Source organism: Longispora sp. NPDC051575 (genome assembly GCF_040681875.1).
Classification (GTDB): Bacteria; Actinomycetota; Actinomycetes; order Mycobacteriales; family Micromonosporaceae; genus Longispora.
The window spans coordinates 226356-337306 of the sequence record NZ_JBFAZP010000003.1 but is presented as its reverse complement, the minus strand read 5'-3'; the positions used below and the strand labels follow the sequence as shown (position 1 = coordinate 337306).

Here is a 110951-nt window from a genome sequence, read left to right as displayed (position 1 = left end):
ACGTCGCCGGTGACCGTGCCGATCCCGCCGGCCGCGAACAGGTTCGCCGCGAACGACGCCCGCGCGGTGTGCGCCGACACGGGGCCGAGGGTGGCGAGGAAGACGGTGGGCCGGGCCGGGTGCGCGTCCGCCCGGTCCCGCAGCGCCTCGAAGTCCTGTGCATATCGCACCCGGGGCAGGCCGCCGGAGCGGGGCGCGGGCGCGGGGTCGCGGACCGGCAGCTTCTCGTCCAGGTTCGGGAACTCGCTGACCCCGGTGATCGGGTCCTTCCGCCGGGCGATGTTGGCCCGCCGCTCCGCCCAGGTCGCGGCCAGCCGGTCGGCCACCGGCCCGTCGAGGGCCGCGGCCATCCCGCCGGCCCGCTCGATCTCGGTGAACCAGTTCCACGCGGCCTTCGCCAGGTCCTCGGTCAGGTTCTCCACGTACCACGACCCGCCGGCCGGGTCGGCGACCCGCGCGACGTTGGACTCCTCGACCAGCAGCGACTGGGTGTTGCGGGCGATCCGCCGGGTGAACCCGTCCGGCAGCCCGAGCCGCGCGTCGAACGGCCGCACGGTGACCGCGTCGGCCCCGCCCACCCCGGCCGCGAACGCCGCGAGGGTGGTCCGCAGCATGTTCACCCACGGGTCCCGCGCCGTCATCATGGCGTCGGAGGTGACCGCGTGCTGGCGCTGGCCGCGCGCCTCGGGGGCGGCCCCGCACACCTCGGCGACCCGGGACCACAGCCGCCGGGCGGCGCGCAGCTTGGCGATGGTGAGGAACTGGTCGGCGGTGGCCGCGTACCGGAACTCCAGCTGCCCGAGGGCGTCCTCGACGGACAGACCGCCCCCGGTGAGCGCGCGGAGGTAGGCCACGCCGGTGGCCAGGGCGCAGCCCAGCTCCTCGGCGTCGGAGCCGCCCGCGTCGTGGTAGACGGTCGCGTCGACGGTGACCGCCCGGGTGCCCGCCGGGCAGCGCCGGGCGAGGTCGGCGAGATCCAGGTCCAGGTGCTGCCCGGTGCGGGCGCGCAACCCCAGCGGGTCCGCCCCGAGGTTCCCGCCGGGCGCGACCTCCCGGCCGGCGGTCAGCGCGAACCACGCCTCGGCGGCGGCGAGGGTGTCGGCCCCGGCGTCGAGGACCACGGGTGCGAGGTCGAGCAGGACGCCGTCGAGGACCCGACCCAACCCCGGGACGGGTACGCCGGACGGGCCGAGCACCAGCCAGACCGAGGTGACGCCGTTCTCCAGGTCGGCCAGTACCGCCTCGCGGGTCACCGCCGGGTCCGGGTGCTCGTGGCGCTGCCGCAGGTCCCAGCCGCCCGCCGTGGCCCGGGCGCCCCGGGTGTACGGCGCGGCCCCCGGCAGCCCGGTCGGCGGCGCGCCGTCCTCCGCCGTGTACAGGGGAGCGATCCGCACCCCGTCGTACGTGGTCGTGGCCAGTATCCCCTCGACCTGGTCGAGGGGGGTCTCCTCGTCGGCCTTGCCCAGTTTGCGCAGCACACCGGCGGCGAGGTTCCGCCACTCGTCACGCGTCGCCGTGGGAAAGCCGGTGGCCAGGAGAAGCTCGTCGGGACGCACCGTCATGAACGGATGTTAAGGCCGGGCCACCGGTCACCTACGCGCGAGTAGCCGATTGTGAGAATGTCCACCCGCGTGTCGCCCCGTCCCGGGCGCGCCGGTCCGCCCGGAGCGTCCGCCGGTCGACCGCCCGCGTCCGGCCGACGGACGGGGATCCGGGGCGCGGGATGCGCGGGAGCGTGGTGACCATCCGCCGAGTGCCTCCGGGCCGGGGTCACACACCCGGCGTAACCGTCGATGTTCCCGGGTCCGGGGTGTCCGGGCCCCTGTCCGGGGGCCGGTCCCGGGCATAATTCCGGCATGACCGTGATCTTCGAGCGCACCGTGCCCATCCTCCGGATCTTCGACGTCGCCAAGGCGCACGAGTTCTACGTCGACTACCTGGGCTTCACGGTCGACTGGGAGCACCGGTTCTCCCCGACGGCCCCGCTGTACACCCAGGTGTCGCGCGGGGCCCTGGTGCTGCACCTGTCCGAGCACCACGGCGACGGCACCCCGGGCACGGCCGTGTACGTCGAGCTGACCGGTGTCCGGGAGCTGCACGCGGAACTGCGGGCCAAGGCGTACCCGTCGCTGAATCCGGGTCTGGAGGACGACGAGCTGGGCCTGTCCCTGACGCTCCTCGACCCGTTCGGCAACCGGCTGCGGCTGAACCAGCGGCACATGCCAGAAAGGTGAATCTTTTTCCTCTACTCTGGACCCGGGGCGCACGGGAGCGATACCTTTCGATCTCCTGACGGGATCGGAGTACACCGTGCACCCTCGGCGCAGAGACCTCCTGCTCGGCGCGGCCGCACTGACCGCCGCGACCCTGCTGCCCGCCGCCCCGGCCGCGGCCACGCCCGACCCCCCGACCGCACCGGGGTTCGGGGCCCCAGCCGACTGGATGTCCCCGCTCCCCGCGGCCACCCCGCTGTGGAAGCTCACGATCCCCGGCACCCACGACACCTGCGCCCTGTACGGCGGCCCGGCCGCCCAGTGCCAGACCCAGTCGGTGCCCGCCCAACTGGAGGCCGGCGTCCGGTTCCTGGACATCCGGTGCCGGGCGACCGGCGGCTCGTTCGCGATCCACCACGGGCCGGTGTACCAGAACCTGATGTTCGGCGACGTGCTCGTGAGCTGCTGGAACTTCCTCGCCGCGCACCCCGGCGAGACGATCCTGATGCGCGTCAAGCAGGAGTACTCCTCGGTGTCGGACGCCGAGTTCGGCGCGATCTTCACCGACTACCTGGACCGCCGGGGCTGGCGGAGCCTGTTCCGCCTCGACGACGGCCTGCCCGCGCTCGGCGACGTCCGGGGCCGGGTCGTGCTGATCGGGGACAACGGCGGGATCGGCGGCATCCGCTGGGCCGGCCCGCTGATGGACCTCCAGGACGCCTGGGACGTGCCGACGGTCTTCCACCGGAGCCAGAAGTGGGGGCGGGTCGCGACCCAGCTCGACCGGGCGGCGGCGAACACGGCCCCGAAGCTGTTCGTCAACTTCGCCAGCGGCAGCAGCGCCGGCTGCTACCCGGACGCGGTCGCCTCCTACGTCAACCCCCGGCTGCGGGACAAGGTCGCCGGGATGCCCGCCCACGCCCCGCTGGGCATCGTGGTCACCGACTTCGCCGACCGCTTCGCCCCGACCCTGCCGTCCCTCCTGATCACCCACAACTGAAGACCCTTTTCCGGGTACTGACACCACCCGGCCCGGCCGCCTCCCGGGCCACCGCGCCCCGCCCCGCCGTAGGGTGGGCCGGGTGACCGAGACTGCGGGCCTGCGGGCCGAGGTGGCCGACGACGGCCTCGCCACCCTGACCATCGCCCGCCCCGAGAAGCGCAACGCCCTCACCCTGGCCATGTGGACGGCGATCCCGGGCCTGCTCGCCGACCTGGCCGCCGACCCCCGGGTCCGGGTCCTGCTGGTCACCGGCGAGGGCGGCACGTTCTCGGCGGGCGCGGACATCGCCGAGCTCCTGGAGGTCTACGCGGACCCGGAGCGCGCCGACGCCTACCACCGGATCAACGTGGCCGCCGAGGAGGCGCTCGCCGCGTTCCCGCGCCCGACGATCGCGGTGGTGCGCGGCTCCTGCGTCGGCGGCGGCGCGCAGCTCGCCGTGGCGTGCGACCTGCGGTTCGCCGAGCCGGAGGCCCGGTTCGGGATCACCCCGGCGAAGCTCGGCGTCGTGTACCCGGCGGTGCCGACCGCGCGGCTGACCCGCCTGGTCGGCCCGGCCCGCGCGAAGTATCTGCTCTACTCGGCCGAGCTGGTGCCCGCCGGGCGCGCCCAGGACTGGGGGCTCGTGGACGAGGTGGCCCCGGACATGGACGCCCGGGCGCGGGAGTTCGCGCTGCTCCTGGCGTCGCGGTCCCCGCAGACCCTGGGCGCGGTGAAGGCCGTGGTCGACGCGGTGGTCTCCGGCGGCGACCCGCAGGCGGCCGTGGAGCCGTGGGAGAAGCGGTCCCGGACCGGCCCGGACGTGCCGGAGGGGCTGGCCGCGTTCGTCGAACGCCGCCAGCCCCGCTTCGAAGGTTGATCAGCTGCCGCCGGACAGTCCCCGCACGCCGATCACCCCTTGACCCCCGTCAGCGTGACCCCTTCCACGAACGCCTTCTGCGCCAGGAAGAACACCAGGATCACCGGTGCCATGACCAGCACCGTCGCGGCCATCACCAGGTTCCACTCGACGTGGTGCATGCTGCGGAACGACGCCAGGCCCAGCGACAGGGTCCAGTTCGCCTCGTTCTCGCTGGTGTAGAGCAGCGGGCCGTAGTAGTCGTTCCAGGCGTAGAAGAACTGGAACATGGCGGTGGCGGCGATGCCGGGCTTGGCCATCGGCAGTACCACCTTGAGCAGCGTCTTCCACTCGCCGCACCCGTCGACCCGCGCCGCGTCGAGGTACTCGTCGGGGATGGTCAGCAGGAACTGGCGCAGCAGGAAGATCGAGAACGCGTCGCCGAGCAGCATCGGGATGATCAGGGGCCACAGGGTGCCGGTGAGGCCGGCCTTGGCCCACATCAGGTACAGCGGCACGGTCACCACCTGCGGCGGCAGCATCATCATGCAGATCACGGCCATGAACATCGTCGTGCGGCCCTTGAACTTGATCTTCGCCAGGGCGTACGCCGTCGGCACGCTGGCCAGCAGCATCGCGAGGGTGGCGCCCCCGGCGTACATCACGGTGTTGAGCAGGTAGCGGGGCATCGGGGTCTTCTGGAACACCTCGATGTAGTTCTCCGGGTGCCAGGACGTGGGCCAGTAGTTGGCCGTCATGGCCTGGTCGCCGCTCATCAGGGACGTGAGCACGATGAACACGACCGGTCCGAGGAACATGATGGTCAGGGCGATGCCGATGCTGTGCTGGGCGATCCACACGAGTCGGGTCTTCACGAGGCACCTCCGAGGAACGCCTTGTTGCGGCGGAGCAGGATCACGGTGACGGAGAACGCGACGAGGAACAGCACGACGGCCAGGGCGTTGGCGTAGCCCATCGCGCCGTAGCGGAACCCGACGACGTACAGCCACAGCGGGTAGGTGAACGTCGACTCCTGGGGGTAGCCGAAGGTGGAGCTGATCCCGCCGCCCGTCGTGGCCTGGTCGGAGGCGACACTCGCCGCGACGGCCGCCTGGGTGAAGTACTGCAACGTCGCGATCGTCGTGGTGATCACCGCGAACAGGATCACCGGCGAGATCGTCGGCAGGGTGATGTGCCGCATCTTGTGCCAGGCGTTCGCGCCGTCGAGCTCGGCCGCCTCGTACTGCGCCTTGGGCACGTCGAGCATCGCCGCCAGGAAGATCACCACCAGGTCACCCATGCCCCACAGCAGCAGCAGGGTCAGGGACGGCTTGGACAGGTCGGGGTCGTTGAACCACAGCGGCCCCTCGAACCCGAACCACTCGATGACCGCGTTGACCGGCCCGGTCCCCGGCTTGAACAGCGCGACGAACGCGATGGTCGCCGCGACCGGCGGGGCGAGATAGGGCAGGTAGAAGACGGTGCGGTAGAAACCCGAGGCCTGCCGGTACTTGGTCAGCAGGAACCCGGTCAGCAACGCGCCGAGCACCTTCGCCGGCACCATCACCGCGACCAGCCACGCCGTGTTGTACGCCGCCTTCCGCAGACTCGCGTCCTCCAACATGAACTTGTAGTTGTCGAGCCCGACCCACTCCGGGGTACTGAGCAGGTCGAACCTCGTGAACGACAGGAACACGCTGGCGAGCAGGGGGTACACGAAGAACACGGTGATCCCGAGGAGCGCGGGGGCGACGAACGAGATCACGGCGAGTCTGCGGCGGGCGGCGTACGTCACGTCAGCCGCCCAGCTTCATGACGGCGTTGACCTGCTTGTCGACCTCGGCGAGTCCGGCCTCGGTGGCCTTGCCGGCCTGCCACTCCTCGAGCCACTTGGCGAACGTCTCCTGGTACGCCGGCCCCGAGGCGGTCGGGGGCGTGGTCGACGAGTTCGGGTTGTTGAACATGTCCACGAACACCTTGAACTCCGCGTCGAGCTGCAGGTCCGGGGCGGCGAGGGCGGCCTTGGTGCTGGGGATGTTGCGCAGCGAGTTGGACAGCCCGACGATCGCCTTGGTGTCGTTGGTCAGGTAGCGGATCAGTTCCCAGGCCGCCTCGGGGTTCTTCGCGGTCTTGGACACGCCGATCACGTTGCCGGTGACGTAGCCCGCGCCGTGCCGCTCGGCGGTCAGCGTCGGCAGGGGAGCGACCCCGAACTTCACGTCCGGCGCCTGGTCCTTGAGGAACGCGGCCCGGAACTCGCCGTCCACGTTCATGGACACCTGGCCCTTGTGGAACGCGTTGTCGGCCGAGAACTCGTCACCGAGGCTGGCCTTGAACTTCTCCAGGTTGGCGTACCCGTACCAGTCGACGAGCTCCTTCTGCCACTTGAGCAGCTCCTTCCACGCCGGGTCGGTACCGATCGCGGAGGTCTCGTCGCTCTTGAGCCACTTGCCGCCGACCATCGGGCCCCAGTGCGAGGCGGAGTTCTCGTAGAAGCCGAACAGCGGCAGGAAGCCGGCCCGCTCGATGGTGCCGTCGGCGGAGCGCTTGGTCAGCTTCTTCGCCGCGTCGGACAGCTCCGCGAGGGTCTTGGGCACCGAGGTGATCCCGGCCTCGGCGAACTGGGTCTTGTTCACGTACAGGCCGTAGGAGTCGGCGAGGAACGGCATCGCGCACCGCTTGCCCCGGTACTCGGTGTACTGCTTGACCAGGTCCGGGTACCCGCCCATGTCGACCTTGTCCCGCGCGATGTACGGCGACAGGTCCCGCCACGCGCCCGAGGCGCACAGCTTGCCGACCATGTCGGTCGAGTACGACAGCCCGATGTCGGGCCCCTTGCCGCCGGCGATGGCCTGGACCATCTTGCTGTCGTCCTGGCTGTCCTTGACCTCCACCTTGATCTTCGGGTGGGTGGTCTGGAAGTCCTTCACGGCGGCGGCGATCGCCTCGGACTCCCGCCCGGTGAAGAAGTGCCAGAACTCGACGGTGCCGGACGCCTCCTGCCCGGCGGCGGCGATCTTGTCGGTGTCGCCGCCGGACGAACAGCCGGCCAGGGCCAGGGCCACGGCGAGTACCAGTGCGGTGCGTTTCATGGGGTGCTCTCCTGAAAGGGGGAATCAGAACTGCAGGCCGGACAACAGGTGTTCCCGGACGGCGGACAGTGCCGCGTCCAGCGCGCCGAGCAGGGCGGCGTCGTCGGTGACCCCGGTCGAACTGATCGGGGTGCGCAGCGGGCCGGCGGTGTTCAGCGCCGACTCCACCGCGGCGCGGAGCGCCTCGCCGCCCGCCTGGGACACCTCGCCGGCCAGCACGACCAGCGGGGGATCGAGAACGGCGACGACGGCGGCGAGGCCGACGGCGATCCGTTCGGCGAGGGCGGCGAGGAACGCCGCGGACTGGGGGGTACCGGCGGCGACGGCCAGGGCCACCGCCGCCGGGGCGGTGCGCGCGCCGAACCCGTGCTGGCGGGCCAGGGCCTCCACGGCCGTCCCGCCGACGAGGTCGTGGAAGTCGGGGCGGCCGTCGGGGCCGGGCATCCCGATCGGCATGTACCCGATCTCGCCGGCGCCCTGCCGGGCACCGCGCAACAGGGTGCCCGCGAGGTCGATGGCCAGACCGATGCCCTCGCCGAGCCAGAGCAGCGCGAAGCCCTCGGTGGCGTCGGGTCCCGGGCCGCCGGCCGGCTGGGCGGCCACGCCCCGGTGCCGTTCGGCGACGGCGGCGAGATTCACGTCGTTGTCCACGTCGACGACCTTGAGTACCCGGCGGCGCAGCTCGCCGACCAGGCCGGGCCGGCTCCAGCCGGGGACGTCGATGTGGTGCACGGTGTCGGTCCGCGCGTCGTAGGAGCCGGGCACGGCCACCTGTACGTGGTCGAGCTGGCGCATCGTGATCCCGGCCTGCCGGCAGACCTCGGCGAGCGCGTCGGTGACCGCGTCCACCGGGTCGGTGGCCCGGGGGTCGATGTGCAGCTCGGCGCGGGCCCGCAGGGTGCCGGTCAGGTCGCAGACGGCCGCCGACAGCGCGGGGAGGGTGGCGCTGCTCAGGGTGTCGCGGACGGACACCGCCGCCGCGTACGCCGCGTTGGGGTTGGCCGCGTACACGTCGGCGTTGGGGCCGGGGCCGCCGCTGGTCCGGCCGACGATCATCGCGAGCCCGGCCTCCTCCAGGCGGCGGAGCACGTCCGAAGTGGTCGGCTTGGACAACCGGGTCAGGGCGCGCAGGTCGCCCCGGGTGAGGGGGCCGCGTTCGAGGAGGTGTCCGAGCGCGGCGGATTCGTTGATCGCCCGCAGTAGTCGGGAGGAGCCCGCAAGCCTGGCCATGACGCCACCTTCGTCGCACGAGATGAATAGAAAGACTGACTTACTATCGTGGGAGGACGCTAAGTCGGTGCACGGCCCATGTCAATACGTTGACGGGATCCTTAACAATTGGGCTGGTCAGAGGGCGGAAAAACCGACACTGTGCCAATAGGAAGACTGCCTTACCCAATCCCTTGACACCACTCGACGCACCGGCATACGTTCCGATTCGTCACCCGGGCCCGGGTCACAGCGCGTCACCCCTCATGACCGCCCGCAACGAGGAGGCACCCATGCCCCGCCCCCCTGTGATCGCCCTTTCCGTCGCCGTAGCCGCCGCTCTCGCTGTCGGAGGGCTGGCAGTGCTGCCCGCCGGGGCCGCGGAGACCAACCTGGCCCTCAACCGTCCCGTCGCGGTGTCCTCCTCGGAGTCGTCCTCGCTCGGCGGCGCCAAGGCCGTCGACGGTTCGAGCAGCTCCCGGTGGGCCTCCGTCGAGGGTCATGACCCCGAATGGCTCCGGGTGGACCTCGGCGCGACGTACCCGGTGACCCGGGTGCTGCTGCGCTGGGAGGCCGCCTACGCGAAGTCCTACCGGGTCGAGGTCTCCGACGACACCACTACGTGGCGTCAGCTGACCGCGACGACCACCGGCAACGGGGGCTCCGACGACCTGACCGGCCTGTCGGGCTCCGGCCGCTACGTGCGGGTGTACGGCACCCAGCGCGGCACGGCCTACGGCTACTCCCTGTTCGAGGTCGAGGTGTACGGCGGCGGCACCACGCCGACCCCGACCGCGAGCCCCACGGCCGCGCCCACCACCGCCCCGCCGACGACCGCGCCCCCGACCACCCAGCCGCCCGGCGGCCCGGCCGTCCCGTTCGGCAGCCACCTGTACCCGTACGTGGCCGGCACCCTGCGGCCCAGCGGTTCCCAGTCGACGGTCGACCAGGCCGTGGTGACGTACTACCAGAAGTGGAAGAACGCGTTCGTCCGGCAGAACTGCGGCAACGGCTGGTACGAGGTCATCTCCCCGGACGCCGACCACCCGTACGTGGCCGAGGCCCAGGGCTACGGCATGGTCATCGTCGCCACCATGGCCGGCGTGGACCCGGACGCGAAGAAGATCTTCGACGGCATGGTGAAGTTCATGCTGGCCCACCCGTCCGTGAACAACAAGGACCTCCTCGCCGCCGAGCAGGACGCCGCCTGTAAGAGCGTCAGCGGCAGCGACTCGGCCACCGACGGCGACATGGACGTCGCCTACGGCCTGCTGCTCGCCTCGAAGCAGTGGGGCAACGCGGGCACGTACAACTACCAGCAGCTGGCGATCAAGCACATCAACGCGATCAAGGCCAGCGAGATCAACCCGTCCACGAACCTGCTCACGTTCGGCGACTGGAGCACGCCGGGCGAGGAGCACTACTACATGACCCGCCCGTCGGACCACATGATCGACCACTTCCGGGCGTTCCGGAAGGCCACCGGGGACTCCGCGTGGGACACGATCCGCCAGGCGCACCAGACGCTGACGACGAACCTGCAGAACCAGTACTCGCCGAACACGGGTCTGCTGCCGGACTTCGTCATCAACACCAACTCCAGCGCGCGGCCCGCCCAGGGCCAGGTCCTGGAGGACCCGAACGACGGGTACAACTGGTGGAACTCCTGCCGCACCCCGTGGCGGCTCGGCGCCGACGCGGCCGTCAACGGCGACGCGGCCTCGCGCACCAGTGCCCGCAAGCTGACCACCTGGATCCGGGCGAAGACCGGTAACGACCCGTCGAAGATCGCCATCGGGTACAAGCTGGACGGCACCCAGATCTCCTCGGGCAGCGAGCCGGCGTTCTTCGCGCCGTACGCGGTCGCGGCGATCAACGACCCGGGCGCCCAGACCTGGGTGGACTCCCTGTGGTCGAAGATGCTGGCCACCCAGCCGGGCACCACCGACTACTACTCGACGAGCATCCAGCTCCAGACGATGATCGTGGTGTCGGGCAACTACTGGCAGCCGTAACCCGCCAGTACTGAACACCGGGGTCCGGCGTGTGTCGCGCCGGGCCCCGGACCCGTCACGGCAACCCCGTCACAGCGACCGCCGCCGGACCGACACCAGCCAGTCCTCGACCCGCGCCCGGTCCGGCTCCCACGGCAGCGGGCTGTCGGGCAGCGCCCGTTCGAACCGCCCGACGGCGGCCGCGTGCCACTCCTTCACCCGCTCCCACGGCACCTCGCCCCGCCGGACCGCGAGCAGCCGGTCCCGGTCGGCCCCGACGTCGACGGTCAGCGCCCCGGTCTCCAGCAGCCCGGTCCCGGCGTCGAGCAGCCGCAGCAGGTGCATGACGTGCTTCCAGGTCGGCGTGCCGTCCCGGGCGACGGCGTTCTCCGCCCGGTTGAGCTGGGCGCGGACGTAACCGAGGTAGGTCTGGTACACCTTGCGGGACAGGAACGCCTCCCGCAGTGCCAGCAGTTCGGTGCCCAGCGGCGTGCACACCTCCACGTGCGGGGAGTGCAGCACCTCCAGGATGTTCGGGTTCGCGGTCAGGGCCAGCGCGCAGAACCGCTCGACCTCCCAGCTGAACGGCTCCTCGCCCGGGCCCTCCACATGGGTCGGCGGCTTGTCGAACCGCCAGAACAGCGGGGTCGGGGCGACGTACACGCCGCGCCGGTCGTGGTCGGAGGTCGCCGTGGCCAGCCCGAAGGCCCGCGATCCGGCGACCACGGACAGGATGGAGTGCTCCTCGACCAGGTTCATCGGCCGATTGTTTCACCCGCCGAAACCCTTTTTCGGGTACGCAGCGTGAGCACCGCGTGCGCGCCCAGCCCCGCGACCAGCCCCCAGAACGCCGACCCGATCCCCAGCACGGTCACCCCGGACGCCGTGACCGCGAGCGTGATCAGCGCGGCCTCCCGGGCCGGCACGTCCTCCACGGCCCCGACCAGCCCGGTCAGCACCGCCCCGAGCAGCGCGACCCCGGCCACCACCGCGATCAGGGCCTTCGGCAGCGCGGAGAACGCCTGCACCAGCCCGGCGGAGAACACCCCGATCACCAGGTAGAACACCCCGGCGGACATCCCTGCGGTGTACCGGCGGCGCGGGTCGGGGTGCGCCTCCGGGCCGGTGCAGATCGCGGCGGTGATCGCGGCCAGGTTCACCGCGTGGCTGCCGAACGGGGCGAGCAGCACGGACACGATCCCGGTACCGCCGAGGAGTTTGCGGTCGTTCGGTTCGTAGCCCGAGGCGCGCAGCACCCCCAGCCCGGGCGCGTTCTGGGACGCCGAGGTGACCAGCAGCATGGGGATCCCGATGCTGATGATCGCCGACAGCGAGAACGCCGGCACCGTGAACTCCGGCCGGGTGACCTGCGCGCTGACCTGCGACAGGCCGTCGAGCTGACCCTGGGCGGCGGCGACGCCCACCCCGACGAGCAGCGCGAGGAGCACCGCGTACCGCGACGCCAGCCGCTTGGCCAGCACGAACACCACGATCACGGCCACGGTGAGGACCGGCGCGCCCGGCACCGCCTGGAACGCGTGCAGCACGAACTGGAGCAGTATGCCGGCCAGCAGCGCCGAGACGATGCCCGTCGGGATCCGCGCCATCAGCCAGCCGAACACGCCGGTCAGCCCGATCAGGGTCATCGCGACCGCGCTGAACAGGAACGCCCCGACCGCCGCCCGGTACGGGTAGTCGCCGAGCGACGTGACCAGCAGCGCCGCGCCGGGGGTCGACCAGGCCGTGATCACCGGCATCCTCGTCCACCAGCTCAGCACCAGCGAGGTGATCCCGCTGCCCACGGCGATCGCCCACACCCACGAGGCGCGCTGCCCGGTGGTGAGGTGCCCGGCCTCGGCGGCCTGGGTCACGATCGCGAACGGGCCGGAGAACCCGACCAGCACCGCGACGAGGGCGGCGACGGCCGCGGAGGGGGAGAAGTCCCGGAAGATCGTCACCGTCCGCAAGCTACCCGCCGCGCCCGCCGACCGCGACCGGATACTCCGACCCGGGTCCGGCCGCCGGGCCCCGCCCGGTCACCGGAACCCGACGGTCCGGTCACCGGACCCCGGACGTGGCCGCTCCTCGATCCGGCGCGCCGACGATGGCGTGCCGTCGTGGACCGCGCACGGTGTCCGCCCGCTCGACGGTGCCGGGGTCGTTCCTCGGCGCCCGCCGGATCCTCGGCGCGGCCGGCATTCCCGTCTGCCCCGCGACGGCTCCGGCCCCCGCCGTCGGATCGACCGGCATGCCGCGTGTCGTAGGGTGTCGTTCTCGGAGGGGGGTCCCGTGCTCACGAACTACCTGGCGGGCATCGTGCTCGGCCTAGGCCTGATCATGCCGATCGGCGCGCAGAACGTGTTCGTCCTCGGCCAGGGCGTGGCCGTCGGGCTGCCCCGGGCGCTGTGGGCGGTGGTGGGCGCGGCGCTGTGCGACACGCTGCTGATCCTGCTCGGCGCGGCCGGCGTCGGCGGGCTGCTCACCGCCGTGCCCGGGCTGCGGGCGGCGATGCTCGGCGCGGGCGCGCTGTTCCTGGCGTACCTGGGGGTGCGGGCGCTGCGGTCCACGGTCGCCGACCATCCGGCCGACGCTGCCCCGGCGGCGTTCGCGGTGCGCGGCGTCCTGGGCCGCACGGTGGCGGTCTCGCTGCTCAACCCGCACGCGATCCTGGACACCGTCGGGGTGATCGGCGCGGCGATCGTGGCCCAGCCGGCGGCGGGCCGGACCCTGTTCACGGCCGGCGCGGTCAGCGCCTCCTGGCTGTGGTTCGGCGTCCTGGGCGTCGGCGCCGCCCTGGCCCGCCGGTTCTTCACCCCGACCCGCCGGGTCTGGTTCGACCGCTTCTCCGGCCTGGTACTCCTCGTCTTCGCGGTCCTGCTCGCCGTGGAGCTGTTCCGCGCCTAGGAGCCCGCCCCGCGCGTCGGCGTTCCCTCCGCGCCTAGGGGGACGGAGTGGGCAGGAACGGCGGGGTCGGCAGCTGCCGCACCGGCGTGGGCCGGACGAACTCCGGATCGAAGACGCCGTAGTCGTCGAGGAGCCACCAGCCGCAGCAGCCCAGGCACAGGAGGACGGCCAGGACGCCGAGGGTGATCCAGAGCCACTTCACAGTGCCGCCCAGATGTTGTTCGCCACGGCCGCCGCCGCGGGCACCGCGAGTTCGGGGGTGGAGGGCCCGGCGGCGTAGGTGACGATGACCAGGTCGCCGTCGACCTGACTGAGCAGGTGGACGGTGACGAGCCGGCGGTCGGGGCCGGTGAGGGCGAAGGCGCAGGCCCGCCGTCCCACCCCGGGCACCGTGACCTCCACGCCCCGGGTCTCGGGATTGGCCCGCCAGGTCGCGCAGGTCGGGTCGTACGCCCTGTTCGCCATCTCCCTGGGGGGATTGCAGACCGTGGAGCCGTCGTCGGCACCGGCGCAGGAGCCGTGGCGTTCGAGGGTCGCGGTGAGCTCGGCGGTCCGGGGCCCGGTCGCCGAGCCCTTCACGGTGCAGGTCACGCTGTTGTACGAGTCGCCGGGCATCCGGGTGGTGACGGCGCGTTCGTGGCCGGGGACGAGCTGGCCGACGAGTTCCTCGCCGATCAGGACGCACGCGCTGTCCGGGGACGCGGGGGCGGGGGAGCAGGCCGCCAGGGCGGGCAGCAGGAGCAGCGCCGCCAGCCCGAGCCTTGTGGATCTTGTCATCGGCACGGAGCCTACAACAGCCGGATGGCCCTACTGGAAACTGTCCGTAAAGAAAGCCGGTCGGCGTTACCGGCCGGTAGGCTCGGCGGCATGACCGAGGTGTGGCGGGAGCTGGGTCTCCCGGGGCTGGTCGACGTGCACACCCACTTCCTGCCCGCCCCGGTCCAGGCCAAGGTCTGGGCGTACTTCGACGCGGCGGGCGCGAACTACGGCGTCGACTGGCCGGTCCACTACCGGGGCACGGTCCCCGAGCGCCTGGCCCAGCTCCGTGCCCAGGGTGTGCGCGCCTTCACCAGCCTCGTCTACGCGCACCGCCCCGGCATGTCGGCCTGGCTCAACGACTGGGCGGCACAGTTCGCGGCGGCCACCCCGAACTGCCTGCACTCGGCGACGTTCTTCCCCGAACCGGAGGCCGTCGGCTACGTCCGCGCGGCCCTCGACCGTGGCGCCCGGGTGTTCAAGGCGCACGTCCAGGTCGGCGGGTACGACCCCCTCGACCCGCTGCTCGACCCCGTCTGGGGCCTGCTCGCCGACGCCCGGGTCCCGGTGGTGATCCACTGCGGGTCGGGTCCGATGCCCGGCCGGCACACGGGTCCCGGTCCGGTCGGCGCGGTGCTGGCCCGGCATCCGGAGCTGCGCCTGGTGATCGCGCACCTGGGCCTGCCGGAGTACCACGAGCACCTGGACCTGGTGGCCCGCTACCCGGGCGTGTACGCCGACACCACGATGGTCGGCACCGACTTCACCGAGCGGCTGGCCCCGATGCCGGCGGACCTGGGCCCTCGCCTCGCCGCGCACGCCGACCGGATCCTGCTCGGCTCGGACTTCCCGTCGATCCCGTACCCGTACGCCCACCAGGTCGACGCGCTGGTCCGGCTCGGGCTCGGGGACGACTGGCTGCGTCGGGTGCTGTGGGGCAACGGGGCGGATCTTTTCGGGATCAGCTCCACATAGTTCACTTGTTGGGCACCTGGAGGGTGGACGCCGGCCACCCGGTACCCATAGAAAGATTTTCATGTTTCTCTCCGCCCCTCGGCGTGCCCTGCTGGGCACGCTCGCGGCCGCCGCGACGGCCGCCGTCCTGCTCCCCGCCACCCCCGCCCAGGCGGCCCCGCCCCGGCTGAAGGTGCTCAGCCACAACGTCTTCCTGATGAGCCGCAACCTGTACCCGAACTGGGGTCAGCTGCACCGCGCGGACCTGATCGCCAACGCGTCCTTCGCCTCGGGCAACGACGTGGTGGTCCTCCAGGAGGCGTTCGACAACGAGGCGTCCGACCGGCTGAAGGCCAACCTGGCCGGCCGCTACCCGCACCAGACCCCGGTCGTCGGCCGGTCCACCGCCGGCTGGGACGCGACCAGCGGCAACTACTCCGGCTCCACCCCGGAGGACGGCGGCGTCACGATCCTGAGCAAGTGGCCGATCGAGCGCCGCGAGCAGCACGTCTTCGTCGACGCGTGCGGGGCCGACTGGTGGTCGAACAAGGGCTTCGCCTACGTGGCGATCAATGTCAACGGCGTCCGCGCGCACATCGTGGGTACCCATCTGCAGTCCACCGACCCCGGCTGCTCCGCCGGGCAGGCCGCCGAGATCCGGGCGAAGCAGCTCCGCGCGATCGACGCGTTCCTGGACGCGAAGAACATCCCCGCCGCCGAGCAGGTCCTCGTCGCCGGCGACCTGAACGTGGACCACACCTCGGGGGAGTACCCGGCGATGCTGGCCGCCGGTGACCTGGCCGGCGCGGACACCCGCGACGGCTGGGCGTACTCGTTCGACACCCGGGACAACTCGATCGCGCACTACCGGTACCCGGGTGACCCGCGCGAGAGCCTCGACTACGTGCTGTTCCGGGCCGGGCACGCGCGCCCCGCCGGCTGGCGCAACACGGTGCTCAAGGCGCCGTCGCCGACCTGGTCGGTGACCAGCTGGTTCACCACGTACACCTACACGGACTACTCCGACCACTACCCCGTGGTGGGCGGCTGACGTCCCCTGATGTCATTACGACATCAGTAGGCCTTGACTGGCATCGCGTATGACGTCATGATGGTGTCATACCTGATGCCAGTGAAGGAGAACCACGATGAACATCGACTTTCTGCGCCGCCTCGGCAACCGCCCGCGGAACACGCCCCGCGCGCCGTACCCGGCCAGGCGGGTCGAGATCGCCGCCCGGCGCCGCGAGGAGTTCCGGCTGGCCGGGCGGTGAGCCCGGCCGGCCCGGGCCTCCCGGGCCCGGTCAGCCGATCGCGGCCGCCGCCACCCCGGCCACGGTCACGCCGACCCCGGTCAGCTGCCACCGGGACAACCGTTCGGTCAGCACCTGCCGCGCGATCAGCGCTGTCACCACGGGGGACAGCGACGCCAGCGCGGACACCACCGAGAGCATCGCGCCGGGCTGGGTCGCGGCGAGGGTGTAGGTCAGGTTCGCCGTGATCTCGGTACCGGCGATCAGCGTGATCCGCCCCAGCGACCCGGGGCCCACGGTCACCTGGTGCCGGGAGGCGAGCACGATCGCCGCGATCAGCGCCGTCATCGTGATCCGCTGCACGATCAGGGTCGTCGTCGCGTCCTGCTGGGCGCCCAGCGGGACGGCCGTGTAGACCACCCCGACACACGCCGCCGAGGTCAGAGCCATGATCATGGCCGGCCGGGGCGTGCGGCCGTGCGCACCCGGCGCGCGGGCCACCAGGGCCACCCCGGCGAGCGCCGCCCCGACGCCGAGCAGTTGCACCGGCTGCGGCCGTTCCCCGGTGGCCAGCCCGACGAGTACGGGCAGGACGGCCGCCGACGCCCCGATCGGGGCCACCACGCCCATCGCCGCGCCGGCCAGGGCCCGGTACATGGTGATCATCGCGGCGACCGCCGCCGCGCCGGCCACGACGCCCCAGGCCGCCGCGCCCGGGTGCGGGACGAGGCCCCGGACGGTGACGATCACGCACGTGCCCACCAGGATCAGGGGCTGGGCGATGAACAGCACGGTCAGGGCCGGCATCTGGCGGCTGATGCTGCCGCCGAGGAAGTAGGACGACCCCCACAGGCCGCTGGCTGTCAGCGCGAGTACCGCCGCGAACACCCTTACCTCCGTACACTTTGTTGGACTGCGAGCACAGTACAACGCATGGCCCACTGTAGTGAACTAGAGGTGCATCACAGTGCACCATGGAGGTCGATGTGACGGAGCAGGACGTCGTGGCCCAGGCGATCGCCGCGCACCTCAAGGAGCTCCGTGCCCTGCGCGGCTGGAGCTTCGACGAGCTGGCCGCCCGGTCCGGGGTCAGCCGGGGCATGCTGATCCAGATCGAGGGCGCCCGCACCAACCCCAGCGTCGGCACCCTGGTCCGGATCTCCCAGTCCCTCGGCGTCACCCTCGCCCAGCTCGTCGTCACCGACGTGCACCCCGTGCTGCGCACCGTCCGGGCCGCCGAGACCGTCCGGCTCTGGCAGGGCGGCTCCGGCGGCTGGGCCCAGCTCGTGATCGGCTCCGACCCGCCCAACGCCGTGGAACTGTGGTCCTGGGAGATGCGCCCCGGCGAGCACTACCAGGGCGAGGCGCTGCCCGGCACCCGCGAACTGCTCACCGTCACCGACGGCGACCTCGTCCTGATCGTCGGCGGCGACGAGCAGACCCTGTCCGTCGGCGACGCGGTGGCCTTCCGGTCCGACCGGCCGCACGGCTACCGGGTCGACACCGCCGCGTCCGTCCGGTTCACCTGTGCCGTCCTGCGACCCGCCCAGGACCCGTCATGATCGGGTACGAAACGTGAAAGGTCATCCGATCGGCACGATCTCCTGGCCAACACCATGATCCGGGTACCCGGGACGGGGAGCATGATGGGAGTTCACAACCGTTTCTGAACCGGGGGTGGAAGTGACCATCCAGCACGACAGCCCCTCCACGGCTGTCGTCCGCGACGCGGCCGGGCTGTCCCGGCTGATCCGGTCCGGGCGCAGCAGTGACGCCGTGCTGCGCGCCGACGAGATCCTGCCGCTCCTCGACGACCAGACCGAGATCATCCGGGTACTGCTGACCAAGCTCGCCGCGCTCCTCAACCTCAGCCGGATGGCCGAGTGCCCCCGCGTCATCGACCAGGCCGACGCGGCCCTGCGCGGCCACGACGAACCGGCGATGCTCGGCGAGTTCCACGCCCTGGCCGCCTGCGTCGCCCACCACCAGGGCTCCCTCGAACGCTGCGTCACCCACCTCGTCCGGGGCGCCCGGGCCCTGGAGGAGGCCGGGCCGGCCGACCCCGGGGCGGCCCGCGCCTGGCTGGACCTGGCCGTCACCTACTCCTGGGTCGGCTTCCACCGGCACGCCGTCGCCGCCCAGCAGCGCGCCATGGAGATCTCCCGGGCCGCCGCCATGGACCCCGTGTTCGTCACCCACCCCGAGATCCGGGTCCGGCACGCCCTCGCCCTCGACCACCAGGGCGACACCGAGGCCTGCCTGCGCGCCCTCGGCGAGCTCACCCGCACCCTCGGCCCCGAGGACGTCACCGGCTTCGAACTGCCCTACCTCGGCTACGCCCTGTCCCGGTACGCGGCCCTCGGCGGCCGGGGCGGCATCGACGCCCGCCCCCTGCTGCGCACCGACCTGGAGCCCTACCAGGAGAACGGCGAACTCCGCCGGCTCGGCGAAGCGTGCCTGGCCATCGCCGAGAACCGCCCCACCGTGGCCCTCGCCCTGCTCGACGGGGCCTCGGCGGCGGCCTCCCGGCTCGGCGCGGCCGAGGTGCCCCGGCTGCGCGCCCTCGCGCACACCGCGCTCGGCGACCACCTGGCCGCGCACGCCGACGACCGGGTGGTCGCCGGGATGCTCGCCCGCACCACCACCCGGCTGTACGACCTGTTCGTCGACGGGGTCACCGCGCGCCTCGACCACGACGAACTGCGCCGCTCCGTCACCCGGTACGCCGACGAGGCGCACACCGACTCCCTCACCGGCCTGCCGAACCGCCGGCACCTGGAGCGCTACGTCGCCGAACTCGCCAGCCACGGCACGTACGGCACGGTCGGCGTCGCGGACCTCGACGGCTTCAAGTCCGTCAACACGGTGCACGGACACCTGTCCGGCGACCAGGTCCTCCAGCACGTGGCCGCGATCCTGACCCGGGCGCTGCGCGGCGGGGACTTCCTGGCCCGGTTCGGCGGCGACGAGTTCGTCGTGGTGCTGCCCGGGACCGCGCTCGCCGAGGCCCAGGAGGTCGGCAGCCGGTTGACGGCCGCCGTCGCCAGCTACGACTGGAACACCCTCGTCCCGGGCACGCCGGTCACGTTGACCATGGGGCTCGCGGAGATCAGCAGCCGCACGAGCCTGGCGGCGGCGTTCCGCGCGGCGGACCTGGTGATGCTCCAGGCGAAGGCCGGCTGACGGTCCCGGGAGCGGCGCCCGCGTCTCCGGACACGGGTCACCGACACGGGTGGCCGCTTCACGGCCAGACACAACCCGGCCCGTCGTGCGATCGGGTCAGGGCGTCGTCGGCGGGCGGACCGAGCGCCAGACCTCCAGCGCCCAGGCCAGGTCGTCGGGGTCCTCGTATAGACAGATGACGTGCGCCGTCGTGCCGGGGCGGATCACGTGGCCGTAGAACTCGCGCCCCTGGTCGACCTGCTGCCACAGCGCGTGCCGCAGACCGGCCGCCGGCGCACCGGTACCCCCCTCGGGGTCCTCGCCCTTCCCGGCCCCCAGCTCCTCGCCCTCCAGGAGCCTGCCCTCCGGATCGGCGGGCGCACCCTTCAGAACCACCTCCAGGGTGTGCTCCGGGGTCCACTCCTCCGGCGTCGTCAGCACGTCGACGATGACCACCCGCCCCGGCCCGACGAACCGCAGCCCCTCGGCCGTGTGCGCCGGACTCAGCCCCGCCGTGCGGGTGAACTCCCACCGGTCGGTCACCGGCTGGCGCACCGGCACGGGCAGCGCGCACCCCATCCGGCTCAGCACGTCGTCGGGGTCCCAGTCCTCGGCCAGCATCCGCGCGACCTCGGGATGACCGCTCGACACGACCGTCGGCAGGTGCGCCGGGTCCAGCACGGACGCCGTCGCGGGCGCGCCGAGCACCTCCGGCCCCCACGGCAGGATCGTGTTGCCCAGCGTCCCCTCCAGGACCAGGTCCGCGTAGGCGGGGGAGCTCCAGGCCAGGAACGCCCGGTGCAGCTCCTCCTCGGACACCCGCAGCCAGGTACCGAACGTGATCGACGACCCGCCGCGCAACCCGACCGGCAGCAGCACCCGGACGAACGCCCCGCCGCCGCCCTCGGCGCGCATCAACAGGTCGTTGCCCCACTCCCGGCCGGTCACCCCGTCGGGCAGGTCGACGCGCAGATCGAGGTCGTACGGCTCCGGTTCAGACACCCGGGCACTGTAGCCGCCGGTGAGCAACACCACTGTCGCGGCCACGGTGGACGCACTACCGTGGCGGCATGATCACCCCCGCTGAGTTCGTCCCCGAGTGGGAACTGTGGCACGCCCGCCGGCAGACCAGCGTCGCCGCCCAGCACGGGCCGCTGACCCTGACCGGCACCCACTGGCTGCTGTACGGCGACACGGTCATCGACGGCGTCCCCGGCACCTGGCGCGCCGAGGACGGCAAGGTCCGGCTCACCGGCGGCGAGGGCCTGACCGGCGACGACGGCCAGGCCGTGTCCGAGGGCCTGTTCGGCGTGCACGAGTGGCTGCACCACGGCGACGTGGACCTGCTGACCATCCAGCGCGGCGACGACCTGGCCGTCCGGGTGTACGACCCGCACGCCGACGCCGTGGCCCGCTTCACCCGGATCGACGCGTTCGCCCCGGACCCGCGGTGGCGGGTCGAGGCCGAGTTCGTGCCCGCCGGTGACGACGAGAGCGTGCACATCGCGCACAGCAACACCGCCCGCGAGGAGGACTACCCGGTCTTCGGCACCTTCGTCTTCGAGGTCGACGGGCGGCGCGCCGAGGTGGTGGCCCTGCACTCCGGCGCGGAGAACGGAGCGCAGCTGACGTTCCGCGACGGCACCAGCGGCCGGGAGTCCTACGGCGCGGCCCGATTCCTGTTCGTCACGGCCCCGCCGGCCGGTGGCCCGGTGGTCCTGGACTTCAACCGCGCGCAGCTGCCGCCGTGCGCCTTCTCCGACGCGTTCGTGTGCCCGCTGCCCCCGCCGGGCAACGTCCTGCCGTTCCGGATCGAGGCCGGCGAACAACAGGCCATCTCGGAGAACTGACCCTCGGGTACGGGGTTCCACCACCGGGATGTGCGCGTTGCGGGAGCGGTCGGCGCCCACTGACGCGCGGGCTGAACCAGCGCGCGGGCCGAACCTGCCAAGAGTCCGCGACGGGCCCGGCGCCGCCGGCCCCCGGTACCCAGAAAAGGGGTTGGTGGGGTCAGGCTGTCGCGACGGACAGGGCCGGTGGGCGCATCGGCAGCCGGAGCAGTGCCCGGACCGGTCGGGCCGCCGGCCCCCGCCCGCGCACCTGCACCCCGAGCTCGCGCCCGCCCCGGAACGGCGGCCAGGACCCGGGTGTCTCCTCCAGCAGCACGTCGGCGGCCGCCCACGCCGGCCCGTGGCAGACCAGCACGCTGCCGCACTGCCGGGCCAGCGCCGCCAACTGCTCGGCGTCGCGGGCCCCGACCGCTCCGGCGGGCAGCACCACGACCGCGCCGCGCACGTGCAGCAGCTCGGCGACGACCCGGGCCCACGCCGGACCCGGGTTAGGCAGGGTGGCCACCTCGCCGGGCACGAGGCCCACGACGACGGGCATCCCGACGGCGGTCACCCGGGCCCCGGCGGACGCCGCCTCGGCCAGCAGCGCCAACAGCAGGGTCAGCGAGCCGGTGACCGACACGGTGGAGCCCCGGCGGAACCCGCCCGCGGGCAGGAGCCGGCGCAGGACCGGCGGGGTGGCGAGGGGGAGCATGGCGGAATCGTACACCTGTTCGAAGTCCTGGTTCAGTTCTGTTCGTGCCAAGGTTGGGCCCCCGAGACGAACCTGTCCAATTGATCTCCGTGTACGACCCGTCCGGGCGGTTTGTCCCGGACGACCCGCGCCGTCAACCGTGCGACCGGCACCCCGCCCGGGGCCGTGGCCGCCGCGAACACCACGTTGCCGAACCGCCGCCCGCGCAGCATCCCCGGCTCGCCCACCACGCACACGTCCGCGAACGCCGCCCGCAGCGTCGCCGCCTGCCGGCGGGAGAACGACAACGGGGGCAGGTCGGTGACGTTGACGGCGTAGAGCCCGCCGGGGCGGAGCACCCGGGCCACCTGCCGCGCGAACTCCACACTCGCGACGCGGGCCGGCATCTGCGCGCCCCGGTAGACGTCGGCGACCACCAGGTCGTACCAGCCGTCGGCGCTGCTCTCCACCACGTCCCGCGCGTCGGCCACCCGGAACTCCACCTCGGCCTCCAGCGGCAGGATCCGGCGCACCGCCTCCAGCAGGGTCCCGTCCCGCTCGACGACCCGCTGGGTGGACCCGGGCCGGGTGGCGGCGACGTACCGTGGGAGGGTCAGGCCGCCCCCGCCCAGGTGCAGCACCCGCAGGGGCGCCCCGGCCGGCCCGGCGACCGCCACGACGGCCGCCACCCGCCGCATGTACTCGAACTCCAGATGTCCCGGATCGTCCAGATCGACGTAGGACTGCGCGACCCCGTCGACGAGCAGCGTCCAGCCGGCCCGGCGGCGCGGGTCCGGCACGAACTCGGCCTCGCCGAGGTCCACCGGCATCGTCAAGGGGTGCATGGGCTCACGCTAGCGCCGCCCGCCCGCCGGGACGCCGGCAGCACGGCCGTAGAGTTCTCGGGGCACACGGAAGAGGGGCAAGACCATGGGAATCGATCCGGAGCGGCTGTCGGCCGCCCTGCGGGTGCTCGCCGAGGCGGAACTGCTCGAGGCGGAGCACCCCGACGCGGTCGCGCTGCGCCGGGCCACCGCGGGGCTGTTCAAGGCCGTCAAGCAGCGTCGGCGCGCCGACCGCCGCGCCGCCGTGATGGCCGCCGACCTCGCGGTCACCGAGGCGACCGCGACGGGCGCCCCCGACCGGATCGACGACGAGACCCAGGGCATCCTGCTGGAGTCCCCGACGATCGGCGCGTCCGCCGGCACCCTGATCCGGGCCCGGGCCTGCTACACGTGCAAGACCCGCTACACCGAGGTCGACGCCTTTTACCACCAGCTGTGCCCGCCGTGCGCGGCCCGCAACCGGTCCCGCCGGGACGCCAGCGCGGACCTGACCGGACGGCGCGCGCTCCTCACCGGCGGCCGGGCCAAGATCGGGATGTACATCGCGCTGCGGCTGCTCCGCGACGGCGCGCACACCACGATCACGACCCGGTTCCCCAACGACGCGATCCGCCGGTTCTCCGCGATGCCCGACAGCGCGGAGTGGCTGCACCGGCTCAAGATCGTCGGGATCGACCTGCGCGACCCGGGCCAGGTCGTGGCCCTCGCGGAGTCGGTGGCCGCCGCCGGCCCCCTCGACATCCTGATCAACAACGCCGCGCAGACGGTCCGCCGCTCCCCGGGCGCGTACGCGCCCCTGGTCGAGGCCGAGTCCGCGCCCCTGCCGGCGGGGGAGCTGCCCGAGGTGCAGACGTTCGGGCACCTGCCGCGCGGCCGGGCCGAACTGACCGGCGCCGTCGAGCACCACTCCTTCACCCCGGCGATGCTGACCGAGCTGGCCCTGACCGCCGGCTCGACGTCCCCGGCCCGGATGGCCAACGCGACCGCGATCGACGCCGGTGGCCTGCGCCCGGACCTGCACGAGGAGAACAGCTGGACCCAGAAGGTCGACCAGGTGGACCCGGTCGAGCTGCTCGAGGTGCAGCTGTGCAACCAGACGGCCCCGTTCATCCTGGTCAGCATGCTGCGGCCGGCGATGGCGGCGGCGAGCGCGCGGCGCAAGTACATCGTCAACGTCTCGGCGATGGAGGGCCAGTTCAGCCGGGCGTACAAGGGGCCCGGGCATCCGCACACCAACATGGCCAAGGCCGCGCTGAACATGCTGACCCGGACCAGCGCCGAGGAGATGCTCACCGACGGCATCCTGATGACGGCCGTGGACACCGGCTGGATCACCGACGAGCGCCCGCACCCGACGAAGATGCGGCTGCACGAGGAGGGCTTCAAGGCCCCGCTGGACCTGGTCGACGGTGCCGCGCGGGTGTACGACCCGATCGTGCGCGGCGAGCTCGGCGAGGACCTGTACGGCTGCTTCCTGAAGGACTTCGAGCCGGCGGCCTGGTAGCGGGCATCCCGCCCTCCCGGGCCACCGCTCACCCGGGGCGTGCTAGCTCGCCCCGGGGTGAGCACCACGTGCCCCGGAGGTCGCCGCCCGTCCGGCCCGGCGACCTCCGGAACACCCCCGCCACCCCCTCAGATGGCGGCACCTCCCGGCAGGACCCCACCGCGCCGCCCGGCGACGTGGTCTCCTCCCGGGAGCCGTCTCAACACTCGGGTACGCCGACCCCCACCCGGACCCGGGTACCCGGCAGGCTCATCCACCCGGCGTTCGTCGCGGTCCCGGCCTGCGAGTAGTGGTCGACCCGCACCGACCCGGCGCTCATCCCGAACAGTCCCCGCCCCGGCTCCACGGGCCGCAGCCCGGACGTCTGGGCCGCCACCAGCGTGACGTCGGCCCCGGCGAACTGTTCCGCGTCGAGCACCAGGTCGTGGATCCGGACCCGGTGGCCGGGGGAGCCGGCGGTGGCCCGCCACACGACGGGTCCGACCCGCCGGGACTGGCAGACCCGCGCGGCGGTGGCGTTGTCCATGACGGCCACGGCCCCGGTGTCGCTCGTCGGGTACATCTGGAAGTTCTCGCCGGTGAGGTCGTCGACGCTCATCCGGAAGTCCTCGCCGGTGGCGGCGAACGCGACCGGCACGATGCCCAGGTCGATGAGGGGCGCGAGGACGAACAGGCCGCCGAGGGCCGCCGCCATCGCGGTCGTGAATCGCCGTCTGTGGTAGGACATGTCCTCAAGGTAGGTGTCGGATCGGCCACGGGTTATGGCCTCCGACGACAGGTGATTGCTATTTTCGGACACTGTGACCGTCACCTGGCCCCACCGCCGCACCACCACCGGCATCCGGCACATGCTCGCCGTGGCCGCCGAGGACGGCATCCCGCCGTCGCTCTGCCTCGTGGGCACGGGCCTGTCGACCGAGCTGCCCGCCGAGGCGACGGGGGACCAGGAGCTCGCGGTCGCCCGGAACCTGATCGCCGCGCTCGGCAACCCGGCTGGCCTCGGGCTGCGGGTGGGCGCCAACCACCGGCTGCCCGAGTTCGGCATCTGGGGTTTCGCCATGCTCACCAGTCCGACCCTGCGGGACGCCGCCGTCGTGGGGCTGCGGCACCTGGGGCTGACGTTCGCCTTCGCCCGGATCCGGCTCGTCGAGGGCCCGACCGAGGTCGAGATGGTCATCGACGACTCGGACGTGCCCGCCGACGTGCGCGCCTTCCTGCTCGAACGCGAACTGGTCGCGATCTACGGCATCATCGCCGCCCTGGTCGGCGAGCCCCTGCAACCCCTGCGCCTGGAACTCGCCGTGGACCGGCCGCCGCACGGTGACCTCTACGAGCTGGCCGCCGGCTGCCCCGTCCGGTTCGGCGCGCCGGAGAACGTGATCATCGCCGACGCGGCGCTCCTGGACCGGCCCCTGCCGCACGCCGACCCGCACACCTGGGAGGTCTGCGAGCGCGAGTGCCGGGAGCTGCTGGTCCGCCGGGCGGAGGGCACCCTGGCGGTGGCGGTCCGCGACCGGCTGCTGGCGGGGGTGGGCACGGTGCCGGCGATGCCGGAGGTGGCCGCCGAGCTGCACATCACGACCCGCACCCTGCACCGCCGGCTCGCGGCCGAGGGCACGTCCTACCGCAAACTGCTCGACGAGGTCCGGCACGGCCTAGCGGTGGAACTGCTGGCCACGACGGGGCTGAGCGTGGAGCAGGTGGCCGCGCGGCTGGGCTACACGGAGGCGTCGAGCCTGATCCACGCGTTCCGGCGCTGGACGGGCACGACCCCGCGCGGCCGCTAGAAACCCCTTCGACGGGTACGCGCCGGCGCAGCGCCCGCCCTCTTTCCTCGACACCTAGCAACCTAGGACGCTCTACGCGCTGTGCGCGCCACCATCGGAACCGACAACCGACAACCGACGACGGCTGGCTGGAGCCAGAGCCGGGTCGCGGGGGAGGCCTGTCAGCCGTGCGGGGCCGGACGCATCTTCTTGGTCGGACAGTGATGTCGACCCGTCGCTCTTCGGCGACCGTCGCCGTCACGGGTCAGCGCGACAGCTCCAGTACCCGTCTGGCCTGTTGGTCGAGGGTGCCCGGCGGGTTGCGGCGCGCGGCGGGGCCGCCCGGCAGGAGCATGTGCAGCCAGAGCGCGGCGGCGAGTCTCCGCGCCGCCCGGAACCGTCCTGCGCACACCTCGAACCGCGCCCGGAACTCCTCCCAGTCGGTGCCCCGGCCGGCCAGGTGCCGCACCGCGAAAGCCTAGTGTCCCCAATAACCTAGCGACCTAGGATGCCTTAGGCGCAGTAACCCGCACCACCCCAAACCCAAAAAGGAACATCCCTGTTCACCAAAAAGCAGGGCGCCCGGCCGGGGAGCATTCATCAGCCTGGACCGCAGTGGGGTGCCTTCCGGGTGAGGCGAGCGCCGTGGCCGCCGACCGGGGTCTGACGGGCGAAACCGCGTTGATCAGCCGGACCGGCGGGGCTACCTTCGGCGACCATGAGTCGATCCCGGCGGATTCCCGCGGCCCTGCCCGTCCTGTCGACTGACCGTGAGGGCCTGGAGCTCCTGGAGCTGGGCGTGGCCGACGCGGACGCGTACTACGAGCTGGTGCGGGCCAGCCGGGTACATCTCGCCGCGTTCGGGAACTACGACGAGGAGATCGCGGCGACCCGGGAGGAGGTCCGCGCGTACTTCGCCGCCCCCGATGACGAGAACCTGCGCTTCGGGTTGCGGCTGGGCGGGGAGCTGATCGGCCGGTTCGACCTGAACCCGGTCCGGCCGCCGCACTACGTGGTCGGGTTCTGGCTCGGGGCGCACGCCACCGGCAAGGGGTACGCCACCGCGGCCGGGGCGGCGGTCGTCGACTTCGCCCGGCGGGAGCTGGGGGCGACCGACCTGTTCGGCGGTGTGACGCACGGCAACGACCGGAGCGTGGCGGTCCTCGTCCGGCTCGGGTTCCGGGCGGTCGCCGAGTTCGAGGACTACACCCGCTACCAGCTGGTCCTCGCCGAGGCTCCGACCGCCTGACCACGGAGACGCCGCCGACTCCGCGTCCGGAGCTGCGGGTCGTCCCGGTGCCCGGAGGCGCGCCCGGCGAACGCGGGCACGACGCGCGCGGCGCCACCGGTACCCGGATGCTGGTCTGGATCTTGGTCTTGGGTGTGGGGCAGCGGCGTCGGGGGCTGTCCCGTTAGGGTGTCCTCGGTCTAGGGGAGGACGAATCGTGTCGATGCGTGGGTTCGCGTTGGGTGCGTTGGTGATGGTTCTGGCCGTTTCGGGGTGTGCGGGGGATCCGCCGCGTCCGAAGCCGGTGGCGAAGAAGGAGGCGGCCTCGGTGCCGTCGCCGTCGGCGAGCCCGAGCAGTGCCCCGACGTCCGCGGCGCCGACGGTCGCCCCGTCGCCGTCCGCGAAGCCGACGAAGGCGCCGGTGAAGCCCGCGCAGGTCAAACCCAGCTACCAGCCGCCGCCGGCTCCGGTGCCGACCCCGCCGGCCGCGCCGCCGCACACCCCGGGCAGTGACTGCCGGCGCTATGAGGGGACGAACGCCGAGCGCCCGGCGGTGAAGGCGGCGTTGACGGCGGCGGCGAACCGGCAGTACTGGCAGTCGGTGCACTTCACGGTTCCGGTGAACCTGATGAAGGCGATCGCGTGGCAGGAGTCGGGCTGGCAGTCGGCGATCATCGCGTGTGACGGCGGCATGGGCACGATGCAGTTGATGCCGGGCACGGTGGAGTGGATGAACCTGAAGTTCAACGACACGCCGGAGGACCCGAAGACGCTGAAGGGGAACACGGTGCTGGGTGCGGAGTACCTGGCGTGGTTGATCAGATATTTCGGGGATCTGTACTTCGACCACACCTATGACCTGGCGAACCCGGATCTGCTGAACGTGGTGATCGCGGCGTACAACGTGGGGCACGCGGGGGTGCAGGACGAGGCGACGCACACGATCCGGATCCCGAACCAGCGGTATGTGGACAATGTGCGGGCGTTGATGACCGAGTGCGAGTGCCTGGCGTTCTGAGAATCCGCCGCAAGCGGACAGATCACGCGCAGTGACCTGGGCCATCCGTGGAGCGGATCACCGGTGGTACGGTTGCGCTGCCGTCTCACCCGAGTGGGAGAGACCCCTTGCCTTCGGGTGGGGGGCGCCGAAGGGGCAATACCTCCCCGGAAACTCTCAGGCAAAAGGACCACTCGGGCAGGCACCTCTGGACTGGGTCATGCCCGCGCGCAGAGGGGGAGGAAGCTCATTTGCCCGAGCCGACTCTCCTGGAGCACATGTATGTCCAGTTCTCGCGCCAGTCTCACTGATCTTTCCCGTGGGGTGCCGTTCTCGCGCCGCCATATCGGTCCTTCGGCCGCCGATTCGCAGAAGATGTTGGACCTGGTCGGCTACGGCTCGACCGAGGAGCTGCTGGACGCGGCGATCCCGGACGCGATCCGTACCCAGCAGGGGCTGAGTCTGCCGGCGGCGGCGACGGAGCCGGAGGTCATCGCGGAGCTACGGGCGATCGCGGCGCGTAACCGTCCGATGGCGCAGATGATCGGCCTGGGGTACTACGGGACGCACACCCCGCCGGTGGTGTTGCGCAATGTGCTGGAGAGCCCGGCGTGGTACACGGCGTACACGCCGTACCAGCCGGAGATCTCGCAGGGGCGCCTGGAGGCGCTGCTGAACTTCCAGACGGTGATCTCGGACCTGACCGGTCTGCCGACGGCGGGCGCTTCGCTGCTGGACGAGGCGACGGCGGCCGCTGAGGCGATGACGTTGACCCGGCGGGTGAGCAAGGTCAAGAGCGACCGGTTCGTGGTGGACGCCGACGCGTTGCCGCAGACCATCGCGGTGATCGAGACCCGGGCGGAGCCGCTGGGGATCGAGGTGCTGGTGGCCGACCTGTCGCAGGGGCTGCCGGAGGGTGAGTTCTTCGGGGTGCTGGTGCAGTACCCGGGGGCGTCGGGTGTGGTCCGCGACCATGAGGCGCTGATCGTCGACGCGCACGCGCGCGGTGCCCTGGTGGCGGTGGCGGCGGATCTGCTGGCGTTGTGTCTGCTGCGCGCGCCGGGTGAGATCGGCGCGGACATCGCGGTGGGGTGTGCGCAGCGGTTCGGGGTGCCGATGGGTTTCGGTGGTCCGCACGCGGGTTACATGTCGGTGCGGGCGGGTCTGGAGCGCAACATGCCGGGCCGTCTGGTGGGTGTGTCGAAGGATGTGGACGGCAATCCGGCGTACCGGTTGGCGTTGCAGACCCGGGAGCAGCACATCCGGCGGGAGAAGGCGACGAGCAACATCTGCACGGCGCAGGTGCTGCTGGCGGTGATGGCGTCGATGTACGCGGTGTATCACGGTCCGGACGGGTTGCGGCAGATCGCGGAGCGCGCGCACCGGATGGCGACGGTGCTGGCGGCGGGGTTGCGTGAGGGTGGTGTCGAGGTGGTGCACGGGGCGTTCTTCGACACGGTGACGGCGCGGGTGCCGGGTCGGGCGGCGGAGGTGGTGGCGTCCGCTGCCGAGGCGGGGGTGAACCTGCGGCTGGTGGACGCGGACCTGGTGGGTATCTCGTGTGACGAGACGACGGTGGACGGCGATCTGCTGAGTGTGTGGCGGGCGTTCGGGTTGTCGTCGGTGTCGGTGTCGGATCTGGACGCGTCGACGCCGGACGCGGTGCCGGCGGCGTTGTTGCGGTCGTCGGAGTTCCTGACGCATCCGGTGTTCCACGCGCACCGGTCGGAGACGGCGATGCTGCGGTATCTGCGGGCGTTGTCGGACAAGGACTACGCCCTGGACCGGGGCATGATCCCGTTGGGTTCGTGCACGATGAAGTTGAACGCCACCACGGAGATGGAGGCGGTGACGTGGCCGGAGTTCGCGGACATCCACCCGTTCGCCCCGTCGGAGCAGGCGGCGGGGTACGAGTCGCTGGTGAGCGATCTCGAGGGTTGGTTGGCGGAGGTCACCGGGTACGACGCGGTGAGTGTGCAGCCGAACGCGGGTTCGCAGGGTGAGTTGGCGGGTCTGTTGGCGATCCGGGCGTATCACCGGGACAACGGGCAGGCGCACCGGGATGTGTGTCTGATCCCGTCGAGCGCGCACGGCACGAACGCGGCGAGCGCCGTCATGGCGGGTATGCGCGTGGTGGTGGTGGCGTGTGACGACGAGGGCAACGTGGATCTGGTGGACCTGGACGCGAAGGTCGACAAGCACCGGGACAACCTGTCGGCGATCATGGTGACGTACCCGTCGACGCACGGGGTGTACGAGGCGGGGATCACGCAGTTGTGCGCGAAGGTGCACGACGCGGGTGGCCAGGTGTACGTGGACGGGGCGAACCTGAACGCGTTGCTGGGTTGGGCGAAGCCGGGGCACTTCGGGGCGGACGTGTCGCACCTGAACCTGCACAAGACGTTCTGCATCCCGCACGGTGGTGGCGGTCCGGGTGTGGGTCCGGTGGGTGTGCGGGCGCATCTGGCGAAGTACCTGCCGGGGCATCCGCTGCACAACGAGTCGCCGGTGGGTCCGGTGTCGGCGGCGCCGCACGGTTCGGCGGGGATCCTGCCGATCTCGTGGGCGTACCTGCGGCTGATGGGTCCGGACGGTCTGACCCGGGCGACGGCGTCGGCGGTGCTGGCGGCGAACTATGTGGCGGCGCGGCTGCGCAACCACTACCCGGTGTTGTACTCGGGCAACAAGGGTCTGGTGGCCCACGAGTGCATCCTGGACCTGCGCGGCATCACGAAGGACTCGGGTGTGACGGTGGATGACGTGGCGAAGCGTCTGGTGGACTACGGGTTCCACGCGCCGACGATGTCGTTCCCGGTGGCGGGCACGTTGATGGTGGAGCCGACGGAGTCGGAGGACATGGGTGAGTTGGACCGGTTCTGCGAGGCGATGATCGCGATCAAGGGCGAGATCGACCAGGTGCAGGCGGGGGTGTGGCCGGCGGAGGACAATCCGTTGCACAACGCTCCGCACACGGCGGCGTCGGTGACGGTGGACGAGTGGTCGCACGCGTACTCGCGGCAGGTGGCGGCGTATCCGGGTGGGGTGTCGGCGGTGAAGTACTGGCCGCCGGTGCGGCGGATCGATCAGGCGTTCGGTGACCGGAACCTGGTGTGTTCGTGCCCGCCGCCGGAGGCGTTCGAGGAGTAGGAACGGATCAAGGGGCGTCCCAGGTGTGGGGCGCCCCTTTTTCTGTGGGGTACTTCAGGCGGCGGTCAGGTGCAGGGCCGGTCCGCGGTGCGGTGCGATGGTCTGGCCGTCTGGCAGGAGTTCGCCCGTGTCCTCGAATATGATCACGCCGTTGCACAGGAGGCTCCATCCCTGTTCGGGGTGGTGGTGGGTGATCCTGGCGGCTTCGCGGTCTACGGCCTCGGCGGTGGGGCAGGCTGGCTGGTGGGGGCACATTGTCGGTTCTCCGGTCTGGCGTGACGTGTCTCACAGACGCAGTTCGCACGCTATCAAGTTCAACGGCATTTGTGGCACACAGTAACGGGGTGGACGGAAGAAATGACCATTCGGTTGAGTCTGACGGCTCCTCCAGTCACTCCGCGTAATTGTCAGGGGACGGTGAGGGTTCGGGATCGGCTCGAGTGGCGGGTCGGGGACCCCGGTGATCCGGCCGCTCTGGCTGAGGAATTCCTCACCCTCCACCGTATGCCGGCCGCCGACCTGTCGTTACTTCCAGGAGGCTCTTGTCCGGGCGGGCCGACGGGCTCGCTGTGCGGGGCGGCTGTGCTGCTGTCCGGTGCGGGCGGGGCCGCGGCGATCGGGGCCCCGACGGGCGCGCCGTCCCCCGCGCCCGCGGTGCCGGATCTGGCCGTGGTGGTCTACGAGCACTGCCCGCCGGTCGCGCCGGAGGAGCCGGGCGGGTGGCGGCTGGGGGCGTGGGCGCCGTCGTGGAGTACCCGTCAGCACGCTGAGGCGGTCGCCAGCGTCCGTGCGGCCATCGGGCGGGGTGACGTGTACCAGGTGAACGTGGTGGGCCACTGGTCGGCCTCCTACGTCGGGGACCCGTCGGCGGCCCTGGCGCGGGTGGCGGCGATCGAGGGCGCCGTGTACGGGGGTGTGCTGTCCGGGGACGGGTGGGCGGTGGCGTGCGCGTCGCCGGAGACCCTGGTGTCGGTGGCCGCCGGCCGGGTGGAGTCCCGGCCGATCAAGGGCACCCGGCCGGCGACGGAGCAGGGGCGGCGGGAGTTGCTGGCGTCGGCGAAGGAACGCGCCGAGCACATCATGATCGTGGACCTGGTCCGCAACGACCTGGCGCTGGTCGCCCGGACGGGTTCGGTGCGGGTGGAGGAGCTGTTCGCGTTGCGCCGCTGGGTGGGGCTGTGGCAGGCGGAGTCGGTCGTGGCGGCGGAGCTGGCCGGCGGGGTCGGGCTGGCCGGGTTGCTGCGCGCCGTGGCCCCGGGCGGTTCGGTGACGGGTGCGCCGAAGCGGGCGGCCCTGGCGCAGGTGGCGCGCCTGGAGCGGGTGGGCCGGGGGCCGTCGATGGGGGCGGTGGGGTTCGTGTCGCCGTACCGGCTGGATCTGGGGTTGACGATCCGGACGGTGGCCGCCGACGCCGGGCGGGTGCACGTGTGGGCCGGTGGCGGGATCACGTGGGGCAGTGAGCCGGCGGCGGAGGTGGCGGAGGCGGCGGCGAAGGCGGGCCCGATTTTCGGCGCCCTACGGGGCTGAAAAAGTGGGGGGAGGCCACGATGGCCTCCCCCCTCTTTTCGACGGGTACTAGCTGAACAGCGCGTCGAGCATGACGGGGCCGATGTCGCGGGCCGTCTTGGACTGCAGGGCCCTACCGCCGGAGGCGAGCGCGACCTTCTGCAGGGCGCCGAAGTCGGGGTTGGGTCCGTAGCCGATGGTGACGACCTGGACCTTCTTCTTCCCGTCCTCCTTGCCGTTGGAGTCCTTGAGCTTGGTGACGAGCGCGTCGAGGCTCAGGCCACCGGCGACGGTCTCCTCGGAGCCGTCGGTGATGACGACGACGACGTTGGCGGCCCCGTCGAGGTAGTGGCCCTGGACCTCCTGGTGCGCGGCCCAGGTGGTGTTGAACAGGGCCGTGTTGCCGACGGCGGCCAGGCCGTTGATCTGCCCGACGAGGTTGTCGCGGTGCTCCGGGTCCAGGGTCTTGATGGGCGCGACGGGCCGGTAGTCGGGGCCGCCGGGCGTCGGGGTGGAAAACGCCCACAGGCCGACGTGCGCCTGGGTGCCGAACATGCCGACGGCGTTGGTGGCGGCCTCCTTGGCCAGGTCGAGCTTGGTGCGCCCGCCGGTGCCGGGGACGACCTCGTTCATGGAGCCGGTGACGTCCATGACGAGGAGCAGGTTCACGGGCCGGGCCAGGGCCTGCCAGGTCTTGCGGGTGACCTTGACCGAGTCGGGCAGGAGCACGGCGCGCGGCAGGGTCTGGACCTGGGGCTGGATGCCGGTGGCGGAGGCGAGGTTCGCGCCGCCGATCCGGTTGGGGTCGCGGTAGCCCTCGGCCTGGAACGCGGCGCGCCCGTGGTCGCCGCGCAGGTAGGTGAGGAAGTTCTTCGCGACGGCCTGGCGGTCCTTGGTGGTCCAGGACGCGTTGAGGACCAGGAGGGGGATGTCGGCGTCGGCGCTGCCGCCCTCGGGGTACACGGCGACGAGGGGCACCTTGGGCTTGGTGGCGTTGTAGTTGATGATGTCGCGTTCCAGCGCCGGGAAGCCGGACACGTACTTGAGGGCGGCCTCGGCGCTCTGGGCGTCGGCCTTGGCGAGGCCGGCGAACAGCTGCTCGGTGCTCTCCTTGTACATGTCGGACTTGGAGACGGCCTGCTTGAAGTTCCAGACGGTCTGGCGTTCCTTGCTGTCGACCTCGCCGTCGTCGTTGGCGTCGGTGACGGCCATGAGGGCGTGCAGGCCGGCGGTGGACTTCGCCGGGTCGGTCATGCCGACCTTGAGGGCGCCCCATTCGGGCTTGCCGTAGCTCTCCCAGCTGGCGCCGCTGCCCAGGGCCGCGATGAGCGTCTCCCAGGTGGGCTTGTGGTCCTTCCACACGGTGGCGGACAGGGCCTTGACCATGGGTTCGGGCATGGCGATGACGGTGGGGGTGCGGGCGAGGCTGGGCTGCAGTTCGGGGAGGATGCGCTCGGCGTCGGCGTCGGCGGAGGCCTCGCGGACCCAGGCGGTGGACGCGGGGATCCACACGTCGGGGGCGGGGCCGGTCAGGCGCGCGTCCCACTCGTTGCCGAGGGCGAGGGCGACGTCGGCGGAGTCCTTGGCGAGGACCTCGACCTCGACGCAGCGTTCCTCGCCCTTGGCGTCGGTGATGGTGGGTTCGGTCTCCTGCCATTCCCGGGCGAGTTTGTCGAGGATCGACTTCACGGACGGGTCGGCGAGGATCTCGGCGCGGACCGGGTCGCCGGAGCAGCCGCTGTTGGCGAGGTAGACGTACCCGCCGGTCATGCCGGACAGGACCAGCGTGGAGACGCTGGCGATGACGATCCACGGCGCGACGGTGAGGCGGCGGCGGGGCCCGCCCCGTCGGTGGGACCGCACGTTGGCATGACGGCCATGCGGTGCCATGGGGGTTCCTCCGTACACGTAGCTCTAGCCTGGGACCGGCATAGTGTAGGGCGTCTGGGGGCCGGTGTTGAGGGGTGGAACACGAGGCGTGACCTGGCACTTCAGGCCGTATCGAGCTCATTACACTCGGCTACGATTTTCGTCCGAATTTAATAGGACGTGCCTTGTATGGATAGATAAAGTTTGACCGAACGGTGTAGTCGAGTTGTTAACTAACCTCCGCACAGAGGGGTACCGGCACCGGACGCTACGGTGTCAGACATGACCATGCGACCCATCCGGATCATCGGCGACCCCGTGCTGCGCACCCCCTGCGACGAGGTCACCACCTTCGACGCCGGCCTGCGCGCCCTCGTCACCGACCTGATGGACACCCTCCTCGGCGCGCCCGGCCGCGCCGGCGTCGCCGCCCCCCAGATCGGGGTCGGGGCCAGGGTGTTCGTCTACGACGCGGGCGGCGCGCGCGGCCACGTGGTCAACCCGACCCTGGAACTGTCCGAGGAACTGCAGGGCGGCGACGAGGGCTGCCTGTCGGTGCCGGGCCTGTGGTACGAGACGCCGCGCGCCCAGCGGGCCGTGTGCCGGGGCTTCGACCAGCACGGCGAACCCCTCGTCGTGGAGGGTTCAGGGTTCCTGGCCCGGGCGTTGCAGCACGAGACGGACCACCTGTCGGGCAGGCTGTACGTGGACACGTTGACCGGGGACACCCGCAGGCAGGCCCTGCGCGCCATCCGGGCCGCGAACTGGCCGCGGACGACCGCCAGCGCCTGAGGGGGACGTCATGCGCGCCACGACCATCCACGCTCCGTTCGACATCCGGGTGACCGAGGTGCCCGACGCGGCGCTGCGGGACCCGTCCGACGCCGTGGTGCGGGTGACGCACGCGTGCGTGTGCGGCAGTGACCTGTGGGCGTACCGGGGCGTGTCGAAACGCAAGCCGGGGCAGCGCATCGGGCACGAGTTCGTGGGTGTCGTCGACTCCGTGGGCCCGGACGTGGTGACGGTGCGGCCGGGGGACACCGTCATCGCCCCGTTCGTGTGGTCGGACGGGGTGTGTGACTTCTGCGTCGAGGGCCTGCACACCTCCTGCGCGCACGGCGGGTTCTGGGGTTCGCCCGGCTCCGACGGCGGGCAGGGCGAGGCCGTGCGCGTCCCCTACGCCGACGGGACCCTGGTGAAGGTCCCCGAGGGCACCGACCCGGCGCTGACGCCGGCCCTGCTGTCGCTGTCCGATGTCATGTCCACCGGCCACCACGCCGTCATCCGGGCCCTCGCCGGCCCCGGCCCCGGGCCCGACGGGTGGGTCGCGGTCGTCGGCGACGGCGCCGTCGGGCTGTGCGCGGTCCTGGCGTTCCGCCGCCTGGGGGCGCGCAACATCATCGCCCTGGGCCGCCACCCCGGCCGGACCGCCATCGCCACCGCGTTCGGGGCCACCCACATCGTCGCCGAACGCGGCGAGGCCGCCGTCGCCGCCGTCCGTGAACTCACCGGCGGGCACGGCGCGCACCACGTCGTGGAGGCCGTGGGCACCGAGGAGTCGATGCGCACCGCCCTGGCCGCCACCCGCGACGGCTGCACCGTCGGCTACGTCGGTGTCCCGCACGGCGGTAGCGCCGGCGTCGACATCGCCGACATGTTCAACCGCAACGTGTCCCTGCGCGGCGGCGTCGCCCCCGCCCGGGCGTACATTCCCGAACTCCTCGCCGACGTCCTCGCCGGCACCCTGGACCCGTCGCCCGTCTTCGACATGACCGTGCCGTTGAAGGACACCCCCGACGGGTACGCGGCCATGCACGAACGGCGCGCCCTCAAGGTCCTCATCGAGATCTGAGGAGTACCTGCGGCACGGGGTGCGACAGGAAGTCGTGGTGGGACACCTCGTAGCCGTAGGCGCCCGCCAGGTCGAACACGAGCACGTCACCGACGCGCAGCACGTCCACCGGCTGCTCGCGGCACAGGATGTCGCGGGGGGTGCACAGTTCCCCGGCCGCCGTGACCGGCACGCCGCGCACCTCCGGCCGGGGCAGGTCGTACGGCCACCCGTCGACCGGGTGCACGGTGAACGGGTGGTCGTAGCCCCACGCGGCCGGCAACCGGAAGTGGTGCGTACCGCCCCGCAGGAGCGCGAACCAGTGCCCGTGGCTGCGTTTGAGGTCCAGGACCTCCGCCGCGTACCGGCCCGCCGGGGCGGCCACGTAGCGGCCCACCTCCACGACCAGGCGCGGATCGGCCGGCACCCGGGCGGCGAACACGCCCAGGTCGAAGGCGTCGCCGCCCGTGTAGTCCACGCCCAGGCCGCCGCCGATGTTGACGACGTCGGCCCCCGGCAGCACCGTGTCGGTGTAGGCCACACAGTCCGCGGCGAACCGGGCGTGCGCCGCAGCGTCCAGATTGTTGGACACCGCGTGCAGGTGCAGGCCCCGCAACCGCAACCTGCGGGCCCGGCGCGCCGCGACCAGCACCCGCGGCAGGGCGTCCTCGTCGATGCCGAACGCGGTCGGCGCGCCCGTCATCGTGTGTGAACCCGACAGGGGGGACGTGGCCCGGTTGACCCGCAGGCAGATGTCCACCGGCCGGTCGGCCAACGCGTCCAGGCGGGCCAGTTCCCACGCCGACTCCACGTTCACCGTCGCCCCGGCCGCCACCGCCGCCAACAGCTCCGCGTCCGTCTTCGCCGGGCCGCCGAACACGATCCGCCGCGCCCCCGCCGCCACCGCCTTGACCAGCTCACCGCCCGACGCCACCTCCAGGCCGTCGGCCACCGCCACGGCGGCCTCCAGCAGCGCCGGATGCGAGTTCGCCTTCACCGCGTAGTACACGCCCGCGCCCGCCGGCAACGCCGCCCGCACCGCCGACAACCGGTCGGCCAGCACCCCCGGGTCGTACAGGTACGCGCACACCGGGCGCGCCGCGTCGCCGATCACGCGGCGAGGGGATTGTCGACGGGCACGTAAACGTCACCGCCGTCTTCGATGCGCATCCGCACCAGGGCCTTGTGCGCCCACGGCTGTGTGGTGAACACCGCCAGATCCCCGGCCGCCGCCTCGCCCACCAGCGGATCGTCGACCAGCGGCCCGTACACCTCCCGCAGCACCCGGCCCACCGCCGCCCAGCCCACCGCCCCCAGCCCCAGGCCGTCGACGAGAGCCCCCAGGTGGTTACCGAGCGCCGTGTACGCCACCTTCGCCCGCAACACGTCCACATCGTCGGTGCCCGTCACCGAACCCGGCCACAACGTCAACGGATGACCCGCCGCCCGCAACCGGGGCCCGTGCAACCGCACCCCGCCCAGGTCCCGGAACACCATCCGCGCGCACTCCCCGCCCCGGAACAGGGGCACACAGTTCTGCAGGTGCGCCTCCAGACCCACCCCGTGCGCCAACAACCGCAGCACCGGCCCCAGCAGCGCCCCCGCGTACCCGGAAAGCCACGCCACCGGACCCCCCGGATGCGCCGCCGCCAACAACTCCAGCACCGTCGAACCCGTCACCGGACACACCGCCGGCAACGCGTTGGCCGGCACCGCCAACTCACCGGCCGCCACCACCCCCGCCAAAGGGTGCCGCACCACGGCCGTCACGTCCCGCTCCGACGCCGGCAGGAGAGCCCCCGCGCCCGCGAACTCGCCCAACAACACCCCGCCCGTACCCGCCAACAGGGTTTCCACCAACGCCGACACCGGGGGACCGTTACGGGCCGTGGCCACCGAGATCGACCGGCGCGTCGACGTGATCTGCACATCCAGGGACACCTTCACCAACTGCCCCGAGCCGGTCAGGACCGTGCGCAGCGACGCCGTCGGCGCCGCCGGCACCCGCACCCCGTCCACCAGCCGCCACAACCCCGCGCGCCCCGCCCCGGCGTGCCGCTCGCGGAGGACCTCCGCCAACTGCCACGGATGCACCGGCTGCGACACATACCCCTCCGGCGCCGCCGGCAGCCCCAACGCCGCCCCCACATCGTCACCCACGTGCACATCCGACCGCAGCGCCACCACCGCCAGCTCCAGCCCCGGACCCTCCAGGTCATAGGCCAACACGTCCGCCACACTCATCCCCAGCCGCGTCCGGCCGCACGGATGCAGATTGTGTCCCTCCGTCGCCAGGCGCTCCAGGAACAACACCCCCTCGTCCGGCCCCAGCCGCCCCGCCACCGACACCGCGTCCGGGCCGTCGACCACCGGACGGCGCGCCGTACCGATCGCCAGGTTCACCACCGCGTCCACCAACTCCGCCGGCAACGAACCCACCTCCGGCCCCACCAGCAGCCGCAGCAACGCCGCCGGGTCCGTCACCGCGATCCGCGCACACCCCGCCTCGTGCCACACCGGCCCCGCCAGCGACAACGTCGACCCGGCCCGCACCTCACCGGCGAACGTCACCACCCCACCCGACAACGCCGGCCACACCCACACATCACCCAGAGCCCGCAACCCACCCCGCAGACCCGCCACATCCTCCGTGTACAACGCGCCCGCCAGACGCGCGCACACATGCGCCGCCGCCTGCGGCAACGCCGCCCGGAACCCGCCTACCAACCCGGGCGGCAACTGCGGCACCGCCCGCGCCGCGGCCGCCGCCAACAACGCCGGCAACGTCGACGGAGCGACCGTCACAACGCCCCCACCGGACTCGGCACCCACGCCCACACATCCTCCAACGGATCAGCGGCCAACCGCATCGTCATCAACGCCTTCACCGGCCACGGCCCCCGCACCAGAGCCCCGTGCCCCGACAGCGCCTGCGCCACCGGCCACCACAACAACCGCGGCGACACCCCCGTACCCCGCGCCAGGACCGCCACCACCTCCCCGAACAACGTCGACAACGCCGACGACGCGAACTTCGCCCGCAACACCGCCGGATCATCCGTCGCCACATCCCCGAACAACGGCGGACAAGCGATCCGGTGCCGCGCCAACAGGGCAGGGGACACCCGCACCCCGCCGAAATCGCGGTACACCCCCCGCACCGGCAGACCGTCACGCAACACCACCATCGTGTTCTGCCCGTGCGCCTCCAACGCCACCCCCACCGTCAACAACGCCAACAACGGCGGCAGGACCGCGTCCACCAACGCCGACACCCACCCCACCGGATCAGCCCCCGCCAACCCCACCACCAACGGCTCCGGCCCCGCACACAACGCCGACACCGCCGACACCCACTCACCCGCGCCCAGCACCGGACCCGCCCGCAACACCGCCGCCCGCTCCCGGTCCCCACCCACCGACCCCGCCGCAGGCTCGCCCAACACCTCCAGACCCGTCAACGACGCCACCAACGCCGACAACGCCGGACCGTTACGCACCGACGCCACCGACACCGTCCGCACCGCCGACGTCATCTGCACACTCACCGCCGTCTTCACATGCCACCCGTCGGCCAGCACCAGAGTCCGCAACGACATCAACGGCCGCCCCCGCAACGTCCCCGCCACCACCGCGTCGCCGGCCCACACATGCTCCCGCTGCCACGGGTGCACCGGCAACAGGAAGTCCGCGCCATCCCGCCACGGCCAGTCACCCACCCCCACCCAGTCGCCCGCCCGCACCCGCACCAGATCCAGATCCACCACCGGACGAAACTCCGGCGCGAAACGCACCTGCTCCGCCGCCGACATGCCCGTGCGCGTCCGGCACAACGGATGCAACGGATGACCGTCCACCACCCGGGACTCCACATCCGCCAGATCCCACGGAACCCAAGAACCATCCGACGGGTACCGGGGGACGGGGGAGCCCTCAGAGGTGCCCGGGAGAGGGGGAGAGCCCGGAGTCGGCGCGCCGCCCAGGGGAGCCGGTGAGCCCGGGGTGCCCATGTCCGGCACGGCGGGCCTCGGCGCGCGGAGGCCCGGCGCGTCCGGGGCCCCGGGAGTTCCCGCCCGAATGCCCCGGCCCGTCGCCCCCGCCGCCTGACCGGGGGCCGTCCGCGACAGGGCCAGGTTCGCCACACTGTCCGCCAACTCCGCCCGCACCCGCGCCGGCCACCCCAACCCCGCCGCCAGCCGCTCCGGATCGTTGTACCCGACCCCGCCCAACGTCACCGTCAACCCCGCCGGACACACCGCGAACGGCACCCCCGCCTCCGCAGGCCCCACCAACCGGCGCCCGTCAGCCAGCGTCACCACCGTCTCGCCCGCCACCGACTCCCGGGACACCACCCCCGGCAACGGCTCCCTGCACAACGCCCCCCACAACCTGCCCAGCACCGCGGCCCGGGCACCCGGAAGTTCCACCAACGGGGTCGACACGAACCCAAACACCCCAATCCGATAAGTAAGGGCAACCTTACAGGCGGTTGACCTCAGCCGTTAGGCCAGTGGTCACCCACCCCGCACCGTGGCAGGCTACGCCCCGATGAGCACGCCCGAGCAGCACCGACACGACGCCGGCGAACCCCGCCACGCCCGGCGCCCCGGCCGGGCGGCCCCCATCACCGCCAGCATCGTCCTGGCCCTCGCAGCCCTCACCGCCGGCACCGCCCTCGCCTTCCGCACCCTCGAGGACACCCCCACCCCGGCCACCACCACACCCCCCGCCGGCCCCACGAACACCGCACCGGCCCCCAGCACCGCACCCACCACCGGCCCCGCCCCCGCCACCTACCCCGCCGACGGCCCCGGCACCTACACCACCATCGGCGACACCGGCCCCGTCCGCGGCACCACCGGCACCCTCCTGCGCTACCACATCGCCATCGAAAACGGCCTCACCCAACCCGACCCCACCACCATCGCCACCCTCATCGACAACACCTACAACGACCCCCGCGGCTGGACCTCCGCCGGCGCCTGGCGCTTCCAACGCGTCACCGCCACCCAACCCGCCGACATGACCATCTACCTCGTCACCCCCGGCACCCGCGCCAAACTCTGCGGCGACCCCACCGACCGCTACACCAACTGCCGCACCGGCGACAAGATCATCCTCAACATCGCCCGCTGGACCCGCTCCGTACCCGACTACGGCGCCCCCCTCGACACCTACCGCCAATACGCCCTCAACCACGAAACCGGCCACCGCCTCGGCTACGACCACGAACTGTGCCCCGCCACCGGCAACGCCGCCCCCGTCATGCAACAACAAACCCTCGGCCTGCACGGCTGCGCCGCCAGCGCCTGGCCCTACCCCGTCAAAGGCATCCGCAACGCCGGCAACCCCGGCCAATACCCCGACCCCATCCCCACCGACTAGAACCCCAGCTGCGGAGATCCGCACACAGGGGGAGCGGGACACAGGGGGAGCGGGACGTCGGCCGGGACATGAGCCGTCGGCTCCGCATCGGCGCGCCAGACGATGAATCCCTAGCGCATCCGGACCGGTAGCCGTGCGCGGAGCCGGTAGCCGCGCCCGGACACAGCCGGCGGCGCGCCCAGGCCCGACCACAGACCCGAACATCCCCGGTCGCAGGGAACGAGACGCTGGCCGAGGCGCAGACCGGAACCAACCATGACCCGAACCCGGCACGCCACCCGCTCCCCACGGCATTGGGGGAGGAGGCGCGCCCCGACATGGCCGATCACCACCGCCAGGGCCGGGGATACCCGGAGGCCACGGGGATGCGTAACCGAGCAGCCCAACTGGCAGCCCCACCGCCCCGCCACTCTCCGATGGTCGCCTCGCAGGGGAGAGCGAGGGGGAACCCAGTTGGCCGAACCATCCGGCAAGCGGACCATGGCTACGCCCACCCCTCGGCACCGCCCACAGCCCCGACCAAACACTCGACGAAGACTGGAACATGTCCCGGACACATCACAGGCCGAGGTCAGCGGAGCCCACATGCGACAGCAGAGGGAAAGCCTCGGTCCGGTGACCGAAGCCCCCGCCGTCCGCCGCGTACTCCACGCCGGCCACGGCCAGCTCTACCTCCGCGACGTCAACGCCTACGACACCTGGATGCGAACCAGCGCGGCCAACGACCCCGACCTCCACCCGGACCACCACGTCGACCTCCCGGCCGGGCGCTACCGGGTCCGGATCACCTACCTACCGTCCGACCCACCGGACGCCGAACCAGGTGACTACTTCACCTATCGGATCGACATCTGGCCGACGTCCACCACTGCCGCAACCACCGTCATCAGACAAGGCCCCGATCCATGGTGAAGCTGATGACCACGCCATGTAGGGGGACTCTCGCAGGCACTCACCGCCCGGCGAGGCCCGCCACCTGGCCCGGCGGCGCGCCGCAGCCCCACAGGACCGAGCCGAGACGGACACCCGGCGGTCGAGTACGCCACAGGTCACCGGCCGCAGCCGGCAACCCGCCTAGCCGCCAGCCACAACCCGGTCCAGCATCGTCCGGCTCGTCGAATGCATCACCGGCAGATCCTCCAGGTCGAACCACGTGGGAGTACCCATCGTGCCGTCGAGCTCGGCACGGGGCTGCCCACCGGTCACCGCGACCAGGTACACCAGGTACACGCAGTGCCAGTCCACCGAGAGCCCGGGAAGCTCCAACCGGCGGTGATCCGACCCCACATGAGAGAGCCCGTCCACCCGCACCGCGTACCCGGTCTCCTCGGCCAGCTCCCGGACCACCGCCTCCTCCGGATGCTCACCGTGTTCGACTCCACCACCGGGCAGAATCCACAGACCCACCTCACCCGAAACCTCGGTCCGCGCGATCGGGACCAGCAACACCCGACCATCGCGAACCACGACCCCGTAGGCGGACACCCGCTGACGCTTCTCCATGCGCGCCATCATGCCGAACACCACGACGAACGTCAGCCCCGTCGCAGCCACCCGGCACGGCCCGGTCCACCTCACCCGGGCACGCCAGCGCCACCAGCGGACCAAAGACCACCAACCAGGGCCGCCACACAGAGTTGAGCGCGGGCGCAGGGGGACGAGGAGACGGTCACCTCGGCGAATTGTCGGACGGTGACGCACACGACGCACCAGGGGCCGTCGGACGTCCAGCCGCGAGGAAGCGCCAAGAGCCATCGCGAGGAAGCCCCAAGAGCCAGGGGAGGTCCAGCCGCAGGGAAGCCCAGGAACCGACGGAAGTCCGGCGTCAGGAAAGCGCAAGGAGACGGCGAAGGAGACGGCGAAGGCCCAGCCGCACGGGATCGTCGGACAGGCCGCGGACAACAGAATGCGGACACCGGGGGAGCCACAGCTTCCAGAACACCGGAGGAACCCGCAACGCCCCGGACACCGGGGGAACCCTGGCCGTGCGCGGGGCGCGGGCCGCCGGAGCTCACAACGCCCCAGACACCGGGGGAACCCCCCAACGCGAAGACCGCCGCCCGGGACACCCCGGCACGACGGCCACCACACCCAACAACCCGCCTACGACTGCGGCAACTCCGCCAACCGGGCCTCGACCTCAGCCAACTGCCGCCGCAACCGGTCAGCCTCCTCCTCAGCCGCCGCGCGCGCCGCCGACACCAGATCCTCCACAGCCTCCCGCACCGCCGGAGCATCCAACAACGCCACCATCGCCAACGCGTCCGGCGCGCGCACCGGCGTCGGCTTCGCCACCACCTTCACACCCCGCGCCGCCTGCACCGACCACACACCCTCCTGACAGGTCAACGTCACCGTCAACTCCGCCGGAGCCTTCACCTTCGCCGGCTTACGAGGCGCGACAACCTTCTCCACAGCAGCAGTCTCCATAGTCGTAATTGTCGGCTTCGGAGCCGGCGGCAACAACGGCGGCCCCGCCAGAACAGGCTCCGCCACCACCTCAGGCTCCGGCTCCGGCGCGCGCGGAGCCGGCATCTTCTTCGGCGGCACCAGCAGATCAGCGGGGGAGAACCCCAACTCATCCTTACCGAACCGCACCGTCACGAACTCCGGACCATCCGACGGATCATCCAACCGGACCACCTGGCCCAGCTGACCCGCCATCTGCCCAGCCGACGGCGCGAACATCACCCGCGGCCGCTTGCCAGACTCCAAGACAGCCCGCAGACCCTCCACTTCCTCAGTGGACAACACGATTGACCTCCCAGAGTCACAACGTCCCGGCAATTTTTAGCACACCGGTACGACAAAGGCGCACACCGACGCCCTACGACTCCTGCAACCGCTCCAACAACCGGTACGACGGATTCGAGCGCGCCGCGTCCCGCAACTCCCGCGCCGTCGTCTTCAGATACCCCTGACTCGCCGACAACGACCGGTGCCCCAGCAACTCCATGATCTCCATCGCCGACGCCCCCGACTGCCCCAACCGCGTCGCGAACGTGTGCCGCAACGCGTGCACCAACGCGCCCCGCTCCACCCGGTCCGACACCCCCGAGTACCGGTAACACTGCCGCACCAGATACTGCAGCTGGTTGCGCGTCAACCGCTCACCCCGCCCGTCCACGAACAACGCCGCCATCGTCGGCAACGGACGACGCTCCTGCGGCAACCGCGCCCGCCGCGACAACACATACCCCTCGATCAGGTTCTCCAACGCCGGCTCCACCGGCAACGACCGGTCCGCGTCACCCTTGCCCGCCCGCACCGACAACCGCCGCTCACCCACCGGCCCCGCCAGATCCCCGACCGTCAACGCCAACAACTCCGCACTCCGCAACCCCGTCAACAACAACGTCGCGATCACCGTCAGATCCCGCTCCGGCCACGGGTCGCGCGCCTTGCGGGCCCCGCTGGCCAACGCCACCAGCAGGTCGTCGGGGGTGTCCTCGCCCCGCAACGGTTTCGGCTGCCGCGACGGCGGCTGCGGCCGGGCCACCCCCGCCATCGGATTACCCTCCAGGACGCCCTCGGAGACGAGGAAACCGCAGAACGTGTTCCACGTCGACCAGCACCGGGCGATCGACGCCTTCGCCCGGCCGTCCGCGAACGCCGCGAACGCCTGCCGCAACGGGGACAGGGCCAGGGCCGAGCAGGGGAGTGCCTCCAGCGGGACACCGGCACGCTCGGCCAGGAGAGCGGACACGAACATCAGATCCCGCCGGTACGCCGCCACGGTGTGGGGGGAGTCCTTCCGCGGGGCGCGCGCGGTGAAAAAGCCGTCTATCGCGTCGATGATCCGGATCACGGGTTCAGTATGGCCTCCGGGTGTGACACTACCCGAATAGGTGTTTTGTCCGCATAACGCCACTTATGCTTAATTCATGGGAGGGGTACCGGGGAGGAGCGGCGGGGGCGGGCAGCCTTCCGTTCCGGGATGCTCGTCTGCGGCTCCGTGGTGTTGTCGGCGTTGGTGGCGTCGTTGACGGGTCTACTGGAGTGTCGGGCGACCGGCGACCGGCGGCGAGCTCGGGCCTGGCTGATCGCGCGTGGGTGCGCTGACTGGGCAGTGCCTTCAGGGTCAGGGCCGGCGATCTCCGTAACCATCAAAAGGTGTTGGATCTTGATCTGGGGCTTTCGGGCCCGACTCGGCTGAATCTTCCCGTAAGCACCTGCTTGCGTCACGGTGACGAAACAAGGGGTCGGTGTCCGGGGCTGGGGTCGGGGAGGTTGGCGGCTCCGTGTCCCGCTGAGGATCTTCGCGGCGGAGTGGAGGCCCTTGCCTGCGGCCAGCGGGGCGACCTTGTGAACTCCCGCCGGCCGGGTTCTCTTCCGAGAAGCCCGCCGGCACCTCGGACCGATGCCGCCACTCGCACGCGCGCCGCCGGTGCGCGCGGACCAGGCGACCAATCACAAGGCCGAGCTGGCACGGTGTCGGCCGCGTTGGACAACCCCGTTCCAGCGCCTTTCCACGCCTACCTATCCTGTGGCGATAATCGACATTATGTTAAGTAGGTCGAATGGAGGCCCTCCCCGGGGCGACGAGAACACCCCTTTCCCGGTTGCGAACACTCCCCGAATCCTGCGGTACACAATCTGTCACATCACGTGATGGTGCTGCCCGCGCTGTGAGCGCACCATGACGGTATGGACAGGCGTGCAACTGTGGGGGCCGTGTGCCTCGTGCTGATGGTGGCCGTGCCGGGGTGCACCCGGTCCGAGCCGCGTCCCGCTCCCCCGTCGACGTCGGCGGCCCCGACCGCGGCGAGGACGGGCACCCCGACTCCCCCGGTGAACACGCCGACCGCCGCCGGCCCGTCGGAGAACTACCGCAGCTACACCACGAAGTGTGACTGGATGTGGCCCGGCGGCGGCGCGGCGTGCACGGTCACGCACCAGAATCCGGTGCCGCCGCTGTCGGGGGTCACGTCGATCGCGGCCGGGCAGCACTCCGGGTTCAACCGGCTCACGTTCGTGTTCACCCACGCCGTCCCGACGTACGACGTGCGCTTCGTCCGCGAGCTCCTCGACGGCGGGCGGGGGGTGCCCGTGCCGTTGGAGAACACCGGTGGGGTGGTGCAGATCTGCTTCGACGGGGCCCAGGCCAACGCGGTGACGTCGCAGCCGCCGCCGAAGGTGGCGCTGAGCAGGATCGTGAGCTTCGCCAAGGGCGAGGACTTCGAAGGGGTCGTGCGGTACGGCATCGGGCTCGCCGGGCCGGTCGGAGCGGACGAACGGGTCAAGGTGAGGGTCGCCGAGGGGCAGCGGGCCGACGGGGCGTTCGTGGTCGTCGTGGACGTGGAGGGCTAGCCGCCCTCGCCCCGGCCGCGAAAGGCCCCGGCTCTGTCGTTAGCCGCTCCCCCACAACAGCCACGCCGCACCGGCCCCCAGATACGCGGCCGCGAGCCCGGCCCCGATACTGGCGGCCGCATAACCCAGCGCGTGATGGCCCCGTCGTTGTTCGATGAGGGCCATCATGTCGTAGCTGAACGTGGAGTACGTGGTCAGCGCCCCGCACAGTCCGGTGCCGAGGAGGTTCCACAGGCCGTCGCCGACGGCGCCGAGGAGTACGCCGGCGGCGAGGAAGCCCAGGACCAGGGAGCCGGCGGTGTTGACGGCGAGGATGCCCCACGGGAACGGCCGGCCGTGCCGGCGTTGGATCCACTGGTCGGTGACGTAGCGCAGGGGTGCCCCGACGGCGGCGCCCAGGGCGACGAGGAGCCAGGTCACGGTCGCCGCCGGAGAGGCCGGTTGCCCGGGTCGCGGCCGCCCGTCGCCCGGGTCGCCGTGCCGCTCATGTCCGCCGCCCCAGCAGCGTGCCGAGGGTGACGGCAGCCAGGGCCGCGACGGGCGTGACGGTCAGGTACAGCAGCGCCATCCCCGGCCGGTGGGCGTCGAGGAGCCGCTGGGCTTCGAGGATGTACGTGGAGAAGGTGGTGTACCCGCCGAGGTAGCCGACGCCGAGGAACAGCCGGTGTCGCGGCCAGCGGGCGAGGAGTACGCCGATGAGCAGGCAGCCGGTGACGTTGACGGCGAGGATGCCCCACAGGTCGGGCCAGGCGGTGGCCAGGGCGTGCCGGGTGAGGGCGCCGAGGGTGCCGCCCGCGGCGATGACGCTAAGCGTGCGCCAGTTCATGGTGGGTGATGGTAGTGGTGACGGGGATGCCGGCGGGTGGTGGCTGGTGGGTGATGAGCAGGACGGTGCGGCCGGTGGTGGCGGCGAGCAGGTCGTGTTGGAGTGCGGCGGCGGTGGCGGGGTCGAGGTGTTCGGTGGGTTCGTCGAAGACGAGGACGGGGAAGTCGGCGAGGAGGGCGCGGGCGAGGGTGAGGCGTTGGCGTTGGCCGCCGGAGAGGTGGGTGCCGTGTTCGCCGACGTGGGTGTGCAGGCCTTCGGGGAGGGTGCGGACCCAGTCGTCGAGGCGGGCGGCGGCCAGGGCGGTGTGCAGGTCGTCGTCGGTGGCGTCGGGGCGGGCGAGGCGCAGGTTGGCGGCGATGGTGCTGTCGAAGAGGTGCGCGTCCTGGGCGCACAGGCCGATGGTGCGGCGCAGGGTGTCGGGGTCGAGGGTGGCGATGTCGACGCCGCCGAGGAGTACCCGGCCGGCGGTGGGGTCGCAGAAGCGGGTGGTGACGGCGGCGAGGGTGGACTTTCCGCTGCCGGAGGGGCCGGTGAGGACGTGGGCGGTGCCGGCGGGGATGTCGATGTCGGGGAGGGCGCGGCCCCGGGCGGTGAGTCCTTCGACCCGCAGGTCGTGCCGGCCGGAGGGGGTGGCGGTGGCGGGGCGGGCGGCGCCGGGGTCGAGGGTGGCGACCCGGTCCTGGGCGGCGCGGATCCGGGGCCAGGTGGCGGCGGCGGGCACGAGGGTGGCGAACAGTTCGTGCAGGGCGAGGGGTAGCAGGACGAGGACGGCGAGGTGCACGCGGTCGACGCCGGGGTTCGGGGCGGCGAGGGCGAGGGCGGCGAGGACCGCTCCCCCGGCGGCGGCCGCGGTGAGGGCGAGGGCGGTGCCGCGTCCGGTGGCGGCGCGGCGTTCGGCGGTGGTGAGGCGGGCGTCGGCGGCGGCGTGGTCGGCCAGGGCCCGGTCGGTGCGGTCGTGGGCGGTGAGTTCGGCGGCGGTGGTGAGGGTGGTGTGGACGTGGGTGGCGAGGTGGCCGTGCAGGGGTGCGAGGCGGGCTTCGGCGCGGCGGGCGTGCCGGCCGGCGAGCCAGGGGGCGGCGACGGCGACGGTGAGCAGGCTCAGGGTGAGGGGCAGGCCGGTGGTGGGCAGGAGGAGGGTGCTGAGGGTGATGCCGGCGGCGCCGACGGTGGCGGCGGTGGCGTAGGGCAGGGCGACGCGGAGCCAGCGGTCGGCGAGGGTGTCGATGTCGTCGACGAAGCGGGTGGCGAGGTCCCCGGAGCGGCGGGTGAGGTCGGCGCCTGAGCGTTCGAGGCGGTTCCAGGTGGTGACGCGGAGTTTCGCGAGGATGCGCAGGGCGGCGTCGTGGCCGGTGAGGCGTTCGGTGTAGCGCAGGACGCCTCTGCCGATGCCGAAGGCGCGGACGGCGACGACGGCGACCATGAGGTAGAGGACGGGCGGGTGTTGGGCGGCGCGGGAGATGAGCCAGGCGGCGGTGGCGGTGAGGCCGACGGCGCAGGTGGCGGCGAGGGTGCCGGTCCCCCAGGCGAGTGCCAGACGACGACCCAGGACCTTTCGAGGGGTACCGGCGGGGGCTTCGCCCGACGTGCCTGTTGACGTGTCGGTCGACGTGGCTGGCCGGGGTGCGCCGACCGGGCAGCTGGCGGTCGTCGCGTCCTCGGCGCGTGGGGTGCGGGCAGGGCCGCCCTGGTCGGTGAGGTGCGCGCTGACCTGGGGTGCTGTCCGGAACGTGTCGACTGTGAGGCGGGTGCGCGGCCCCGGTTCGGCCGGCTCCCGGTCGTCGGCGGTCTCCGGCTCGGTGAGGGTGATGACCCGGTCGGCGGCGGCGATGACGGCGGGCCGGTGGGTGGCGACGAGGACGGCGGCGCCCCGGGCGGCGTGTGCGCGCAGTACCCCGGTGATGAGGTTTTCGCGGTCGGGGTCGACTCCGGCGGTGGGTTCGTCGAGGAGCAGGAGGGCGGGGTCGCGGTCGAGGGCGCGGGCGAGGGCCAGGCGGCGGCGTTGGCCGGCGGACAGTCCGGTGCCGTGTTCGCCGATGGGTTGGGTGGGGTCGAGGTCGTCGAGGTAGGGGTGGGCGGTGGTGTCGACGAGGTCGGCGACGGTGCCGGGTGCGAGGTGGGGTTCCTGGGGTACCCAGCCGATGGTGCGTCGCCACGCCCGCGGGTCGAGGTCGGACAGTGCGGTGCCGTCGACGGTGACGGCGTCGGTGGGGGTGAAGCCGAGGAGGGTGTTGAGGAGGGTGGTCTTGCCGGTGCCGGAGGGTCCGGTGACGGCGACGTACTCCCCCGGGTTGAGGGTGAACGTCAGTCCGGTGGGTGCGGGGGTGGGCCGGTCGGGGTGGTGGACGGTGAGGTCGGTGACCGCGAGGCGGGGCGGGGGCGCGGGCAGGGTGCCGGTGGGCGGGAGCGGGGTGTCGAGTACCTCGAAGGCGGTTTTCGCGGCCTCGAGTCCGTCGGCGCTGGCGTGGTAGTGGGTGCCGACGGCGCGGAGTGGCAGGTAGGCCTCGGGGGCGAGGAGGAGGACGAGGAGGGCGGTGGCGAGGGTGAGGTGGCCGTCGACGAGGCGGAGTCCGATGCCGACGGCGACGAGGGCGACGGAGAGGGTGGCGAGGAGTTCCAGGACGAGGGAGGACAGGAACGCCAGGCGCAGGGTGGCCAGGGTGGCGGTGCGGTAGTTGTCGGTGATCTTCGCGATCTGGGCGGCCTGGGCTTTGGCGCGGCCGAAGACCTTGAGGGTGGGTAGGCCGGTGACGACGTCGAGGAAGTGGTGGCTGAGGCGGTGCAGGGCGAGCCAGCGGCGGCGGGTGTGCGCGGCGGTGGCCATGCCGACGAGGGCCATGAAGATCGGGATGAGGGGCAGGGTGACGACGATGATGGCGGCCGAGGCCCAGTCGGCGGGTGCGAGGACGGCGAGGACGGCGGCGGGGACGAGGACGGCGAGGAAGAGTTGTGGGAGGTACTTGGCGAAGTAGCCGTCGAGGGCGTCGACGCCGCGGGTGGCGAGGCTGGTGAGGTCGGTGGTGCGTTGGCCGGTGAGCCAGGCGGGTCCGAGGCGTAGGGCGTGGGTGACGATGCGGGTGCGCAGGGCGGATTTGACGGCGGCGGAGGCGCGGTGGGCGGCGGTTTCGCTGGCGAGTGCGACGGCGGCGCGGCCGGCGACGACGAGGGTGAGCAGGGCGAGGGCGCGGGGCAGGCCGGTGGTGTCTCCGGTGAACGCGGCGGCGAGGGCCTTGGACAGGATGAGGGCCTGGGCGATGACGAGGGCGGCGGTGGTGGCGCCGAGGGCGATGACGGCGGCGACGGCGGGGCCGGCGAGGCGCAGGAGCCGGGGGTTCACGCCGGGATGTCCTTGACGCTGATCCGCTTGCGGAACACCCAGTAGGTCCAGGCCTGGTAGCAGCCGACGATGGGGGTGAAGATGACGGCGACCCAGGTCATGATCTTCAGGGTGTACGGGGTGGACGCGGCGTTGGTGGTGGTCAGGGAGTACGCGGCGTCGGTGGTCGACGGCATGACGTTGGGGAAGAGGCCGAGGAACAGGGTGGCGACGGCGAGGGCGATGGTGGCGGCGGTGCCGGCGAACGCCCAGCCTTCGCGGCCGGCCCGGTTGGCGCTGAGGGCGGCCAGGAGGGCGACGGCCGCGAGGACCGCGGTGGTGAGGGCGGCGGGGTCGAAGCGCAGGCCGAGGGTCCAGGCGAGGAACGCGACGGCGAGGACGGCGGTGACTCCCCCGGCGCGGGCGGCGAGGGCGTTGGCGCGTACCCGGATGTCGCCCGCGGTCTTGAGGGCGAGGAACAGGGCGCCGTGGGTGACGAAGAGGCCGACGAAGGTGAGGCCGCCGAGGAGCGCGTACGGGTTGAGCAGGCTCAGGACGGTGCCGGTGAATTCCTTGTCGGCGTCGATGGGCACGCCGCGGTAGATGTTGGCGAACGCGACTCCCCACAGGAGCGCGGGGACGGTGGAGCCGACGATGATGGCGAGGTCCCAGCGTTGCTTCCACTGCGGGTCGGGGCGCTTGTGGCGGTATTCGAAGGCGACGCCGCGGATGATGAGGGCGACGAGGATGGCCAGCAGCGGCAGGTAGAAGCCGGAGAAGAGGGTGGCGTACCAGTGCGGGAAGGCGGCGAAGGTGGCGCCGCCGGCGACGATGACCCAGACCTCGTTGCCGTCCCAGACGGGGCCGATGGTGTTGATGAGGACGCGGCGTTCGGTGTTGTCGCGGCCGAGGACCGGCAGGAGCATGCCGACGCCGAAGTCGAAGCCTTCGAGGACGAAGTAGCCGGTCCAGAGGACGGCGATGAGGATGAACCAGAGGGTGGTGAGTTCCACGGCCGTGCCTCTCTAGTACGCGAAGGCGAGTTGGTCGTCGTCGGTCTTGCGTTCGGGTGGGGTGACGTCGGGCAGGCCGGCGCGGGCGGTGCTGATCAGGAGGCGGGTCTCGATGACGGCGAGGATGCCGTAGAGGACGGTGAAGACGACGAGGGAGGTGACGACCTCGCCGGTGGACACGGACGGTGAGACGGCGTCGGCGGTCTTGAGGAGGCCGAACACGGCCCAGGGTTGCCGGCCCATCTCGGTGAAGATCCAGCCGGCGGAGTTCGCGGCCAGGGGCAGCAGGGGCAGGACGAGGCCGGCGCGCATGAGCCACTTCGAGGTGGGGGTGCGTCCTCTGCGCAGTGTCCACAGGGTCAGGAGGGCGATGCCGGCGCCGGCGGCCCCGAAGCCGATCATGAACCGGAAGCCCCAGTAGGTGACGGGGATGACGGGTGCGTAGTCGCCGGGGCCGTAGGTGCCGCTGTATTCGTCCTGGAGGTTGTTGATGCCCTTGACCTCGCCGTCGAAGCTGCCGGTGCCGAGGAAGGACAGCAGGTTGGGGACGGTGAGGGCCCAGACCTCCTCGGTGCCGTCGAGGGTGCCGATGGTGATGATGGAGAAGCTGGCGGGTTTCTCGGTCTGGTAGAGGGCTTCGGCGGCGGCCATCTTCATGGGTTGGGTCTCGGTCATGACCTTGCCGAGCTGGTCGCCGGTGAGCGCGATGGCGGCGAAGGCGGCGATCATGGTCCAGGCGCCCAGTTTCGCGGCGCTGCGGAACGCGGGCCGGTCGTCGTCGCGGCCGCGCACCAGGTGGAAGAGGGCGACGCCGAGGACGAGGGCCCCGCCGGTGAGCATGCAGGCGGCGAGGGTGTGCGGGACGGTGGCGAGGACGACCTTGTTGGTGAGGACGGCGCCGAAGTCGGTGAGTTCGGCGCGTTTCGTCTCGGGGTTGTAGGTGAATCCGACGGGCCACTGCATGAAGGAGTTGGCGGCGAGGATGAAGTAGGCCGACAGGGCGGTGCCGATGGCCGCGGCCCAGATGCTGGCGAGGTGCAGGCGGGCGGGGAGCCGGTCCCAGCCGAAGATCCACAGGCCGAGGAAGGTGGATTCGAGGAAGAAGGCGACGAGGCCCTCGATGGCCAGGGGCGCGCCGAACACGTCGCCGACGAAGCGGGAGTAGTCGGACCAGTTCATGCCGAACTGGAATTCCTGCACGATGCCGGTGACGATGCCCATCGCGAAGTTGATCAGGAAGAGTTTGCCGTAGAACTTGGTGAGTTTGAGCCACTTCTCGTTGCCGGTGCGGTGCCAGGCGGTCTGGAGGCCGGCGACGAGGAAGATCAGACCGATCGTGATGGGTACGAACAGGAAGTGGTAGACGGTGGTGATGCCGAACTGCCACCGCGCGAGGTCGAGCGTGTCCATGTGGGTCCCCCATCCGCGAGGTCCCCCACGGAACCTCTACGCGTCGTAGAAGATTCTACGACGCGTAGAAGATGGGTCAGTCCCGCGGGGTCACCCACAGACGATCAAGCTCCCCCGCGGCGGCCTTGACCTGCTCCAACACTCCCCGTAGCTCCGCCGCCGACGCTGATTCACCGAGAACCACTGTCGCATCGGAAACGGCGCACCGCAGGGCGAACAGGCGATCCTGGAGATGATCGAGCTCGGCGCGGCTGACCACGACCGCGTCAGGCGGAAGCCCAGCCCTGGCCGCCAGCGTGCGTTGTTCGTAGGCACGCTGGCGGCAGGACTGGGCGCAGTACAGGCGGGGGCGGCCGAGGCCGGCCCGGGACGGTAACGGGCTTCCGCACCACGTGCACCGGGCTCTACTGGCCATAGCGGTCACCACGACCACAGACCGTATCAGGCGCGCAGGGCGGTCACGATCTGGCGCGCGAGGTCCTCGTGCTTGGCGTACGCCTCGGGGAACGCCGAGATCTGCACGGCCTGGATGGCGTACGTCAGCGGCATGGCCCACCAGTTGGTGACCGTCATGAGGACCTTGTAGAAGGCCCGGGCGGCGTACTCGCGGTCCAGCAGCTGGGGCACGGTGCCCCAGTTGGGGCGCTGCTGGAACAGGCCGACGGAGTCGTGGTCCCAGCCGACGCCCTCGTTGGGCAGGGCGAGGGACTCCGGGAGGCGTCCGCTGGCGAGGTTGAGCAGCCGGGTCTCCTGCAGGGCGCACATGACGGCTGCGATCTTGGCCTGGGCCGGCAGGTACATCTTCCCGCCGACGGCCACGATCACCGCCGCGTTGTCCATCTGTGCCTGGCTGAGTCCGCCGACCGGCGGTACGTGCAGGAGGGGGCCCGCCGGCGCCGCCCCGGGGGCGGGGGTCGGCGCGCCCGGCTGGGGCCGGCCCTGGCCGCGGGAGGCGGCCTGGGGGATGTCGCGGGCGCCGTCCTCGGCGGCGGCCGCTGCCTTGGCGGACGGTACGGAAGTCTTCTGCAGGTTTCCCGTGGGGAGGAAGAGGCCACCGGCCACTGACAGAACACAGGCTCCCACGACGATGCGGGGGCCGAAGGTTTCGACGAGCCGACGGTGACGGCCCGACGACGCGGGGGGTTGTCTATGTCGCATCGGGCAACCATAGACAGCGATAGGTAACGGCTTCTACCTGCGGGAACGTGGGTTTGACAACAACTAGATAACTGAAAACAGGACACTATCTGCGTCTGCGGCGGATGTATGCCAAAACCGCTTCGCGGGTGGTGGTGACCCCGAGGGCGTCGCGGGCCTGGGCGATTCTCCTGTTGGCAGTGCGTAACGACAGGTACTCCGCGGCCGCCGCGGCGGCGATGGTTTCGCCGTTGGCCAGCCGTTCGAGCAGTTGGCACTGCTCTTCGGACAGAGGTAGGGCGTCGGAAGTACCGTCCTCGACACCGCGTACGACAGGCCCCACCCGCGACAGATCGGCCAGCAGGGCACGACCCAGGTCGGACTCGCACTCGATGACCGCGACGACGCCCGCGCCCCGGGCGGCGGCCAGCACGGCCAGGCGGACGGTCTCCACGTCGATGATCCGGCCGAACAGCACCAGGCGGGCGTCGGAGACGTCCCAGGCGGCCTCCGGCAACGCGAAACTTTCCCGGGTGCGCCAGCCCTCCCGCGCGAGGCGACGCAGGACCGTCGTCGCGTCCGCACCGGTGCCGACGACGTACCGAGGTCGGTTCACAGCACCTCCAGACAGCGTGCCGCGGCCTCGGTGCGAGTCCGGGCACCCAACTTACGCATCCCCGCACGGATGTGGGTCTCTACTGTCTCGCGTGAGACACCCAGAACGCTAGCTATCCGCCTGGTCGGTTCACCCTGGGCGACGAGCTCCAGCACCTGCCGTTCGCGCTGGGTGAGCGACCCGTCACTTTGCGGTCCCCGTCGGTCCCTGCGGACGGCGTGCTTGCGCAGTCCGACCCGGGCCCGCCCGGCCAGCAGCACCATGCCTGAGGAGGTCGCGAGCGCCTCGGCGGCCAGCAGCGGGGGTACCGCCACGGCCGGGTCGGCGCTGAGCAGCCCCAGGGCCAGCAGACAGCGCACCTCCTCACGCACCGCCACCGCCCGCCACGCCTCGGCGGCCCCGGCGAACCGGTCCGGGCGGCCCGCCCACGCGGCCAGGGTCTCGGCGACGGGGGGCGGCCCGGACTCGCCGCCGGCCTTCGGGCCGCCGGCCGCGCCGTCGAGGTGTGCCCAGTGCGCGGTGATCCGGCGCAGTCCGGGCAGCAGTGGGCCGAGGGTGTCCCCCGCCGCCAGGGCGAGTTCCGGTTGGCCGTCGAGCCAGGCGGCCTCGGCGGCGACCCAGTCCACAGGAGAGTCCGGTACCGACACGCCGTCCAGTCGCGACCGGGCGGAGCGGGTCAGGCCGGCGTCGGCCTCGGCGAGCGCGGCGGCGGACAGGGCGTAGCCGCGCGCCACGGCCGGCAGGGTGCGGTCGGCGAGTTCGACGGCGCGGCGGGCGACGTCGTCGAGGCCGGTGCCGGACAGGGCGGCGCACCACAGTTCGACGGCGACGAAGCGGGCCTGCCAGGAGTAGGCGATCTCGGCGGCGCAGGCGGCGGCGGCGGAGCGGGCGGCGTCGCGGGCCTCGGTGAGCCGGCCGTCGGCGACGAGGGTGCACACGAGTTGCCAGGCGCACCAGCGGGCGGACAGGGCGTCGTCGTCGGCTCCGGCGGCGGTGGCGGCCGACGCGAGCGCGTACTCCCAGCCGGGGTCGCGGCGGTGGGCGGCGACGGCGGCGACGGCGGCGCGCAGTCCGGTGTCGTCGGGGACGGCCGGTAGGCCGGTGACGAGGGCGGAGGCGCGCGACGGGTCGGCGGCGAGGGTGGCCAGGATCCGGACCCGGAGGGCGTCGGGGTCGGTGGTGTCCTCGAGGGCCGCGAGGGCGGCGACGGGGTCCCCGGACTGTAGGAGGGCCTCGGCGCGCAGGGCGGCGGCGTCGTCGGGGGTGACGGCGAGGGCGGCGGCGGGGCGGCCGACGGTGAGGGCGGCGCGGGCGGCGGCGCGGCGCACGGTGTCGTCGTCGGTGAGGGACGCGGCCAGGAGCAGGGCCTCGGCGCGGGCGGCGGCGGAGTCGGCGAACTCGGCGGCGAGTTGGGCGCGTTCGCAGGCGGCGTCGCGGTCGCCGGCGGCGGCCAGGTGCCGGGCGGCCTCCAGGCCGGTGGTGAGTTCGGCGAGGCGTTGGTGCAGGGCGCGGCGTTCGGTGGGGTCGAGGGCGCCGGCGGCGATCTCGGCCACGTACGGGGAGGTGGGGGTGGCGGTGCCGTCGCGGACGGTGACGAGGTCGGCGGCGGCGAGTTCGGTCAGGCCGCCGCCGAGGAGGTCGGGTTCGGCGGGGCGGCCGAGCAGGCCCAGGGCGGCCAGGGCGGTGCGGGCGGGGCGGGTGAGGTCGGCGACGGCTTCGGCGACCAGGTAGGCCATGTCGTCGCGTTCCCCGCCGGTGCCGGCGCGCCGGGCGAGGGCCTTGACCGCGAGGGGTACGCCGCCGGAGCGGGTCACGACCTCGGCGACGGCCGCCGGGGACAGGCCGGGGGTGGTGGCCAGGGCCAGCTCGGCGGCCTCGGCCCCCGTCAGGGTGGGCACGGTCAGCCAGGCGGTGGCTGCGGAGCGTAGTCGGGCCTCGGTGTCGGGGGGTAGCCGGTGCGGGGTGCGCAGCGCGACGAGGACCCGGACATGCGCGGCGATCAGCGGCAGCGCCTCCAGGGTCACGGCGTCCGCCCACTGCAGATCGTCGAGAACCAGCAGGCCACCGGCCACCCGGGACCGCACCGCCTCGGCGAGCAGTGCCGGGTCGTCGGCGGGCAGGCGCGCGCGGACGGCACGGGTGAGGGGCAGCGCCGGCGTACCGCATAGGATCGCCAGGCCACCACCGGACAGCACGGGCCCGGCGAAACCAGCGCTCACGTGACCCAGCGTCGTGCTGCGACCACTGCCCGGACCGCCGGTGAGCACGACGAGGCCCGGCTCGACAAGATGGGTCAGGATGTCGGGCGGGGCGAGCACTGCGGGGTTACCTCCCGGGGTGGCACGAACATGTGATCCTGCCAAGGCAGAGTATTCGTAGTGTGGCCTGTGGTGTCCAGGCCAACGGAGGAAGGGGCGGTACATGACGTCGGGACCATTGAGCGCGAGAGTGGCGGGCATCTGCGTGGACGCCGCCGCACGCATCGGAGGTCCGACCCGCGCGCAGCTCCTCGACGTGCAGCGACGTCTCGGTGAACCCCTGCGGGTGGCCATCGCCGGCCGGCTCAAGGCGGGCAAGTCCACCCTGGTCAACTCCCTGATCGGCCGTCGGGTCGCCCAGACCGAGGTCGGCGAGTGCACGAGGGTCGTCACCCAGTTCCGCTACGGCACCTCCGACCGGGTGGACGTGGTGCGCCGCGACGGCAGCCGCGCCAGCCTTCCTCTGGACGACCTGGGCATGATCCCCCAGCGCCTCGGGGTGCCGTCGCACGACATCGCCTACGTCGACGTCACGCTGACCAGCGACCGGCTGCGCGACCTCACCGTCGTGGACACCCCCGGGCTGTCGTCGACGAACACGTCGGTGTCGGCCGGTACCCGGCGGTTCCTGTTCAACGAGGCCCCCATCGACGACGACATCGACCCGGACTCCGCGGGAGCCCTGTCGGGGGCCGAGGCCATCATCTACGTGTTCACCCAGAGTGTGCGCGAGGACGACGTGCAGGCCCTGGAGTCGTTCCGATCCATGTCGTCGCGGTTGTCGAGCAACCCGATCAACTCCGTGGGCCTGTTCAACAAGGTCGACAAGCTCGCCGGCGCCGGTACGGACCCGTGGGGGGTGGCCGCCGCCCTGGCCACCGACCAGCGGCGGGTGCTGCGCCGGGTCGTCTCCGACGTCGTACCCGTCATCGGGTTGCTCGCCGAGACCACCGAGGCCGGCCGGCTCACCGCCGCCGACTGCGAGGCCCTGCGCGAACTGGCCCGGCTGCCCGAGTCCGAGCGGCTCGTGCTCCTGGCGTCGGTGGACCTGTTCGCCAACCGCGAGTGCTCGATCGACGCCGAGCAGCGCCAGCGTCTCCTGCGCCTGCTGGACCTCTACGGCATCGGGTACGCGATCGCGGCCCTGACCGCCCAGCCCCAGCTCGCCACCGGGGAACTGCTGCGCATGCTCCTGGCCGCGTCCGGCATCGCCCGGCTGCGCCAGACCCTGGAGGAGACGTTCCGCTGGCGCACCGACGCCATCAAGGCCGGCTGGGCCCTGTCGAGCCTGGAGAAGATCGCCAGCCACGCCCCCCAGCCGCGGGACCGCGAGATGCTCCGCGACGCCATCGAACGGGTCCTGCAGGAACCGGAGTACCACCGGCTGCGCCTGCTGGAGGTCGCCCAGCTCGTCACCACCGGCGCCGTGGACCTGCCCGACCAGATGGAGGGCGAGTTGACCCGCCTGGCGCTGTCGACCGACCCGGGCTGGATCCTCAACCTGCCCGGCGCGCCCCAGCAGCACCTCGCCGACGCCGCGTTGCAGGCCGCCAGCCGGTGGCGCGCCTTCGCCGTGGCCGGTGCCAGCCCCGCCCAGTCCCGCGTCGCGCTCGTCGCGCACCGCGGCTTCCACCTGCTGTCGCAGCGCGTGCGCGGCCAGGCCGCCTACAGCTAGTGAACCGACCCACCCCCTTTCCAGGAGAAGCGATGTCCCCCAGCAGTCTCCGCGCCATCGCCGCCGGCGTCGCCGCGTTCGTGGCCGTACTCACCGGCATCCTGGCCGGCCTCACCGGCGGTGGAGAGACGTGCACGACGATCATGTCGGCCGAGAAGCGCCCCGGTGAGATCGGCCCCCTCAAGCCCGAGGACACCAGCTGCGAGAAGGAGACGTTCAACGTCGTCCCCGCCGCCGCCGGGTTCGTGGGCGCGGCCGTCGCCGGCGGGGTCGTCCTCGTCGTCACCGCGTTCGTCCGGCCGCCCGCCCCCGTGTCGGTGCCCAGCGTGGCCGTCGACAACGGCCGGGTCGCGGCCCTGGAGGTCGAACGCGACACCCTCGTCAAGACCGCCGTGTACGTCCGCGACCGGGCCAACAGCAAGGCCATCGCCGACCGGCTCGGCTGGGCCCTGTCGGAGGTCGGCGTCGCCACCGTGTCGCCCGTCGGGGTGAAGTTCGACCCCGCCCAGCACGAGGCCGGCGGGTCCGCGGCCGCGCCCGACCCCGCCCAGGCCGGCCTGATCGCCGCCGTCGAGGTCCCCGGCTACACCGACCGCGGCACCGTCCTGCGCGCACCGGTCGTCACCGTCTACCGGGACGGCAAGTGACCGCCCCCGCGGGGGCGCCCGCCAAGCCCGACATGGGCAAGATGCTCAAGACCACCATCGACGGCGGCCTGGCGTTCCTGCGCAAGGTCGACCCCGACGCAGCCGCCGACATGGACGCCGTCCGCCGCCGCGAGCTCGGCCGGCCCACCATCGTCGTCGTCGGCGAGACCAAACGCGGCAAGAGTTCCCTGACCAACGCCCTCGTCGGGGTACCGAACCTCTCGCCCGTCGACGCCGCCGTGGCCACCTCGTCGTACCTGGAGTTCTCGCACGCCGAACGGGCCGCCGTCCGCGCGCACGTCCCCGGCCACGAGATGCCCATCACCCTGTCCGTCGGGGACCTGCGCGACTGGGGCACCGTGCTGGGCAACCTGCCCGACGGCATGCGCCCGCCCCGGCGGATCGAGGTCACCCACCCGGCGCCGCTGCTGAAGTACCTGACGCTGGTCGACACCCCCGGCGTCGGCGGCCTGGACTCCCTGCACGCCGAGATCGCCCTCGACGCCGTCGAGCGGGCCACCGCCCTGCTGTTCGTCGTCGACGCGTCCTCCCCGTTCTCCAAGCCCGAACTCGACTTCCTCCTCGAGGCCAGCAAGCGGATCAACTTCGTGATCTTCGCGCTGACCAAGGTGGACGCCTACCCGGGCTGGCGCACCATCCTCGACGACAACCGCGCCCACCTGCAGGCCCACGCGCCCCGGTTCGGCTCCGCCCCGTTCTACCCGGTGTCCGCGCGGCTGGCCGAGCTGGCCATGACGCTGAAGGGCGACGCCGGCAAGGAACTCGTCAAGGAGTCCCGGGTCGGCGAACTGCAGCACGCCCTCGTCGAACTGGCCGGCAAGGGCCACCTGCTCCAGCAGACGAACATCCTGCGCACCCTGCGCAGCGAACTCGTCCGCCTCGACATCGGCATCGGCGACAAGCTCAAGTCCACCGACCCCGACCCGGCCGACGCGCAGCGCGCCAAGGAGGAACGCACCAAGATCGCGTCCCGGAAGCGCTCGGAGTCCAAGCAGTGGTCACTCGCCCTGAACACCGAGACGTCCCGGGCCCGGGTCGACGCCACCGGCCTGCTGCGCACGTACGTGTCGAAGACGCAGGAGGAGTACCTCACCAAGATCGAGAAGGGGAACGCGGCTACGGTCAAGGCGCTGCCCGCCGACATCGACAAGGCCCTGCAGGCGCTGTCGATCCGGCTGTCGCAGGACCTGGAGTTCCGGTTCCGCAAGATCGGTGAGCGGATCCTCGCCCAGGTGTTCACCCCCCAGGAACTCGGCCAGGTCCTGCGCCGCCTCAACGCCCGGCTGCGGCACGCCATCGCCAGCAAGCCCCGCCGCGAGGGCAACCAGGACAACCTGATGATGATCACGTCCACGGCGGGCATGGCCATGATGGCCGGCCGGGGCGCCATGGCCGGCGTCGGCGCGATGGGCATCGGCGGCGTCGTCGGCGGCGGGCTCATCATCCCCGGCGTCGGCATCGCCCTCGGCCTGGCCGCCGGCGCGTTCATGCTGTACCGCAAGAAGGTCGCCGGCGACAAGACCCAGGCCAAGGTGTGGCTGCGCGAGGTCCTCGGCGAGGCGCGCGCCGCCCTGTCCGATGAGATCATGCACCGGTTCACCGACCTGCAGTACGCGCTGACCCTCGCCCTCGACGACGCCATCGAACGCCGGCTCAAGCAGCTCGACGACCACATCGCCGACATCGACAAGTCCATGGCCGAGGACAAGGCCAGCCGCGCCAAGCGCCGCACCACCCTCACCGGCGAACGCGAGGCCCTGCGCGCCCGGCTCAAGCAGCTCGACGAGGTCCTCGTGCGGATGCGGTCCATCACGCCCGTGGGCCCCGCCGAGGTCAAGGAGTAGCACGATGGAACACGAGGAGTGGCCCGACGGGGGCGAACACACCCCCGACGGGTACGAGCCGGCGTACGAGCCCCACCTGGACGGCACCTGGGACGGCCACGACGACCCGCACGCCCACGACGAGGAACCCGACACCGCCGAGCTGCCCGTCGACGACCTGACCGACGCGTACCCGGACGACCTGGCGTCCGACGGCGGCCCCTCCGACGTGTTCCCGCCGGCCCTGGACTTCGACACCCCCGAACCCGTCGACGGCTTCCCCTGGACCGACCCGACGAGCCTGGGCACCACCGGCGACTACGAACCGGCCCTGGAGAACCCGCCCGTGTCCGAACTCCTCGCCTACGACGGCCTCGACGCCACCGACGCCGACCCGTGGACGACCCTGGAGAACTCCGAGGACCCGGCGACCAGCTCCCTGGCACGCTTCTGGCGCCCGGAGAACTGACCGGGTGGTGTGCCGGGGCCGGTGGAGTTGGCCGGCCCGGACGTGAACCACTGCCCGGACCCCACGCGCCTGGGGCGGGGAGGAGCCCCGGGCCGACGGGTGGTGCGGTTCCACAGAGCCGAACGCCCAGTTGGGTACGGGGCCGCCCGGCCGAGGCTTTTGGAACAGCTGGTCGGGGATGTGCGGACGGCGGCGCGCCGGGCGACGGTGGGGCGACGGTGGTAGGCGTCGGTGAACCGGTTGCCCATGGGACGCCATCCGAGCCGAAGGCGGTCGCGCGCGGCTGTGCCGACGGCGCCGCCCGGGGCCGTGGCGGTTGCCCACGGCTGTGTCGGCCGCGCTGCCCGGGGCCGTGGCAGTTGCCTACGGCTATTTCGACCGCGCCGCCGGAGGCTGTGGCAGTTGCCCACGGCTATATCGACCGCGCTGCCCGAGGCTGTGGCGGGTGGCGTCGGTCCACAGGTTGCCGACGACGTGCCCGAGGTGACGTGGAGCCGGGTCGCGGGCGCGGCCGGGCCATGGGGGTGGGGCAGGGCTTCCTCGCGGGACGGCGCTTCCAGTTTCCCCCGCACTGGGCCGAGGCTCCCATCATCCCTGCCCTGGCCTGGAACAGCCGACCATCCCTACCCTGATCTGGAACAGTCGACCATCCGTGCCCTGGCCTGGAACCGTCGACCGAAGACGGTGACAGTCCGGCCGGCTCTGTGGCCACAGCGCCGCAGTCCCGCACGGCGGGCACAGTTCCGCACCCGGTCACGGCTCCGACCCGGGGGCCGCGTGCCCGGTCCCGGCCCTACAGGTCCACCGCGCGGGCGTCGAGCGTGAGCCCGGCCTGACGTCCCCCGCACCCGCCTCCGGAGGCGCCGATCGTCCGGTCGACCCGGGCGCGCCTTCCCCGCCCGCCTGGCGCGCCCCCGCTATAGTCCTGCCGTCGACGGGAGGAACCCATGGACCCCGAAGCCCGCGCCGTCGCGGCCCGCCACGACCTGCGCCCCCTGCCCGTCGAGGGCGGCCTGTACCGCAGAACCTGGTCCGGCCCGCCCGACCCGACCGGCCGACCCGCCGGCTCGGCCATCCTGGTGCTGCTCGCCGGGGACGACTTCTCCGCCCTGCACCGGCTGCTGATCGACGAGATCTGGCACTTCCACGAGGGCGACCCGCTCGAACTGCTCCTCCTGCACCCCGACGGCACCGACGAGCTGCGGAACCTGGCCCCCGGCGGGGACGTGCAGGTCGTGGTGCCCGCCGGTACCTGGATGGGTGCCAGGGTCGCGCCCGGCGGACGCTGGTCGCTGTGCGGCACCACGATGGCCCCCGGGTTCGTGCCCGCCGACTACGAGGGCGGCGACCGGGCGGCCCTCACCGCCGCCCACCCGGCCCGCGCCGCACTCATCGGCGCCCTGACCCGCGCGGACGCCCCCACCAGAATGGAGTCGGACCCCGATGCGTGACCAGGCCCCGCCCACAGCGCCGACCCCCGGGTGCCGGTGATGGCCGGCGCGCGCGACCCGCTGCTGCCCGACCTCACCGGCGAGGTCGTCCTCGTCACCGGCGCCAGCGGCGGCATCGGGGCCGGGATCGCCAGCCAGTTCGCGTGGGCCGGCGCGCACGTCGTCGTGCACCACCACACCGGCGCGGACGCCGCCCGGGCGGTCGTCGACGAGATCACCGAGATGGGCGGGTCCTCCGTCGCGCTCCAGGCCGACCTGACCAGCGAGAGCGCCTGCCACGACCTGGTCCGGCGCGCGTTCGCCTGGCGCGGCCGGCTCGACAACCTCGTCACCAGCGCCGGGATCCAACCCGTCCAGGACCTGGCCACCATGACCGCCGAGGACTGGCGGCGGGTCCACGAGGCGAACCTGACCAGCGCGTTCTCCTGCACCCAGGCCGCCGCCGAGGTGATGGCCGCGCACGGCGGGTCCATCACGCACATCGCGTCCATCGAGGGCCGCCAGCCCGCGCCGGGGCACGCGCACTACAGCGCCGCGAAAGCCGCCCTGATCATGTTCGCCCGCTCGGCGGCGGTGGAGTACGGGCCGCTCGGCATCCGGGTCAACACCGTCTCCCCGGGACTCATCGAACGCCCCGGGCTCGCCGAGGACTGGCCCGACGGGGTCCGCCGGTGGACCGGGGCCGTCCCGCTCGGCAGGCTCGGCCGGCCCGACGACATCGGCAGCGCCTGCGTGTTCCTGGCCAGCGCCGCCGCAGCCTGGATCACGGGCAACGACCTGGTCGTCGACGGCGGAATGAGCGCCCGCCCGACCTGGTGAGCACCGGACCGGCGGACCGTGTCGCCGACCCCCCGGCTGTCCTGCGCCCGGAAGCGGACGTGGACAACTGGAGGTCCGGCGCCCGGACGTGCCGGCGGAAGCTGGCGTGAGCGTCCGAAGCGCGTCAGGTGTCCCACCGCCCGGAAGAGGGCCGTACTACCCCGCGCCGACCGGACTCCAGGCAGAGACCTGTCAGGTCCGGCGCCGACCGGACTCCAGGCGGATCTGTGCGGCCCGGGCGCCGACTTGACTCCAGGTGGGCCCGTGCGGCCCGGGCACCGACCGGACTCCAGGTAGGCCCGGGCGCTGGCTGGACTCCCGGTAGGCCCGTGCGGCCCCGACGCCGACCGGTCTCCAGATTGGGCTCGCGCCCGGTGCCGACCGGATTCCATGTAGGGCTCGCACGGTCCCGCGCCGACCGGTCCCCAGGATCCACCGGACACCCCCCGGCGCACACCCCGGGCGACCCTGCCTCCCCGCGCGAATCCGCCCGCCCCGTTCGGCGCCGAACTCCCCTAGGATGACGACTGTCTATCGTGGACAGACGTGTCTGGCTGTGAGGACAGGCCGCCCGGAACCCACTCCGGCCGGCCCCGCGAACCAGAGGGGTAGTCATGATCACCACACGCTTCATCGTCCGCGCGGCCCTCGCCGCCACAGCGGCCGCCGCCCTCGGCCTGGGCCTCGGCCAGGCCCCGGCGTCCGCCGACTGGGTCGGCGAGATGGGCCCCTACGCCACCTACGCCGAGTGCGACGCCGAACACGACCTGTACTGGAACGCGATCACCGAGTGCGCCTACCGCGACAGGCCCGGCACCGACAAGGACGGCTGGTACTACAGGTTCTACGTCGAGACGCGGTAACCGGAACGGGGCGGCACCGGACCCGCGGTGCCGCCCCACGCGTACCCCTCGAATGGATCTAGCCGAGGCGGTCGAGAGCCGCCGTCGCGAACCGGACGAACCGGTCGGAGTGCGCGGCGGGGACGACCACCCAGTCCTTCATCGCCCGCCCCGAGCCGCCCGGGTCGAACAGTTCCGCCCCGGCGAGCCCCAACGCCTCCGCGTGTTCCGGACTGCCCGCGACCAGCCGGAACACGACCGCGTCACCGAACAGGCTCGCCAGGGCCTTGCCGTTGGCGTTCTTCAGGGTCGGCTTGCCGAACAGCTGACCGGCCGCGACCCCGCGGCCGGCCAGCTCGTCGACGAGCGCGTCGAAAGCGTCCATCCCACCGACCCTAGTCCAGGGTCAGGACCATGATCACGATAAAGCTGATCAGGACCAGCACCGCCACCACGATCATGACCATCGGCCCGGTCTGCTTGTACCAGCTGGTCTCCTCGACCTGCTGCGGAACCTGCATCGGCCGGGTCTGCGGCGCCATCATCGGAGGCCGGGGCGGGGACACCGGACGCGGCGGCTGCTGCATCGGCGCGGCCGGGCGGTTCTGCGGCATCGGCGGGCGCGGCGGCTGGGGCTGCGGGGCCATCATCGGCGGCCGGGGCTGCTGCTGCATCGGCTGCGGCCTCGGGGCCATCACCGGCGGGCGCGGCGGGGCCACGGGGCGCTGCGGGGCCGGGGCGGGCATCGGCGGACGCGGACCCTGCTGGGGCTGCATCGGCCGCTGCTGCTGCGGGCCCTGCGGACCCGGAGGGCCCTGGTTGGGACGCTGCGGGGCGATCCGCTGCGCCTGCGGGGCGACCTGACGCGGCGCGCCAGACTGCGGCCGGAACCCCGTGGTCGGCGCGCCGCCCACGCACAGGGCGCCCTCGACCACGACGGTCTCGGGCTGCTCCAGGGTCGTCGGGGCCACGGACAGCTCGCTGTGGATCAGGTGCGCGGCCAGCGGGATCCGGCTGGAGCCGCCGACCAGGAAGATGCCGACCAGGTCCTTCGGGGCCAGCCGCGCGTTGGTGACCGTGCGCTCAAGACAGGTGACGGTCCGCTCCAGGTACGGGCGGATCAGCGCCTCCAGCTCCTCACGGGTCAGGTGCGCGTCGACCTCGAGGGCCGGGAGGTGGATGTCGGCGGCCGAGGTACGCGACAGCATCTCCTTCGCGCCGCGCACGTCCTCGTAGAGCATCCGGCGGTGCCGGCGGTCCCCGGCGTCCTGCGGGTTGATCAGACGCTTCCACAGCTCGCTGTGGCTGGCCTCGTACGTGTTGCCGAGGTGCTCGATGATCGCGTGGTCGAAGTCGACGCCGCCGATGTCGCCCAGGCCCTCCTCGGCGAGCACCTCGAACCCGGTCTGGGTCCGGCGCACCACCGTGGCGTCGAACGTGCCGCCACCGAGGTCGTAGATCGCCAGCGACCGGCCCACCGGCACCCCGGAACCGAGGACGGCGGTGAAGTACGACGCGGCGCCGACCGGCTCGGGGATCAGCTGCGGCTGCTTCATGCCGGCGATCCGCGCGGCCTCCAGCAGCAGGCGGCGGCGCTGCTCGCCCCACCGGGCCGGGTGCGTCATGCGGACCTGCTCCGGGTCCCCGCCGAGCTGGCGGCGGGTCTCGGCCATCACCTGCTCCAGGACGTAGGCCATCACCCGGGGCACGGGGATCTCCTGGTCGCCGAGGAAGATCGTGCCGTCGTCGATCCGGCGCTTCGGGTTCGGCTCGAACCGGCTCGGGTCCAGCCGGGCGCTGCGCTCGGCGTCCTTGCCGATGGTGATCCGGCCGTCGGGCTGCAGGTACACCGCCGAGGGCAACAGGGGGGAACCGTCGAACAGCAGCGGTCGGACCCGCCCGTCGGGGGTCCGCAACATGGCGACGGTGTTGGAGGTGCCGAAGTCGATGGCAAGGGCGCGCATGGGAGCACCTTACTGCCTCGTCACCACCGGCCGGTCGGGTGCCACAACCACCGCAGGTGGACACCATAATGGCCCGGTGCATCCTTACCTGACGGGCCAGTCCGCCCCGATCGCGTTCGCCCACCGGGGCGGGGCGGCGGCGGGCGCCGAGAACACCATGGCGGCCTTCGAGCGGGCGGTGACGCTCGGCTACCGGTACCTGGAGACCGACGTGCACGCCACCTCCGACGGGGTCGCCGTGGTCTTCCACGACGCCGACACCCGCCGGCTCACCGGCCTGCCCGGCACCATCGCCGGCCGCACCTGGGAACAGGTCCGCGAGCTGCGGGTCGACGGCGAGCCCGTGCCCAGCCTCGACGAGCTGCTGGCCGCGTGGCCGGACGCCCGGCTCAACATCGACGTGAAGTCCGAGGCCGCGATCGGCGCCACGGTGGCCGCGATCGACCGGGCGAAGGCCCGCGACCGGGTCCTGCTGGCCACGTTCAACGGGGCGCGCCTGCTGCGGATCCGGGCCGCCGCCCCCGGGGTCGCCACGTCCCTGACCCCGCGCGAGGTGGCCGGTCTGCGGTTCCGGGGAAAAAAGCCCGCCGCGGGGATCGCGGCCCAGGTTCCGGTGCGCTACGGTCCGGTGACCGTGGTCAACAGGCGGTTCGTCGAGGCGGCGCACGGGTGTGGGATCCGGGTGCACGTCTGGACGGTCGACGACGCCACCACGATCAACGCGCTTCTCGATCTCGGTGTGGACGGGATCATGACCGACCGCGTCGACGTGCTGCGCGACGTGTACCGCAACCGTGGCCTCTGGACGGAGCACTGATGGAAAGCACGCGCCGCGAACGGGTCGGCTGGTACTTCTACGGCTGGGCGGACCACGCGTTCTACACGACAGTGACGGCCGTGGTCATCGCGCCGTACCTGACGGGCATCGCCAAGGCCGCCGCCGGGTGCGCCTCCGACGACAAGTGCGCCGACGGGTACGTGCACCCGCTCGGCCTCAACGTCGCGGTCGGCTCGTTCTACCCGTACCTCGTCACGCTCGCCGTGATCCTGTCCGTGGTGACGCTGCCCGTGGTGGGCGCGATCGCCGACCGGTCGAAGCACAAGCGCAAGCTGCTGGGCGTGTTCGCCGGGGTCGGGATCGCCGCGACGTTCGGGTTCTGGTTCGTCACCGGCGACCGGTACCTGCTGGGCGGGGTGCTGTTCATCATCGCCACCATGGGACTGTCCGCCGGGGCGGTGGTGTACAACTCGTTCCTGCCGCAGCTGGCCACGCCCGAGAAACGCGACATGGTGTCCAGCATCGGCTGGTCGCTCGGCTACATCGGCGGCGGCCTGCACCTGGCGCTGTGCCTGGTGGCGTTCGCGGTGTTCGGCACGGGCGAGTCCATCCGGTACGTGCTGGTGTCCGCCGGCGTGTGGTGGGGCGTGTTCACCATCGTGTCGCTGGTGCGGCTGCGCGACCGCGAACCCGTCGAGGTCAACGCGGTCGGGGGCAACCGGGTCACGGCCGGCTTCCGGCAGCTCGGGCACACGCTGCGCGACCTGCGCAAGTACCCCCTGACGCTCGCTTTTCTCGGTGCCTACCTGATCTACAACGACGGCATCCAGACGGTCATCTCCCAGGCCAGCCTGTACGCCACGGAGGAACTGGGCCTGGAGACCGGCACCCTGGCCACCACGATCCTGGTGATCCAGTTCGTCGCGTTCGGCGGGGCGCTGACCCTCGGCCGGCTCGCCAAGAGCATCGGCGCGTGGAAGACGGTGCTGCTGTCCCTGATCCTGTGGATCGGCGTCGTGCTCACCGCGTTCTGGCTGCCGGCGCACAACCCGGGCGCGTTCATGCTGCTCGGCGCGGCGCTGGGCCTGGTCCTCGGCGGCAGCCAGGCGCTGAGCCGGTCGCTGTTCAGCCAGCTGATCCCGCGCGGCAAGGAGGGCGAGTACTTCGGCTTCTACGCCCTCGCCGACAAGGGCATGAGCTGGCTCGGCCCGCTGGTGTTCGGCCTGACCTACCAGGCCACGCACAGCTACCGCACCGGCATCGTCATGCTGCTCGCGTTCTTCGTCGTCGGGTTCTTCGCCCTGCTCGCCGTGCCGATGCGCCGCGCGATCGTCGCCTCGGGCAACGTGCCCCCGCAGGTACTTTAGGCACCATGGATCTCGAGGCGGTCTACCGCGACCTGCACGCCCACCCCGAACTCTCCTTCGCCGAGCACCGCACCGCCGCGGTCGCCGCCGCGCACCTGCGTGCCCTCGGGCTGGAGGTCACCGAGGGGGTCGCCGGCACCGGGGTCGTGGGGCTGCTGCGCAACGGCGACGGTCCGACGGTGCTGCTGCGCGCCGACATGGACGCGCTGCCGGTCACGGAGGACACCGGGCTGGCGTACGCGAGCGTGGAGCCGGGGGTCATGCACGCCTGCGGGCACGACGTGCACGTCACCTGCCTGATGGGCGCGGTGCAGGAGCTGGTCGGGGACCGCGACGCGTGGCGGGGCACCCTGATGGCCGTGTTCCAGCCGGCCGAGGAGGGCGCGGGCGGCGCGGCGGCCATGCTCGCCGACGGCCTGTTCGAGCGGTTCGGCACCCCGGACGTGTGCCTCGGGCAGCATGTCGCGCCCCTGCCGGCCGGGGTGCTGGCCTACTGCCCCGGGGTCGCGTTCGCCGCCTCCGACAGCATCCGGATCGTCCTGCACGGCCGGGGCGGGCACGGCTCGCGCCCGGAGACCACGGTCGACCCGGTGCTGATGGCCGCGTCCCTGGTGCTGAGGCTCCAGACGATCGTGTCCCGCGAGGTGGCCGCCACCGAGTCGGCGGTCGTCACCGTCGGCGCCCTGCACGCCGGCACCCGGGGCAACATCATCCCGGACGACGCCGAGCTGCTGCTGAGCGTGCGCAGCTTCGACCCGGGGGTCCGCGACCGGGTGCACGCCGCGATCGACCGGCTGGCCCGGGGCGAGGCCGCGGCGGCCGGGGCGGACCGGGCGCCGGAGCTCACGGTGCAGCACGCGTTCCCGCTGACGGTGAACGAACCGGAGGCCACCGAACGGGTCGCGGAGGGGTTCCGGGCGGCCGGCCTGACCGTGGTGCCGATCGGCCCGGCGTCGGGCAGCGAGGACTTCGGCCTGTTCGGCGCGGCGGCCGGCGTGCCGTCGGTGTTCTGGCTGCTCGGCGGCGGCGAAAGGGACTCGAACCATTCCCCCAGATTCGCGCCGGACATCCACCCTACGCTGGAAATCGGGGTCGCCGCGTTGGCCAACGCCGCAAAAACGTACTTTTTTCAGATAACGAGATAATTCCGAATCGCCCTCTTTTTTCCGAGCGCATCAACTACGGTGCGTAACTATCGGTTGCTGCCCGTATGCGGTCGCCGACAGGATTCTCCCAGTTGGGACGGAGGAAAGATGATCGGCACCAGGAAGATCAAGATTCTCGGGGTGTCACTCGCCGCGTTGGCCGCCCTCGCCGTGTTACCGGCGTCGGGGGTCTCAGCGGCCACCGACAAACCCGAGGGGACGGCCGCGTGCGCCGACCTCACCAGCGATCTGACCAAGGCGTTGACCGATGTCACCGGCGCGCTCGGAGCCCTGCCGCCCGACCTGGGCAAGGTGACCGGGATCGTCGGCAAGCTCACCAGCACCGCGACCAACCTGGTCGCCCTGAACTGCCTGCCGAACCCGGCGACGGCCGTGCCGCTGCCCGTACCCGTGCCCGCCGCCGACGAGGCCCAGGCGCTCCCGCTCCCGCCGCTGCCGGGCACCCCGGCCGTACCCGCGTGCGCCGCCCCCGCCGCCGGACTGCTCAGCCAGGTCTTCGCCCTGCTGCAGAACCTGCTCAAGGCGCTCGGCGGCGGCCTACCCGACGTGACCGGGCTGCTCGGCCAGGTCACCGGGCTGACCACCACCGTCACCGGACTCACGTCGAGTGTGGGCGGCGCGGCCTCCTGCCTGCCGGTGCCCGTACCGGTGCCGGCGAACCAGTAGCCGCTCAGGCCAGACGCAACTGGCCGGCGTTCGGCGCTACCGGACCGAGGTCACCGGTCCGGTAGTGTCGCCGGCACATCACCTGGTAGCGCACACAGTCCCCGGCGGTGTCGCCGATCACCACCTGCGCGCCGTGCCGGATCACCGCGTCGCCGACGATCCGGGCGTTGAAGTTGCCCTCCCGGCCGCACCAGCACAGCACCTCCACCTGCAGCCGCGACACCGAGTCGGCCAGCTCCAGCAGCCGGCGCGCGGCCGGGAACAGCTCGGAGCGGAAATCGGTGGCCAGCCCGAAGGCGTAGACGTCCACGTCGGAGCAGTCCACCAGGTCCGCGAGCTGCTCGATCTGCGCCACGGTGTAGAACTGGGCCTCGTCGCAGATCAGGTAGTCCACCCGCTCGCCGGCCGCCCAGTGCGCGCGGACCAGGTCGCGCAGGTCCACATCGTCGCGCAGTTCCAGGGCGTCGCTGCCCAGGCCGATCCGGCTGGTGATCTGCGCGCTGCCGGACCGGTCGAGCTTCGTGAGCAGCAGCCCACGGCGACCCTGCCGGGCGTGGTTGTGGTTCATCTGCAGCGCCAGGGTGGACTTGCCGCAGTCCATCGGGCCGTAGAAGAACTTGAGGGAGGCCCCGTGGCGGAGCCTCCCGTCACCGGCGGCCGGCACCGCGAGAGCGTCAGAGGTCACGGGGAGCCACCATACCGGCACGGCTCCCCGCGCCGGCTATCGGCTGTAGAACTCCACGATCATCTGCACGTCACAGATCACCGGGATGACCGCGCGCGGCGGCACGGCCAGCAGCGTCACCCGCAGCGCGCTGATCGTGACGTCCAGGTACGGCGCGGGCTGTCCCCCGACGTGCGCGCCGGCGGCGGAGACCAGGAACGGGTCCATGGCCTTGCTCTTCTCGGCCACCTCGACGGTGTCGCCGGGCCGCAGCCGGTAGGACGGCTTGTCGACCCGGCGGCCGTTCACCAGGATGTGACGGTGCGTGACGAACTGGCGGGCCTGGTAGATGGTGCGGGCGATGCCGGAGCGCAGGACCACCGCGTCGAGCCGCTGCTCGAGGAGGGCGATCAGGTTGTCGCCGGTCTTGCCCGTCATCCGCACCGCCTCGTCGAAGGCGCGCCGCAACTGCTTCTCGCTCACGTTGTACTGGTGGCGCAGCCGCTGCTTCTCCAGCAGCCGGGTGCCGTAGTCGGTGACCTTCTTGCGGCTGCGACCGTGCACACCAGGCGGGTACGGCCGCCGCTCGAAGTACTTCACGCACTTGGGCGTCAGCGGGATGCCGAGCGCGCGGGAGAGCCGCACCTTGGGTCGGGCCTGGTTCACACCGTCTCCTTTATAGGTTAGCCTGCACTAAGTTAGGTAAGGCTAACATGCATCGGAGGACGGTCATATGTACCCCAGCCCAGCAGCGGTCGCCCGGACCCTGGCCACCGGCCGCCTCCTCGGCACCGCCCACGTCCGCGGTTACCGCTGCCCGCTGCGGGTCCGCCACGCCACCGGGGCCGACGGCCAGCCCCTACTCCTCGTCCACGACCACAGCCACCTCGCCACCGCGCTGCGCCCCGAACCGGGCGACACCGACACCGGGGTGATCCTGTCCGTCGACCACTGCGAGCACGGCCGGCTGTGGCTGTCGGGGTGGGCCACCCGCCTCGACGGGGACGAGGCCCGGTCGGCCGCCTGCGAGTTCGCCGACGTCAACCCGCTGCCCGACCTGCTCGGGATCGGCGAGGAACACACCCTCTACCGGCTCGACGTCGCCGAGGTCCGCCTCGCGCACGGCGACAGCCTGGTCGACGTGGACGTGGACGAGTACCTGGCGGCGGCGCCGATCCTGACGTAGGGGACGCCGCCCGCACCGGCGCCGTGGCCCAGCGCGGGCCGTGGACCGCGCGCTACCGGGACCGCGTGTAGGACACGGTGCGCGCGTAACCCGTGAAGCCCAGGTCCGTGTACAGGGCCAGGGCCTGCGGATAGTCGTCGTCGCCCCGGCAGTGCACGATCGCCGTCTCCGCGCCCGCCGCCCGGAACGCGTGCAGCACCGACGCGCACACCGCCCGGGCCAGCCCCCGACGGCGGAAATCCGGATGGGTACCGACCGGCTCGAACTCCCCCACCCGGTTCGCCTCGTCGTACCAGCCCAGGCAGTACGCGGCGAACCGGCCGTCCGGGGCCACCACCACGTGGTCGAACCCGGCCCGGTACGGCCACGCGGCCGTCACGTTGAGGTAGCTCTCGGCGGTCACCCGCGACGGGTGGAACGCGGCCTGGTGCGCCTCGGCCCACCGGGCGGCGTCGGCGGCCCCGCGCACCGGGCGGACCGTGAACCCCTCCGGCAGTACCGGCGTCGGCAGGTCGACCAGGTCCCGGCCCGTGTGCAGGAAGAAGGGGCCGTCCGTCGCGGCCGTGAACCCGGCCCGCAGCAGCCCGGCGGCCAGGTGCTCCTCCGCGTCGAGGATCTGCGTCTCGTACCGGGCGAGGTCGAGCGCCGCCAGGCCCCAGGCGAGCACCTCGTCCACGAGGTCGGCGCGCGCCGGGTCCACGCACAGGTCCAGGTCGCCGCCCTCGCGCACCCAGCACCAGGCGACCACCTCGCCGTCGTGCTCCCACAGCGACGTGGCCCACTCGGACTCGCGGCCCACGTGCAGGTAACGGTTCCAGGCCAGGTCGCCGACGGTCCACTGGGACCGGCGGGACCACAGGCGCGCGGTCAGGGCCTGCATCGCGCGCAGGTCGGCCGGGCCGGAGTAGTCGAAGCGTGTCATGCGAGAGAGCGTCGCAGCGACCCGCCCGGCGGGCCACCGGATTTCCCCGGGCGGGTCCGGAGCGGTCGCGGGCCGTGCATGGTGGCGTCCACGCCGGGAGCCGGGCCACGGGTCCGGGGGCCACCAGGCACCGCAGCGGGGGTCCGGAAGTCGGCGGGAGCGGGAGCGCGCGAGTCGGGATGGAGGCACCGCGCGGAGCCGCCCCCGGTGCCCCGGCGTCAGCCCAGCAGCACGGCCAGCTGGTGGCTCGGCGACCGGTCGAGGCTGAACCGGGCCCGGTCGTACCGCCGGGTGGTGCGCGGGTCGGCGTGCCCGAGGAGGTCCTGCACGTCGCGGAGCGCGGCCCCGGCGTCCAGGGCCAGGGTGGCGCACGTGTGCCGCAGGTCGTGCGGGTGCAGCCGGTCGGCGAGGTGCGGGACGGCCACGGCGGCGAGCCGGCGGATCAGGCGCCACAGGGCGTGCCGGTCGAGGGGCTTGCCGGTCGCGGTACACAGAATGGGGCCTTCGCGGCGCTCGCCCAGGTAGTCGTCGATCGCGGCGGCGGCCCGGGGCGGCACGGCCATGGTCTGGCGTTTGCCGCCCTTGCGGGTCACGGTGAGCACCCGGTGGCCGCGCTGGTAGCTGAGGTCGGCGACCGTGGCGGTGCACAGCTCGCTGACCCGCAGGCCCAGGAGCAGGGACAGCAGCACGATGACGGCGGCGCGGGGCGAGTGCGCCTCGGCGGCGGCGATCAGTTCGCCGGCCTCGGCGACCGTCAGGCCGGTGGACTGCACGTTGTCCCCGGCGGCGGGGCGGCGGACCCGGGTCGCTGGGCTGCGGGTGATCAGGCCCTCGTCGACGGCGTAGGCGTAGAAGCCGGCGACGGCCGACATCCGGCGGCGGATCGTGGTCGCGGCCGCGCCGTCGCGGGTCTGCTGTTCGACGTAGGCGTCGAGGTGGGCGCGGGAACAGGCCAGCACGTCCACGTCGAGGGTCGCGCACCACCGGCCGAAGTGGGTGAGGTCGGCGGCGTACGCGGCCCGGGTGTTGCCCCGGTAGGCCAGCAGGAACGCGGCGGCGATCCGGGCGGCGGACGGGGTCTGGAAACCTACGGGCAGTGCTGCGGCGGCGGGGGCCAGCTCCATGGTGTCAAGAGAACCACACCGCTGGGCCGGCCTCCCACCGCCCGCGCCGTCAGGAGCCGTCGACCGCGCTCAGGATCGCGCTGCCACAGCAGCACAGCACGATGAGCGCCAGCGGGACGACCATCAGCAGGATGCCGGCGACCTTGCCGGGCACCTCGACGGGCTGGGTGCCGATGGCGCCCTTCATGAACGTGATCGCCGGAGCGGCGTAGAACACGGGGACGCTGCCACCCGGGTGGACGGTCACCTGGATGACGGCCTGGCCGATCTTCCAGAGGTAGGGGACCCAGACCTCGATGGTGTGCGTGCCCGGCGGGACCGGGATGGGGTTGTCACCCCAGACGAGGTTGACCTGGTGGCCGTTGATCAAGGCTTTCGGCTTGAACATGGCCAGCATGAAGGCCATCCACGTGTACTTGGTGTTGATCGTGATGCCCTGAGGCTGTTGAGGATGCACGAGGGTGGATGGTAGTGGATCCGCGCCACCCCGCTGGGTCGGGTGAGGTTGCCTGCCTTCGGCCTACTTTGTCCACCCGGTCCGGACGGGCCGGTCCGTCGGCAGGGCCCCGGCGAGTTCCCGCAGGTCGGCGAGGGTCTGGTCCAGCCAGCCCTCCCCGAGTGACTCGGCGCCGCGCCACCGGGGCTTGGTGACCAGGTGGAACCGCAGCCCCGCGAGGACCTCCACGGCGTCGAGCCACGGTTCGGCCCCCAGGTCCTCCGGCGCGAGCGGCCGGACCTCGGTGTAGCCGGCGAGGAAGTGTTCCCAGTTGGGCGAGCCGAAGGGGAAGTCCGCGACCGCGTACCCGTCGCCTGCGAGGTCGAAGTCGAACACGACGAGCTCGGGTTCGGCGTCGGTGCCGCCCACGATCGCGACGTTGTCCATCGTCGCGTCGCCGTGGCACAGCGCCCGGGCCGGGGGCCGCGCGGTCAGACCGGCACGGGCGGCGGCGGCGACCCGGACGGCCCGGTCCCGGTCGTCGGCGGACAGCAGGGGCGCGATCTCGGCCAGCGGCCCGTCGAGCAGTGCGGCCAGGTCCGGGGCCGGCCGGTGGTGCGCGGAGCGGAACGTCTCCCCGGCGGCGTGGATCCGGGCGATCAGCCGGCCGTGCGCCCGGTGCAGGCCGGGGGCGAACGGCGGCTCCGGTCGGCGGCCGGCGACCCGTTCCAGGAGGACCAGCGGCCGGGGCCCTCGGGGGCGTGCCACACGCCGGGGCGGCCGACCACCGGGGCGACCGGGACGCCCTCGGCGAGCAGGTGCGCGACGAGGTCGCACTCCCAGGCGACCTCTTCGGGGGTGCGCCAGCCGTGCCGGTACACCTTGAGGAAGTGGCCCGGGTCGACCCGGTAGACGTCGTTGGCGAGGGAACGGTGCAGGGTCACCCGCTCCACCGGCACGCCCCACTCCCGGGCCACGAGCCGCCCGAGGGCCTCGGGATGGGCGAGGGACCGCAGCACGTCGGACATGCGCCCAGTATCCGGAGGCGGGCAACGGGATAAACCTTCAACCTCACGTTGAGCTTGACGTCAAGTACAGGTTGAGGGTTGGGGTCCTCTCAGCGCGGCCGGCCCTCCAGGTATCCGACGAGGATGTCCTGGAAGGCCTTCGCCGCGTGCGAGGGCTCGACGTCGCGGCGGCGGGCCAGCGCGACCGTCCGGGGCACGCCCGGTGCGGCCAGGGGCGTGGCGTGCAGGCGGGGCCGGCCGGCGAGGACCATCCGGGGCACCAGGGCCACCCCGAGGCCGACCTCCACGAAGCCGAGTACCGCGTCCATCTCGCCGCCCTCCACCGCGAACCTCGGGGTGAACCCGGCCTTCGCGCAGGCCTCCAGGGTCGCGTCGCGCAGGTCGTAGCCGGGGCGGAACATCACCAGGTCCTGGTGCCGCAGGTCGGTGATCTCCATTTCCCGGTGGTGCAGCGGCGACGCCGAGGCGACCACCAGGCTCTCGGTGAGCAGCGGCTCGGTGTGCAGGGCCGGGTCGGTGCCGGACTCCGGCAGGATGATCAGGGCGAGGTCCAGGTCGCCGCCGGTCAGCGCGCGCACCAGGTCCTGGGAGCCGCCCTCCTCGACCTGGAGCCGGATGTCGGGGTGCCGGTCGCGGAACAGCTTGAGGGTCTCGGCGACCAGCGACGTGCACAGGCTCGGGGTGGCCCCCAGCCGCAGCCGGCCGGTCCGCAGCCCGACCAGGTCGCCGATCTCGTGCCGGGCGGTCTCGGCGTCGGCGACGATCCGCTGGGCGAGGGGCAGCAGGGCCTCGCCGGCCTCGGTGAGCGTGATCGCGCCCCGGTTGCGGTGGAACAGCGCCGCCCCCAGGTCCTCCTCCAGAGTGTGAATCTGCTTACTCAGCGTGGGTTGAGTCACACCCACCGCCTCGGCCGCCTGGGTGAAATGCCGGGAATCTGCGACCGCGAGGAAGTAGCGGAGCTGTTGGAGCTGCATGTCCATAGCTTAGAGGAATGGACCATGGACCCGTGATGCATTAGACGACTGACCGTTACGGCCCTAGCGTCAGACGATGTGGCAGTTATGACGAGGTCCAGGTCGTTGACGAGGTCGACGGTCGGCAAAAAAGCCGTGATGGCGGTGACGGGCGTCCTGCTCGTCGGGTTCCTGTTCTTCCATGCGCTCGGGAACATGAAGGTGTTCCTCGGCGAGGAGTCCTTCGACCACTACTCGCACTGGCTGCGCACCCTCCTGACGCCGATCCTGCCGCACGAGGGCTTCCTGTGGCTCGCCCGGATCGGCCTGCTCGCCGCCGTCGGGCTGCACATCTGGTCGGCCACCTCCCTGGCGATCCGGGCGAAGAAGGCCCGGCCGGTGAAGTACGCGCACCGCAAGCCCGTGCAGGGCTCCTACGCCGCGCGCACCATGCGCTGGGGCGGCGTGATCGTCGTGCTGTTCGTGATCTACCACATCCTCGACCTCACCACCGGGCACCTGAACCCGGTCGGGGCGGCCGGCAAGCCCTACGGCAACGTGACCGCCGACTTCGCCCCGTCGCGCTGGTACGTCACCGCGTTCTACGTCCTGTCGATCGTCACGATCGGCTTCCACCTGCGCCACGGCCTCTGGAGCGCCCTCCAGACCCTGGGTCGCAGCAACGCGCGCCGGGAGAAGTTCCTCAAGGGCGTCGCCCTCGGGTTCTCCGTCCTGCTGTGCGCGATGTTCCTGTCCGTACCGTTCGCGGTCCTCACCGGATTGGTGAAGTAGACATGAACTTTTCTCATGGTGAGCCGATCAAGGACACCAAGGCCCCCGAGGGGCCCGTCGAGACCCGCTGGGACTCCCGCCGGTTCGGCGCGAAGCTCGTCAACCCGGCGAACAAGCGCAAGCTGAAGGTCATCGTCGTCGGTACCGGCCTGGCCGGCGGCGCGGCGGCGGCGACCCTGGGCGAGCTCGGCTACCAGGTCGAGTCGTTCTGCTACCAGGACTCCCCCCGCCGGGCGCACTCCATCGCCGCGCAGGGCGGGATCAACGCCGCGAAGAACTACCGCAACGACGGCGACTCGATCCACCGGCTGTTCTACGACACGGTCAAGGGCGGCGACTTCCGGTCCCGCGAGTCGAACGTGCACCGCCTGGCCCAGATCTCCGTGGAGATCATCGACCAGTGCGTGGCGCAGGGCGTGCCGTTCGCGCGCGAGTACGGCGGCCTGCTCGACACCCGGTCCTTCGGCGGCGCGCAGGTGTCGCGCACGTTCTACGCCCGGGGGCAGACGGGCCAGCAGCTGCTGCTCGGCGCGTACCAGGCACTCGAACGCCAGATCGCGGCCGGCACGGTGAAGATGCACTCCCGGCACGAGATGCTCGACCTGATCGTCATCGACGGCCGGGCCCGGGGCATCGTGGTCCGCGACCTGGTCACCGGCGAGGTCGGCACCCACTACGCCGACGCCGTGGTGCTGGCCTCCGGCGGGTACGGCAATGTGTTCTTCCTGTCGACCAACGCCAAGGGCTGCAACGTCACGGCCACCTGGCGGGCGCACCGGCGCGGCGCGTACTTCGCCAACCCGTGCTACACCCAGATCCACCCGACCTGCATCCCGGTGAGCGGCGAGCACCAGTCGAAGCTGACCCTGATGAGCGAGTCGCTGCGCAACGACGGGCGCGTGTGGGTACCGCTGAAGGGCGGCGACCCCCGGGCGGCGAAGGACATCCCCGAGGCCGAGCGCGACTACTACCTCGAACGGATCTACCCGGCGTTCGGCAACCTCGTGCCCCGCGACATCGCCTCGCGCGCCGCGAAGAACGTGTGCGACGAGGGCCGCGGGGTCGGGCCGGGCGGGCTCGGCGTGTACCTCGACTTCGCCTCGGCCATCGAGCGGCTCGGCCAGCCGGCCGTGGAGGCCAAGTACGGCAACCTGTTCGAGATGTACGCGCAGATCACCGGCGAGGACCCGTACAGCACGCCGATGCGGATCTACCCGGCCGTGCACTACACGATGGGCGGCCTGTGGGTCGACTACGACCTCCAGTCGACCATCCCCGGTCTGTTCGTCGCCGGTGAGGCCAACTTCTCCGACCACGGGGCCAACCGGCTCGGCGCGTCCGCGCTGATGCAGGGCCTGGCCGACGGGTACTTCGTCCTGCCGAACACGATCGGCGACTACCTGGCGGCCGGCCCGTTCGCTCCGGTCTCGGACGAGGCCCCGGAGGCGGCCGAGGCCCTGGCCAGGGTCCACGACCAGATCGAGCGCCTGGTGAACAACGACGGCGACCGCACCGCCGACTCCTTCCACCGCGAGCTGGGCCAGCTCATGTGGGAGTACTGCGGCATGGAGCGCTCCGAGGCCGGCCTGCGCAAGGCGCTCGAACGCATCCCCGAGCTGCGCGCGGAGTTCTGGAAGCGGGTCAAGGTCTCCGGCACCGGCGAGGGCCTCAACCAGGCCCTGGAGCGCGCCGGGCGGGTCGTGGACTTCTTCGACCTCGCCGAGCTGATGTGCCTCGACGCGCTGGTGCGCACCGAGAGCTGCGGCGGGCACTTCCGCGCCGAGAGCCAGACCCCCGACGGGGAGGCCCAGCGCGACGACGAGAACTTCAGCTACGTCGCCGCCTGGGAGCACACCGGTGCCGCGCCGGTGCTGCACAAGGAGGAGCTCGTGTTCGAGTACGTCAAGCCGTCGCAGAGGAGCTACAAGTAATGAACCTGACTCTGCGCATCTGGCGGCAGGCGGACTCCGACGCCAAGGGCAGGATGGTCAGCTACCAGGTGGCCGACGTGTCCCCGGACATGTCCTTCCTGGAGATGCTCGACGTCCTCAACGAGCAGCTGATCCTCGCCGGCGACGAGCCGGTCGCCTTCGACCACGACTGCCGCGAGGGCATCTGCGGCGCGTGCAGCCTGGTGATCAACGGGACGCCGCACGGGCCGAAGAAGGCCACGACGACCTGCCAGCTGCACATGCGGTCGTACAAGGACGGCGACACGATCGACATCGAGCCGTGGCGCGCCAAGCCGTTCCCGGTGATCAAGGACCTGGTCGTCGACCGGACCGCCTTCGACAAGATCATCCAGGCGGGCGGGTTCATCTCCGCGCCCACCGGCTCGGCCCCCGACGCGCACGCCGCGCCCGTGTCCAAGCCCGACGCCGACTCCGCGTTCGAGGCCGCGACCTGCATCGGCTGCGGCGCGTGCGTGGCCGCGTGCCCGAACGGCTCCGGCATGCTGTTCACCGCCGCGAAGATCACCCACCTGGGGCTGCTCCCCCAGGGCCAGCCCGAGCGCGACGCCCGGGTGCTGGGCATGGTCGCCGCGCACGACGACCTGGACTTCGGCGGCTGCACCAACACCGGCGAGTGCACGGCCGTGTGCCCCAAGGGCATCCCGCTGGAGACGATCTCCCGCCTGAACCGGGACTTCCTGAAGGCCAGCAAGGCATAACACCCCTCGACGGGTACTGACGTGGCGGGGACCTCCGGGTCCCCGCCACGCGCGTGTCCGGCCCCGGCCGGCTCTCCACCACGGTCGCGTTCCGCATCGGTCGGATGGGAGTCCGGTCAAGCTGGTCCCCGCCATCCGCCTGTCCTTCCCAGGCCGGTGCCTGCCGCAAGGGCGTTCGGTCAGGGTCGACTCCCTGCCACGCGGAATACCCGGTGTGCCCCCCGCCGCGCGGATACTTCGCCCTGGCGCGACGGGGCCGAGGGCGTCGTCGGATCGCCGTCAAGCCCGTCGCCTGGATGTGACCATCCGCTGCCCTCGGGTGTGACCTGGCTGGTCCGGGACCCGCCCCAGGACAGGTCCTGCCGATCATGGCGGCCGCGCCAACCCCGACCACTACCGGCAGGACATGCCCGGGCTGAAGATCGACAGCGCGCTATAGCCTGGAGCCTCGGTTCGCGCGGTCGGAGGTTCGGAGAATGCGTGGAGGTCGGGCCGCCCTGAGTCTGGGCGCGGTGTCGCGACCACCGCGATCGGCGCCGTCACCAATCTGCTCACCGGCCTGGCCGAACAGGAGTGGGTGGGCCGTTTCGCGGTGCCGCTGGCGATCGGCGGGGTGATCGCGGTCACGCTCGCCGCAGTGACCGGCCTGCGTCCGGGCGGTGCGCGGCGCGGTTCCCGGTCCGGGTTCCAGGCGGTCGCGACCGCCTGCCCGGGCGGCGGTGTGCTGCACCTCCTGGCCGTCACCCAGGCGGGCGGCCTGCTGGCCGCCACCTATCAGGAACCCGGCCGGTGGTCCGACTGGCAGGATCTGCGGCCGCCGACCCCGGTGAGGGACGTCGCCGCCTCGGTACCAACCGCAGACCAGCTCGAAGTGTCCTGCGCGGACGTCGACGGGCAGGTCTGGACCGCGGTCCTGCAACTGTCGGGCGCCGTGCCGCGCTGGTCCAGACTGCCCGGCAGCACACGGAACGGCCGGATCGCGCGCCTCGCAGCGCTCAGCATGAGCCCGGGACACGGCGAGATCTTCGCGGTCGACGAGTACGGCGGCGTCGTGCACAACTGGCACCACCGGGACGGGATCTGGCAGGCCGAGTGGACGAGGATGCGGCCGACCAGCGAATGCCGGGATGTCGCGGCGTCCGTCCCGACGTCCAGCCTGATGGAGATCTTCACGGTCGGCACCGGGCAGCGGATCCTGAACCACTGGTATGTGGCGGGCAGCGGCTGGCAGGAGTGGACAGAGGGCTTCGAAGCCGGGCTCGGTCGGGCCTGCGTGGCCTTGGACGTGCTGAACGGCTGGGACGAGCACCAGGAGGTCTTCGTTGTGCGCGCGGACGGCGGGATCAGCCATCGCGACCACTGGCAGGGACAACCGAAGCCAGGTTGGCGGGACCTGGACGCCCCGGCGGAGATGCGGGACGTCGCCTGCGGCACGACCAGCACCGGCCACCTGGAGGTGTTCGGCGTGAGCCGGGCCGGCGAGCTGTGGCAGAAGTCCTACCCGGACGGGGCCGACTGGAGCGGGTGGCGCCCGGTGGGAATCAGGCGCGCCCCGGGCGAGCTGGCCTCAGCCGAGTAGCCGTCCCGGCCGCCGACGTGGACCGCCGGGCTGGCGGGTCGGCCCGGCTGATCTGCCGGCCTACCGGTGCCGGGTCGCCCGGGCCGCGCTGGCTCAGGTGGCGAAGATCCGGTCGAGCGCGCCGTCGAGGAGCCCCACCGCCTCCTCCGGCGTGAACGTCCCGATCAGCAGCGGCCCGACGAGCCCCTGGGTCAGCACGTACAGCGAGGTGGCCTCCGTCGCCGCGTCGACCCCGGGTCGCAGCTCCCCGGCGGCGTCCGCCTCGGCGAACCAGCCGCGCAGGACGGCGAGGATCCGGGTGTAGCTGTCGTGCAGCAGGCGGGCGTAGGCCGGGTCGACGGTCGCGTAGGAGAAGAAGGCGATGGTGACCACGGCCTCGTGCCGGCTCGGGTCGTCGATCGGCATGGTGGCGCGCAACGTGTGCCGGACCGTGGCCCGGCGGGTCGCGGGCTGCGGCAGCAGGGCCATCTCGGTGGCGAGCCGGCGGCCGATCCGGTCGCGCAGGTGGCCGAGCGCGAACAGCAGCATCTCGTGCTTGGTGGCGAAGTAGTGCTGGACCGTGCCCAGGGACACCTCAGCCTGCCGGGCGACGTCGCGCACGCTGACGGCCTCGATGCCCCGCTCGCCGATCACCGCGAACACCGCCTCGGCGAGCGCGCGCCGCCGTTCCTCGTGGTCGACCTTCTTGGGCATCGACACCTCCTTCGCAATACGAGTGTATGATAAAAACGCGGTCATGGTCGACCGCACCGGAGATTCGGGAGGACACCATGACCGTGCGGTACGCGGCCAACAAGGACGTGCAGATCGCCTACGAGGTGCTGGGCGACCCCGCCACCGGCGTGCCCCTCCTGCTGATCATGGGGCTCGACTACCAGATGGTGTGGTGGCCCGACGAGTTCTGCGAGCAGCTGGTCGCCGCCGGGTTCGCCGTCGTCCGGTTCGACAACCGCGACACGGGGCTGTCCACGCACTTCGCCAAGGGCGACTCCTACACCGGCAACGACATGGTCGACGACGCGCTCGCCGTCCTCGACGCCGTCGGCTGGTCCGACGCCAACGTGTTCGGCGGATCCCTGGGCGCGGCGATCGGCCAGGCCCTGGCCCTGCTGCACCCCGAACGCGTCCGGTCGCTGGTCAGCGTCATGGGCACCCCGGTCACCGCCGGCACGCTCAGGACCCTGCGCTACGTCCGGTTCGGCACCGTCGCCAAGCTCGCCCGACTGCCGAAGGCCGCCACCCGCGAGCAGGAGATCGACAACCTCGTGACCGTGTACCGCACGGTCGCCTCGCCCGGCTACCCGTTCCCGGAGGACTGGGCGCGGCACGTCGCAACGCTCAGCCACGACCGGCACCCCCGCGACCCGGGCACCACCGTGCGGCAGAACGCCGCCAGCCGCAGGTTCACGGTCCCCGCGCTGAGCACGCTCACCCGCCCCACCGTCGTCATCGCCGGGGCCGACGACCCGCTCGTGCGGCCGGTGGCCGGGCGCGACACCGCCCGCCAGATCCCCGGCGCCACGTTCGTCAGCTATCCCGGCATGGGGCACAACCTGCCCGAGGAGCTCTGGCCCGACATCATCGAGCGGACCCGGGCGGTCGCCCGCTAGGACGGGCCGACCCGCGCCGGGGACCGGGGCTGCGGCCCGACCCGGCAACGCGAGGACCGGCCCGGAGCCCGACCTGCCCGGCGACGTGTGGGCCGACCGGAGTCCGCCCGACCCGGGCGATGGCCCGAAGGCCGGGCCGGAGCCCAGGAACCCGGGGCCCCCGCCGTGGACGCGGCGAGGGCCCCGGAACGACTAGTGCCGGTAGCCGTAACGGCCGCCGTGCCGGTAACCGTGCCCACCGTGGCGGTAGCCGTGGCCGTAGCCCGGGCCGTGGCCGTAGTGCGGCGGGGGCGGCGGGTAGCCGTGGTGGCCGTAGTGGCCGTGGCCGCCGTAGTGCTTGCCGAATATCTTCCGCATGATGCGGTACTTGATCGATCGTTTGATGTGCTTGAACAGACCCATGCAGCCAACTATGACCGGCGTCCGCCACCCCGCAAATCCCTTGATCGGCCAGGCGGCCCCGGGGCCCCGGACACGCCACCAGACACCGTGGCAAAGCGGCTCCGACCCACACATGGCCGGACGGAACGACGGGTCGGAAAAAAGTTTCCGCGCCGATGTCGAAAACCCGTGGCCGGCTCCGTCCCTGCTGTGAGAGCGACGAGAATGGGTCGCGACAGTGCGAAGGAGAACCACAATGGCGAAGTACCTGCTGCTCAAGCACTACCGGGGTGCCCCGGCCGCCGTGAACGACGTGGCCATGGACCAGTGGACGCCGGAGGAGATCACCGACCACATCCAGTACATGCGCGACTTCGCGGCGCGGCTCGAGGGGACCGGCGAGTACGTCGACGGCCAGGCCCTGGCCCCCGAGGGCCTGTGGGTGCGGTACGACGGCGAGGGCCGCCCGCCGGTCACCGACGGCCCGTTCGCCGAGACCAAGGACCTGATCGCCGGCTGGATGATCATCGACGTCGACAGCCAGGCGCGCGCCGTCGAACTGGCCGGCGAGCTGTCGGCGGCCCCCGGAGCAGGCGGCAAGCCGATCCACGAGTGGCTCGAGGTGCGCCCGTTCTACGGCGAGTCCCCCACCATCACCGAATGAGTACCGAGGTGGACGGGACCCTTCTCCGGAGCCTGACCCCGAGCGTGCTCGCGATCCTCGTCCGCCGCGGAGCTGACTTCGCGGCGGCCGAGGACGCGGTGCAGGACGCGCTGGTCGAGGCCCTCCGGGTCTGGCCGGCCGACCCGCCCCGGGACCCGAAGGGCTGGCTGGTCACGGCCGCCTGGCGCAAGTTCCTCGACGCGACCCGCGCCGACACGGCCCGCCGCCGCCGGGAGGACCTCGTCGACGAGGAACCGGCGCCCGGGCCCACGCCGGCGGTGGACGACACCCTCCAGCTGTACTTCCTGTGCGCGCACCCGTCGCTGACCCCGTCGTCGGCGGTGGCGCTCACGCTGCGCGCCGTCGGCGGGCTGACCACCCGCCAGATCGCGGACGCGTACCTGGTGCCCGAGGCGACCATGGCGCAGCGGATCAGCCGGGCCAAGCGCACGGTCTCGGCTGTGCGGTTCGACCAGCCCGGGGACGTCGCGACCGTGCTGCGGGTCCTCTACCTGGTCTTCAACGAGGGCTACTCCGGGGACGTGGACCTCGCCGCCGAGGCGATCCGGCTCACCCGGCAGCTCGCGGCCGCGATCGACCACCCGGAGGTGGCGGGGCTGCTGGCCCTCATGCTGCTGCACCACGCCCGGCGCGCCGCCCGGACCACGCCCGACGGCAGCCTGGTGCCGCTCGCCGAGCAGGACCGCGGCCGGTGGGACACGGCGGTGATCGGCGAGGGGGTCGGGGTCCTGCAGGCGGCGCTCGCCCGGGACCGGCTGGGCGAGTACCAGGCCCAGGCCGCCATCGCCGCGCTGCACGCCGACGCGCCGACCGCCGGGGAGACCGACTGGGTGCAGATCGTCGAGTGGTACGACGAACTCGCGCGCCTCACCGACAGCCCCGTCGTCCGGCTCAACCGCGCGGTCGCCGTCGGCGAGGCGGACGGGCCGCGCGCGGGGCTGGCGGCGCTCGCGGCGGTGGACGGGTCGTTGCCCCGGCACGCGGCGGTGGAGGCGTACCTGCGGGAACGTGACGGGGACCTGACAGCGGCGGCCCGGCTCTACGCCGAGGCGGCCCGGAAGGCGGCCAACCTGGCCGAACGCGAGCACCTGACGCGCCAGGCGGCCCGGCTCAACGCCCGCCGGGGGCAGTGACGGCAGCGGCGGCCGTGAGTCAGGGGCGAAGTGGGCAGGCGGAGGCCTGTCCGCCTGTCTACGGTCGGCGGGCCGTCAGTGCCGGACCAGCACCCGCTCCACCGCGTGGTCCGCGCCCTTGCGGAGCACCAGGTTCGCCCGGCTGCGGGTCGGCTGGATGTTCTCCACGAGGTTGACCTCGTTGATCTCCCGGAAGATCCGCTGCGCGGTGGCCTCGGCGTCGGAGTCGCTGAGCGAGGCGTACCGGTGGAAGAACGACGCCGGGTCGGCGAACGCGGTCCGGCGCAGGGTCAGGAACCGTTCCATGTACCAGCGGCGGACGTGTTCCAGCCGCGCGTCCACGTAGATGGAGAAGTCGAAGAAGTCGGACACGGCGAGCTGGCTGCGCTTGTTCGGGCCGGTCCGGGGCGGCTGGAGCACGTTGATGCCCTCGACGATCAGGACGTCGGGGCGGGCGATGGTGACCCGCTCGTCGGGGAGCACGTCGTAGGCCAGGTGCGAGTACACCGGGGCGGAGACCTTGTCCGCGCCGCCCTTGACGGCCGCGAGGAACCGGCGCAGCGCGCGGGCGTTGTACGACTCGGGGAATCCCTTGCGGCTCATCAGCCCCCGGCGCTCCAGCTCGGCGTTGGGCAGCAGGAAACCGTCGGTGGTGATCAGCTCGACGTTGGGGTGGCCGGGGCCGCGGGACAGCAGTTCGCGGAGCACCCGGGCGACCGTGGACTTGCCGACCGCCACCCCGCCGGCGATGCCGATCACGAACGGGGCGTGCGGCGGGCCGGGGGTGTCGACGCTGGCCAGGAGCGTGTCGAGGGCGTTCTGCCGGGCCTGGGTGCCCGTCGCGTACGCCTCCACGAGCAGGGCCACGGGCAGCAGCACCTGGGCCAGCTCGGCGGCGTCGAGGCGGTCCCCGAGGCTGCGCAGCGGTTCGAGCTCGGCCGGGGTGAGCCGCGACGACCAGCCGGCCGCGAGCCGGGCGAGAGCCGATCGTTCCAGCTCCCACCAGGGCGCGGGCGGCGCCGTCGTCTCGGCGAGGAAGGTCATGGCCCCCATCGTGTCACCGGAGGACACCGCCGTGAACAAAGTGTGAATTACCTCGCCTCCGGGCGCTGCGGCGTGTCGCGCGCCACACGGAGCGCGCGGGACGCGTACCCGGAAAAAGTTCTGGATCGGGGGTGTCGATCCCGGAGGTCGTCGTTCGTCGTCATGCTGTGGGGCGACCCCGCCCCGCGAGGACCACAGGAGTGACACCGTGAAGTACATGATGCTGATCTACGCCGCCGCGCAGCCCGAGGACGCGAGCCTGTGCACCCCGCCGGTGTTCGAGGAGTGGATGGCCTACGACAAGGAGGTCCAGGAGGCGGGCATCTTCGTCGCCGGGCACTCCCTGGCGGACCTGACCACGGCCACGACGGTCCGGGTCGGCGACGCCGGCGACCGCACGGTCACCGACGGGCCGTTCGCCGAGACCCGGGAGGTGCTCGGCGGCTACTACGTCATCGACGTGCCCGACCTCGACGCCGCGCTGGACTGGGCCGCCCGCTGCCCCGGGTCGCGCGGCGGCGGCACGATCGAGGTCCGGCCGGTCGCCGACTTCGAGGGCTGAGCGCGATGGACGAGCGGGCGGCCGCATCCGTCGAGGCGGTGTTCCGGGAGGAACGCGGCCGGCTGCTGGCCGCCCTCGTCCACCGCTTCGGCGACCTGGACCTGGCCGAGGAGGTGGCCTCGGAGGCCATCGAGGCGGCGCTGAACCACTGGCCGGTCGACGGCGTGCCGACCCGGCCCGGGGCCTGGCTGCTGACCACGGCGCGGCGCAAGGCCGTCGACCGGCTCCGCCGGGACAAGGCCTATGCCGCCCGGTTGGCGATCCTGCAGGCCGAGGCCGACCGGGCCGACCCGGCGCCGCCCGCCGACGCCGACGGGGAACTGCCCGACGAGCGGCTGCGGCTGTTCTTCACCTGCGCGCACCCGGCGCTGCCCGCCGAGGACCGCGCCGCGCTGACGTTGCGCTGCCTGGCGGACCTGACCACCGTCGAGGTCGCGCGGGCGTTCCTGGTGCCGGCCGCGACGATGGCGCAGCGGATCGTGCGGGCCAAGAAGAAGATCCGCGACACCCGGATCCCGTTCCGGGTGCCCGGCGCCGACGAGCTGCCCGAACGCCTGCCCGGGGTGCTCCAGGTCGTCTATTCGATCTTCACCGAGGGGTACGCGGCCAGCTCCGGCTCCACCCTGCAACGCCTGGACCTCGCCGAGGAGGCCATCCGCCTCGCCCGGATCCTCCGCCGCCTGCTGCCCGCCGAACGCGAGGTCGCCGGCCTGCTCGGCCTGATGCTGCTCGTGCACGCCCGCCGCGCCGCCCGGACCGGACCCGACGGCGCCCCCGTGCTCCTCGCCGACCAGGACCGGACCCGCTGGGACCGCCCGATGATCGACGAGGGCGCCGCGGCGGTGTTCGCGGCGCTGACCGGCGGCCCGCCCGGCCCGTACGGGGTGCAGGCCGCCATCGCCGCCCTGCACGACGAGGCCCCCGACGTGGCGGGCACGGACTGGCCGCAGATCGTCGCCCTGTACGACGTGCTCCTCGGCCTCACCCCGTCGCCGGTCGTCGCGCTCAACCGGGCGGCGGCGGTGGCGATGCGCGACGGGCCGCAGGCGGGGCTGGCCCTGCTCGACGCGCTGGCCGACGAGCCGAAGCTGCGCGGGTACCACCTGTACCCGGCGACCCGGGCCGACCTGCTCCGGCAGTTGGGGCGGGGGCAGGAGGCGGCGGCGGCGTACCGGGAGGCGCTGGAGCTGGCCGGAACCGAGCCCGAGCGGGAGCACCTGCGGCGGCGGTTGGCGGCGGTGGAGTCGCCCGGCGACGGGACGGCGGGCTGACCGTTCGCGCCGCGGGCCGCCGGTGCCCGGTGACCCGACCGGAGCGGGCACGGGAAGTCGGGTCCGGCCCGGGGCCGTCCTCCTAGGCTCGGTGGCACAAGGAAGGGAGGCCGGGAGTGCTGGAACCGCTGAACCGGGCCATGGACCACCTCGAAGCCCACCTCGACCAGCCGGTCGACATGGCGGAGCTGGCCCGGATCGCCGTCACGTCGGAGTACCACCTGCGGCGGCTGTTCGCGGCCCTGGCGGGCGTCGGCCTGGCCGAGTACGTGCGGCGCCGGCGGCTCACCGTCGCCGGCGCCGAGGTGCTCGCCGGGGACCGCACGCTGCTGGACATCGCCGTGCGCTACGGCTACGGATCGGGCGAGGCGTTCGCGCGCGCGTTCCGGGCCCTGCACGGCGTCGGCCCCGGTGAGGCCCGGCGCACGGGCGCGGCCCTGTACTCCCAGCCCCGGATGACCTTCCGTCTCGTCGTCGAAGGGAGCAGTGCCATGCGGTACCGGATCGTGGACAGGGAGGCGTTCACCGTGGTGGGCAGGCGGGCGAGGGTGCCGCTCGTACACGAGGGGATGAACCCGGCGATCGTCGCGTTCCTCCGTGGCCTGGGCCGCGACACCCTCGACCGGATCGCCGCCCTGTCCGACGGGGAACCCTCAGGGGCCGTCGCGGTCACCGACAACCTGGCCGAGGGGCGCGCGGAGGGCACCGAGCTCGACTACTGGCACGGGGCGGTCACGTCGGCCGCCGCGCCGGAGGACATGGAGACGCTGACCGTGCCGGCCGGCACGTGGGCCGTGTTCGACAGCTCCGGGGAGTTCCCGCGCGCGTTGCAGCACCTGTGGCGGGACGTGTACACCCAGTGGTTCCCGTCGAACCCGTACCGGAGCGTGCCGGGGCCGGAGGTGCTGTCGACCCGGCTGTCGGAGGACGGCACGCACGCCGACGCGCAGTTGTGGATCCCGGTGGAGCGGGCGTGACCGGGGCCCCGGAGCAGTCACATGCTCCGAGGCCCCGATCGGGCCGGGCCCGCGGCCCGGTACCCGTGGAAGGTCCTAGCTCGTCACGTCCTTCGACGAGAACCGCGCCCACGCCGCCGTCGTGAAGATCGCCGTGTACACCGCCGCCGACAGCAGCCCCGGCCCGACCGAGTTCATCGCGATCGGGTCGCGCAGCAGGTCACCGAACGCGTACCAGTAGTGCGTCGGCAGATACGGGCCGAGGAACGACAGCTGCGGGATCGCGTCGAGGATGGTGCTCACGATCGTCAGCATCAGCACCGCCACGCCCGCGCCGATGGGCTGCTCGGTCAGGGTGGAGAAGAACAGCCCGATCGCGGCGAGCGCGGTCAGGCAGACCGTGACGTAGCCGCAGACCAGCAGCAGCCGGCCCACCCCGCCCCAGAACCCGATCTGGGTACCCGACAGCAGGGTCATCGGCCCGCCCCCGAACAGGGCCAGCCCGGCGACGACCCCGGTGACCGCGACCGCGAGGGTGGCGGTCGCCGAAAACACGACGAGCGCCCCGAACTTGACCGCCAGCAGCCGGGCCCGGGTCACGGGCACGGCCAGCAGGTACCGCAGGGTGCCCTGGTTGGCCTCCCCGGCGATGGAGTCCCCGGAGATCGTGGCCACCGCCAGCGGCAGGAACAGCGGGATCTCCACCATCAGCGCGGCCAGCCCCACGAACAGCCCGTTGTCGGTGATCGCGGAGAAGAAGTCCCCGCCGCCGCCCCCGCCGTTGTCCGGGTTGTCGACCTTCACCGCGATGGCGATGATCAACGGCACGGCGGCGAGGATGGCCAGGCCCACCCAGTTGCGCCGCCGCCCGAAGATCAGCATCAGTTCCGAACGGAAGAACCGGGTCGTCGGCCGGCCCACCCGTGCGGGCGCGTCAACCGCTGACATCGAAGCCCTCCCCGGTCAGTGTGACGAACAGTTCCTCCAGGTCGGGGCGCTGCACCGCGAAGCCGCGCACCGGCACCCCGTCCCCTACCAGCGCGGCGACGACCTTCTCCGGGGCGATCTCGCCCAGCAGCCCGGTGGCCGAGGACTCCCCCACCGCGACGTCGGTCAGGCCCAGGCCGCGCAGTGTCGCGGCGGCCTCCTCGGGCAGGGCGGTGTCGACCCGGGCGGTCGGCAGGGTCCGGCCCCGGATCGCGTCGATCGAACCCTGCGCGACGAGCTTGCCCAGGTGCATCACGCCCACGTGGGTGCAGATCTGCTCGACCTCCGACAGCAGGTGCGTCGACAGCATCACCGTCGAACCCTCGGCGGCCAGCCCCGCGATGATGTTGCGGACCTCCCGGGTGCCCTGCGGGTCCAGCCCGTTCGTCGGCTCGTCGAGGATGAGCAGCTCACGGGGCTGGAGCAGGGTGCCGGCGAGGGCCAGGCGCTGGCGCATACCGAGCGAGTACGCCCGGTAGCGCTTGCGGGCCGCCGGCAGCAGCCCCACCCGGTCGAGGGCCCTGTCGATCCGGGTCGCGGCCGTCGCCCCGTCGGCGGTGCGGTCGGCCGCGTCGAGCCGGCGCAGGTTGTCGCGCCCCGACAGGTACGGGTGGAACGCCGGCCCCTCCACCAGCGAGCCGACCTTCGACAGCGCGGTGGCGGCCGGCGTACCCAGCAGCTCGTGCTTGCCGGCCGTCGGGCTGATCAGGTTCAGCAGCATCCGGATCGTGGTCGTCTTGCCGGAGCCGTTCGGGCCGAGGAAGCCGTACACGGCCCCGGTCGGGACGGCCAGGTCGACGGCGTCCACCGCGACCTGGGCCCGGAACCGCTTGGTGAGGCCCTGGGTGCGGACCGCCAAGGGGTGGTACGTCACTTGGCCGCCTCGTACAGCTTCGCCGGGGCGACCGCGCCGACGATCACGCGACCGTCGTCGGTGAGCAGCGCGGAGAACAGCTTCGAGCTCAGCAGCCGGCCGCTGCCCCAGTCGCCGCTGACCTTCGGCAGCTGGCCGAGGATGCCCCGGGCGTCCTTCGGCATCGTGCCGGGCTTCGCGACGACGACCGTGGTCCAGCCGGTGCCCTTCAGCACGGGCTTGGCGGCGTCGTCGACCGGCGGCAGGTCGGACGGGCCGGGCGCGGCCGGGGCCTCGGACTTCTCCGTGCCGGGCGGCGGGGTGAACTGGAAGTGCTCGGCGCCCGGCTTCTCGAACGAGATCTGCTGGAAGCCGACCTCGAACGCCGCCGCCGAGGTGCCCTTCGCGAAGACCTGCACCCGCAGCGGGACGTGCCGCTCGCCATCGACGGCCACGTGCACCGAACCGATCAGCGAGTCCTTGTCGCGCGGGGCGAGGATCAGGTCGTACGCGGCCCGGCCGGCGACCGTGACGTTGCTGGCCGTGGTGACGACCGTCGACGGGTCGATGGTGGCCAGCAGCCGGTCGGCCGCCTCCTGCGGGGTCTTCGGCAGGTTCTGCGGGTCCAGCGGGCCCTGGTCGGACTTGTGCTCCCCGGTGACCTTGGAGTGCACCGCCTTGTGGTCCTTGCTCGACCACAGCCACAGGTCGTCGCCGTTGCGGATCACGTCGGACTCACCGAGCGTGCCGAGCAGGGCCAGGCGGACCTTGTCCGGGCCGGCGTACCAGACCTTGAGGGTGTGGTTGCCGCTCACCAGGGACGTGAAGTCCGAGCCGCCCCCGGCGGCGGCGAACGCCGGCAGCCCCAGGTCGGCGCGCTGCACGACGGTGCCGCTCAGGGCGTCGAGCTGGGCCCCGCGCAGGTCGACGAGGAGTTGGGAGGCGGTGCGTTTGGGCAGGTCGGGCGCATCCGTGGCGCCCGCGATCTGGCTGAATCCCACGACGGCCGCGACGGTGGTGACGATGCCGACCGGGACCGCCCAGCGAAGCCTGTTGTCAGTCATGCCCCCCATCCTGCGCCGCCGACCCTGTGAGGAGCCTGAGAGCGCCGCCGGGCGGGGCCGCGCGCGTGGCAGGCTGTGGGCATGCGGCTGCTGGTGGTGGAGGACGAGGAACGACTGGCCCGGGCGCTGAAGCGGGGGCTGGAGGCCGAAGGCTTCGTCGTGGACCTCTCCGCCGACGGGATCGAGGGCCTGGAGGCCGCCCGGTACGGCGACTACGCGGCCGTCGTCCTCGACATCATGCTGCCCCGGCTGTCGGGGTACCGGATCGTGGCCACCCTGCGCGCCGAGGCCAACTGGGTGCCGGTCCTGATGCTGTCGGCCAAGGACGGCGAGTACGACCAGGCCGACGGGCTCGACGCCGGGGCCGACGACTACCTGACCAAGCCGTTCTCGTTCGTGGTGCTGCTGGCCCGGCTGCGGGCACTGTTGCGCCGGGGCGCCCCGGAACGGCCGGCGGTGCTCGCCGTCGGGGACCTGACCCTGGACCCGGCCAGCCGGCAGGTGCGGCGCGGGGACGTCGACATCGCGCTGACCAGCAAGGAGTTCGCGCTGCTGGAGTACCTGATCCGGCATCCGGGGACCGCGTGCTCCAAGATCGCGATCCTGGACCACGTGTGGGAGGCCGGCGCGGACACCGACCCTAATGTGGTGGAGGTGTACGTCGGGTACCTGCGGCGGAAGATCGACGCGCCGTTCGGGCGCCGGTCGGTGCAGACGGTGCGCGGACTCGGGTACCGGCTCGCCGACGACCGGGGCGCGTGATGGGCGGCACGCCGGCGACCTCCCGGCCCGGCCCGGTGACCGGCGGCACGCGGGCGCCCGGCCGGCAGGGCCACCACGGTCCGCCGGGCCGTTCGGTCGACCGGTCCGGGCGGCTCCCGTGACCCGCCGCCTCGACCTGCGGACCCGGCTCGTGCTGCTCGGCACCGCCGGGGTCGCCGCCACCCTCGCGCTCGGCGGCCTGCTGCTCGTCCTCGCCCTGAAGTTCGCCCTGGTCCGCTCGCTGGAGGACACCGCCCGGCACACGGCCAACGACGTCGCGGAGCTGGCGCTGGCCGGGGAGCTGTCCGACCCGGTACCCACGAGTGGTTCCGGGGTCGTGCAGCTCGTCGACGGTGACGGGCGGATCCTGGCCGCCTCCATCGGCGCCGACCGGCTCGTGGCGCTGCTGCGCCCGGACGACCTGGACCGGGCCCGCACCGGTCAGACCGTCCACCTGCGCGGGCCGGAAGGGGAGACGCTGGTCGTCGCCGCCCCGGTGCCCGGGCAGGGCACGGTGCTCGTCGCGGTGTCCGCGCGCGACGCCCAGCAGACCGTCCGGGCGCTGCGCACCACCCTGCTGGTCGCGTTCCCGCTGCTCCTGGCCTGCCTGGTCGCGATCGCGTGGCGGCTGGTGGGCGCGACCCTGCGGCCCGTCGAGGAGGCCCGGGCCCGGCAGCGCGCGTTCGTCGCCGACGCCGCCCACGAACTGCGCAGCCCCCTGGCGAGCCTGCGCACCCAGCTGGAGGTCGCCGCGCACCTCGGCGAGCAGGCCGACCCGGAGGAGCTGCTCACGGATGTCGCCCGGCTCAACCGGCTCACCGACGACCTGCTGCTGCTGGCCCGGGTCGACGAGCGGGCGTCCACCCGGCGGGAACCGGTCGAGCTGCTGGACCTGGTGCGCGGCCTGCGGGCCCGGTACCCGACGGTGGCCGTCACGGGCACCCCGCAGTCCACGTCCGGCGACCGGGGCCAGCTGGAGCGGATCGTGGCCAACCTGGTCGACAACGGGCTGCGGCACGCCCGGGGCACCGTGGCCGTCGACGTGTCCCGCGACGGCCCGCAGGTCCTGGTCACGGTCACCGACGACGGCCCGGGCATCCCGGCGGAGGACCGCGAACGGGTGTTCGGCCGCTTCACCCGGCTCGACGACGCGCGCGGCCGCGGCGGCGGCGGTACCGGCCTGGGGCTGGCCATCGTCCGCGAACTCGTCGCCGCGCACAACGGCACCGTCCGGCTGTCCGACGCGGGCCCGGGGCTGCGCGCGGAGGTGCGGCTACCGCGGTTCGTCGGGCCGGTGGAGGTGGCGGACCGGCAGGTAGGCCAGTAGCCCGATCGGGGCGAGCAGGATGGTCACCAGCAGGATCGGCCCCGTGACCAGCGGGTGGATCCGGCGTTCGCGGCTGTCGAGGTAGATCCACCGGCCGACGAACAGGTCGAACGCGATGAAGTGCGCCCAGCCGACGGTCGCGCCCAGCGGGGTGCCGAGCAGGTCGCGGATGCCGTCGAGGGACGGGCTGGCCACCGCAGGCAGGATCGTCGTGATGTCAGGGATGACCAGGAGCAGGTACACCACGGCCGGCGGGGCGGCGATCCACGGCGAGGACACGATCCGCCGGGTCCACGACCAGGTCGGGGCCAGGATCATCAGCGCCCAGAACGGCGCGGCCATCGAGAAGATCGCGGAGAACACGGTCCGCACGGGTCACCTCCACCGGCGCGTGTCGCCGCGCCGAGTATAGGGGGTAGCATCGCGCAACCCACCCTTCTGGAGGAACGCAGTGCACCGCATCGTCCGCACGGCTGCCGTCGTCAGCCTCCTTCCCCTCGCGCTGGCCGGCTGCGGAGACGGCGCGAAGGACGCCCCCACCCCGGAGCCCACCCTCACCGTGGCCCTGCCGAGCCCGACCCCACCGTCCACGGTGAAGGCCACCCCCGCCGCCCCGGGCGTGAAGGCGTGCCCGGTGGCCGCGGACAAACTGCTGACGGACCTGAAGACCTTCGACGCGGTGTACCTGGGCGCGGGCGCCCCCGAGAAGCTGGAGAAGGTGGTCTGCCAGGACAACTTCGCGCTCGCCAGCGCCGTCGGCCCGATGCAGAGCGCCCGGGTGCTGTTCGCCTACGACGCGACGACGAAGAGCTGGCGCGCGCTGACGGCCGGCCCGGGGCAGCTCTGCACGGAGCAGTACGTGCCGGCGGCGACCGCGAAGAAGCTCAACTGCCAACCGGCGGGTTAGTACGTCCCTTTTACTCCGATACGGTTACGCTTCCGGCTGACCAATACATCGGAGAAAGGGTCAAGATGGACACCTTGAAGTCCGGCGAGAGCCTCGGCGTGGAGCAGAAGCTCACCTCGAACAACGGCAAGCACGCGGTGCGCCTGCAGGGCGACGGCAACCTGGTGCTCTACACCGACGCCGACGTGGCCTGGTCGAGCGGCACCGAGGGCAAGGGCGCCGTGCGCGCCGAGCTGCAGTCCGACGGCAACTTCGTGCTGTACACGTCCGACAACTCGGCCGTGTGGGCGACCGACACGTCCGGCTCGGGCACGTCGCTGACCCTGCGCAACGACCGCGAGCTCGTGCTGTCCGGTGGCGACGGCGCCGTGCTGTGGACGTCGAACACTTCCAACGGCGAGGCGCTGGAGGCCCCGGCCCCGGCCGCCGCCGAGCCCGCCGCCGCCGCGCCGGCCGCCCAGACGTACACCGTGGTCGACGGCGACACCCTGTGGGGCATCGCGGAGCGGTTCTACGGCGACGGCAACCAGTACCAGAAGATCGCCAGCGCGAACGGCATCGCCAACCCGGACCTGATCAACGCGGGTCAGACGTTGACGATCCCGGCCTAGGGAACGTTCTCGGGGAGGGGTCCGACGCGGGCCCCTCCTTTCGCGTGTGCCGTCACGCCGGCGCGGTCCAGCCCAGTTCCCGTTCGAGGTGGGCACCCAGAGCCTCGGACAACTCAGCGGGGTACCGGTCCCCGCACAGCTCCCGCGCCAGCGGCACGAACGCCTCCAGGCACGCGCGGTGCACGGCCAGCACCGACCCCCGGTCCGCCGCGATGGCCGGCAGCCCCTCCAGGACGGCCCGGTGCCCGGGCGCCAGCAGCGCGTACCGCCGGCTCGCCCCGCCCGGGTCCGCCACCGGCACCGCGAGGTGCGCGAGGTCGAGCAGCAGCCGGCGCACGAGGGTCGCCCCGGAGGCACCCAGCACCCCGTCGCCCCGGAACGCCACCATCGGCAGCAGCCCCATGACCCGGAGGAACTCCGTCGTCACCGCCACGGCCAGGTCCCGGTCGACGGCGGGAACCGGCGGCCCGTCGGCCAGCAGGGCGTGCAGCCCGGACGGGTCCCACAGGGCCACCAGCCCCGCCCGGGACCGCCCCGGCACGTCGGCCACCGTGCCCACCGACAGGTCGAACCGTTGCCAGTCGGGCGTGACCTGCGTGAACACCGGCGCGGAACCGACCTGGGACCGGAGCACCGTCGGCGTCACGGCGTCGCACACCGCCGGCCAGTCGGCCAGGAACCCCGCGACGTCGTCGACGACGAGCCACAGGTCCACATCGCTGTACCGGTCGGCGTCGCCCCTCCCCCGACTCCCGGCCAGCCACAGCCCGCGGGCCCCCGGGTGCGCGGACAACGCCGAGGTCAGATCATCGGTCAGCACCGGCGCAGCGTACGCGAAAGGGGCCCCACCAGGGGGCCCCTCCATCGTGCGGGTGACTACTTGGCGCCGCGCGCCGCGTCGAACCGGGCCGACACGTCGCTCCAGTTGACGAGGTTCCACAGCTGGTCGACGTAGTCCGGGCGGACGTTCTTGTACTGCAGGTAGTACGCGTGCTCCCACGCGTCGAACACCAGCACCGGGGTGGTCCCGACGCCCACGTTGCCGTGGTGGTCGTAGACCTGGGTGACCTGGAGGCGACCCGACAGCGGCTCGAACCCGAGCACGCCCCAGCCCGAACCCTGCACCAGCTTGGTCGCGTTGGACAGCTGCGCCTGCAGCGCCTCGAACGAGCCGAAGTACTCGTCGATCGCGGCGGCCAGCTCGCCCTCGGGACGGTCGCCGCCCTCCGGGGACAGGTTCTCCCAGAAGATCGAGTGCAGGACGTGACCCGAGACGTTGAACGCGAGGGTCTTCTCCAGGCCGACGATGCCCGCGTAGTTGCCCTTGTCGCGGGCCTCGGCGAGCGCGTCGAGCGTGGCGTTGGAGCCGGCCACGTACGCGGCGTGGTGCTTACCGTGGTGCAGCTCCAGGATCTGGCCACTCATGGCCGGCTCCAGAGCCGAGTAGTCATACGGCAGATCAGGCAGGGTGTAGATGCTCATCGGCTTCCTCCGGAGAAAAGAATTGCGCGAGCAAGCGCGGGCGCATGAGTGCGGGGCTGGGGATGAGGTGTGAGTTCGACCGGACCAGTGGGACACAGGGGAACGCCTCGTACACCCTGAATGTCTCCTCCCCGCACGAGTCAAAACTATACCGGCGCGCGAAACCGAAGATCGCCAACACCGTTGCGTAGACTGCCGTCTATGGAGTTTCGCGAGGTTCTGCGCCGCCGCCGGATGGTCCGCGAGTACGACCCCGACCGGCCCCTGTCCCCCGAGATCGTGGAGCGGATCGTCGCCCACGCGCTGCGCGCCCCGTCGGCCGGGTTCTCCCAGGGCTGGGGCTTCCTGGTCCTGGAGGGCCGCGAGGACCTGGACCTGTTCTGGGAGGTCAGCACGTTCGGGAAGGACAGCCGCAGCGGCCAGACCGCGGCGGCGGACATCCTCGACGAGTGGCTCGCCGGGATGCGGACCGCGCCGCTGGTCGTCGTGGCCCACTCGCACAAGGACGCCTACCTCGACCGGTACGCGCAGCCCGACAAGGGCTGGACCGACCGCGCCGAGGACCGCTGGCCGGTGCCGTACTGGGACATCGACGCGGGCATGGCGGCCCTGTTGATGCTGCTCACCGCCGTGGACGAGGGCCTGGGCGCGTGCCTGTTCGGCGTCCAGCCCGAAAACCACGACGCGTACCGGGCGGCGTTCGACGTCCCCGAGGGCTTCGTGCCGATCGGCGCCGTGTCGGTCGGATACATCGCGCCGAAGGAGCGGAAGGTCACCCCGGAGCGGCGCGCCGTCGTGGCCGCCCGCCGCCGGCCGGTCGCCGACGTCGTGCACCGGGGGCGGTGGGGCGCCTAGCCCTCAGCGCGGCAGGTGCCGCTCCAGGAAGTCCAGTTGCAGCGCCGCCTGGGCGATGCGTTCGGTGATCACGACACTGAAGTGGCCGGCGTCGAACCGGTACACCTCGTGGACGGCACCGCGCTCGGCCAGGCGGCGCACGTAGTTGTCGATCTGCCGGGTCGAGCAGCGCGGGTCGTTGTCCCCGGCCGTGATCAGCACCGGGGCCCGGACGTGCTCGACGTGCGTGATCGGGGACGCGGCCGCCCACACCTCGGGCCGGTCCTCGGGGCCGCCGCCGAACAGCGCCAGGTTGTAGTCGCGGAGCATCTCGGTCGCGTCGGCGTGCAGGGTGAGGAAGTCCCCGATCGGGACGAGGGCCAGGCCGGCCGCCCACAGTCCGGGCTGGGTGCCCAGGCCCAGCAGGGTCAGGTAGCCGCCCCAGGAGGCGCCGCCGAGCACGCACCGGGCCGGGTCGGCGATGCCGGCGGCGACGGCCCAGTCGTACACGGCGGCGGTGTCCTCGAGCTCCGGGCCGCCCGGGTTGCCGACGAGCGCGTCGCGCCAGGCGGTGCCGTAGCCGTGCGAGCCGCGGTAGTTGACGTGCACGACGCAGTACCCGGAGTCGACGAACGCCGACCGGCCCGGGTGGTACCGGTCGACGTCCTGCGCGTCGGGCCCGCCGTGCAGGTAGAAGATCGTCGGGTACGGGCCCTCGCCGGCCGGCCGGGACAGCAGCACGTGCACCCCGGCGACCCAGTGGTCCTCCAGCGGCGCGGCGTCGGGGGCGTGCGCGCCGAGCAGGACCGTGCCGTCGAGCCGGCGGACGACGGGGCCGTGCTCGGCGGACGTCCACCGGTACTCCACGTCGCCGTCGGGGCGCACGGCCGCCGCGTCGATCACGCCGCGCGGGGTGTCCAGCCGGGCCAGCGCCCCGGTGTTCAGGTCGAGCTGGTAGAGCTCGTCGCGGGCGTGGTGGGAGTGGGTCAGCAGCAGCGAACGCCCGTCCGGGTACCAGCTGGCCGACACCTCCCCGGGCAGGTCCACCCGCACCTCCGCCTCGTACCCGGTGACCGGCTCCCACAGCAGCAGCTCGTGCTTGCCGTGCCGGTCGTGGGTGAGCAGCAGCCGGTTGTCGGTGGGCGCGAAGTCCACCACCGACAGGCCGTGCGGGTCGCTGATGTCGCCCACGGTCTTGCCGTCGAGGTCGAGGACCCGCACGGCCCGGTGCCGCGAGTCGGAGTTCTCCGAGTGCTCGACGGCCAGCAGGGTCTCGTCGGCGTTGAGCGCGCACACGGACGCGTCGCGCGGTGAGGAGTACACGACGGTGTCGCCCGCGCGGACGGTCACGCCGTCGGCGCCCGACACCCCGACCACGGTGACGGTGGCCCCGGGCACCAGCCCGACCGGGTACCCCGCGCCCAGGGCCGCGAACCCCGGCTCGGCGGGCGCGGAACCGTCGAACGGCTCGCGCATCCACACCCCGTACTCGTCGCCGTCCGTGTCGGCGAACCACCACACCCACCGGCCGTCCCGGCTGACCGCCGCCGACCGGGTGCCCTGCGGCCGGTCGGTGACCTGGCGGTGCGTACCCGTCGAACGGTCCCAGGCGTAGACCTCCAGGACGCCGCCGACCGTGGACCGGTACACGGCGCGGTCCGGGGCGTCGCGGGCCCACTCCGGCGGCAGGATCAGCGGGGTACGGAAACGGCGCGCCCAGCGCGGTTCGTCGGACATCCCGTCAGCCTCCCAGCCCCGCCGACGGGCATCAAGGCCGAACGCCCTTGCCGGGACCCTTGCGTCGGGCACGATGGGACCATGCGGCACTGGAGGGAGCGGGTCCGGTCGGCGTTCTGGCCGGTGCCGTTGTTCCTGCTGATCCTCGGCATCGCGCTGCCGGCGTTCACCGAACAGCTCGACGAGTGGGCGTCGTTCGACCCGGAGCTCGTCAAGGAGACCCCGATCGGGGACGAGGCCAACCGGGCGGTCATCTCCACCATCGCCGCGGCCATGCTCAGCTTCCTGGGCGTGGTGTTCTCCATGTCGCTGGTGGGCCTGCAGCTCGCGGCCAGCCAGTTGTCGCCCCGGGTGCTGCGGTTCTACGCCCGGCTGCGGATCACGAAGATCACCCTCGGGGTCTTCCTGGCCACGTTCGCGTACTCGGTGACCGTGCTCGGCGTGATCGGGGAGTACAAGTTCGAGGACGGCTCCTCCGACGTGCCGATCTTCTCCATCGCCGTGAACTGGCTGCTCCTGTTCGCCAGCCTGGTGCTGTTCGTGTTCTACGTGAACACGATCCTGCGGCTGATGCGCAGCACGTTCATGATCGAGGCCGTGGCGGTCGAGGCGCGCGGCGTCATCGACGAGTGGTACCCGGTGGCCCACCCCGACGAGTCGGCCACGGTGCCCGACCGCGAACCCGACGGGGTGGTGCTCGCCGCCGAGGCCTCGGTCCTGACGTCGCTGAACTTCCACAAGCTGGTCCGACTGGCCGCGCGCGGCGACACCCTGCTGCGGGTGGTACCCAGGGTCGGGGACTTCGTGGCCCGGGGCGCGCCGCTGGTGCGGGTGTGGGGCACCCGGCTGCCGTACGCGTCGTCGGTGCGTTCCGCGTTCCACTGGGGCCGGGAGCGGACCCTGCACGACGACCCGTCCTACGCGCTGCGCCTGCTCGTGGACATCGCGATCCGCGCCCTGTCCCCGGCCGTGAACGACCCGACGACCGCCGTGCAGGCCGTCGACCGGATCGTGGACCTGCTCGCCGACATCGGGGCCCGCCCGGACGCGGCCGGCGTGCACCGCGACCGCAGGGGCGTGCCGAGGGTGTTCGTGGAGGTGCCCGACTTCGAGAGCCTGACCCGGCTCGCGTTCACGGAGATCCGCCGGTACGGCGCCGACGCGCCCCAGATCAGCCGCCGGCTGCTCGCGGCCTTCGACGACCTGGCGGTGATCCTGCCGGAGCGGCTGGCCCCGGTGCTCGCCGAGCACCGCGACCTGGTGCTGGCGGCGGTCCAGCGGGCGGTCCCGGACGAGGCGGAGCGGCGGATCGCGCTGACCCCGGACCGCCAGGGACTGGGCTAGGCCCCGGGCCCGCCCGCTGCCCGAGGGGCCGGCGCCCGCCCCGCGCGACCGTGGCCGTGAGTTGGTCCGCCCGTCATGTCCGGGTGAAGTGGCCGTGTCGGATTCCTGATAGGAGCGCGACGGCCGGGCACTGTGTACCTTGCATCCATGGTCGAGGACAACGGGCTGGCGGCACGTCAGAAGCTGCCACCCCGGGTGCTGCCGTGGCTGCAGACCCTGCGCGGCTGGGAGAGCATGGAACCGCCGCCGAGACCGCCCCGCTGGCGGCGGCTGAGCGCCACGGTGATCGCGGTCGGCGCCACGGGTGTGCTGTTCGCGCTGGGCATGGTGGGCTGGGACAGCGAGCACGGCCCGGTCGACTCGGCCTCGGCGGTGCCGAGCGTCGTCGGCACGGGCGAGCGGACCACGGTCGCGCTGCGGGTCACCCCGGACGTGCTGGCCGCCTCCTGCGCGCCGGGCGCGACCGCGACGGCCGGGGTGTTCGTCACCGTGCACCCCGTGGGCCGCCCCGCCGAGGTCACCTACCGGGTGCACTACGGCGACGGCGCGTCGGAGACGGTGACCCGCAAGCTGCTGGCCGGCGAGGTGTCGTTCGTCGACGAGCGCCGGCACACCTGGGCCGCCGACTCCCGGCGCGCCTACCGGGTGACCGTCGAGGTGCTGGCCCCCGCGCCGGCCGGGGCGGCGGAGGGCCTGGTCTCGGTCAGGTGCTAGAGCCGGCCGCGGCGCCGGTCGCGCGGTCGGTGCCCCAGCGGGCGACGGCCGCCTCGAGGTCGAGCTGGCGGTTGCGGGCCTCGCCGTCCCAGTCCTCGGCCGGCACCCGCCACATCACCTCGAACTCGATGCCGTCGGGGTCCTTCGCGTAGATCGACGTGGACACGTGGTGGTCGGTGGCGCCGACGATCGCGCCGCGCTCCTGGAGCCGGGCGCCGACGTCGAGCAGCTCGCCGAGGGTGCCGACCTCCCAGGCCAGGTGGTAGAGGCCGACCTGGCCCCGGGTCGGACCGGCGGCCCCGGCGCCCACCGCGAACAGGCCCAGGTCGTGGTCGTTGGCGCTGCCGGCCGCCTTGAGGAACACCGCTCCGGGGTGGGCGGCGGTGACCTCGAACCCCAGGGTGTGGGTGTAGAACTCCACGGCGACGTCGGTATCGCGCACGTAGAGGACCGCGTGGTTGAGCCTGCGGACGGCCATGTCGACTCCTTTAGTTGACGTGTCAACCGAAGGTAACACATCGTTGACGAGTCAACCAATATGATGTGGGGGTGGATACCCGCTGGTTGACCCCCGAGGAACTCGCCGCCTGGCGCTCCTACACCACCCTCACCGAGCTGCTCGAGGTCGAACTGGGCCGCGACCTGGGACCCAGCGGCCTGTCGTACCCCGATTATCTGGTCCTGGTCATGCTCTCGGAGGCCGAACCGCACCGGCTGCGGATGCAGGAACTCGGCGCGGCCCTGTCCTGGTCCAAGAGCCGCCTGTCGCACCAGCTGCGCCGGATGGAGGCCCGGGGGCTCGTCGGCCGGGAGGACTGCCCGTCGGACGCGCGCGGCACCTACGCGACCCTCACCCCCGCCGGGCTCGCCGCGATCCGGGCCGCCGCCCCGCTGCACGTCGCGAGCGTCCGCCGGCTGGTCGTGGACGTGCTGACCGGCGAGGAACTGGCGACCCTCGGGGCGCTGTCGGACAAACTGCGCGACCGGCTGGACGCCCGGGGGTGACCCAGGTCAAACGCGCGGGCGGCGGGGAACGGGCCGCCGATCCGGTGCGGGAGGATCCTCCTCCCGCACCGGATCGCTTCGGTGGGACGATCACGGCATGGGAATCGTCACGGCGGTGAGCCGCAGCGGGGTGCACGGGTTCAGCAAGGACAACCAGCCGTCGATCCGGCTGCTCGCCGGACTCGGGGTCGAGGGCGACGCGCACCTCGGGGAGACCGTGAAGCACCGGTCCCGGGTCGCGCAGGACCCCACCCAGCCGAACCTGCGCCAGGTGCACCTGATCCACGCCGAGCTGCACGACGAGCTCGCGGCGGCCGGACACGACGTCACCGGCGGCCAGCTCGGCGAGAACGTCACCACCCGGGGCCTGGACCTGCTCGGGCTGCCCCGGGGCGCCCGGCTGCGGCTCGGGGACACCGCGGTCGTGGAGATCACCGGACTGCGCAACCCGTGCGAGCAGATCAACGGGTTCCAGGCGGGGCTGCTCAAGCGGGTCGTCGGCCGCGACGCCGACGGGGCCCTCGTCCGGCGGGCCGGGATCATGGGCGTGGTCGTGACCGGCGGCGAGGTGCGTCCGGGCGACCCGATCACCGTGGAACTGCCGCCCGAGCCGCACGAGGCCCTCGACCGGGTCTGAGCCGTCACACGAGGACCGGGGGAATCCCCCGGTCCTCGACCATGTCCGGATCCGGGCGCCTCCCCCGTTCGGGGGGAATTCATCACCTGGGTGGTATCGATATGAATGAAACTTTGATACCGTTTTGTACTATGAGTCTTTCCACGGAACAGATCGGCAGCATTCCGCGCCCTTCAGAGCTCATCGCCGGCGTAGCAGCACACGCCGCGGGCACTCTGTCCTCCGAAGACCTAACTGTGTTGTCCGACAATGCGTTACGGGACACCATCGAACGACTTGAGGCGACCGGTTCCCCGGTCGTCACCGACGGCGAGCAGACCAAGCCCAGCTTCGCCACCTACCCGGTCGGGGCCCAGTTCGACGGCGAGGGCATCGTGCTGCCCTTCGCCGACGGGCACACCCGCCAGCTCCCCCGGCTCGTGTCGGGGCCGTTCCGCTACAACGTGCACGCCGACGAGTACCTGGTGGCCGCCCAGCGAATCGCCACCGTCCCCGTCAAGCAGGCCGTCATCGCGCCCTCCGCGCTGAGCCTGTTCTACCCGGCCGACGGCGTCGAGGGTTACCCGCGCGAGGAGTTCATCGCCGACCTCATCGACGGGGCCGAGGCCGACGTCCGCCGCAGTCTCGACGCCGGCGCGCACGTCGTGCAGCTCGACTTCACCGAGGGCCGCCTCGCCGTCAAGCTCGACCCGAGCCTCGGGCTGCTGCGGTCCTTCGTGGACCTGAACAACCGGCTCCTGGAACGCTTCTCCGACGCCGAGCGGGCCCGGATCGGCGTGCACACCTGCCCCGGCGGCGACCAGGACTCCACGCACAGCGCCGACGTCGACTACGCCGACCTCCTCCCGGACCTGTTCCGGATCCAGGCCGGCAACGTCTACGTCGCCCTGGCCAGCGAGGCCGACCCGCGCCGGGTGCTGGAGGTCATCGCCCGCGAGGCGCGCCCCGACCAGAAGGTGTTCGTCGGCGTCACCGACCCGATCGACCCCCGGGTCGAGACCGTCGAGGAGGTCCGCGACCGGGTGCTGCTCGCCGCCGAGTTCATCGCGCCCGACCGGCTCGGCACCTGCGACGACTGCGGGTTCTCGCCGTTCGCCGACGACGCGTCGACCTCGCGGGAGATCGCGTTCGCGAAGATCACGTCCCGGGTGGAGGGCACCCGGCTCGCCAGCGAGCGGCTCGGGGTCTGACGGCGACGGGGGCCGCCCAGGGTCCCCGTTGCCCGGGCCGCGCGGGGTGCCTGTCCTCCCGTGCGGCCCGGCCTCCGATCGCGACGGCTCCACCCGCCGTGGCGGTCAGGCGTCCGCGAAGTGCGCGCGGAGCCGGTCCGCGTAGGGCCGGCGCCGCTCGGCGCTCTGGTAGCCCGGCAACGGCGACAGGCGATAGAGCCCGTCATCGGGGTACCGGGGGAAGACGTGCACGTGGTAATGCCACACGTCCTGGTCCCCGGCGGGCTCGTTGTGCTGTCGGGTGGACACGCCGGGCGATCCGTAACAGTGACGAATGGCCACGGCCATCTCGCGCACCAGGTCCTGCACCGCGTGGCCGGCGGCGGGCGGCTGGTCGTAGAGGTTCTCGTGGTGCTCGGTGGGCACGACGAGCACATGGCCACGGTTGTTCGGCCACATCCGGGGCGAGATCAGGGCCAGCGCGCCGGACGTGCGGCGCACGATGTCGTCCGGGCCGCTGAGGGCGTCCCCGCCGCCGGCCGCCAGGCGGCAGAACGGGCACTCGTAGTCCGGGGGCGCGTGGGTGACCGTCATTCCACCGATCATGACCAAGGTGGAGGGTGCCCGCAACCCCGCTCGTCGGGCTGTCGGCGTCTCCACCCACAGCCCGACGACCGATCCCGCCCACAGCCCGACGGCCGACCCCGCTCAGTCCGGGCGCAGGCCCGTGACCCGCGCACCGTGCTCGGCGCGCAGCCGCTCGGCCACCAGGGAACGGTGGCACGCCTCCGGATCCCGCTCGACGCAGAACAGCGCGGTCACCGGGTCGACCGGCAGCCCGGCCAGCAGGGCGCCGAGGTCGAACGGATCGAGGATCTCCCCCGTGTAGCCCTCGACATACCCCGGCGCCAGCGCGATCCGGTCACGCTTGCCCACGCCCAACCGGTCGTCCTCGCGGTACTGCAACTGGCGCAGCCCGGTCGTCGGCGCCAGCTCCCGCACGTGCCGGTAGCCGATGCCCGCCCCCGCCAGCGCGGCCTGCAGCCGCGCCGAGTTCGCCCAGGAGTAGTCCGGGCCCCGGACACCGCGGCGCTGGCGGAGGTCGAGCAGCAGCCCCACCCCGCCCTCCGCGAGCTTGTCGAGGAAGGCTCCGGCGGTGAAGCCGTACACCCCGATGGTCACGATCCTGTGCACTGGGACTGTCCTTCCGGTAGCCGTGCCGGCTCACGCGACAGCGGTGCCCTCCAGTTCGACCAGCTGGCCGGGGACCGCCAGCCGGGTCACCCCGAGCATCGTGGTGGCCGGGGCCACCCGGGCCGCGCCCAACCGCGCCGCCAGCACCCCGTAGTGCTGGAAGAGCAGGTCGACGTCGGTGGTGTAGACGTTGAGCCGGACGAGGTTCCCGAGGGACATGTCGGCCCCGCCGAGCACGGCCTCCAGGTTGTCGAGGCTCAGGGCCAACTGCGCCGCCAGGTCACCGTCGTGCTCGGGCCTGCCGTCGGCGCTCATCGCGGTCTGGCCGGAGCAGTACAGGGTCCTGGTGTGCCCGGAGACGAGTTCCCCCTGGTTGAATCCCAGCTCCACCGACCACGTCACCGGGTTGACTGCCGTTCGTTCCATCGCCACATCAGATCCATTCGCTTTTCGGGGTACGCCCGCCGATCGCCACCCGCTGTGGCGCCGTCCCGATCAGCCTCGCAGCGATACACGACACCCTCTGTCGTGTATCGCTGGGACACTTTCCGGATGCGCGCCGACCGGTTGGTCTCCCTGGTACTCCTGCTCCGCCAGCACGGCCGGCTGTCCGCCGCCGCCCTGGCCCGCGAACTGGAGGTCTCCGCCCGCACCGTGCTGCGCGACGTCGAGGCGCTCTCGGCCGCCGGCGTCCCGGTCTACGCCGAACGGGGCCGGCACGGCGGCTTCGCGCTGCTGCCCGGCTTCCGGACCGAGCTCACCGGACTCAACCACGACGAGGCGCTCGCCCTGCTGGTCGCCGGATCGCGGCGCGGCGCGCAGGTCTTCGGCCTCGGCTCGGCGCTCGCCTCGGCCATGCTGAAGGTCGTCGACGCGCTCCCCGAGAGCTACCGGACCACGGCGGCGGGCGCCGCCCAGCGCCTGCTCATCGACCCGGAGACCGACCTGCTCTCCCGCCGGCTGGTCGCCGAGGAGCTACCCGACGCCACCGTCACCGAGATCCGGCGCGCCGTGTTCGCCGGACACCGGCTGCGCATCCACTACGCGGCGGCAGACCAGGAACCCCGGTGGCGCACGGTGGACCCGATCGGCCTGGTCACCGTGCGCGACCAGGGGTATCTGCTGGCCACGCGCGCCGGTGAGGACCGCACCTACCGGCTGTCGCGGGTCCTGGCCGCCGAGGAGCTCGCCGAACCCGCCCAGCGACCCGACCGCGTCGACCTGGGTCGGGCCTGGCGGGAACGCGGCACCCGGTTCCGGACCGGCGGCGACCTGGTCGCCGTGCTGCTGCGGGTGGACCCGTCGCGGCGGAAGGAACTGGTGGGCACCGCGCTGGCCGTCCTCGCCGAGGGGACCGACCCGGACGGCTGGCTGCGGCTGGAGGTGACCTTCCAGGACGCGAGACACGCCGAATGGGCGCTGTGGCAGCTCGCCACGAACGCGGAGGCCCTGGAACCGCGCTGGTTGCGCGACTCCCTGCGCGACCGGGCGGCCGCGATGGTCACCCGCTACGGGGAGTAGCGCTGCGCTGGGAGGATTCGAGCCGCACGGCGGTCCTGACCAGGCTGGCCAGGGCCGGTGAACGGCTGTGCGGGGGCCAGGCGATGTGGGTGACGACGGGCGGCGCGTCGGTCAACGGGACGGCGGCGTGCCCGGACCACAGCCAGGCGCGCGCGGACTCCGGCAGCACGGCGACGGTGCGCCCGAGGGCGACCAGCTGGGCCAACTGCGTCTGGTCGTGCACCTCCGGGCCGGGGCCGGGCGGGTACACGCCGTGTCGGGGCCAGCGCGCCCGGGGCAGGTCGGGGAGGTCGTCGATGTCGGCCATGGACAGGGTTTCGCGCGCGGCGAGGGGGTGTCCGGCGGGCAGGAGGGCGAACTGCTCCTCGGTCACGAGTTCCTCGCTGTCGAACCCGGCGAGGGAGTTGAACGGCACGTGCAGCAGCGCGGCGTCGGCGGTGCCGTCGCGTAGCCGTGCCTCCTGGTCGCTCATCCGGCACTGCAGCACCTCGACCTCGGCGGCGTCGGGCTCGGCCGCGTAGGCGTCGAGGAGCTGGTGGAGCAGTCCGTGGACGGCGGCGGTCTTCACAGCCAGAACCAGACGGGTACGCGCACCGCCCGGGTTGTCGGCTCCCCCGGCGCGGCGGGTACGGCGGACGGCGGCGAGGGCCGCGTCCAGTGTCACCCGGCCCTCGGACAGCAGCACCCGCCGGCGTCGGTCAGCGCGACGCCCCGGCGGTCGCGTTCCAGGAGGCGGACGCCGAGGCGCCGTTCGAGCTGCTGGATCGCGCGTGACAACGGCGGCTGGGCCATGCCGAGGCGTTCGGCTGCCCGGCCGAAGTGCAGCTCCTCGGCGACGGCCACGAAGTATCTCAGCTCGCGGGTCTCCAGGGCGTCCACGGCCACAGCGTACGGCAGTGATACCCGTCGGGTATGACAGCGCACCCGATCGGTGTTGGCCAGCGCGCCCCCCTGCCAGCGAGGCTGGACGGCATGAACCCAACGAAGATCGCCCTTGTCACCGGCGCGAACCAGGGAATCGGCTACGCGATCGCCACCCGGCTCGGAGCCCTCGGATACCGGGTCGCCGTCGGGGCGCGCGACGCCGGCCGGCGCGAGACCGCCGTCGGGAAGCTGCGCGCCGCCGGGGCCGACGCGTTCGGGGTGCCGCTGGACGTCACCGGCGACCGGAGCGTCACCGACGCCGCCGACCTGATCGAGCGGGAGGCCGGCCGGCTGGATGTCCTGGTCAACAACGCGGGCATCTCCGGCCAGCAGGGCTCCGACTGGGCTCAGGACCCGACCACGCTCGACCTCGACCTGGTCCGCACGGTCGTGGAGACCAACGTCCTCGGCGTGATCCGGGTGACGAACGCGATGCTCCCGCTGCTGCGGCGCTCGCCCTCGCCGCGCGTCGTCAACCTCTCCAGCAGCGTCGGCTCCGTGACCCTGCAGGCCGACCCGGCCGTCGAGATCGGACCGGTCATGGCGGCCTACGCGCCGTCGAAGTCGTTCCTCAACGCCGTCACCGTCCAGTACGCCCGACAGCTCGCCGGTACCGACATCCTGATCAACGCCACCTGCCCGGGCCTGGTCGCGACCGCCTTCACCGGGTTCCACGGCCCCCGCACCCCCGAGGAGGGCGCGGCCACGGCCGTCCGGCTCGCCACACTGCCCGACGGCGGTCCGTCCGGCGCGTTCTTCGACGACGAGGGCGTCGTCCCCTGGTAGGGACGATGCCCCCACTCAGGGCAGTGGCTCGGCGGCCGTCAGCCACGCCCCGGGAACCTGGCCGAGTCCGACCCTGGCGGCGACGATCCCGCCGACGATCGCGCAGGTGGTGTCCATGTCGCCGCCCGCCGACACGGTGGCCCACAGTGCTTCCGGCAGGTCGTCGAGATGTCGGGCGGCGCACCAGATCGCGTACGGCACCGTGTCGGGCGCGGAGATCAGGGCCCCGCAGCCGACCACTGCGGCGACGGACCGGGGCTCGGCGCTGAACGGCAGCTCGCCGGCGCGGCGGAGCCGGGCGGCCACGTCGCTGGCGGGGGTGCGGGCGGCGGTGGCGGCGATCAGTTCGTCGGCGTCGACGCCCCGGGTGGACAGCGCCGCCGCGATCGCCACCGCGACGGCACCGGCGGCGGCTTCCGGATGGGCGTGGGTGACCGTCGCGGACAGTCGGGCCTGCTCGGCGACCCGGTCGAGATCGTCGGCGAACCAGGCGCCGAGCGGTGCGACCCGCATCGCGGCGCCGTTGCCCCACGATCCCTGGCCGTCGAA

Annotated in this window: 113 protein-coding genes, 1 pseudogene and 1 riboswitch (2 of these 115 cut by a window edge); of the genes and pseudogenes, 56 read left to right on the top strand and 58 right to left on the bottom strand. The window is 72.5% G+C overall.

The window, feature by feature from the left end:
- A protein-coding gene (locus AB0M43_RS09085) for a methylmalonyl-CoA mutase subunit beta (RefSeq protein ID WP_363722618.1) crosses the window boundary here: on the bottom strand, positions 1 to 1562 show its 5' portion. The gene continues 232 nt to the left of window position 1, outside the view; the window shows 1562 of its 1794 coding nt (coding positions 1–1562); it begins with the start codon at positions 1560 to 1562; its stop codon lies off the left edge, out of view.
- Positions 1563 to 1856: 294 nt separating this feature from the next.
- Between AB0M43_RS09085 and AB0M43_RS09080 the strand changes: the two genes are divergently transcribed.
- The 3 genes from AB0M43_RS09080 (at position 1857) to AB0M43_RS09070 (ending at position 4072) form a co-directional block, all read left to right on the top strand.
- Positions 1857 to 2234 carry a glyoxalase superfamily protein gene (locus AB0M43_RS09080; RefSeq protein WP_363722617.1) on the top strand — a complete coding sequence of 126 codons (378 nt, stop codon included), beginning with the start codon at positions 1857 to 1859 and terminating at the stop codon, positions 2232 to 2234.
- A 76-nt stretch (positions 2235 to 2310) separates the two neighbouring features.
- Positions 2311 to 3213: a phosphatidylinositol-specific phospholipase C gene (locus AB0M43_RS09075; RefSeq protein WP_363722616.1), complete on the top strand. Its 903-nt coding sequence runs from the start codon at positions 2311 to 2313 to the stop codon at positions 3211 to 3213.
- A gap of 82 nt (positions 3214 to 3295) precedes the next feature.
- Positions 3296 to 4072: an enoyl-CoA hydratase/isomerase family protein gene (locus AB0M43_RS09070; RefSeq protein WP_363722615.1), complete on the top strand. Its 777-nt coding sequence runs from the start codon at positions 3296 to 3298 to the stop codon at positions 4070 to 4072.
- Positions 4073 to 4104: 32 nt separating this feature from the next.
- Here the strand turns inward: AB0M43_RS09070 and AB0M43_RS09065 are convergent, their stop codons facing one another.
- Genes AB0M43_RS09065 through AB0M43_RS09050 form a run of 4 tightly spaced genes read right to left on the bottom strand, consistent with a single transcriptional unit; the run spans position 4105 to position 8373 of the window.
- Positions 4105 to 4926, bottom strand: coding sequence for a carbohydrate ABC transporter permease (locus AB0M43_RS09065; protein ID WP_363722614.1), 822 nt, complete (start codon positions 4924 to 4926; stop codon positions 4105 to 4107).
- Positions 4923 to 5846 carry a sugar ABC transporter permease gene (locus AB0M43_RS09060; protein WP_363722613.1) on the bottom strand — a complete coding sequence of 308 codons (924 nt, stop codon included), beginning with the start codon at positions 5844 to 5846 and terminating at the stop codon, positions 4923 to 4925. Before AB0M43_RS09060 ends, AB0M43_RS09065 begins: the two co-directional genes overlap by 4 nt.
- A 1-nt stretch (position 5847) precedes the next feature.
- Entirely contained in the window at positions 5848 to 7143 is a 1296-nt protein-coding gene (locus AB0M43_RS09055) for an ABC transporter substrate-binding protein (protein ID WP_363722611.1), read from the bottom strand.
- A gap of 24 nt (positions 7144 to 7167) precedes the next feature.
- Positions 7168 to 8373 carry an ROK family transcriptional regulator gene (locus AB0M43_RS09050; protein ID WP_363722609.1) on the bottom strand — a complete coding sequence of 402 codons (1206 nt, stop codon included), beginning with the start codon at positions 8371 to 8373 and terminating at the stop codon, positions 7168 to 7170.
- Between the two features lie 272 nt (positions 8374 to 8645).
- Here AB0M43_RS09050 and AB0M43_RS09045 point away from each other — a divergent pair, with 272 nt between their 5' ends.
- A complete protein-coding gene (locus AB0M43_RS09045) occupies positions 8646 to 10367 on the top strand; it encodes a glycosyl hydrolase family 8 (RefSeq protein WP_363722607.1) in 1722 nt (573 codons plus the stop codon).
- Between the two features lie 69 nt (positions 10368 to 10436).
- Here AB0M43_RS09045 and AB0M43_RS09040 read toward each other — a convergent pair whose 3' ends face one another.
- From AB0M43_RS09040 to AB0M43_RS09030, 3 genes are all read right to left on the bottom strand, one after another.
- Complete coding sequence (locus AB0M43_RS09040) at positions 10437 to 11105, bottom strand: nucleotidyltransferase domain-containing protein (RefSeq protein WP_363722605.1); 669 nt, start codon at positions 11103 to 11105, stop codon at positions 10437 to 10439.
- Positions 11102 to 12304: a benzoate/H(+) symporter BenE family transporter gene (locus tag AB0M43_RS09035; RefSeq protein WP_363722604.1), complete on the bottom strand. Its 1203-nt coding sequence runs from the start codon at positions 12302 to 12304 to the stop codon at positions 11102 to 11104. The genes AB0M43_RS09040 and AB0M43_RS09035 overlap by 4 nt, the downstream gene beginning before the upstream one ends.
- Positions 12305 to 12404: 100 nt before the next feature.
- Positions 12405 to 12596, bottom strand: a complete 192-nt coding sequence (locus tag AB0M43_RS09030) for a hypothetical protein (RefSeq protein WP_363722602.1) — start codon at positions 12594 to 12596, stop codon at positions 12405 to 12407.
- A gap of 39 nt (positions 12597 to 12635) precedes the next feature.
- Between AB0M43_RS09030 and AB0M43_RS09025 the strand changes: the two genes are divergently transcribed.
- Positions 12636 to 13250: a LysE family transporter gene (locus tag AB0M43_RS09025; RefSeq protein ID WP_363722600.1), complete on the top strand. Its 615-nt coding sequence runs from the start codon at positions 12636 to 12638 to the stop codon at positions 13248 to 13250.
- A gap of 34 nt (positions 13251 to 13284) precedes the next feature.
- Here AB0M43_RS09025 and AB0M43_RS09020 read toward each other — a convergent pair whose 3' ends face one another.
- Both AB0M43_RS09020 and AB0M43_RS09015 read right to left on the bottom strand, forming a co-directional pair.
- A complete protein-coding gene (locus AB0M43_RS09020) occupies positions 13285 to 13452 on the bottom strand; it encodes a hypothetical protein (RefSeq protein ID WP_363722598.1) in 168 nt (55 codons plus the stop codon).
- Entirely contained in the window at positions 13449 to 14027 is a 579-nt protein-coding gene (locus AB0M43_RS09015; protein ID WP_363722597.1) for a hypothetical protein, read from the bottom strand. Before AB0M43_RS09015 ends, AB0M43_RS09020 begins: the two co-directional genes overlap by 4 nt.
- Positions 14028 to 14117: 90 nt before the next feature.
- Between AB0M43_RS09015 and AB0M43_RS09010 the strand changes: the two genes are divergently transcribed.
- The 3 genes from AB0M43_RS09010 to AB0M43_RS09000 all read left to right on the top strand — a co-directional run bounded on the left by AB0M43_RS09010 (position 14118) and on the right by AB0M43_RS09000 (position 16234).
- Complete coding sequence (locus AB0M43_RS09010) at positions 14118 to 14981, top strand: amidohydrolase family protein (RefSeq protein WP_363722595.1); 864 nt, start codon at positions 14118 to 14120, stop codon at positions 14979 to 14981.
- A 61-nt stretch (positions 14982 to 15042) separates the two neighbouring features.
- Positions 15043 to 16011 carry a sphingomyelin phosphodiesterase gene (gene sph / locus AB0M43_RS09005; protein WP_363722593.1) on the top strand — a complete coding sequence of 323 codons (969 nt, stop codon included), beginning with the start codon at positions 15043 to 15045 and terminating at the stop codon, positions 16009 to 16011.
- 97 nt (positions 16012 to 16108) lie between these two features.
- Positions 16109 to 16234 (top strand): hypothetical protein, encoded by a 126-nt coding sequence (locus AB0M43_RS09000; protein ID WP_363722591.1) that lies wholly within the window; start codon positions 16109 to 16111, stop codon positions 16232 to 16234.
- Between the two features lie 30 nt (positions 16235 to 16264).
- On the opposite strand, the gene AB0M43_RS08995 is transcribed toward AB0M43_RS09000, so the two are convergent.
- Positions 16265 to 17101: an EamA family transporter gene (locus AB0M43_RS08995; RefSeq protein WP_363722589.1), complete on the bottom strand. Its 837-nt coding sequence runs from the start codon at positions 17099 to 17101 to the stop codon at positions 16265 to 16267.
- A gap of 98 nt (positions 17102 to 17199) precedes the next feature.
- On the opposite strand from AB0M43_RS08995, the gene AB0M43_RS08990 reads away from it, so the two are divergent.
- Together AB0M43_RS08990 and AB0M43_RS08985 are read left to right on the top strand one after the other, a co-directional pair.
- Positions 17200 to 17775 carry an XRE family transcriptional regulator gene (locus AB0M43_RS08990; protein WP_363722587.1) on the top strand — a complete coding sequence of 192 codons (576 nt, stop codon included), beginning with the start codon at positions 17200 to 17202 and terminating at the stop codon, positions 17773 to 17775.
- A gap of 121 nt (positions 17776 to 17896) precedes the next feature.
- Complete coding sequence (locus AB0M43_RS08985; RefSeq protein WP_363722585.1) at positions 17897 to 19396, top strand: GGDEF domain-containing protein; 1500 nt, start codon at positions 17897 to 17899, stop codon at positions 19394 to 19396.
- A gap of 96 nt (positions 19397 to 19492) precedes the next feature.
- On the opposite strand, the gene AB0M43_RS08980 is transcribed toward AB0M43_RS08985, so the two are convergent.
- On the bottom strand, positions 19493 to 20377 hold the full coding sequence (locus AB0M43_RS08980; RefSeq protein ID WP_363722583.1) for a hypothetical protein: 885 nt from the start codon (positions 20375 to 20377) through the stop codon (positions 19493 to 19495).
- A 68-nt stretch (positions 20378 to 20445) separates the two neighbouring features.
- Here AB0M43_RS08980 and AB0M43_RS08975 point away from each other — a divergent pair, with 68 nt between their 5' ends.
- A complete protein-coding gene (locus AB0M43_RS08975) occupies positions 20446 to 21225 on the top strand; it encodes a DUF1684 domain-containing protein (RefSeq protein ID WP_363722581.1) in 780 nt (259 codons plus the stop codon).
- Between the two features lie 160 nt (positions 21226 to 21385).
- On the opposite strand, the gene AB0M43_RS08970 is transcribed toward AB0M43_RS08975, so the two are convergent.
- Positions 21386 to 21919 (bottom strand): hypothetical protein, encoded by a 534-nt coding sequence (locus tag AB0M43_RS08970; protein ID WP_363722579.1) that lies wholly within the window; start codon positions 21917 to 21919, stop codon positions 21386 to 21388.
- A 32-nt stretch (positions 21920 to 21951) separates the two neighbouring features.
- Positions 21952 to 22743: a fused MFS/spermidine synthase gene (locus tag AB0M43_RS08965; protein WP_363722577.1), complete on the bottom strand. Its 792-nt coding sequence runs from the start codon at positions 22741 to 22743 to the stop codon at positions 21952 to 21954.
- 85 nt (positions 22744 to 22828) lie between these two features.
- On the opposite strand from AB0M43_RS08965, the gene AB0M43_RS08960 reads away from it, so the two are divergent.
- Complete coding sequence (locus AB0M43_RS08960; protein WP_363722575.1) at positions 22829 to 24247, top strand: SDR family oxidoreductase; 1419 nt, start codon at positions 22829 to 22831, stop codon at positions 24245 to 24247.
- Positions 24248 to 24446: 199 nt separating this feature from the next.
- Here the strand turns inward: AB0M43_RS08960 and AB0M43_RS08955 are convergent, their stop codons facing one another.
- Entirely contained in the window at positions 24447 to 24974 is a 528-nt protein-coding gene (locus AB0M43_RS08955) for a DUF6230 family protein (RefSeq protein WP_363722573.1), read from the bottom strand.
- A 73-nt stretch (positions 24975 to 25047) separates the two neighbouring features.
- Here AB0M43_RS08955 and AB0M43_RS08950 point away from each other — a divergent pair, with 73 nt between their 5' ends.
- A complete protein-coding gene (locus AB0M43_RS08950) occupies positions 25048 to 26034 on the top strand; it encodes an AraC family transcriptional regulator (protein ID WP_363722571.1) in 987 nt (328 codons plus the stop codon).
- A 244-nt stretch (positions 26035 to 26278) separates the two neighbouring features.
- Here AB0M43_RS08950 and AB0M43_RS08945 read toward each other — a convergent pair whose 3' ends face one another.
- Complete coding sequence (locus tag AB0M43_RS08945; RefSeq protein ID WP_363722569.1) at positions 26279 to 26482, bottom strand: hypothetical protein; 204 nt, start codon at positions 26480 to 26482, stop codon at positions 26279 to 26281.
- A 249-nt stretch (positions 26483 to 26731) separates the two neighbouring features.
- Here AB0M43_RS08945 and AB0M43_RS08940 point away from each other — a divergent pair, with 249 nt between their 5' ends.
- From AB0M43_RS08940 to gcvP, 3 genes are all read left to right on the top strand, one after another.
- The gene (locus AB0M43_RS08940) at positions 26732 to 27262 is read left to right on the top strand and encodes a GNAT family N-acetyltransferase (protein ID WP_363722568.1); all 531 of its coding nucleotides are present in this window, start codon (positions 26732 to 26734) and stop codon (positions 27260 to 27262) included.
- Between the two features lie 202 nt (positions 27263 to 27464).
- Entirely contained in the window at positions 27465 to 28259 is a 795-nt protein-coding gene (locus AB0M43_RS08935; protein ID WP_363723328.1) for a lytic transglycosylase domain-containing protein, read from the top strand.
- A gap of 84 nt (positions 28260 to 28343) precedes the next feature.
- Positions 28344 to 28441, top strand: a riboswitch (glycine riboswitch).
- A gap of 79 nt (positions 28442 to 28520) precedes the next feature.
- Complete coding sequence (gene gcvP, locus AB0M43_RS08930) at positions 28521 to 31385, top strand: aminomethyl-transferring glycine dehydrogenase (RefSeq protein WP_363722566.1); 2865 nt, start codon at positions 28521 to 28523, stop codon at positions 31383 to 31385.
- 54 nt (positions 31386 to 31439) lie between these two features.
- Here gcvP and AB0M43_RS08925 read toward each other — a convergent pair whose 3' ends face one another.
- The gene (locus tag AB0M43_RS08925; protein ID WP_363722564.1) at positions 31440 to 31640 is read right to left on the bottom strand and encodes a DUF5999 family protein; all 201 of its coding nucleotides are present in this window, start codon (positions 31638 to 31640) and stop codon (positions 31440 to 31442) included.
- 102 nt (positions 31641 to 31742) lie between these two features.
- On the opposite strand from AB0M43_RS08925, the gene AB0M43_RS08920 reads away from it, so the two are divergent.
- Entirely contained in the window at positions 31743 to 32912 is a 1170-nt protein-coding gene (locus AB0M43_RS08920; protein WP_363722563.1) for a chorismate-binding protein, read from the top strand.
- Between the two features lie 48 nt (positions 32913 to 32960).
- Here AB0M43_RS08920 and AB0M43_RS08915 read toward each other — a convergent pair whose 3' ends face one another.
- On the bottom strand, positions 32961 to 34754 hold the full coding sequence (locus AB0M43_RS08915; RefSeq protein ID WP_363722561.1) for a substrate-binding and VWA domain-containing protein: 1794 nt from the start codon (positions 34752 to 34754) through the stop codon (positions 32961 to 32963).
- A gap of 288 nt (positions 34755 to 35042) precedes the next feature.
- Between AB0M43_RS08915 and AB0M43_RS08910 the strand changes: the two genes are divergently transcribed.
- Together AB0M43_RS08910 and AB0M43_RS08905 are read left to right on the top strand one after the other, a co-directional pair.
- A complete protein-coding gene (locus tag AB0M43_RS08910) occupies positions 35043 to 35552 on the top strand; it encodes a peptide deformylase (protein WP_363722559.1) in 510 nt (169 codons plus the stop codon).
- A gap of 10 nt (positions 35553 to 35562) precedes the next feature.
- Positions 35563 to 36612, top strand: coding sequence for an alcohol dehydrogenase catalytic domain-containing protein (locus AB0M43_RS08905; protein WP_363722557.1), 1050 nt, complete (start codon positions 35563 to 35565; stop codon positions 36610 to 36612).
- Here AB0M43_RS08905 and AB0M43_RS08900 read toward each other — a convergent pair.
- The 3 genes from AB0M43_RS08900 to AB0M43_RS08890 are packed head-to-tail and all read right to left on the bottom strand — an operon-like array spanning position 36599 to position 40601.
- On the bottom strand, positions 36599 to 37705 hold the full coding sequence (locus tag AB0M43_RS08900) for an alanine racemase (RefSeq protein ID WP_363722555.1): 1107 nt from the start codon (positions 37703 to 37705) through the stop codon (positions 36599 to 36601). The genes AB0M43_RS08905 and AB0M43_RS08900 overlap by 14 nt on opposite strands.
- Positions 37702 to 39396, bottom strand: a complete 1695-nt coding sequence (locus AB0M43_RS08895; protein WP_363722552.1) for an IucA/IucC family protein — start codon at positions 39394 to 39396, stop codon at positions 37702 to 37704. Before AB0M43_RS08895 ends, AB0M43_RS08900 begins: the two co-directional genes overlap by 4 nt.
- The gene (locus AB0M43_RS08890; protein WP_363723326.1) at positions 39393 to 40601 is read right to left on the bottom strand and encodes an IucA/IucC family protein; all 1209 of its coding nucleotides are present in this window, start codon (positions 40599 to 40601) and stop codon (positions 39393 to 39395) included. Before AB0M43_RS08890 ends, AB0M43_RS08895 begins: the two co-directional genes overlap by 4 nt.
- A 538-nt stretch (positions 40602 to 41139) precedes the next feature.
- Between AB0M43_RS08890 and AB0M43_RS08885 the strand changes: the two genes are divergently transcribed.
- Complete coding sequence (locus AB0M43_RS08885) at positions 41140 to 41976, top strand: DUF3152 domain-containing protein (protein ID WP_363722550.1); 837 nt, start codon at positions 41140 to 41142, stop codon at positions 41974 to 41976.
- Between the two features lie 615 nt (positions 41977 to 42591).
- Positions 42592 to 42888, top strand: coding sequence for a hypothetical protein (locus AB0M43_RS08880; RefSeq protein ID WP_363722549.1), 297 nt, complete (start codon positions 42592 to 42594; stop codon positions 42886 to 42888).
- A 162-nt stretch (positions 42889 to 43050) separates the two neighbouring features.
- Here AB0M43_RS08880 and AB0M43_RS08875 read toward each other — a convergent pair whose 3' ends face one another.
- The 3 genes from AB0M43_RS08875 to AB0M43_RS08865 form a co-directional block, all read right to left on the bottom strand.
- Positions 43051 to 43503 carry an NUDIX domain-containing protein gene (locus tag AB0M43_RS08875; RefSeq protein ID WP_363722547.1) on the bottom strand — a complete coding sequence of 151 codons (453 nt, stop codon included), beginning with the start codon at positions 43501 to 43503 and terminating at the stop codon, positions 43051 to 43053.
- Positions 43504 to 44079: 576 nt separating this feature from the next.
- Positions 44080 to 44727, bottom strand: a complete 648-nt coding sequence (locus tag AB0M43_RS08870; RefSeq protein ID WP_363723324.1) for a hypothetical protein — start codon at positions 44725 to 44727, stop codon at positions 44080 to 44082.
- A 76-nt stretch (positions 44728 to 44803) separates the two neighbouring features.
- Positions 44804 to 45784 carry a tyrosine-type recombinase/integrase gene (locus tag AB0M43_RS08865; protein ID WP_363722545.1) on the bottom strand — a complete coding sequence of 327 codons (981 nt, stop codon included), beginning with the start codon at positions 45782 to 45784 and terminating at the stop codon, positions 44804 to 44806.
- A gap of 839 nt (positions 45785 to 46623) precedes the next feature.
- Here AB0M43_RS08865 and AB0M43_RS08860 point away from each other — a divergent pair.
- A complete protein-coding gene (locus AB0M43_RS08860) occupies positions 46624 to 47286 on the top strand; it encodes a hypothetical protein (RefSeq protein WP_363722543.1) in 663 nt (220 codons plus the stop codon).
- 39 nt (positions 47287 to 47325) lie between these two features.
- On the opposite strand, the gene crcB is transcribed toward AB0M43_RS08860, so the two are convergent.
- From crcB to AB0M43_RS08820, 8 genes are all read right to left on the bottom strand, one after another.
- Complete coding sequence (gene crcB, locus AB0M43_RS08855) at positions 47326 to 47706, bottom strand: fluoride efflux transporter CrcB (RefSeq protein ID WP_363722541.1); 381 nt, start codon at positions 47704 to 47706, stop codon at positions 47326 to 47328.
- A gap of 64 nt (positions 47707 to 47770) precedes the next feature.
- The gene (locus AB0M43_RS08850) at positions 47771 to 48112 is read right to left on the bottom strand and encodes a CrcB family protein (RefSeq protein ID WP_363722539.1); all 342 of its coding nucleotides are present in this window, start codon (positions 48110 to 48112) and stop codon (positions 47771 to 47773) included.
- Positions 48093 to 51446: a thiol reductant ABC exporter subunit CydD gene (cydD, locus tag AB0M43_RS08845; protein ID WP_363722537.1), complete on the bottom strand. Its 3354-nt coding sequence runs from the start codon at positions 51444 to 51446 to the stop codon at positions 48093 to 48095. Before cydD ends, AB0M43_RS08850 begins: the two co-directional genes overlap by 20 nt.
- Entirely contained in the window at positions 51443 to 52438 is a 996-nt protein-coding gene (gene cydB / locus AB0M43_RS08840; RefSeq protein ID WP_363722535.1) for a cytochrome d ubiquinol oxidase subunit II, read from the bottom strand. Before cydB ends, cydD begins: the two co-directional genes overlap by 4 nt.
- Positions 52439 to 52450: 12 nt before the next feature.
- Entirely contained in the window at positions 52451 to 53848 is a 1398-nt protein-coding gene (locus AB0M43_RS08835; protein ID WP_363722533.1) for a cytochrome ubiquinol oxidase subunit I, read from the bottom strand.
- Positions 53849 to 54289: 441 nt separating this feature from the next.
- Positions 54290 to 54910 carry a hypothetical protein gene (locus AB0M43_RS08830; RefSeq protein WP_363722531.1) on the bottom strand — a complete coding sequence of 207 codons (621 nt, stop codon included), beginning with the start codon at positions 54908 to 54910 and terminating at the stop codon, positions 54290 to 54292.
- A gap of 181 nt (positions 54911 to 55091) precedes the next feature.
- On the bottom strand, positions 55092 to 55601 hold the full coding sequence (locus AB0M43_RS08825; RefSeq protein ID WP_197002482.1) for a LuxR family transcriptional regulator: 510 nt from the start codon (positions 55599 to 55601) through the stop codon (positions 55092 to 55094).
- A complete protein-coding gene (locus AB0M43_RS08820) occupies positions 55598 to 57919 on the bottom strand; it encodes a LuxR C-terminal-related transcriptional regulator (protein WP_363722528.1) in 2322 nt (773 codons plus the stop codon). Before AB0M43_RS08820 ends, AB0M43_RS08825 begins: the two co-directional genes overlap by 4 nt.
- A gap of 103 nt (positions 57920 to 58022) precedes the next feature.
- Here AB0M43_RS08820 and AB0M43_RS08815 point away from each other — a divergent pair, with 103 nt between their 5' ends.
- The 7 genes from AB0M43_RS08815 (at position 58023) to AB0M43_RS08785 (ending at position 65627) form a co-directional block, all read left to right on the top strand.
- Positions 58023 to 59534, top strand: coding sequence for a dynamin family protein (locus tag AB0M43_RS08815; RefSeq protein WP_363722526.1), 1512 nt, complete (start codon positions 58023 to 58025; stop codon positions 59532 to 59534).
- A 32-nt stretch (positions 59535 to 59566) separates the two neighbouring features.
- The gene (gene grpE, locus AB0M43_RS08810) at positions 59567 to 60181 is read left to right on the top strand and encodes a nucleotide exchange factor GrpE (protein WP_363722524.1); all 615 of its coding nucleotides are present in this window, start codon (positions 59567 to 59569) and stop codon (positions 60179 to 60181) included.
- Positions 60178 to 62046 carry a dynamin family protein gene (locus AB0M43_RS08805; protein WP_363722522.1) on the top strand — a complete coding sequence of 623 codons (1869 nt, stop codon included), beginning with the start codon at positions 60178 to 60180 and terminating at the stop codon, positions 62044 to 62046. The genes grpE and AB0M43_RS08805 overlap by 4 nt, the downstream gene beginning before the upstream one ends.
- Before the next feature lie 4 nt (positions 62047 to 62050).
- A complete protein-coding gene (locus AB0M43_RS08800) occupies positions 62051 to 62494 on the top strand; it encodes a hypothetical protein (RefSeq protein WP_363722520.1) in 444 nt (147 codons plus the stop codon).
- Between the two features lie 947 nt (positions 62495 to 63441).
- Complete coding sequence (locus tag AB0M43_RS08795; RefSeq protein ID WP_363722519.1) at positions 63442 to 63945, top strand: cupin domain-containing protein; 504 nt, start codon at positions 63442 to 63444, stop codon at positions 63943 to 63945.
- A gap of 39 nt (positions 63946 to 63984) precedes the next feature.
- Positions 63985 to 64764 carry a glucose 1-dehydrogenase gene (locus AB0M43_RS08790; RefSeq protein ID WP_363722517.1) on the top strand — a complete coding sequence of 260 codons (780 nt, stop codon included), beginning with the start codon at positions 63985 to 63987 and terminating at the stop codon, positions 64762 to 64764.
- Positions 64765 to 65378: 614 nt separating this feature from the next.
- Entirely contained in the window at positions 65379 to 65627 is a 249-nt protein-coding gene (locus AB0M43_RS08785; protein WP_363722516.1) for a hypothetical protein, read from the top strand.
- Positions 65628 to 65685: 58 nt separating this feature from the next.
- On the opposite strand, the gene AB0M43_RS08780 is transcribed toward AB0M43_RS08785, so the two are convergent.
- Positions 65686 to 65991 carry a hypothetical protein gene (locus tag AB0M43_RS08780; protein ID WP_363722515.1) on the bottom strand — a complete coding sequence of 102 codons (306 nt, stop codon included), beginning with the start codon at positions 65989 to 65991 and terminating at the stop codon, positions 65686 to 65688.
- Between the two features lie 10 nt (positions 65992 to 66001).
- A complete protein-coding gene (locus tag AB0M43_RS08775) occupies positions 66002 to 67570 on the bottom strand; it encodes an Hsp70 family protein (protein ID WP_363722514.1) in 1569 nt (522 codons plus the stop codon).
- A gap of 76 nt (positions 67571 to 67646) precedes the next feature.
- On the opposite strand from AB0M43_RS08775, the gene AB0M43_RS08770 reads away from it, so the two are divergent.
- The 4 genes from AB0M43_RS08770 (at position 67647) to AB0M43_RS08755 (ending at position 71547) form a co-directional block, all read left to right on the top strand.
- Positions 67647 to 68387, top strand: a complete 741-nt coding sequence (locus tag AB0M43_RS08770) for a glycerophosphodiester phosphodiesterase family protein (RefSeq protein ID WP_363722513.1) — start codon at positions 67647 to 67649, stop codon at positions 68385 to 68387.
- Positions 68387 to 69715 carry an MFS transporter gene (locus AB0M43_RS08765; RefSeq protein ID WP_363722512.1) on the top strand — a complete coding sequence of 443 codons (1329 nt, stop codon included), beginning with the start codon at positions 68387 to 68389 and terminating at the stop codon, positions 69713 to 69715. Before AB0M43_RS08770 ends, AB0M43_RS08765 begins: the two co-directional genes overlap by 1 nt.
- Positions 69716 to 69720: 5 nt before the next feature.
- A complete protein-coding gene (locus AB0M43_RS08760; protein WP_363722511.1) occupies positions 69721 to 70860 on the top strand; it encodes an amidohydrolase in 1140 nt (379 codons plus the stop codon).
- A 108-nt stretch (positions 70861 to 70968) separates the two neighbouring features.
- Positions 70969 to 71547, top strand: coding sequence for a hypothetical protein (locus tag AB0M43_RS08755; RefSeq protein ID WP_363722509.1), 579 nt, complete (start codon positions 70969 to 70971; stop codon positions 71545 to 71547).
- A gap of 4 nt (positions 71548 to 71551) precedes the next feature.
- Here AB0M43_RS08755 and AB0M43_RS08750 read toward each other — a convergent pair whose 3' ends face one another.
- Positions 71552 to 72232 (bottom strand): thymidine kinase, encoded by a 681-nt coding sequence (locus AB0M43_RS08750; protein WP_363722507.1) that lies wholly within the window; start codon positions 72230 to 72232, stop codon positions 71552 to 71554.
- Between the two features lie 36 nt (positions 72233 to 72268).
- Positions 72269 to 72877 (bottom strand): 30S ribosomal protein S4, encoded by a 609-nt coding sequence (gene rpsD, locus AB0M43_RS08745; RefSeq protein WP_363722505.1) that lies wholly within the window; start codon positions 72875 to 72877, stop codon positions 72269 to 72271.
- Between the two features lie 67 nt (positions 72878 to 72944).
- Between rpsD and AB0M43_RS08740 the strand changes: the two genes are divergently transcribed.
- On the top strand, positions 72945 to 73397 hold the full coding sequence (locus tag AB0M43_RS08740; protein WP_363722503.1) for a hypothetical protein: 453 nt from the start codon (positions 72945 to 72947) through the stop codon (positions 73395 to 73397).
- Positions 73398 to 73449: 52 nt separating this feature from the next.
- Here the strand turns inward: AB0M43_RS08740 and AB0M43_RS08735 are convergent, their stop codons facing one another.
- The 6 genes from AB0M43_RS08735 to AB0M43_RS08710 all read right to left on the bottom strand — a co-directional run bounded on the left by AB0M43_RS08735 (position 73450) and on the right by AB0M43_RS08710 (position 77887).
- Positions 73450 to 74319, bottom strand: a complete 870-nt coding sequence (locus tag AB0M43_RS08735; protein ID WP_363722501.1) for a GNAT family N-acetyltransferase — start codon at positions 74317 to 74319, stop codon at positions 73450 to 73452.
- A 218-nt stretch (positions 74320 to 74537) separates the two neighbouring features.
- The gene (locus tag AB0M43_RS08730) at positions 74538 to 75443 is read right to left on the bottom strand and encodes a tyrosine-type recombinase/integrase (protein ID WP_363722499.1); all 906 of its coding nucleotides are present in this window, start codon (positions 75441 to 75443) and stop codon (positions 74538 to 74540) included.
- Positions 75444 to 75492: 49 nt separating this feature from the next.
- Positions 75493 to 75900 (bottom strand): hypothetical protein, encoded by a 408-nt coding sequence (locus tag AB0M43_RS08725; RefSeq protein WP_363722497.1) that lies wholly within the window; start codon positions 75898 to 75900, stop codon positions 75493 to 75495.
- Positions 75901 to 75963: 63 nt separating this feature from the next.
- On the bottom strand, positions 75964 to 76647 hold the full coding sequence (locus AB0M43_RS08720) for a phosphotransferase (protein ID WP_363722495.1): 684 nt from the start codon (positions 76645 to 76647) through the stop codon (positions 75964 to 75966).
- Positions 76539 to 76907: a hypothetical protein gene (locus AB0M43_RS08715; protein ID WP_363722493.1), complete on the bottom strand. Its 369-nt coding sequence runs from the start codon at positions 76905 to 76907 to the stop codon at positions 76539 to 76541. The genes AB0M43_RS08720 and AB0M43_RS08715 overlap by 109 nt, the downstream gene beginning before the upstream one ends.
- Before the next feature lie 89 nt (positions 76908 to 76996).
- Entirely contained in the window at positions 76997 to 77887 is an 891-nt protein-coding gene (locus tag AB0M43_RS08710) for a LysR substrate-binding domain-containing protein (RefSeq protein WP_363722492.1), read from the bottom strand.
- Positions 77888 to 77968: 81 nt separating this feature from the next.
- On the opposite strand from AB0M43_RS08710, the gene AB0M43_RS08705 reads away from it, so the two are divergent.
- The 4 genes from AB0M43_RS08705 (at position 77969) to AB0M43_RS08690 (ending at position 82902) form a co-directional block, all read left to right on the top strand.
- Complete coding sequence (locus AB0M43_RS08705) at positions 77969 to 78652, top strand: succinate dehydrogenase cytochrome b subunit (RefSeq protein WP_363722490.1); 684 nt, start codon at positions 77969 to 77971, stop codon at positions 78650 to 78652.
- Positions 78653 to 78654: 2 nt separating this feature from the next.
- Positions 78655 to 80583 (top strand): fumarate reductase/succinate dehydrogenase flavoprotein subunit, encoded by a 1929-nt coding sequence (locus tag AB0M43_RS08700; protein ID WP_363722488.1) that lies wholly within the window; start codon positions 78655 to 78657, stop codon positions 80581 to 80583.
- Positions 80583 to 81323, top strand: coding sequence for a succinate dehydrogenase/fumarate reductase iron-sulfur subunit (locus AB0M43_RS08695; protein ID WP_363722486.1), 741 nt, complete (start codon positions 80583 to 80585; stop codon positions 81321 to 81323). Before AB0M43_RS08700 ends, AB0M43_RS08695 begins: the two co-directional genes overlap by 1 nt.
- A 577-nt stretch (positions 81324 to 81900) precedes the next feature.
- The gene (locus AB0M43_RS08690) at positions 81901 to 82902 is read left to right on the top strand and encodes a hypothetical protein (protein WP_363722484.1); all 1002 of its coding nucleotides are present in this window, start codon (positions 81901 to 81903) and stop codon (positions 82900 to 82902) included.
- Between the two features lie 93 nt (positions 82903 to 82995).
- Here AB0M43_RS08690 and AB0M43_RS08685 read toward each other — a convergent pair whose 3' ends face one another.
- Positions 82996 to 83595 (bottom strand): TetR/AcrR family transcriptional regulator, encoded by a 600-nt coding sequence (locus AB0M43_RS08685; protein ID WP_363722482.1) that lies wholly within the window; start codon positions 83593 to 83595, stop codon positions 82996 to 82998.
- A 77-nt stretch (positions 83596 to 83672) separates the two neighbouring features.
- On the opposite strand from AB0M43_RS08685, the gene AB0M43_RS08680 reads away from it, so the two are divergent.
- Positions 83673 to 84512 (top strand): alpha/beta hydrolase, encoded by an 840-nt coding sequence (locus tag AB0M43_RS08680; protein ID WP_363722480.1) that lies wholly within the window; start codon positions 83673 to 83675, stop codon positions 84510 to 84512.
- A 192-nt stretch (positions 84513 to 84704) separates the two neighbouring features.
- Here AB0M43_RS08680 and AB0M43_RS08675 read toward each other — a convergent pair whose 3' ends face one another.
- Positions 84705 to 84914 carry a hypothetical protein gene (locus AB0M43_RS08675; protein WP_363722479.1) on the bottom strand — a complete coding sequence of 70 codons (210 nt, stop codon included), beginning with the start codon at positions 84912 to 84914 and terminating at the stop codon, positions 84705 to 84707.
- A 235-nt stretch (positions 84915 to 85149) separates the two neighbouring features.
- Here AB0M43_RS08675 and AB0M43_RS08670 point away from each other — a divergent pair, with 235 nt between their 5' ends.
- Together AB0M43_RS08670 and AB0M43_RS08665 are read left to right on the top strand one after the other, a co-directional pair.
- Positions 85150 to 85557: a YciI family protein gene (locus AB0M43_RS08670; protein ID WP_363722477.1), complete on the top strand. Its 408-nt coding sequence runs from the start codon at positions 85150 to 85152 to the stop codon at positions 85555 to 85557.
- A gap of 8 nt (positions 85558 to 85565) precedes the next feature.
- The gene (locus AB0M43_RS08665) at positions 85566 to 86711 is read left to right on the top strand and encodes a DUF6596 domain-containing protein (protein ID WP_363723322.1); all 1146 of its coding nucleotides are present in this window, start codon (positions 85566 to 85568) and stop codon (positions 86709 to 86711) included.
- A gap of 75 nt (positions 86712 to 86786) precedes the next feature.
- Here AB0M43_RS08665 and coaA read toward each other — a convergent pair whose 3' ends face one another.
- Positions 86787 to 87755, bottom strand: coding sequence for a type I pantothenate kinase (gene coaA, locus AB0M43_RS08660; protein ID WP_363722475.1), 969 nt, complete (start codon positions 87753 to 87755; stop codon positions 86787 to 86789).
- 217 nt (positions 87756 to 87972) lie between these two features.
- Between coaA and AB0M43_RS08655 the strand changes: the two genes are divergently transcribed.
- The 3 genes from AB0M43_RS08655 to AB0M43_RS08645 all read left to right on the top strand — a co-directional run bounded on the left by AB0M43_RS08655 (position 87973) and on the right by AB0M43_RS08645 (position 90565).
- Positions 87973 to 88317: a YciI family protein gene (locus AB0M43_RS08655; RefSeq protein WP_363723321.1), complete on the top strand. Its 345-nt coding sequence runs from the start codon at positions 87973 to 87975 to the stop codon at positions 88315 to 88317.
- 5 nt (positions 88318 to 88322) lie between these two features.
- The gene (locus tag AB0M43_RS08650) at positions 88323 to 89588 is read left to right on the top strand and encodes an RNA polymerase sigma factor (protein WP_363722473.1); all 1266 of its coding nucleotides are present in this window, start codon (positions 88323 to 88325) and stop codon (positions 89586 to 89588) included.
- 116 nt (positions 89589 to 89704) lie between these two features.
- Entirely contained in the window at positions 89705 to 90565 is an 861-nt protein-coding gene (locus AB0M43_RS08645) for an AraC family transcriptional regulator (protein WP_363722471.1), read from the top strand.
- A gap of 75 nt (positions 90566 to 90640) precedes the next feature.
- Here AB0M43_RS08645 and AB0M43_RS08640 read toward each other — a convergent pair whose 3' ends face one another.
- The 3 genes from AB0M43_RS08640 to AB0M43_RS08630 are packed head-to-tail and all read right to left on the bottom strand — an operon-like array spanning position 90641 to position 93448.
- A complete protein-coding gene (locus AB0M43_RS08640) occupies positions 90641 to 91492 on the bottom strand; it encodes an ABC transporter permease subunit (protein ID WP_363722469.1) in 852 nt (283 codons plus the stop codon).
- Positions 91479 to 92405 carry an ABC transporter ATP-binding protein gene (locus AB0M43_RS08635; RefSeq protein ID WP_363722467.1) on the bottom strand — a complete coding sequence of 309 codons (927 nt, stop codon included), beginning with the start codon at positions 92403 to 92405 and terminating at the stop codon, positions 91479 to 91481. Before AB0M43_RS08635 ends, AB0M43_RS08640 begins: the two co-directional genes overlap by 14 nt.
- Complete coding sequence (locus AB0M43_RS08630; protein WP_363722465.1) at positions 92402 to 93448, bottom strand: hypothetical protein; 1047 nt, start codon at positions 93446 to 93448, stop codon at positions 92402 to 92404. The genes AB0M43_RS08635 and AB0M43_RS08630 overlap by 4 nt, the downstream gene beginning before the upstream one ends.
- 81 nt (positions 93449 to 93529) lie before the next feature.
- Between AB0M43_RS08630 and AB0M43_RS08625 the strand changes: the two genes are divergently transcribed.
- Both AB0M43_RS08625 and AB0M43_RS08620 read left to right on the top strand, forming a co-directional pair.
- The gene (locus AB0M43_RS08625) at positions 93530 to 94210 is read left to right on the top strand and encodes a response regulator transcription factor (RefSeq protein ID WP_363722463.1); all 681 of its coding nucleotides are present in this window, start codon (positions 93530 to 93532) and stop codon (positions 94208 to 94210) included.
- 151 nt (positions 94211 to 94361) lie between these two features.
- Positions 94362 to 95537, top strand: a complete 1176-nt coding sequence (locus AB0M43_RS08620) for a HAMP domain-containing sensor histidine kinase (protein ID WP_363723319.1) — start codon at positions 94362 to 94364, stop codon at positions 95535 to 95537.
- Here the strand turns inward: AB0M43_RS08620 and AB0M43_RS08615 are convergent.
- Positions 95484 to 95909, bottom strand: a complete 426-nt coding sequence (locus tag AB0M43_RS08615; protein ID WP_363722461.1) for an ABA4-like family protein — start codon at positions 95907 to 95909, stop codon at positions 95484 to 95486. The two genes, AB0M43_RS08620 and AB0M43_RS08615, sit on opposite strands and share 54 nt — an antisense overlap.
- A 79-nt stretch (positions 95910 to 95988) precedes the next feature.
- On the opposite strand from AB0M43_RS08615, the gene AB0M43_RS08610 reads away from it, so the two are divergent.
- Both AB0M43_RS08610 and AB0M43_RS08605 read left to right on the top strand, forming a co-directional pair.
- Complete coding sequence (locus AB0M43_RS08610) at positions 95989 to 96444, top strand: hypothetical protein (RefSeq protein ID WP_363722459.1); 456 nt, start codon at positions 95989 to 95991, stop codon at positions 96442 to 96444.
- Between the two features lie 65 nt (positions 96445 to 96509).
- Positions 96510 to 97055 carry a LysM peptidoglycan-binding domain-containing protein gene (locus tag AB0M43_RS08605; RefSeq protein ID WP_363722457.1) on the top strand — a complete coding sequence of 182 codons (546 nt, stop codon included), beginning with the start codon at positions 96510 to 96512 and terminating at the stop codon, positions 97053 to 97055.
- A 52-nt stretch (positions 97056 to 97107) separates the two neighbouring features.
- Here the strand turns inward: AB0M43_RS08605 and AB0M43_RS08600 are convergent, their stop codons facing one another.
- A complete protein-coding gene (locus AB0M43_RS08600; protein WP_363722455.1) occupies positions 97108 to 97875 on the bottom strand; it encodes a nucleotidyltransferase domain-containing protein in 768 nt (255 codons plus the stop codon).
- 56 nt (positions 97876 to 97931) lie between these two features.
- A complete protein-coding gene (locus tag AB0M43_RS08595; RefSeq protein ID WP_363722453.1) occupies positions 97932 to 98537 on the bottom strand; it encodes a superoxide dismutase in 606 nt (201 codons plus the stop codon).
- Between the two features lie 201 nt (positions 98538 to 98738).
- Between AB0M43_RS08595 and AB0M43_RS08590 the strand changes: the two genes are divergently transcribed.
- Positions 98739 to 99392, top strand: coding sequence for a nitroreductase family protein (locus tag AB0M43_RS08590; RefSeq protein ID WP_363722451.1), 654 nt, complete (start codon positions 98739 to 98741; stop codon positions 99390 to 99392).
- 3 nt (positions 99393 to 99395) lie between these two features.
- Here AB0M43_RS08590 and AB0M43_RS08585 read toward each other — a convergent pair whose 3' ends face one another.
- Positions 99396 to 101108: a prolyl oligopeptidase family serine peptidase gene (locus AB0M43_RS08585; RefSeq protein ID WP_363722449.1), complete on the bottom strand. Its 1713-nt coding sequence runs from the start codon at positions 101106 to 101108 to the stop codon at positions 99396 to 99398.
- Between the two features lie 81 nt (positions 101109 to 101189).
- Between AB0M43_RS08585 and AB0M43_RS08580 the strand changes: the two genes are divergently transcribed.
- On the top strand, positions 101190 to 102452 hold the full coding sequence (locus AB0M43_RS08580) for a DUF2254 domain-containing protein (protein ID WP_363722447.1): 1263 nt from the start codon (positions 101190 to 101192) through the stop codon (positions 102450 to 102452).
- 147 nt (positions 102453 to 102599) lie between these two features.
- A complete protein-coding gene (locus AB0M43_RS08575; protein WP_363722445.1) occupies positions 102600 to 103166 on the top strand; it encodes a hypothetical protein in 567 nt (188 codons plus the stop codon).
- Here AB0M43_RS08575 and AB0M43_RS08570 read toward each other — a convergent pair.
- Positions 103156 to 103644 carry a VOC family protein gene (locus AB0M43_RS08570; RefSeq protein WP_363722443.1) on the bottom strand — a complete coding sequence of 163 codons (489 nt, stop codon included), beginning with the start codon at positions 103642 to 103644 and terminating at the stop codon, positions 103156 to 103158. The genes AB0M43_RS08575 and AB0M43_RS08570 overlap by 11 nt on opposite strands.
- A gap of 71 nt (positions 103645 to 103715) precedes the next feature.
- Between AB0M43_RS08570 and AB0M43_RS08565 the strand changes: the two genes are divergently transcribed.
- The 3 genes from AB0M43_RS08565 (at position 103716) to AB0M43_RS08555 (ending at position 105998) form a co-directional block, all read left to right on the top strand.
- On the top strand, positions 103716 to 104171 hold the full coding sequence (locus AB0M43_RS08565) for a MarR family transcriptional regulator (protein WP_363722441.1): 456 nt from the start codon (positions 103716 to 103718) through the stop codon (positions 104169 to 104171).
- A 97-nt stretch (positions 104172 to 104268) separates the two neighbouring features.
- Positions 104269 to 104808, top strand: coding sequence for an MOSC domain-containing protein (locus AB0M43_RS08560; RefSeq protein WP_363722439.1), 540 nt, complete (start codon positions 104269 to 104271; stop codon positions 104806 to 104808).
- Positions 104809 to 104909: 101 nt separating this feature from the next.
- Positions 104910 to 105998 (top strand): cobalamin-independent methionine synthase II family protein, encoded by a 1089-nt coding sequence (locus AB0M43_RS08555; protein ID WP_363722438.1) that lies wholly within the window; start codon positions 104910 to 104912, stop codon positions 105996 to 105998.
- A gap of 105 nt (positions 105999 to 106103) precedes the next feature.
- Here AB0M43_RS08555 and AB0M43_RS08550 read toward each other — a convergent pair whose 3' ends face one another.
- The 3 genes from AB0M43_RS08550 to AB0M43_RS08540 form a co-directional block, all read right to left on the bottom strand.
- A complete protein-coding gene (locus AB0M43_RS08550) occupies positions 106104 to 106571 on the bottom strand; it encodes an HIT domain-containing protein (protein ID WP_363722437.1) in 468 nt (155 codons plus the stop codon).
- A gap of 114 nt (positions 106572 to 106685) precedes the next feature.
- Complete coding sequence (locus AB0M43_RS08545) at positions 106686 to 107171, bottom strand: DUF488 domain-containing protein (RefSeq protein ID WP_363722436.1); 486 nt, start codon at positions 107169 to 107171, stop codon at positions 106686 to 106688.
- A gap of 30 nt (positions 107172 to 107201) precedes the next feature.
- Positions 107202 to 107597: a RidA family protein gene (locus AB0M43_RS08540; RefSeq protein ID WP_363722434.1), complete on the bottom strand. Its 396-nt coding sequence runs from the start codon at positions 107595 to 107597 to the stop codon at positions 107202 to 107204.
- Between the two features lie 126 nt (positions 107598 to 107723).
- Here AB0M43_RS08540 and AB0M43_RS08535 point away from each other — a divergent pair, with 126 nt between their 5' ends.
- On the top strand, positions 107724 to 108692 hold the full coding sequence (locus tag AB0M43_RS08535; protein ID WP_363722431.1) for a WYL domain-containing protein: 969 nt from the start codon (positions 107724 to 107726) through the stop codon (positions 108690 to 108692).
- On the opposite strand, the pseudogene AB0M43_RS08530 reads toward AB0M43_RS08535, so the two are convergent.
- Positions 108673 to 109562 (bottom strand): annotated as a pseudogene (locus AB0M43_RS08530) (LysR family transcriptional regulator). The gene AB0M43_RS08535 and the pseudogene AB0M43_RS08530 overlap by 20 nt on opposite strands.
- Before the next feature lie 102 nt (positions 109563 to 109664).
- Between AB0M43_RS08530 and AB0M43_RS08525 the strand changes: the two are divergent.
- On the top strand, positions 109665 to 110402 hold the full coding sequence (locus AB0M43_RS08525; RefSeq protein WP_363722429.1) for an SDR family oxidoreductase: 738 nt from the start codon (positions 109665 to 109667) through the stop codon (positions 110400 to 110402).
- 15 nt (positions 110403 to 110417) lie between these two features.
- On the opposite strand, the gene AB0M43_RS08520 is transcribed toward AB0M43_RS08525, so the two are convergent.
- Positions 110418 to 110951: the 3' portion of an ADP-ribosylglycohydrolase family protein gene (locus AB0M43_RS08520; protein ID WP_363722427.1), read on the bottom strand. The gene runs 345 nt beyond the window's last position; the window shows 534 of its 879 coding nt (coding positions 346–879); its start codon lies beyond the right edge, outside the window — the gene reads right to left on this strand; it ends in the stop codon at positions 110418 to 110420.

What these genes read in the sequence shown, in the direction of transcription:
- AB0M43_RS08890 (WP_363723326.1), bottom strand. Translation starts at nt 40,601, where the DNA reads ATGGGCACCCCGGGCTCACCGGCTCCCCTGGGCGGCGCGCCGACTCCG.
- AB0M43_RS08910 (WP_363722559.1), top strand. Translation starts at nt 35,043, where the DNA reads ATGACCATGCGACCCATCCGGATCATCGGCGACCCCGTGCTGCGCACC.
- AB0M43_RS08640 (WP_363722469.1), bottom strand. Translation starts at nt 91,492, where the DNA reads ATGTCAGCGGTTGACGCGCCCGCACGGGTGGGCCGGCCGACGACCCGG.
- AB0M43_RS08540 (WP_363722434.1), bottom strand. Translation starts at nt 107,597, where the DNA reads ATGGAACGAACGGCAGTCAACCCGGTGACGTGGTCGGTGGAGCTGGGA.
- AB0M43_RS08860 (WP_363722543.1), top strand. Translation starts at nt 46,624, where the DNA reads ATGGACAGGCGTGCAACTGTGGGGGCCGTGTGCCTCGTGCTGATGGTG.
- AB0M43_RS08785 (WP_363722516.1), top strand. Translation starts at nt 65,379, where the DNA reads ATGATCACCACACGCTTCATCGTCCGCGCGGCCCTCGCCGCCACAGCG.
- AB0M43_RS08885 (WP_363722550.1), top strand. Translation starts at nt 41,140, where the DNA reads ATGAGCACGCCCGAGCAGCACCGACACGACGCCGGCGAACCCCGCCAC.
- AB0M43_RS08780 (WP_363722515.1), bottom strand. Translation starts at nt 65,991, where the DNA reads ATGGACGCTTTCGACGCGCTCGTCGACGAGCTGGCCGGCCGCGGGGTC.
- AB0M43_RS08590 (WP_363722451.1), top strand. Translation starts at nt 98,739, where the DNA reads ATGGAGTTTCGCGAGGTTCTGCGCCGCCGCCGGATGGTCCGCGAGTAC.
- AB0M43_RS08630 (WP_363722465.1), bottom strand. Translation starts at nt 93,448, where the DNA reads ATGACTGACAACAGGCTTCGCTGGGCGGTCCCGGTCGGCATCGTCACC.
- AB0M43_RS08775 (WP_363722514.1), bottom strand. Translation starts at nt 67,570, where the DNA reads ATGCGCGCCCTTGCCATCGACTTCGGCACCTCCAACACCGTCGCCATG.
- sph (WP_363722593.1), top strand. Translation starts at nt 15,043, where the DNA reads ATGTTTCTCTCCGCCCCTCGGCGTGCCCTGCTGGGCACGCTCGCGGCC.
- AB0M43_RS08715 (WP_363722493.1), bottom strand. Translation starts at nt 76,907, where the DNA reads ATGTCCGACGTGCTGCGGTCCCTCGCCCATCCCGAGGCCCTCGGGCGG.
- AB0M43_RS08650 (WP_363722473.1), top strand. Translation starts at nt 88,323, where the DNA reads ATGGACGAGCGGGCGGCCGCATCCGTCGAGGCGGTGTTCCGGGAGGAA.
- AB0M43_RS08585 (WP_363722449.1), bottom strand. Translation starts at nt 101,108, where the DNA reads ATGTCCGACGAACCGCGCTGGGCGCGCCGTTTCCGTACCCCGCTGATC.
- AB0M43_RS08605 (WP_363722457.1), top strand. Translation starts at nt 96,510, where the DNA reads ATGGACACCTTGAAGTCCGGCGAGAGCCTCGGCGTGGAGCAGAAGCTC.
- AB0M43_RS08940 (WP_363722568.1), top strand. Translation starts at nt 26,732, where the DNA reads ATGAGTCGATCCCGGCGGATTCCCGCGGCCCTGCCCGTCCTGTCGACT.
- coaA (WP_363722475.1), bottom strand. Translation starts at nt 87,755, where the DNA reads ATGACCTTCCTCGCCGAGACGACGGCGCCGCCCGCGCCCTGGTGGGAG.
- AB0M43_RS08625 (WP_363722463.1), top strand. Translation starts at nt 93,530, where the DNA reads ATGCGGCTGCTGGTGGTGGAGGACGAGGAACGACTGGCCCGGGCGCTG.
- AB0M43_RS08835 (WP_363722533.1), bottom strand. Translation starts at nt 53,848, where the DNA reads ATGGACACGCTCGACCTCGCGCGGTGGCAGTTCGGCATCACCACCGTC.
- AB0M43_RS08710 (WP_363722492.1), bottom strand. Translation starts at nt 77,887, where the DNA reads ATGGACATGCAGCTCCAACAGCTCCGCTACTTCCTCGCGGTCGCAGAT.
- AB0M43_RS08905 (WP_363722557.1), top strand. Translation starts at nt 35,563, where the DNA reads ATGCGCGCCACGACCATCCACGCTCCGTTCGACATCCGGGTGACCGAG.
- AB0M43_RS09030 (WP_363722602.1), bottom strand. Translation starts at nt 12,596, where the DNA reads ATGCCGGTCGATCCGACGGCGGGGGCCGGAGCCGTCGCGGGGCAGACG.
- AB0M43_RS09055 (WP_363722611.1), bottom strand. Translation starts at nt 7,143, where the DNA reads ATGAAACGCACCGCACTGGTACTCGCCGTGGCCCTGGCCCTGGCCGGC.
- AB0M43_RS08955 (WP_363722573.1), bottom strand. Translation starts at nt 24,974, where the DNA reads ATGTCCTACCACAGACGGCGATTCACGACCGCGATGGCGGCGGCCCTC.
- AB0M43_RS08975 (WP_363722581.1), top strand. Translation starts at nt 20,446, where the DNA reads ATGATCACCCCCGCTGAGTTCGTCCCCGAGTGGGAACTGTGGCACGCC.
- grpE (WP_363722524.1), top strand. Translation starts at nt 59,567, where the DNA reads ATGTCCCCCAGCAGTCTCCGCGCCATCGCCGCCGGCGTCGCCGCGTTC.
- AB0M43_RS08800 (WP_363722520.1), top strand. Translation starts at nt 62,051, where the DNA reads ATGGAACACGAGGAGTGGCCCGACGGGGGCGAACACACCCCCGACGGG.
- gcvP (WP_363722566.1), top strand. Translation starts at nt 28,521, where the DNA reads ATGTCCAGTTCTCGCGCCAGTCTCACTGATCTTTCCCGTGGGGTGCCG.
- AB0M43_RS08685 (WP_363722482.1), bottom strand. Translation starts at nt 83,595, where the DNA reads ATGCCCAAGAAGGTCGACCACGAGGAACGGCGGCGCGCGCTCGCCGAG.
- AB0M43_RS08755 (WP_363722509.1), top strand. Translation starts at nt 70,969, where the DNA reads ATGATCGGCACCAGGAAGATCAAGATTCTCGGGGTGTCACTCGCCGCG.
- AB0M43_RS08575 (WP_363722445.1), top strand. Translation starts at nt 102,600, where the DNA reads ATGGTCGAGGACAACGGGCTGGCGGCACGTCAGAAGCTGCCACCCCGG.
- AB0M43_RS08655 (WP_363723321.1), top strand. Translation starts at nt 87,973, where the DNA reads ATGATGCTGATCTACGCCGCCGCGCAGCCCGAGGACGCGAGCCTGTGC.
- AB0M43_RS08920 (WP_363722563.1), top strand. Translation starts at nt 31,743, where the DNA reads ATGACCATTCGGTTGAGTCTGACGGCTCCTCCAGTCACTCCGCGTAAT.
- AB0M43_RS08765 (WP_363722512.1), top strand. Translation starts at nt 68,387, where the DNA reads ATGGAAAGCACGCGCCGCGAACGGGTCGGCTGGTACTTCTACGGCTGG.
- AB0M43_RS09045 (WP_363722607.1), top strand. Translation starts at nt 8,646, where the DNA reads ATGCCCCGCCCCCCTGTGATCGCCCTTTCCGTCGCCGTAGCCGCCGCT.
- AB0M43_RS08730 (WP_363722499.1), bottom strand. Translation starts at nt 75,443, where the DNA reads ATGGAGCTGGCCCCCGCCGCCGCAGCACTGCCCGTAGGTTTCCAGACC.
- AB0M43_RS09040 (WP_363722605.1), bottom strand. Translation starts at nt 11,105, where the DNA reads ATGAACCTGGTCGAGGAGCACTCCATCCTGTCCGTGGTCGCCGGATCG.
- AB0M43_RS08960 (WP_363722575.1), top strand. Translation starts at nt 22,829, where the DNA reads ATGGGAATCGATCCGGAGCGGCTGTCGGCCGCCCTGCGGGTGCTCGCC.
- AB0M43_RS08535 (WP_363722431.1), top strand. Translation starts at nt 107,724, where the DNA reads ATGCGCGCCGACCGGTTGGTCTCCCTGGTACTCCTGCTCCGCCAGCAC.
- AB0M43_RS08740 (WP_363722503.1), top strand. Translation starts at nt 72,945, where the DNA reads ATGTACCCCAGCCCAGCAGCGGTCGCCCGGACCCTGGCCACCGGCCGC.
- AB0M43_RS08815 (WP_363722526.1), top strand. Translation starts at nt 58,023, where the DNA reads ATGACGTCGGGACCATTGAGCGCGAGAGTGGCGGGCATCTGCGTGGAC.
- AB0M43_RS08760 (WP_363722511.1), top strand. Translation starts at nt 69,721, where the DNA reads ATGGATCTCGAGGCGGTCTACCGCGACCTGCACGCCCACCCCGAACTC.
- AB0M43_RS08570 (WP_363722443.1), bottom strand. Translation starts at nt 103,644, where the DNA reads ATGGCCGTCCGCAGGCTCAACCACGCGGTCCTCTACGTGCGCGATACC.
- AB0M43_RS08680 (WP_363722480.1), top strand. Translation starts at nt 83,673, where the DNA reads ATGACCGTGCGGTACGCGGCCAACAAGGACGTGCAGATCGCCTACGAG.
- AB0M43_RS09000 (WP_363722591.1), top strand. Translation starts at nt 16,109, where the DNA reads ATGAACATCGACTTTCTGCGCCGCCTCGGCAACCGCCCGCGGAACACG.
- AB0M43_RS08670 (WP_363722477.1), top strand. Translation starts at nt 85,150, where the DNA reads ATGGCGAAGTACCTGCTGCTCAAGCACTACCGGGGTGCCCCGGCCGCC.
- AB0M43_RS08935 (WP_363723328.1), top strand. Translation starts at nt 27,465, where the DNA reads ATGCGTGGGTTCGCGTTGGGTGCGTTGGTGATGGTTCTGGCCGTTTCG.
- AB0M43_RS09050 (WP_363722609.1), bottom strand. Translation starts at nt 8,373, where the DNA reads ATGGCCAGGCTTGCGGGCTCCTCCCGACTACTGCGGGCGATCAACGAA.
- AB0M43_RS08555 (WP_363722438.1), top strand. Translation starts at nt 104,910, where the DNA reads ATGAATGAAACTTTGATACCGTTTTGTACTATGAGTCTTTCCACGGAA.
- AB0M43_RS08675 (WP_363722479.1), bottom strand. Translation starts at nt 84,914, where the DNA reads ATGGGTCTGTTCAAGCACATCAAACGATCGATCAAGTACCGCATCATG.
- AB0M43_RS08795 (WP_363722519.1), top strand. Translation starts at nt 63,442, where the DNA reads ATGGACCCCGAAGCCCGCGCCGTCGCGGCCCGCCACGACCTGCGCCCC.
- AB0M43_RS08580 (WP_363722447.1), top strand. Translation starts at nt 101,190, where the DNA reads ATGCGGCACTGGAGGGAGCGGGTCCGGTCGGCGTTCTGGCCGGTGCCG.
- AB0M43_RS08595 (WP_363722453.1), bottom strand. Translation starts at nt 98,537, where the DNA reads ATGAGCATCTACACCCTGCCTGATCTGCCGTATGACTACTCGGCTCTG.
- AB0M43_RS09080 (WP_363722617.1), top strand. Translation starts at nt 1,857, where the DNA reads ATGACCGTGATCTTCGAGCGCACCGTGCCCATCCTCCGGATCTTCGAC.
- AB0M43_RS08550 (WP_363722437.1), bottom strand. Translation starts at nt 106,571, where the DNA reads ATGACGGTCACCCACGCGCCCCCGGACTACGAGTGCCCGTTCTGCCGC.
- AB0M43_RS08790 (WP_363722517.1), top strand. Translation starts at nt 63,985, where the DNA reads ATGGCCGGCGCGCGCGACCCGCTGCTGCCCGACCTCACCGGCGAGGTC.
- AB0M43_RS08970 (WP_363722579.1), bottom strand. Translation starts at nt 21,919, where the DNA reads ATGCTCCCCCTCGCCACCCCGCCGGTCCTGCGCCGGCTCCTGCCCGCG.
- AB0M43_RS08560 (WP_363722439.1), top strand. Translation starts at nt 104,269, where the DNA reads ATGGGAATCGTCACGGCGGTGAGCCGCAGCGGGGTGCACGGGTTCAGC.
- AB0M43_RS08850 (WP_363722539.1), bottom strand. Translation starts at nt 48,112, where the DNA reads ATGAACTGGCGCACGCTTAGCGTCATCGCCGCGGGCGGCACCCTCGGC.
- AB0M43_RS08525 (WP_363722429.1), top strand. Translation starts at nt 109,665, where the DNA reads ATGAACCCAACGAAGATCGCCCTTGTCACCGGCGCGAACCAGGGAATC.
- AB0M43_RS08695 (WP_363722486.1), top strand. Translation starts at nt 80,583, where the DNA reads ATGAACCTGACTCTGCGCATCTGGCGGCAGGCGGACTCCGACGCCAAG.
- AB0M43_RS08925 (WP_363722564.1), bottom strand. Translation starts at nt 31,640, where the DNA reads ATGTGCCCCCACCAGCCAGCCTGCCCCACCGCCGAGGCCGTAGACCGC.
- AB0M43_RS08700 (WP_363722488.1), top strand. Translation starts at nt 78,655, where the DNA reads ATGAACTTTTCTCATGGTGAGCCGATCAAGGACACCAAGGCCCCCGAG.
- AB0M43_RS08705 (WP_363722490.1), top strand. Translation starts at nt 77,969, where the DNA reads ATGACGAGGTCCAGGTCGTTGACGAGGTCGACGGTCGGCAAAAAAGCC.
- AB0M43_RS08965 (WP_363722577.1), bottom strand. Translation starts at nt 22,743, where the DNA reads ATGCACCCCTTGACGATGCCGGTGGACCTCGGCGAGGCCGAGTTCGTG.
- AB0M43_RS08735 (WP_363722501.1), bottom strand. Translation starts at nt 74,319, where the DNA reads ATGACACGCTTCGACTACTCCGGCCCGGCCGACCTGCGCGCGATGCAG.
- AB0M43_RS09015 (WP_363722597.1), bottom strand. Translation starts at nt 14,027, where the DNA reads ATGACAAGATCCACAAGGCTCGGGCTGGCGGCGCTGCTCCTGCTGCCC.
- AB0M43_RS09010 (WP_363722595.1), top strand. Translation starts at nt 14,118, where the DNA reads ATGACCGAGGTGTGGCGGGAGCTGGGTCTCCCGGGGCTGGTCGACGTG.